This window comes from Streptomyces sp. NPDC050549, assembly GCF_040655035.1.
Lineage (GTDB): Bacteria > Actinomycetota > Actinomycetes > Streptomycetales > Streptomycetaceae > Streptomyces.
The window spans coordinates 1-115343 of record NZ_JBFAJD010000023.1; the positions used below are offsets into that span (position 1 = coordinate 1).

At 69.6% G+C, this 115343-nt stretch carries 93 protein-coding genes, 1 tRNA gene and 5 pseudogenes (1 of these 99 running past the window's edge); 44 read left to right on the plus strand and 55 right to left on the minus strand.

All coding sequences use genetic code 11. The annotated features are described in order from the left end of the window. Window positions 1-91: 91 nt before the first annotated feature. From AB0I51_RS29220 to AB0I51_RS29230, 3 genes are all read right to left on the minus strand, one after another. Window positions 92-721, minus strand: coding sequence for a hypothetical protein (locus tag AB0I51_RS29220; RefSeq protein WP_362980147.1), 630 nt, complete (start codon window positions 719-721; stop codon window positions 92-94). A gap of 6 nt (window positions 722-727) precedes the next feature. After that, a complete protein-coding gene (locus AB0I51_RS29225; protein WP_362980374.1) occupies window positions 728-1186 on the minus strand; it encodes a hypothetical protein in 459 nt (152 codons plus the stop codon). Window positions 1187-1264: 78 nt separating this feature from the next. After that, on the minus strand, window positions 1265-2092 hold the full coding sequence (locus AB0I51_RS29230; protein WP_362980149.1) for a glycoside hydrolase domain-containing protein: 828 nt from the start codon (window positions 2090-2092) through the stop codon (window positions 1265-1267). 409 nt (window positions 2093-2501) lie between these two features. On the opposite strand from AB0I51_RS29230, the gene AB0I51_RS29235 reads away from it, so the two are divergent. Next, entirely contained in the window at window positions 2502-2858 is a 357-nt protein-coding gene (locus AB0I51_RS29235) for a hypothetical protein (RefSeq protein WP_362980151.1), read from the plus strand. A gap of 36 nt (window positions 2859-2894) precedes the next feature. Here the strand turns inward: AB0I51_RS29235 and AB0I51_RS29240 are convergent, their stop codons facing one another. Further along, window positions 2895-4661, minus strand: a complete 1767-nt coding sequence (locus tag AB0I51_RS29240; protein ID WP_362980153.1) for an insulinase family protein — start codon at window positions 4659-4661, stop codon at window positions 2895-2897. Beyond that, a complete protein-coding gene (locus AB0I51_RS29245; protein ID WP_362980155.1) occupies window positions 4658-5614 on the minus strand; it encodes a hypothetical protein in 957 nt (318 codons plus the stop codon). The genes AB0I51_RS29240 and AB0I51_RS29245 overlap by 4 nt, the downstream gene beginning before the upstream one ends. A gap of 199 nt (window positions 5615-5813) precedes the next feature. Here AB0I51_RS29245 and AB0I51_RS29250 point away from each other — a divergent pair, with 199 nt between their 5' ends. Next, complete coding sequence (locus AB0I51_RS29250; RefSeq protein WP_362980157.1) at window positions 5814-6257, plus strand: hypothetical protein; 444 nt, start codon at window positions 5814-5816, stop codon at window positions 6255-6257. Here AB0I51_RS29250 and AB0I51_RS29255 read toward each other — a convergent pair. Then, on the minus strand, window positions 6247-6687 hold the full coding sequence (locus AB0I51_RS29255) for an ATP-binding protein (protein ID WP_362980159.1): 441 nt from the start codon (window positions 6685-6687) through the stop codon (window positions 6247-6249). The two genes, AB0I51_RS29250 and AB0I51_RS29255, sit on opposite strands and share 11 nt — an antisense overlap. A gap of 176 nt (window positions 6688-6863) precedes the next feature. Between AB0I51_RS29255 and AB0I51_RS29260 the strand changes: the two genes are divergently transcribed. The 8 genes and pseudogenes from AB0I51_RS29260 (at window position 6864) to AB0I51_RS29295 (ending at window position 12424) form a co-directional block, all read left to right on the plus strand. After that, window positions 6864-7700, plus strand: coding sequence for a helix-turn-helix transcriptional regulator (locus AB0I51_RS29260; protein ID WP_362980161.1), 837 nt, complete (start codon window positions 6864-6866; stop codon window positions 7698-7700). An 8-nt stretch (window positions 7701-7708) separates the two neighbouring features. Then, on the plus strand, window positions 7709-7897 hold the full coding sequence (locus AB0I51_RS29265) for a DUF397 domain-containing protein (RefSeq protein ID WP_362980163.1): 189 nt from the start codon (window positions 7709-7711) through the stop codon (window positions 7895-7897). A gap of 58 nt (window positions 7898-7955) precedes the next feature. Continuing rightward, window positions 7956-8186 (plus strand): DUF397 domain-containing protein, encoded by a 231-nt coding sequence (locus tag AB0I51_RS29270; RefSeq protein WP_362980376.1) that lies wholly within the window; start codon window positions 7956-7958, stop codon window positions 8184-8186. Window positions 8187-8227: 41 nt separating this feature from the next. After that, window positions 8228-8365 (plus strand): annotated as a pseudogene (locus AB0I51_RS29275) (transcription termination/antitermination protein NusG); the annotation flags it as partial. 446 nt (window positions 8366-8811) lie between these two features. Then, window positions 8812-8956 (plus strand): annotated as a pseudogene (locus AB0I51_RS29280) (IS256 family transposase); the annotation flags it as partial. 1067 nt (window positions 8957-10023) lie between these two features. Then, window positions 10024-10353 (plus strand): annotated as a pseudogene (locus tag AB0I51_RS29285) (DUF6193 family natural product biosynthesis protein); the annotation flags it as partial. A 397-nt stretch (window positions 10354-10750) separates the two neighbouring features. Next, complete coding sequence (locus AB0I51_RS29290) at window positions 10751-11329, plus strand: suppressor of fused domain protein (RefSeq protein ID WP_362980165.1); 579 nt, start codon at window positions 10751-10753, stop codon at window positions 11327-11329. A 480-nt stretch (window positions 11330-11809) separates the two neighbouring features. Next, complete coding sequence (locus AB0I51_RS29295) at window positions 11810-12424, plus strand: hypothetical protein (protein ID WP_362980167.1); 615 nt, start codon at window positions 11810-11812, stop codon at window positions 12422-12424. Window positions 12425-12598: 174 nt separating this feature from the next. Here the strand turns inward: AB0I51_RS29295 and AB0I51_RS29300 are convergent, their stop codons facing one another. The 5 genes from AB0I51_RS29300 to AB0I51_RS29320 all read right to left on the minus strand — a co-directional run bounded on the left by AB0I51_RS29300 (window position 12599) and on the right by AB0I51_RS29320 (window position 27212). Beyond that, window positions 12599-12856 carry a hypothetical protein gene (locus AB0I51_RS29300; protein WP_362980169.1) on the minus strand — a complete coding sequence of 86 codons (258 nt, stop codon included), beginning with the start codon at window positions 12854-12856 and terminating at the stop codon, window positions 12599-12601. A gap of 682 nt (window positions 12857-13538) precedes the next feature. Then, window positions 13539-14036, minus strand: coding sequence for an SUKH-4 family immunity protein (locus AB0I51_RS29305; RefSeq protein ID WP_362980171.1), 498 nt, complete (start codon window positions 14034-14036; stop codon window positions 13539-13541). Next, the gene (locus tag AB0I51_RS29310; protein WP_362980173.1) at window positions 14021-25042 is read right to left on the minus strand and encodes a LamG-like jellyroll fold domain-containing protein; all 11022 of its coding nucleotides are present in this window, start codon (window positions 25040-25042) and stop codon (window positions 14021-14023) included. The genes AB0I51_RS29305 and AB0I51_RS29310 overlap by 16 nt, the downstream gene beginning before the upstream one ends. A gap of 312 nt (window positions 25043-25354) precedes the next feature. Then, on the minus strand, window positions 25355-26098 hold the full coding sequence (locus AB0I51_RS29315) for an HNH endonuclease family protein (protein WP_362980175.1): 744 nt from the start codon (window positions 26096-26098) through the stop codon (window positions 25355-25357). Window positions 26099-26303: 205 nt separating this feature from the next. After that, window positions 26304-27212, minus strand: coding sequence for a hypothetical protein (locus tag AB0I51_RS29320; RefSeq protein ID WP_362980177.1), 909 nt, complete (start codon window positions 27210-27212; stop codon window positions 26304-26306). A 106-nt stretch (window positions 27213-27318) separates the two neighbouring features. Here AB0I51_RS29320 and AB0I51_RS29325 point away from each other — a divergent pair, with 106 nt between their 5' ends. Beyond that, entirely contained in the window at window positions 27319-27903 is a 585-nt protein-coding gene (locus AB0I51_RS29325) for a TetR/AcrR family transcriptional regulator (RefSeq protein WP_362980179.1), read from the plus strand. Between the two features lie 285 nt (window positions 27904-28188). Here AB0I51_RS29325 and mfd read toward each other — a convergent pair whose 3' ends face one another. From mfd to AB0I51_RS29340, 3 genes are all read right to left on the minus strand, one after another. Then, a complete protein-coding gene (gene mfd / locus AB0I51_RS29330; protein WP_362980181.1) occupies window positions 28189-31719 on the minus strand; it encodes a transcription-repair coupling factor in 3531 nt (1176 codons plus the stop codon). A gap of 264 nt (window positions 31720-31983) precedes the next feature. Then, on the minus strand, window positions 31984-34557 hold the full coding sequence (locus AB0I51_RS29335) for an FtsX-like permease family protein (RefSeq protein WP_362980183.1): 2574 nt from the start codon (window positions 34555-34557) through the stop codon (window positions 31984-31986). After that, the gene (locus tag AB0I51_RS29340; RefSeq protein ID WP_362980185.1) at window positions 34554-35342 is read right to left on the minus strand and encodes an ABC transporter ATP-binding protein; all 789 of its coding nucleotides are present in this window, start codon (window positions 35340-35342) and stop codon (window positions 34554-34556) included. The genes AB0I51_RS29335 and AB0I51_RS29340 overlap by 4 nt, the downstream gene beginning before the upstream one ends. Window positions 35343-35788: 446 nt before the next feature. On the opposite strand from AB0I51_RS29340, the gene AB0I51_RS29345 reads away from it, so the two are divergent. The 5 genes from AB0I51_RS29345 to AB0I51_RS29365 all read left to right on the plus strand — a co-directional run bounded on the left by AB0I51_RS29345 (window position 35789) and on the right by AB0I51_RS29365 (window position 42091). Further along, a complete protein-coding gene (locus AB0I51_RS29345; RefSeq protein WP_362980378.1) occupies window positions 35789-37279 on the plus strand; it encodes an MFS transporter in 1491 nt (496 codons plus the stop codon). 188 nt (window positions 37280-37467) lie between these two features. Beyond that, the gene (locus tag AB0I51_RS29350; protein WP_362980187.1) at window positions 37468-38022 is read left to right on the plus strand and encodes a DUF485 domain-containing protein; all 555 of its coding nucleotides are present in this window, start codon (window positions 37468-37470) and stop codon (window positions 38020-38022) included. Next, window positions 38019-39635, plus strand: a complete 1617-nt coding sequence (locus tag AB0I51_RS29355; RefSeq protein ID WP_362980189.1) for a cation acetate symporter — start codon at window positions 38019-38021, stop codon at window positions 39633-39635. Before AB0I51_RS29350 ends, AB0I51_RS29355 begins: the two co-directional genes overlap by 4 nt. A gap of 171 nt (window positions 39636-39806) precedes the next feature. Continuing rightward, a complete protein-coding gene (locus AB0I51_RS29360) occupies window positions 39807-41516 on the plus strand; it encodes a PHP domain-containing protein (RefSeq protein WP_362980191.1) in 1710 nt (569 codons plus the stop codon). Continuing rightward, the gene (locus tag AB0I51_RS29365; RefSeq protein ID WP_362980193.1) at window positions 41513-42091 is read left to right on the plus strand and encodes a hypothetical protein; all 579 of its coding nucleotides are present in this window, start codon (window positions 41513-41515) and stop codon (window positions 42089-42091) included. Before AB0I51_RS29360 ends, AB0I51_RS29365 begins: the two co-directional genes overlap by 4 nt. A gap of 119 nt (window positions 42092-42210) precedes the next feature. On the opposite strand, the gene AB0I51_RS29370 is transcribed toward AB0I51_RS29365, so the two are convergent. The 3 genes from AB0I51_RS29370 to AB0I51_RS29380 form a co-directional block, all read right to left on the minus strand. Continuing rightward, the gene (locus AB0I51_RS29370; protein ID WP_362980195.1) at window positions 42211-43098 is read right to left on the minus strand and encodes a cellulose-binding protein; all 888 of its coding nucleotides are present in this window, start codon (window positions 43096-43098) and stop codon (window positions 42211-42213) included. A 187-nt stretch (window positions 43099-43285) separates the two neighbouring features. Then, entirely contained in the window at window positions 43286-46141 is a 2856-nt protein-coding gene (locus AB0I51_RS29375; protein WP_362980197.1) for an SUKH-4 family immunity protein, read from the minus strand. An 8-nt stretch (window positions 46142-46149) separates the two neighbouring features. Further along, the gene (locus AB0I51_RS29380) at window positions 46150-47148 is read right to left on the minus strand and encodes an SMI1/KNR4 family protein (RefSeq protein WP_362980199.1); all 999 of its coding nucleotides are present in this window, start codon (window positions 47146-47148) and stop codon (window positions 46150-46152) included. Window positions 47149-47486: 338 nt separating this feature from the next. Here AB0I51_RS29380 and AB0I51_RS29385 point away from each other — a divergent pair, with 338 nt between their 5' ends. Both AB0I51_RS29385 and AB0I51_RS29390 read left to right on the plus strand, forming a co-directional pair. Beyond that, window positions 47487-48026 (plus strand): YwqJ-related putative deaminase, encoded by a 540-nt coding sequence (locus AB0I51_RS29385; RefSeq protein ID WP_362980201.1) that lies wholly within the window; start codon window positions 47487-47489, stop codon window positions 48024-48026. Window positions 48027-48161: 135 nt separating this feature from the next. Continuing rightward, on the plus strand, window positions 48162-48656 hold the full coding sequence (locus AB0I51_RS29390; RefSeq protein WP_362980203.1) for an SUKH-3 domain-containing protein: 495 nt from the start codon (window positions 48162-48164) through the stop codon (window positions 48654-48656). A gap of 239 nt (window positions 48657-48895) precedes the next feature. Here AB0I51_RS29390 and AB0I51_RS29395 read toward each other — a convergent pair whose 3' ends face one another. Then, window positions 48896-50212 (minus strand): histidine kinase, encoded by a 1317-nt coding sequence (locus AB0I51_RS29395; RefSeq protein WP_362980205.1) that lies wholly within the window; start codon window positions 50210-50212, stop codon window positions 48896-48898. 194 nt (window positions 50213-50406) lie between these two features. Between AB0I51_RS29395 and AB0I51_RS29400 the strand changes: the two genes are divergently transcribed. The 6 genes from AB0I51_RS29400 (at window position 50407) to AB0I51_RS29425 (ending at window position 55066) form a co-directional block, all read left to right on the plus strand. Then, window positions 50407-50478: transfer RNA gene (locus AB0I51_RS29400), tRNA-Gln, on the plus strand. A gap of 132 nt (window positions 50479-50610) precedes the next feature. Continuing rightward, window positions 50611-52056: a bifunctional UDP-N-acetylglucosamine diphosphorylase/glucosamine-1-phosphate N-acetyltransferase GlmU gene (gene glmU / locus AB0I51_RS29405; RefSeq protein ID WP_362980207.1), complete on the plus strand. Its 1446-nt coding sequence runs from the start codon at window positions 50611-50613 to the stop codon at window positions 52054-52056. Between the two features lie 77 nt (window positions 52057-52133). After that, complete coding sequence (locus AB0I51_RS29410; RefSeq protein WP_362980209.1) at window positions 52134-53114, plus strand: ribose-phosphate diphosphokinase; 981 nt, start codon at window positions 52134-52136, stop codon at window positions 53112-53114. A 184-nt stretch (window positions 53115-53298) separates the two neighbouring features. After that, window positions 53299-53883: a 50S ribosomal protein L25/general stress protein Ctc gene (locus AB0I51_RS29415; RefSeq protein ID WP_359607299.1), complete on the plus strand. Its 585-nt coding sequence runs from the start codon at window positions 53299-53301 to the stop codon at window positions 53881-53883. A 70-nt stretch (window positions 53884-53953) separates the two neighbouring features. Next, a complete protein-coding gene (pth, locus tag AB0I51_RS29420; protein WP_362980211.1) occupies window positions 53954-54556 on the plus strand; it encodes an aminoacyl-tRNA hydrolase in 603 nt (200 codons plus the stop codon). Window positions 54557-54619: 63 nt separating this feature from the next. Continuing rightward, complete coding sequence (locus tag AB0I51_RS29425) at window positions 54620-55066, plus strand: hypothetical protein (RefSeq protein WP_362980213.1); 447 nt, start codon at window positions 54620-54622, stop codon at window positions 55064-55066. 73 nt (window positions 55067-55139) lie between these two features. Here AB0I51_RS29425 and ppc read toward each other — a convergent pair whose 3' ends face one another. After that, window positions 55140-57872, minus strand: coding sequence for a phosphoenolpyruvate carboxylase (ppc, locus tag AB0I51_RS29430; RefSeq protein ID WP_362980215.1), 2733 nt, complete (start codon window positions 57870-57872; stop codon window positions 55140-55142). 303 nt (window positions 57873-58175) lie between these two features. Between ppc and AB0I51_RS29435 the strand changes: the two genes are divergently transcribed. Together AB0I51_RS29435 and AB0I51_RS29440 are read left to right on the plus strand one after the other, a co-directional pair. After that, window positions 58176-59192, plus strand: a complete 1017-nt coding sequence (locus AB0I51_RS29435) for an acyl-CoA desaturase (protein WP_362980217.1) — start codon at window positions 58176-58178, stop codon at window positions 59190-59192. After that, the gene (locus tag AB0I51_RS29440; RefSeq protein WP_362980219.1) at window positions 59189-59866 is read left to right on the plus strand and encodes a TetR/AcrR family transcriptional regulator; all 678 of its coding nucleotides are present in this window, start codon (window positions 59189-59191) and stop codon (window positions 59864-59866) included. Before AB0I51_RS29435 ends, AB0I51_RS29440 begins: the two co-directional genes overlap by 4 nt. Before the next feature lie 58 nt (window positions 59867-59924). Here the strand turns inward: AB0I51_RS29440 and AB0I51_RS29445 are convergent, their stop codons facing one another. The 3 genes from AB0I51_RS29445 to AB0I51_RS29455 form a co-directional block, all read right to left on the minus strand. Beyond that, window positions 59925-60098: a CsbD family protein gene (locus AB0I51_RS29445; RefSeq protein WP_362980221.1), complete on the minus strand. Its 174-nt coding sequence runs from the start codon at window positions 60096-60098 to the stop codon at window positions 59925-59927. A gap of 73 nt (window positions 60099-60171) precedes the next feature. After that, entirely contained in the window at window positions 60172-60534 is a 363-nt protein-coding gene (locus tag AB0I51_RS29450) for a VOC family protein (protein ID WP_362980223.1), read from the minus strand. Window positions 60535-60537: 3 nt separating this feature from the next. Further along, the gene (locus tag AB0I51_RS29455) at window positions 60538-61344 is read right to left on the minus strand and encodes a trans-aconitate 2-methyltransferase (protein ID WP_362980225.1); all 807 of its coding nucleotides are present in this window, start codon (window positions 61342-61344) and stop codon (window positions 60538-60540) included. Window positions 61345-61448: 104 nt separating this feature from the next. On the opposite strand from AB0I51_RS29455, the gene tamR reads away from it, so the two are divergent. Continuing rightward, window positions 61449-61946, plus strand: a complete 498-nt coding sequence (gene tamR, locus AB0I51_RS29460; protein WP_362980227.1) for a MarR family transcriptional regulator TamR — start codon at window positions 61449-61451, stop codon at window positions 61944-61946. Here tamR and AB0I51_RS29465 read toward each other — a convergent pair. Further along, window positions 61905-62672: a response regulator transcription factor gene (locus AB0I51_RS29465; RefSeq protein WP_019066623.1), complete on the minus strand. Its 768-nt coding sequence runs from the start codon at window positions 62670-62672 to the stop codon at window positions 61905-61907. The genes tamR and AB0I51_RS29465 overlap by 42 nt on opposite strands. A gap of 261 nt (window positions 62673-62933) precedes the next feature. Here AB0I51_RS29465 and AB0I51_RS29470 point away from each other — a divergent pair, with 261 nt between their 5' ends. Both AB0I51_RS29470 and AB0I51_RS29475 read left to right on the plus strand, forming a co-directional pair. Then, a complete protein-coding gene (locus AB0I51_RS29470; RefSeq protein ID WP_362980229.1) occupies window positions 62934-63389 on the plus strand; it encodes an N-acetyltransferase in 456 nt (151 codons plus the stop codon). A gap of 53 nt (window positions 63390-63442) precedes the next feature. Beyond that, window positions 63443-63911, plus strand: a pseudogene (locus AB0I51_RS29475) (GNAT family N-acetyltransferase). Between the two features lie 11 nt (window positions 63912-63922). On the opposite strand, the gene AB0I51_RS29480 reads toward AB0I51_RS29475, so the two are convergent. The 4 genes from AB0I51_RS29480 to galT all read right to left on the minus strand — a co-directional run bounded on the left by AB0I51_RS29480 (window position 63923) and on the right by galT (window position 68374). Then, a complete protein-coding gene (locus tag AB0I51_RS29480) occupies window positions 63923-65053 on the minus strand; it encodes an aminoglycoside phosphotransferase family protein (RefSeq protein ID WP_362980380.1) in 1131 nt (376 codons plus the stop codon). A gap of 135 nt (window positions 65054-65188) precedes the next feature. Continuing rightward, on the minus strand, window positions 65189-66331 hold the full coding sequence (gene galK, locus AB0I51_RS29485) for a galactokinase (RefSeq protein ID WP_362980231.1): 1143 nt from the start codon (window positions 66329-66331) through the stop codon (window positions 65189-65191). A gap of 22 nt (window positions 66332-66353) precedes the next feature. Then, window positions 66354-67316 (minus strand): UDP-glucose 4-epimerase GalE, encoded by a 963-nt coding sequence (gene galE / locus AB0I51_RS29490; protein ID WP_362980233.1) that lies wholly within the window; start codon window positions 67314-67316, stop codon window positions 66354-66356. Next, window positions 67316-68374, minus strand: a complete 1059-nt coding sequence (gene galT / locus AB0I51_RS29495; protein ID WP_362980235.1) for a galactose-1-phosphate uridylyltransferase — start codon at window positions 68372-68374, stop codon at window positions 67316-67318. The genes galE and galT overlap by 1 nt, the downstream gene beginning before the upstream one ends. 147 nt (window positions 68375-68521) lie before the next feature. Here galT and AB0I51_RS29500 point away from each other — a divergent pair, with 147 nt between their 5' ends. After that, complete coding sequence (locus tag AB0I51_RS29500) at window positions 68522-70210, plus strand: sodium:solute symporter family protein (RefSeq protein WP_362980237.1); 1689 nt, start codon at window positions 68522-68524, stop codon at window positions 70208-70210. Window positions 70211-70231: 21 nt separating this feature from the next. Next, a complete protein-coding gene (locus tag AB0I51_RS29505) occupies window positions 70232-70552 on the plus strand; it encodes a hypothetical protein (RefSeq protein WP_362980239.1) in 321 nt (106 codons plus the stop codon). An 84-nt stretch (window positions 70553-70636) separates the two neighbouring features. On the opposite strand, the gene AB0I51_RS29510 is transcribed toward AB0I51_RS29505, so the two are convergent. The 14 genes and pseudogenes from AB0I51_RS29510 to rsmI form a co-directional block, all read right to left on the minus strand. Then, window positions 70637-70942 carry a hypothetical protein gene (locus AB0I51_RS29510; protein ID WP_362980241.1) on the minus strand — a complete coding sequence of 102 codons (306 nt, stop codon included), beginning with the start codon at window positions 70940-70942 and terminating at the stop codon, window positions 70637-70639. Between the two features lie 47 nt (window positions 70943-70989). After that, the gene (locus tag AB0I51_RS29515) at window positions 70990-71682 is read right to left on the minus strand and encodes a response regulator transcription factor (protein ID WP_362980243.1); all 693 of its coding nucleotides are present in this window, start codon (window positions 71680-71682) and stop codon (window positions 70990-70992) included. Between the two features lie 231 nt (window positions 71683-71913). Further along, window positions 71914-73668, minus strand: a complete 1755-nt coding sequence (locus AB0I51_RS29520) for a PQQ-binding-like beta-propeller repeat protein (RefSeq protein ID WP_362980245.1) — start codon at window positions 73666-73668, stop codon at window positions 71914-71916. 51 nt (window positions 73669-73719) lie between these two features. Further along, window positions 73720-75456 carry a PQQ-binding-like beta-propeller repeat protein gene (locus AB0I51_RS29525; RefSeq protein ID WP_362980247.1) on the minus strand — a complete coding sequence of 579 codons (1737 nt, stop codon included), beginning with the start codon at window positions 75454-75456 and terminating at the stop codon, window positions 73720-73722. 189 nt (window positions 75457-75645) lie between these two features. Beyond that, window positions 75646-77448 (minus strand): ABC-F family ATP-binding cassette domain-containing protein, encoded by a 1803-nt coding sequence (locus AB0I51_RS29530; protein ID WP_362980249.1) that lies wholly within the window; start codon window positions 77446-77448, stop codon window positions 75646-75648. A 71-nt stretch (window positions 77449-77519) separates the two neighbouring features. Next, a complete protein-coding gene (locus tag AB0I51_RS29535) occupies window positions 77520-78542 on the minus strand; it encodes a peptidoglycan recognition family protein (protein ID WP_362980382.1) in 1023 nt (340 codons plus the stop codon). Between the two features lie 207 nt (window positions 78543-78749). Continuing rightward, window positions 78750-79205: an ATP-binding protein gene (locus AB0I51_RS29540; protein WP_362980251.1), complete on the minus strand. Its 456-nt coding sequence runs from the start codon at window positions 79203-79205 to the stop codon at window positions 78750-78752. Between the two features lie 23 nt (window positions 79206-79228). Next, window positions 79229-79717: pseudogene (locus AB0I51_RS29545) on the minus strand (MHYT domain-containing protein); the annotation flags it as partial. Between the two features lie 193 nt (window positions 79718-79910). Continuing rightward, a complete protein-coding gene (locus AB0I51_RS29550) occupies window positions 79911-80840 on the minus strand; it encodes a 4-(cytidine 5'-diphospho)-2-C-methyl-D-erythritol kinase (protein WP_362980253.1) in 930 nt (309 codons plus the stop codon). Further along, entirely contained in the window at window positions 80841-81716 is an 876-nt protein-coding gene (gene rsmA / locus AB0I51_RS29555) for a 16S rRNA (adenine(1518)-N(6)/adenine(1519)-N(6))-dimethyltransferase RsmA (protein ID WP_362980255.1), read from the minus strand. Between the two features lie 130 nt (window positions 81717-81846). After that, on the minus strand, window positions 81847-83145 hold the full coding sequence (locus AB0I51_RS29560) for a ubiquitin-like domain-containing protein (RefSeq protein ID WP_362980257.1): 1299 nt from the start codon (window positions 83143-83145) through the stop codon (window positions 81847-81849). Between the two features lie 131 nt (window positions 83146-83276). Then, window positions 83277-84155: a TatD family hydrolase gene (locus tag AB0I51_RS29565; RefSeq protein WP_362980259.1), complete on the minus strand. Its 879-nt coding sequence runs from the start codon at window positions 84153-84155 to the stop codon at window positions 83277-83279. Window positions 84156-84202: 47 nt separating this feature from the next. Next, window positions 84203-84637, minus strand: a complete 435-nt coding sequence (locus AB0I51_RS29570; protein WP_362980261.1) for a hypothetical protein — start codon at window positions 84635-84637, stop codon at window positions 84203-84205. A gap of 282 nt (window positions 84638-84919) precedes the next feature. Next, window positions 84920-85771, minus strand: coding sequence for a 16S rRNA (cytidine(1402)-2'-O)-methyltransferase (rsmI, locus tag AB0I51_RS29575; protein WP_362980263.1), 852 nt, complete (start codon window positions 85769-85771; stop codon window positions 84920-84922). 95 nt (window positions 85772-85866) lie between these two features. Between rsmI and AB0I51_RS29580 the strand changes: the two genes are divergently transcribed. Beyond that, window positions 85867-87609 carry a phospholipid carrier-dependent glycosyltransferase gene (locus tag AB0I51_RS29580; protein WP_362980265.1) on the plus strand — a complete coding sequence of 581 codons (1743 nt, stop codon included), beginning with the start codon at window positions 85867-85869 and terminating at the stop codon, window positions 87607-87609. Window positions 87610-87623: 14 nt separating this feature from the next. Here AB0I51_RS29580 and AB0I51_RS29585 read toward each other — a convergent pair whose 3' ends face one another. Then, window positions 87624-88019, minus strand: coding sequence for an ATP-binding protein (locus tag AB0I51_RS29585; RefSeq protein WP_362980267.1), 396 nt, complete (start codon window positions 88017-88019; stop codon window positions 87624-87626). After that, window positions 88016-88258 carry a hypothetical protein gene (locus AB0I51_RS29590; protein WP_362980269.1) on the minus strand — a complete coding sequence of 81 codons (243 nt, stop codon included), beginning with the start codon at window positions 88256-88258 and terminating at the stop codon, window positions 88016-88018. Before AB0I51_RS29590 ends, AB0I51_RS29585 begins: the two co-directional genes overlap by 4 nt. Window positions 88259-88376: 118 nt before the next feature. Between AB0I51_RS29590 and AB0I51_RS29595 the strand changes: the two genes are divergently transcribed. The 4 genes from AB0I51_RS29595 (at window position 88377) to AB0I51_RS29610 (ending at window position 93014) form a co-directional block, all read left to right on the plus strand. After that, complete coding sequence (locus AB0I51_RS29595) at window positions 88377-89228, plus strand: helix-turn-helix transcriptional regulator (RefSeq protein WP_362980271.1); 852 nt, start codon at window positions 88377-88379, stop codon at window positions 89226-89228. Further along, window positions 89209-89496: a DUF397 domain-containing protein gene (locus AB0I51_RS29600; RefSeq protein WP_362980273.1), complete on the plus strand. Its 288-nt coding sequence runs from the start codon at window positions 89209-89211 to the stop codon at window positions 89494-89496. The genes AB0I51_RS29595 and AB0I51_RS29600 overlap by 20 nt, the downstream gene beginning before the upstream one ends. Window positions 89497-89578: 82 nt before the next feature. Further along, window positions 89579-91210, plus strand: coding sequence for a penicillin-binding transpeptidase domain-containing protein (locus tag AB0I51_RS29605; RefSeq protein WP_362980275.1), 1632 nt, complete (start codon window positions 89579-89581; stop codon window positions 91208-91210). A gap of 181 nt (window positions 91211-91391) precedes the next feature. After that, the gene (locus tag AB0I51_RS29610; RefSeq protein ID WP_362980384.1) at window positions 91392-93014 is read left to right on the plus strand and encodes a penicillin-binding transpeptidase domain-containing protein; all 1623 of its coding nucleotides are present in this window, start codon (window positions 91392-91394) and stop codon (window positions 93012-93014) included. A 3-nt stretch (window positions 93015-93017) separates the two neighbouring features. On the opposite strand, the gene AB0I51_RS29615 is transcribed toward AB0I51_RS29610, so the two are convergent. Then, a complete protein-coding gene (locus AB0I51_RS29615; protein WP_019066592.1) occupies window positions 93018-93371 on the minus strand; it encodes an SsgA family sporulation/cell division regulator in 354 nt (117 codons plus the stop codon). 170 nt (window positions 93372-93541) lie between these two features. Here AB0I51_RS29615 and AB0I51_RS29620 point away from each other — a divergent pair, with 170 nt between their 5' ends. The 7 genes from AB0I51_RS29620 (at window position 93542) to AB0I51_RS29650 (ending at window position 99904) form a co-directional block, all read left to right on the plus strand. Further along, on the plus strand, window positions 93542-94609 hold the full coding sequence (locus tag AB0I51_RS29620; RefSeq protein ID WP_362980277.1) for an energy-coupling factor ABC transporter permease: 1068 nt from the start codon (window positions 93542-93544) through the stop codon (window positions 94607-94609). Window position 94610: 1 nt separating this feature from the next. Next, window positions 94611-95372: a cobalt ECF transporter T component CbiQ gene (cbiQ, locus tag AB0I51_RS29625; RefSeq protein WP_362980279.1), complete on the plus strand. Its 762-nt coding sequence runs from the start codon at window positions 94611-94613 to the stop codon at window positions 95370-95372. Then, on the plus strand, window positions 95360-96124 hold the full coding sequence (locus tag AB0I51_RS29630) for an ABC transporter ATP-binding protein (RefSeq protein WP_362980281.1): 765 nt from the start codon (window positions 95360-95362) through the stop codon (window positions 96122-96124). Before cbiQ ends, AB0I51_RS29630 begins: the two co-directional genes overlap by 13 nt. Further along, entirely contained in the window at window positions 96121-96588 is a 468-nt protein-coding gene (locus AB0I51_RS29635; protein ID WP_362980283.1) for a MarR family transcriptional regulator, read from the plus strand. Before AB0I51_RS29630 ends, AB0I51_RS29635 begins: the two co-directional genes overlap by 4 nt. Before the next feature lie 128 nt (window positions 96589-96716). Continuing rightward, complete coding sequence (locus AB0I51_RS29640) at window positions 96717-97163, plus strand: organic hydroperoxide resistance protein (RefSeq protein ID WP_362980285.1); 447 nt, start codon at window positions 96717-96719, stop codon at window positions 97161-97163. Between the two features lie 37 nt (window positions 97164-97200). Then, a complete protein-coding gene (locus AB0I51_RS29645; protein WP_362980287.1) occupies window positions 97201-98364 on the plus strand; it encodes a serine hydrolase domain-containing protein in 1164 nt (387 codons plus the stop codon). 67 nt (window positions 98365-98431) lie between these two features. After that, window positions 98432-99904 (plus strand): metallophosphoesterase family protein, encoded by a 1473-nt coding sequence (locus AB0I51_RS29650; RefSeq protein WP_362980289.1) that lies wholly within the window; start codon window positions 98432-98434, stop codon window positions 99902-99904. A 130-nt stretch (window positions 99905-100034) separates the two neighbouring features. On the opposite strand, the gene AB0I51_RS29655 is transcribed toward AB0I51_RS29650, so the two are convergent. From AB0I51_RS29655 to AB0I51_RS29695, 9 genes are all read right to left on the minus strand, one after another. Then, on the minus strand, window positions 100035-102788 hold the full coding sequence (locus AB0I51_RS29655; RefSeq protein ID WP_362980291.1) for a bifunctional YncE family protein/alkaline phosphatase family protein: 2754 nt from the start codon (window positions 102786-102788) through the stop codon (window positions 100035-100037). Between the two features lie 13 nt (window positions 102789-102801). Continuing rightward, a complete protein-coding gene (locus AB0I51_RS29660; RefSeq protein WP_362980293.1) occupies window positions 102802-104154 on the minus strand; it encodes an ABC transporter permease in 1353 nt (450 codons plus the stop codon). Beyond that, window positions 104151-105092, minus strand: coding sequence for an ABC transporter ATP-binding protein (locus AB0I51_RS29665; protein WP_362980295.1), 942 nt, complete (start codon window positions 105090-105092; stop codon window positions 104151-104153). Before AB0I51_RS29665 ends, AB0I51_RS29660 begins: the two co-directional genes overlap by 4 nt. A 122-nt stretch (window positions 105093-105214) precedes the next feature. Continuing rightward, the gene (locus AB0I51_RS29670; protein ID WP_362980297.1) at window positions 105215-106060 is read right to left on the minus strand and encodes a DMT family transporter; all 846 of its coding nucleotides are present in this window, start codon (window positions 106058-106060) and stop codon (window positions 105215-105217) included. After that, on the minus strand, window positions 106057-106578 hold the full coding sequence (locus AB0I51_RS29675) for a YbaK/EbsC family protein (RefSeq protein WP_362980299.1): 522 nt from the start codon (window positions 106576-106578) through the stop codon (window positions 106057-106059). The genes AB0I51_RS29670 and AB0I51_RS29675 overlap by 4 nt, the downstream gene beginning before the upstream one ends. Before the next feature lie 280 nt (window positions 106579-106858). Next, window positions 106859-107413, minus strand: a complete 555-nt coding sequence (locus AB0I51_RS29680) for a cysteine hydrolase family protein (RefSeq protein ID WP_362980301.1) — start codon at window positions 107411-107413, stop codon at window positions 106859-106861. A gap of 39 nt (window positions 107414-107452) precedes the next feature. Next, a complete protein-coding gene (locus AB0I51_RS29685) occupies window positions 107453-108004 on the minus strand; it encodes a hypothetical protein (RefSeq protein WP_362980303.1) in 552 nt (183 codons plus the stop codon). A gap of 98 nt (window positions 108005-108102) precedes the next feature. After that, on the minus strand, window positions 108103-110325 hold the full coding sequence (locus tag AB0I51_RS29690; protein WP_362980305.1) for an MMPL family transporter: 2223 nt from the start codon (window positions 110323-110325) through the stop codon (window positions 108103-108105). Window positions 110326-110455: 130 nt separating this feature from the next. Further along, entirely contained in the window at window positions 110456-111055 is a 600-nt protein-coding gene (locus AB0I51_RS29695; RefSeq protein ID WP_362980307.1) for a TetR/AcrR family transcriptional regulator, read from the minus strand. A 165-nt stretch (window positions 111056-111220) separates the two neighbouring features. On the opposite strand from AB0I51_RS29695, the gene AB0I51_RS29700 reads away from it, so the two are divergent. Beyond that, window positions 111221-114463, plus strand: coding sequence for a S41 family peptidase (locus tag AB0I51_RS29700; RefSeq protein WP_362980309.1), 3243 nt, complete (start codon window positions 111221-111223; stop codon window positions 114461-114463). A 128-nt stretch (window positions 114464-114591) separates the two neighbouring features. Here AB0I51_RS29700 and AB0I51_RS29705 read toward each other — a convergent pair whose 3' ends face one another. Together AB0I51_RS29705 and AB0I51_RS29710 are read right to left on the minus strand one after the other, a co-directional pair. Further along, window positions 114592-114789: a hypothetical protein gene (locus AB0I51_RS29705; protein ID WP_362980311.1), complete on the minus strand. Its 198-nt coding sequence runs from the start codon at window positions 114787-114789 to the stop codon at window positions 114592-114594. A gap of 85 nt (window positions 114790-114874) precedes the next feature. Further along, window positions 114875-115343, minus strand: the 3' portion of a protein-coding gene (locus tag AB0I51_RS29710) for an SDR family oxidoreductase (RefSeq protein WP_362980312.1). 419 nt of this gene lie beyond the right edge of the window; 469 of the gene's 888 nt are visible here — the last part of the coding sequence; the start codon falls outside the window, past its right edge; its stop codon occupies window positions 114875-114877.

The window sequence follows — 115343 nt, forward strand, 5'->3', positions numbered from 1 at the left end:
CACTCGGACAGGGTGTCGGACACGCGCCGCCCGGCACAGCATCGGCACGGCGCGTCACATCACAACAGGGCCAACGTTGCTTGATGCGGCACTAGTTCCGCGCGTCCACCGCTCGTTCCACGGCCGCGGCGACTTCCTCGCGGAGACTGTCGCCCGTGGGTACCCAGGACACGTTCGTGGCGGTCTTGTCCGCGCTGCCGCTGCCGCCCCCCACGAGTACGAAGCCGACTTTCGTGTAGCGCCCTGTCGTCTCCTGCGCCGCCTTCACCTCGACGCCGCCCACCGCGAGGACGACCTCGCAGGAGCTCTGGAGCATGGCGTTGAGGAAGGGGCGCGCGTTCGCGGTGCTCTGTTCGCCGGTCACCGAGGAGTAGCTCACGCGCGTGTGCGTCCTGAGTGAGGCGTCCTGCATGCCCCGCCAGACCGTGGCGGCGGTGCTGCCGTTGATGCCCTGGTGGTCGGTGAGCAGGCAGGCGTCGGTGTCGGTGTAGTGCCGGGCCCGGGTGGCGGGGATCGGCGGGCGGCTGTCGTGCCTGGAGAGGACGATTCCGGTCACGATCACCGCGAGGACGACGGCGAGCGCCGCCGCGATCATGGCGATGGTGCGACCGCCGAGCGCGCGCAGCCCGGCAATCATGGCCTGCCCCACGCGCGTGAGCCGTCCCTGTCTCTCCGCCGGGACCGGACGCGCCTGCGTGACCTGCCGGACCTGCTTGCTCATGTACCGCTACTCCTCGGCCCGTTCGACCACCGGGTCGCCTGTGAGATCGACGACCGAGTCACCCGCCGCGCGGTCGATCGCGAGGCCCTCCGCGCGGTCGGCCACCGAGGCATCTGTCCGGGTGGCCGCAAGGTCCGCCAGGTCCCCCGCCCGCCGGGGCCACGCCCGCCACGCGTGCGCCGAGGCGCCCGCCATGGCCAGCGTGATCAGGACCAGGTCCACGCCGAACAACGCGCCGTGCGTGTCGACCGGCGTCAGCGCGAGTTCGGTGATCCAGGCCGCGAGGACCGCGGTGAACCCGGCGAAGGCCAGCCAGTCGGCGCGGGTGCGACGCCGCAGGGCGAGGACGAGGGACGGGACGGGACACAGCAGGCCCAGGCTGACGACCGGCAGCGCGGCGAAGCCCGCGCGCACGGCCGGCGTCCGCAGCACCGGCGCGGCAGACGCCCTGAGCACCCTCAACATCCTCATCGCCCTCACCCCTCGCCCTTCGGCCACCAGGCCTTCAGCACCCGGCGCTCAACAGGTTCTCCGTGCTTCCGCTCAGCCGGTGATGGCCACCGGCGCGTCCCAGGCGTCGCGGTCCACGGTGATCGTGTAACCGCCGTGGGTCTCCTTGCTGTTGACCAGGTACTGGTGGGCGCGGCTGTGGTTGGTGAACTGGGTGGAGCCCCACGGCCAGTCCGAGGTCGTCGTGTTGACCTTGTCCCACAGCGCGTACCAGAGGTTGCCCGGCAGGTCCGTCTTGTCGGTCGCGGTCGCGATGGCCTTGGCGCTGGAGCTGGAGAAGCCGTAGAGGCCGGTGCGGTAGATCTTGGCGTGCAGTTCCTTGTCGAAGGCGCGCACGTAGGTCAGCACGGCGTTGTTGCAGGATGTGTTCGTGATGTCGTACGACTCCATGTCCAGGTAGATCGGGCTGCCGGCCTTCATACCGAGCGCCGAGGCCTTGGCCACCGCGTCGTCCGCCTCGCTCTTGCCGACGGAAGCGGCGGTGGAGGCGCTGATCTTGACCGAGCCGCCGGAGCCGCAGGACGGCTGGGAGCCGACGTAGAGCGGGATGAACTTCCAGCCGACCGTGCTGAGGGACTTGACCCAGGAGGCGGTGAGGTTGGGCTGGCTGCAGCCGCGGTTCTTGCCGCCGATGTAGACGGCTGCGCCGCCGTAGAAGCCGTCCGTGTGCCAGGCCTTCATCGCGGCCAGGGAGGGCGCGGCGCAGGTGTCGAAGGCGCGGCCCGTGTAGGTCTTCTGCGCGGGCCAGGTGGTGGCGGCCATCGAGGTCTGCGCGGCGATACCGCCCCCGGCGACGACGGCGGCACCCGCGACGCCCCAAGCGATGTATCTGCGCTTCTTCGACTGCCGGTGCTCGGACACGAAAAACCCCACCCCTGTTCATGACAAGCGGACGTGTACGACGTCCACCGGAAAATTGTCGGCCCCTCGGGGCCCCGGAAGCTGCGCGGATCCGGCGCGGCGACGCCGTAGGACTACGGTCGTACGGCCCTGGTACGGAACTGTCCGTGCGCGCGCGGGACTTGGGACCCCAGCGAATCGCACGATAATCGACGGTGTCCTTGCCCTGGAAAACGGATCCTCTCGATCGCCACAAAATTCCCTCACGACACGGCAAAAACTCCCGTCCCGGGGAACGCGGATCGGACAAACGCCGTACCAGTGCGCGGACGTGTCGGGCGTCCGCCGGGTCGCGGGACGGTTCAGATGACCGTTCGTCCCCCGGGCAGCCGCCCGTGCCATAACCTTGGCCAGACCTTGGGGGGTTGACATGGCAAAACGGCTGGAAGCCGGCTGGGGACAGCGAATCGCCTGGGTGTTCCTCGCCTGGGGGTCGTGCGGCCTCCTGATGTGGGTGCCCTTCCTGTACGCGGCGATCCGCCGCGGGCGGGGTTCGGACTGGGGCCTCTTCGCGTCCTTCGTGCTCTACGAGTGCGTCACCCTGCCGTGGGCGGCGTCCGGCGGCAGCTCCAGCGGCGACCCGTTCCTCGGTCTGGCGGTCGTGCTGACCATGCTGATGGCCGCAGGACTGCTGCTGTTCGGGATGTTCGACACCCCGCCCCCGAAGCAGCAGCTGTACATGGGCATGCCGGTGCCCCCGCAGCAGGGGAACCCGTACCTGCGGTAGATCCCGGACCTCCTGTAGGTCACGCTCTCCGGTGGGTCACGCCCGCCGGGTGCGCCGCAGGATCCGTACCGCGGGCCAGACGATCAGTCCGGTGACGGCCCACAGGAAGCCCGCGAGGCCGAGCCATTCGCCGGTGCTGCTGCCGGGGTCGTGGCCGAAGACCGTCGTCGCGAGCGCGACGAAGGCGAACAGCCCGCCCAGGAGGAAGAGGACGACGAGCGCGGCGGTCTGCCCGCCAGTGCGCCGGGTCGGCGCCGCGCCGCCACTCTCGGCAGTCGGCGCCGGTGCGGGTGCGTCCGCGCGCGGGGCGCTCTGCCGCGGCGGCAACTGCACGCGCGCGTGCGGCGGTACGGCCGCGTCGAGGACCGCCATCGTGTGCGCGTCGACTCCGTAGAGTCCCGGTTCTACGGTGACGGCGAGACCGTCGGTGCCGATGAGCCGCCGGCCGCCGTCGGGCCAGCTGAGCACGGCGGCGCAGGAACGGTACGGCACGGTCACCGCGAGGTCGCTCCCGTCGCGCCCGCGCACGGTCACGCTGACCCCGTCGTCCCCGACCACCAGCGCGGACCCGTCCTTGGCCACCGCCTCGAAGCGCCGCCCGGTGACGGCGTACGTCGACCGGACCGGCGCCTCCGCGTACCCCGCCCAGCTCGCGCTGTGTCCCGAGGGCACCTGCAACAGCGCGGTCCCGGCGGCCTCCAGGGCCACCGCGTGCAGATGACCGGGCGTCACCGACCACAACTCGTGCCGCAGTTCGTCGAGACCGCGCGGCGGCCGTCCGACGAGCAGGTCCTCCGCCGCACCCGGCAGCCGTCGTACGGCCGCGTCGGCCGCCGTGAGTCCCGCGTCGGCACGCGTGCGTACGGCGTCCAGGTCGGCCTGCGCGACCCGGCCGGCCTGGAGCGCGGCGAGGACGTCGACGAAGCCCCCGAGCACCGCGTCCTGTTTGGCGGGCAGGGAGTCCGCGAAGGCGGTGAGGAGGGCGTGGCCGTCGCGGCGGGAGGCGTAGTCGGTGGCGGCGGTGTAGGAGTTGCCGTCCTCCTGACGCAGAGCGCGGGAGAGTTCGCGTTCCAGGACACCGGCGTAGAGGCGGGCGGCGGTGGTGTCGGTGACGACGGCGTCGAGCAGGACTCCGCCCTGGCCGTCGGCGAAGTGGGCGGGTGTGGTGGGGAGCGCGGAGGTGACGGCGGGGAGGGGGTGGCGGGCGCCCGGGGGCAGCTTGAGCGTGAGTCCGGCGGGGAACCGCTCGCCGGCGATCCACAGCACGGCGTTGCCGCCGGTGAACCAGGTCTGCGTCCAGTGCCGTACGTCCTCCGGCCGCAGGTTCCTGACCCCCCACTCGGGGTAGCTGACGAGGCCGTACCCCTGCGCACCGTAGCGCCACAGCGGGAGTTGACCGGGCTCACGGCGGGACTCCTCCGTCCGCAGGATCTCCTTCTCCGTCTCCAGGCGCTCCATGGGGAGGTCGGCGAGGGAGGCGCAGACGCCGTGGAGGTAGTCGACGATCTCGTGTTCGGCGCCCTCCACGTGGAAGTGGGTGAAGGCGGCCTTGGTCGCGCCGTTGTAGTGGTAGTCGGCGAGGCCGTGGCGGTACAGGGCGAGATGTTCGACGAGGTGGGTGACGCCGGCCCGGGCGAGGGTCTCGTCGGCGGTGCCGACGCGGAAGACGAGACCGGCACGGAGCGGGCCGGGGGCGTAGGCGAAGAGGGTGGGTATGCCGTCGACTTCGGTGAGGTGGATAGTCGCGGCGTTGGCGTTGGCGGACTGACCGCCCTGGGAGGCCTGGTGGTCCTGGGGGTTCATCTTCGGCCTCTCAAGGCGGTGTCGCGGTGCTGGACGTACTGCTCGGCGGGCTTGCCGAGGTAATCCCACGGATAGTCGGAGGCGAGGTTGCCGAGGGCGCGGAAGTGCGCGGCGGCCTGCGCGGTGTCGCCGATCAGCGAGAACAGCGCGGCGAAACTCCCCTGGACGGTGACCCAGCCGTACGGCCGCGCGAACTGCGGGTGGAACACGGAGCGTTGGGCGGCCTCAACGAGTTCGGCGTGCACGTGGGGCTGCCGGAGGTACTCGGTGCGCTTGTCGTCGGCGCCGAGGTCGAGCCAGTGCTCGATGTGCGCCTCGGCGACGAGCCCGCCGTTCAACGCGCCTTCGGGAGAGGTCAGTAGACACTCGCGCGCGAACCCGTGGGCCTCCTCCCAGGTGCCGCCCCACTTGGGGCAGAGCTTCTGGAGGAGGCGGGCCTGGCCTGTGAAGTGGTGGGGGTGGTAGCGGGCGAGCCGGTTGTACCGGCGCCGGCTCTCGTTCTGTCCGAGCGACAGCCCGCGGGCGGTGTTGAGACGGGCGGCCCAGGCGGCGTCGTAGGAAGGGTCCAAAGCCGTTGCCCGGATGAGGAGTTGCTCCGCCTCCCTCAGGTGTTCGTGGAACGCCTTGAACTGCTCGCGGCTGACGTTCTTGGCCCGCGCGCCGGTCCGTATCTCCCACCCGGCCTCGATGAGCCTGGTCCCGAGCACGGTGAGTGCGAGAACGTCGTGCGGTACGGCGGCGAGTTGCTGCCGCAGCGCGTGCTCGAAACCGTCGTCCTCGGCCAACACCCCGACGACGAAGGCCCGGTCGGTACCGGGCGGCAGGCTGTCGTGGTACTGCCGGATCGCGGCCCAGTCGGCCGCGGCGGCGGCCTGACGCAACCAGGTGACCTCCGGGAAGGCGGAGGCGAGTTCGAAGTCGGGGCCGGGATCGGCTCCGGGGGCGGATGACATGCGGCGGATACTAAGCGAGGCCTGTGACATTGCGGATGGCGGGGAATCCGCAGGTCAGACATGGGGTGAGCGTGGGTTTGACTTGACCTTTGCCCTACCTTCCGTCCAACTCCCGTTCATCGGAAGCTCATAGCGTCCGCACCTTTCTGTACTCACATCTGTACTCACATCTGTACTTACGTCTCCCAGGAGTCCCGTCATGTCCCTGAACGCCCGCCGCAACCGCCAACTACTCGAAGCGGCAACCCCGTTGCTCCTCCAGGGCGAAGTCGTCGAGTTCACTTCCCTGGCCGCCATCGGCTCGGTGTCCGTCCGCAGGCAGGCCCTGACGGCGGCTGTGGTGGGGGTGTTGAGCGCGGGAACGGTGATGGCCACGGTCACTCCACGCCCGTTGTACATACTCCTGACCGACCAGAGAGTGCTGTTCTTCGACGGCAACAGGGGTGGAAAGCCAGGCAAGTTGGTGCTGAACCTGCCGCGCCCGTACGTCTCGGCGGGCGGTTCGAAGAAGGCGTTCCTGGGGTTGCAGTTCACCACGAGGCTGTCGGTGGCGGGGCAGGAGCAGGGGCTGAAGGTGACGTTTCCGGTGCAGCACCGGGGGGACGGGCCGCGGTTCGTGGGGGCGTTGCCGGTCACACGGTGAGGAGCTCACACCAGACGTATTTGCCGCGAGTGCCGTGCCGGGCCGAGGGCTGCCAGCCCCAGAGATCGGCACAGGCTCGGACGAGCGCGAGCCCTCGTCCACCCTCGGAGTCTGTAGTCAGCTCCAACGGTCGTGACGGAGGCGGGGGTTCGGGATCTGCATCCCAGGCCCCGATCCGCAGCACCCCCGCCTCCCACCGGACGCGCAGGTCGGCGGGGCCTTTCGTATGCCGTACGGCATTGGAGACCAGCTCGGCGGCGAGGAGTTCGGCGGTGTCGACGTGGCCGATGAGTCCGTGAACGGCGAGGATGAGGCGGAGGGTGCGGCGGCTTACGGTGACGGCTCGGGGGTCATTGGGGATGGAGAGGGAGTACTCCCAGGGGGCGGGGGCGATGGGTTCGATCTCGGGCTCGGTGTCGGTTTCGGGCATGGGTCAACTCCGTTCAGGTGAAGGGGAGTTCGCGCGGTGGCTCTGCCACGGCCGTCACGGCATGACGGGGTGGTGCACTTCCGCAGCGTGTGCGTTGCATCACCGACGGTAGACCTTAGATTTAAGAAACAGCAAGCCGATCGCGTAATCTGCCCCCGAACGAGGAGGAGCAGTCGATGGCGACCAAGCGCGAACCGACCGCACGTCAGATGCGGCTGGCAGTCGAACTGCGCAGACTCCGCGAGGCGGCGGACCTGAGTGCTCGCGAGGCAGCGGCGCTGCTGGGCGTGAACTCCGTCCAGATCAGCCAGATCGAGTCCGGCACGTCGGGCGTGAGCGAGAAGCGGCTGCGCCAACTGGCCGCGCACTACGCCTGCACGGACGAGGAGTTCATCGACGCGCTGGTCGAGATGGCCACCGATCGGACGCGGGGGTGGTGGGAGGAGTACCGGGGGCTACTGCCCACGTCGTTCCTGGACCTGTCGGAGCTGGAGCACCACGCCCGGTTTCAACACCACGTGACGATCCTGTACGTACCGGGCCTCCTGCAGACAGAGGACTACGCCCGTGCCGTCTTCTCGTCCCGACTCCCCGAACTCACCAGCGATGAACTTGAGTCGCGTGTCCAGCACCGTCTGGCCCGCCAGAGGAGCACCATTCCGTACGAAGCGGTGATCCACGAGGCGGCACTTCGGATCAGGGTCAGCAACCGGGCCACGTCGAGGGCTCAACTCACCCGACTTCTACAGGCTTCCGAAGCGGACCACATCACCTTGCGAGTCATCCCCTTCGACATGGACGACTTCGACAAAGCCTCCAGCACGATGACGTACCTGGGCGGCACCGTGCCCAAACTGGACACAGTGCTGCGCGACGCCCCGCACGGCTCATTGCTCATCGATTCCGAGGCTCAGCTCAGCACCTACCGAACGCGGTTCCGTATGGTGGAGGCCTCATCACTCGAACCCGCGCAGTCACGCGAGTTCATCCACAATCTGGCGAAGGAGCTGTAGGGCACTCCATGGACAACTGGCGGAAGTCGTCCTACTCGGGCGAGGGAGACGGCAACGAGTGCGTGGAGATCGCGAACTCTCCCACGTACACACACGTGTTGGTACGCGACTCCAAGGCGCCGGCCCGGGCCATACTCACCTTCCCCTGCGATGCCTTCTACGCTTTCATCGAGACTCTCAAGACGGACACTGTGTAGGGGCGCGTCACTCGAACCCGAACGATCACATGACTTCGTCCGCGCACTGACTCAGGAGCTGAGAGGCACCCCTACGGACAACTGGCGGAAGTCGTCCCACTCGGGCGCGGGTGACGGCAACGAGTGCGTGGAGATCGCGAACTCCCCCACCCATACACACGTGTCCGTACGCGACTCGAAGGTGCCAGCCAGCGCCATGCTCACGTTCGCCGCAGGAACCTTCGCCACGTTCATAGAGACGGCCAAGGCAGACATGACCCACTCGCACACCGCGATGCGCGCGAGCTGAGAGCTAGGAGCGGCGCCACCGTGCCGAACCCAGATATCGCCGTCGGTGCCGCTGCTACCGTCACTGACGGCCCGTTCGCAACACTTCGTGCGACGGTCACAGAGATCGACGCCCCGGCACAAAACATCAAGGGTGTAATCGAACTGTTCGGCCGCCACTCCCCGGTCGAACTCACCTTCACCGGCACACCGAACGAACTACGAGTGACAGCAGTGCAGGACCGCTCGCAGATCATCGCCACGCACAAGGACGCCACCCGCCGCTTCGGGGTCGTAGGACGCATCACCTCCGGCAAAGACACAGGACGCTACATCCGGGTCGACGGAATGGACGCCCTCGACGAGCCCGCTGCCGAGCACACGGAATCGGCGGGAGTGATGATTCGCGTCGCCGACGACCCCGGCATGCAGATCAACTGTGTCGGCGAATGGGTGGAGGACCGGGCAGGCGTGGAGGAGTCGTTCAGGCTCGATCACCGCCAAGTCGACTGGGACCATTGAAGTTGAACGAGTGCTGACGGGCGGCTGGCCAGGTCTGCTGCCGATCCGCCAGGATCTGCGCGTGACGGGAGCACAAAGAGGACCCGGTGGCCTTGTTGCGCGAACTCGACGATCCCGAGTGGCTGGAGTGGCCCAAGGCCGTCGCGAAGATCACCAACGACGCCGAGAAACTGCTCGCTCCAGGGCTTCCCCGCCGAGCACCAGATCCACCTGGGAACCACCAACCCCATTGAGTCCACGTTCTCCACGGTCAAGCTGCGCACCAAGGTGGGGCGATCACCGGAGCACACCTGGCGCCCCTGGTCCGTCCTGGTGCCAGGATTGAGAATGAGGTCCTGGTCGAGCGCCAGGAGCAGGCCGCTTGAGCGAGGGAATGAGGTCCAGAATCTGGCCTTCTCCCCTCACTGCGAGTGAGCTGTCCAGTCGACAGGTCTCGACCATTCCTCTCCATCCCGTGACCGAAACAAGGTAATCAGACATGGTTCCTCGGATAGGCGACGAAGTGATCGTCTCCTGTGAGCTGGCAACCGCTCGGGTGGTCGAGGTGGATCGCTACATCACTCTGGAATGGCCGTGGGGAACGATCGATAGTTCCTCGAATTTCCGATGGAACGGGCAAGTCGCCCTCCCGCACGGTGATTCCCAGCAGGAATGGAGTCCATATCATCTCGAACCGGTAGGTTCCGTCCTCCACGCCGGAGGCTTTTGTACCGTATCCATCCCGTCGACCCGACTCTACGTGGGGCACTACGAGGCGTACGACCCTCCACACAACCTCGGCTGGGCTCCGGCGCCCACCGCAACAATCTATGTCGTCCCGCCGGAGAGGATGAACGTGGACATGGAGGACGCGGGGTGGATGCTCTACCTGGGGGGAGCTGAGCCCGTTCACGTGGAACCGGTCACTTACTGAGCCGGAAAACACTCGGTTCCAGCACAACCCGGACCAACATCACGCAGTCCGGGAAACGACTCAAGCCTTTCAGTTCATCCACGAGTCTTGACTATTACTCGCACTGGAGTGGATCCGGCAGGCCGAGCAGGACTCGCCGAAGCCCACGAAAGGCTTCGCCGGCTTCCTCTACCAGGACCTCGGCGCAGCGACTGCCAGCCTGACCTAGCCCTGGAGTTCAGGAGTCATCGAAGGACTCGTAAACCGCGTGAAGACGCTCAAGCGGGCCATGCATGGCCGAGCCTCGTTCCGACTCCTCCGGATACGCATCCTCACCCGGCCATGGTCTTCATGGTCAGAGCACCGGTTTCAGGCAACAGCCGCGACACTGCGGGTTGTCGAGGCTCGTTGGTAGTCCCTACGACTCAGCTGGCAGTGGAGGCATGCGGTGCATCAGGTCCGTATGCCTGGGCGTCCATATCCAGACATCGTTCCGCTGCTGGAGGCTGCCGCCGCTGAACCACGACTCCGACGGCTGTACCCGTTCACCAGCCACTTCGCCCTGCTCTTCAGAAACTCCACCTGCTACCCCTGGACTGTGCAGGCCGGATCGATCGAGCCCCTGCACAACGGATGGTTCAAGGTTCGCCAACGCAGTCCTTTCGCCGTGATCGGCGAAGTCGAGACCGCCGAAGAGGCTGTGACCTTCGTGCTTGATCTCCTGCACACCGGCCCCGAGCCCATCATCACCGCCTCCGCGGACGAATCCATGTGACGGTGTGTGGCCACACCTATCGATATCAGCACCACGCGGCCTCTACGCGCGACCTTTCGCAGCAGAGCGGCCAGAGTCGCGAACTCCGCTCCACCAGCTACCAGTAGGTACCCGGCCCGGGTGCCAGGTTGTGTGACGCGGCGGACGATCGCGAGCCGGGTGACGCCACTTCGCCAGTCGCTGTCGGCCGTCGTCGAACTTGATCAGTGCGGCTCTTCGCCAGTGCCCCAGAAGGGACCCACCCTGCAAAAGCGTGACACTTCTCCATCGAGTGTCACACTTCTATGCCTCAGCCAACTGGAGCCAAGGGATGCCCCGTTGCGAGTCAGACACGATCAAGGCCTACAACTCCACGAGCGGTCGAGGTCGGTCGACCACGGTCTGGAATGATCACGTGGTGAGTGATGCGAGACTACTGGCCGCGGATGCCGTTGAGTCACACGTACGGGCATTCTTCACGGGGCACGCGGTGGAGGTCGTCAACTACGACCTCGGCCCGGAACGGCGAGAGGCAGTACCCGATCTACGAGTTCTCGTTGTGGAGCCCGGCCCCCGCAGCGACAACTGGGCCTATGTGACCGCCGGATGCTGGGCATCGTTGGAGGAGCGCGGTCACGGACTCGAGTTCGTCATGACGGCGCACGTCCGCGACGAACGGTTCATCGAACTCATGGCGATGATTGCCTTCTACCACTGCGGAGGGCATCGACTCGCCCTGGAACACAGCATGCCGATCGGCGAACCGTGGGTACCGGGTTCGACCTGCGACCACCTTCTGATCAGCCTGCCGTACCTCCACGGCCCCGACCTCGAACACTGCCCCCTGCCCGGCGGAGACGCCCGCATCCTGTGGACGCTGCCGGTGACCACAGCCGAGATCGAGTTCCGCCGACATCACGGGCACGAGGCGCTGGAACAGCTCTTTGACGAGGCACAGATCATCCCCACCGATCCCTTCCGAGCGTCGGTCGCCTGACCCGCGCGCTGGTCGCCATGCCCTCGACCGCCGAGGCCGCGAACGCGCGCTGCAGTCTCCGCCGTCGTGCTCCGCGCGCTTGAAGCCTTGTTCGACCTGGGGACCGTCCTCGCGGGAGCGGGTTCGCCAACACGCCGGCCCGTCAGGGCAGGCCGCCGGCAGCCGACGAACACTCCACTCGTCCCCCGGAAAACAGCAGCTCCAGCTATCAAAGAATCGAAACCGCAACCCACACCTTCAAGTGGATTGGCGACAGGACACGCGGTCGACACCCGTGCACACGTGCTGAGCTGGCCCCGCGCAAGATCGCCCAACCCCCAGCTCGAACCCCAGAAAGGGGACACCTGTGCGCCACAAGGGACGGGTCAGGACATGGGTCGCCGCCGCAGCCGCTGCCACCGCACTCTTCGTGTCACCGACCTCGACGGCCAGCGCCGACGCCCAGGCTCCGCAGGCCGGCCGCTACCTGAATCTGCACCAGTGCGTATACATGGCTTCCCAAGTCGTCGACTACTTCACCACCGTGGTACCGAACCGCGATGGCCGCTTCACGACCGCACGAACGCCTCCAACACCGCCGAGACGAGCCGCTCCTGCGGCGCCGGTGACGGAAACTTCAAACCGTCGTCCACGTGGGCAGGCGTCCAATCGCTCGACCTCAGCGCCGGCCGCTATCTGAACCTGCACCAGTGCGTCTACTACTCCGACGCCCAGCACGACCACATCACAACGGTCGCAAACGTCGGGGCCCCCGAGTTCGCCGCGCACTCGAACGTGTCCAACACCCCCGACACAACCCCCAACTGTGGCCCGGGACAAGGCCAGTACCACCTCATCCCCCTGCTGTCCGACGTCAAGGCCCTCGATCTCAGCGCCGGGCGTTACGTCAACCTCCAGCAGTGCGTCTACTACTACGGCCAAAGCCCCTTCAACGACCACTTCACCACGGTGGTCCCCACGACCCGCGACGGCCGTTCCGCCACCGGCACCAAGGTCTCCAACACGGCCGACACCACCCCGACCTGTGGCACAGGCGACGGCAACTTCACCCTCATCCCGCTCCTCTCGGGCACGAAGGCTCTCTCCCGGACCTGACGCACATCCCGACCCGGCCCGCACCGGGAGCCATCCCACCCCGGTGCGGCCGATCAGGCATGGCAGGTCATCTCGAACTGTCCTTCGTCCACCACAGTCGACTTCGAGCTGATCCACATATTCCGAGCAAGTGGATTACCACTGCGAAACACCCCCGCTCGGAAGGAGTCGATTTTATGACTCCCCGAGATTTCCAGCCCACCGCCTCAGGTGTTCGGCAATCGCCGGCTCACCTTTCGAGACGTTTTCCGCGATACGCAACAGCATCGCACACAGCTCCGGCTCATCCGATTGGGGAATCTCCCGTAGATGTTCTCCCATTACCTGTTGAACCTTCACGGCAAAGCTCGGATCCACCTCATCGGATTCAGCCGCGTCGAGCATCTCGACACAACTGACCATGGCCAAGATGATCGGATCAAGATTCACCACGATGCCACCCTTACCTCAACGGTCGAGACACCAGCTTCGTTTCACCGAAGCACCTACAGCTGTCACCGCCTCGGTCGAAAGATTTCACCCAAACCGCTTCGATGTGAATCCTCGCAATACGATCGACAAGGACGCCTGCAGAAATCCACACGCCCATACTAGAAAGGCGGCCAATCCGAACCAGATAGAGGCGTAACGCGCATCGGATTCTCGCCCCGCATCTCCAATGGCCAGCGCCGGTCAATGGCGGCTGTAGCATCCTTGCAGGCTTGGCACGCATTGTCCCATCGCGGAACCCACGGGTACAGCGAAGAAGACATGCCGTCTCGGCGGATGCCACAAAGGGTCATGCCGAAATACCCGTACGCGTGAGACACGTCAAGCGGAAATCCTTCTGCGACTGCACGTTCCCACCGCAGGTCCATGGGCAAATACATCGGTCGTGACATCTCTTGCGGACCAGAACCAACAGTGGCTACTGCATAACACCAAGAGCACACCCAGTCCTCGTTCTGTCGCCCGTTCGATTCGACCAGTACCCGCCGCATCCAATGTCCGCATACATCACAGGTCACAGAACAAGAACCCTAAGCCATTCGCCTGGTCGAACCCCACAGGCGACCTCCTCGACACCCTCGCCTCATACTGCACACGAATTAACGACTCAGGATACTAGTACTGATCAGTCATCGTCTTCGTCGTCACCGTAGATCCCGATCATCACATCGGACAGCACGTCGTTCCACAACGAACCTGAGTCCTCTATCGCCGGAGGATCAATTCCAATCAACGCGGAACGCAGCGCACCCTCCACCGCCTCGGGGTCGTCCACAATCGATCTATCGCTCGTCACAGAGACATACATCTCGAGAGACTCCGCAAACTGACGAGGGGAAGAGTTTGCTAGAAAAGTGGCGTGGGGCATGACGTAGTAAACCTCGCCATTTTCACAACCGATCGCGAAGAACCCTCGAGGATCATCGGCCCGCCCAATATAGAGGAGTGACAACCCAAGCGAAGTGGTGACCTTCTCTTGATCGCCAGACACTCCACCCGCGAAAAATCCCTCGGTTTCTGGAATACCTCGATTCACGAGATATTCTCGAGCCGACTGATCTCCGACGACCGAAACATACTCTTCAGCGTAGTGATACCTCAAGGTGGTTAGAAACCCTTCCACGGGTTGGTCCAATCGCCAGATTTCGCATCTCCGAACAATTGCTTCCAATACACGCCCAACCCCTTGGTGGAAGCCGCACCTTCCGCAGACGTCGTCCAAGGGAAACTGTACGTGTATTTGATCCCGAGACCATTAAGAAGTCCTCGGCAATCGTTTGACCCTGTGCATGGCTCTCGCTCCGAGTAAACCTCCGCAATTGACTCGCCTTCTTTAAGGGCGAATTGGTTCACCAGTTTGGCCTCCGCATGGTTACCGAGACCCTTCGAAGCGAACGCAACGGCAATACGACTACTCTGTCCATCTGCGCTACGGATAAGAGCTGCGGCTCCATTTCCCGTCCGCTTATTGATGCGAAGTCGCTCTTGCATGACGCGTTGACTCAGCTCATTGTCGCCAGGGTTTATCTGGCAGTTGTGCACCAGGACCGGCGTGGTCCCGGCTTCCACATAGTACGTGTGGAGACTGCCAATGGTCAGGTCGTAGGTCGTGGTATTCGCGTGGTACAGCCGAACCCTGGTGACCTCGGCCGTTCCGGTCGGAGTCTGGAGGACGTCGCCGGCCTTCAGGTCCTTGCCCTCGACGAAGGCCGCCCGGGTCTCGTCGTAGAAGGGGTGGTGGAAGGTCGTCGTCAGGTGCGCGCCCTGCGCGTCGGACGTGGGTTCGGCGGGCTTGGTGTTCTGTCCAGGCGTTGCTGAGGAGACCGCCGCGACCGTCTTGGTCGCCGGCTCCTGCGCCGTGCCGTGGCCGTGGCTCGCGCCCAGCGCCCCCAGTACCGCCGCCGACGCCGCCAGGCCGAACGCCGCCTTGCGGGCGACCTTCTTGGCCAGGGACTTCGCGCCGTCCTTCACACCCTGCTTCGCAGCGGCCTCAGCCGTCGCCTTGATCGTCAGGTCCACGAAGTCGTGGTCCGTGTGCGTCACGATCACCGCAGTGACCTTGTGCGCCTCCGTACCCGTCACACCTGGCACCGAGTTGGCGATCGTGTCGCCCACCTTCACCTGGTCGATGGCCTTCGTAGCACCGTCGGCCATCAGCACCCGGGTCGAGCCGATGAAGCTGTGCGTAGGAACGGGGCAACTACCCGACTGGGACTGTGACTTGGTCCCCGCCCCCTCAGCCTCCGCCGCCGAAGCCGCCTCATCCGTGGCATCCGCAGCCCCGGCCTCCCCGGCTTCACTCGCCCCCTTCCCGAAGAGCCCCCCGACGACCTCCATCGCCTTCGGAGCCGCCTTGGCAAGGAGCTTTCCGCCCAGGGAACCGAGCGCACCGCCCAGCGCACCCGTCACCGCACCCTCGACCGCCGACCCCGCGAACGCACCCGCGCTGCAGTCCCCGCCGCCGTTCTGGGCGCACTTGAAGCCCTGCTCGACCAGTGAACCCGCCGCACCAGCCAGCGCCGCGCAGCCAATCGTGCCTACGCCCCACGTCGCCGCCTCGCAGCCCGCGAACACCGCCGTGGAGACCACGATCGACGTGATGGCCGCCGCGTGGTTCTTGACGAACTTCGCGGTGGTCTTCACCGCCTTCACCGTGGCGTGGTACGCCGTCCGCGTCGCATGCGCGACCGCCTTGGCCGCCTTCTTGATTGCGTGCGCGACCTTGTGCGCCGCCTTCTTCACCGCGTGGACCACGCGGTGCGCCACCCTCGATGCCTTGTGGTACGCCGTATGCACCGCATGAACTGCCGCGTGATACACGCGTTTCACGTGTCTGACCGTGTAGTGGTAGACCCGCCGCGTCACCCGCACCGTCGCCCGGTACACGTCCCGCACCTTGTGCACGACCTTGCGGGCCGCGTGCTTCACGGCGTGAACCACCTTGCGGGCCACGTGCTTTGCCGCGTGGTAGACCTTGTGGACCGCGTGCTTGACCTTCTTGGCCACGTGCTTGGCGGCCTTCACCTCGCACGAACCCGTCCACCAGGAACAGTGACCCGACTCGTCCGTACCCACCATCGGGTTGTCATCGACGTACGCGAACGGGTTCGCCGCCACCGAGTCCGGGGACGGGTCCAGGGACACACTGTCCTTGTTCAGGAACTCGCCGGAGTTCGGGTTGTACCAGCGGGACGCCGTGCCCACGTCACCCGTGCCCGGTTCCGTCCAGCCCGACTGGAAGCCCAGGTGACCTATCAGCGACAGCGTCGCCGTCACCTTCCCGAGCGGGTCGTACGTCGCCGAGCCCGACAGGGACGTGGCACCCGACGTGAACGTGCCCACCACGTCGTCGTGCAGGTCCGTCAGGGCCAGGGCCCCGGTCGACGAGCCTGTTTGTTTGATGCCCACCAGGCCGCCGGCCGGGTCGTACGTGTACGCGTCGTCCCCGTCCGTCGCGATCGTGTTGTCCGCGCCCGAGTACGCGAACGTACGGGTCGACGAGGCGGCCGTGTCGGTGTCCGTGATGTTCCGGCCAAGGGCGTCCAGCGTGTAGGACTGCGGGCCGGCGACGATCTGGCCGCCGAACGCGTCCGTCTTGAACGCGGCCGTGCCGTTCGCCGTCGACGACTCCTGGGTCATCGTGCCGCGGGCCGAGTAGGAGTAGGAGTTCGTGCCGTCCGAGGTCAGCTGGTCTCGGGCGTCGTACGTGTAGACGTCCGCGCCCACCCGCACCCGGTTGCCCGAGGCGTCGTACGAATACGCCGTCGTCGTCGAGCCGTTGTTCCACGACGTCAGGCGGTCCGACCAGTCGTACTGGTACGTGTTGGTCGACGCGCCCGTCACTCCCGCCGTCGTCTTCGACGTCAGGTTGCCGTTGTTGTCGTAGCCGTAGGTGAAGCTCGACAGGGTCGAGGCTCCCTGCACCAGGACGTCGTTCGACAGCTCGTGTGCGCTGTTGTACGTGAACGTTCGGGTCTGGCCCGTGCTGCCGTACTTGATCGTCTTCAGGTCGTTCAACTGGTCGTATGTGTAAGACAGATGGGTGCCGCTCGCCGCGTCGTCCAGGGTGGAGAGGCGGCCCGCCGTGTCGTAGCCGTACGACTGGGTGCCCGCCGCGTCCGTTCTCGTCAGCGCCGAACCGTCGTCGTTGTACGTGAAACTCGACGAGCCCGCCGAACCCGACGCCGACAGCAGATCGCCCCGGTCGTCGTACGTGAAAGCGTCGTGCGTGGACGCCTGGTGGTCGGCGGCGCCGACCGTGCCGGCCTCGTCCGTGTCCGCCGAGGTGACGCGGCCGTCGGCGTCGTAGGAGAAGCTGTGCTTCGCCGAGGCCGCCTCCGCGCCGGTGCCCGTCATCGTCTTGAGCTGGTCGTTGGAGTCGTACGTCATCGACGTCGTGACGCCACCGGGGGCGACGGCCGAGGTGACGTTGCCGTCAGCGTCGTAGGCGAAGGTCGTTGTCGAGTCGGCGGCCGAGGTGTACTGGCTCGTCGTCGGCTCGGTCACCGTCGCCTGCTGGCCCCAGGGGGTGTAGCCGTAGCGCCAGGAGTTGCCGCGGCCGTCGGTGAAGCGGGTGCGGTTGCCGGCCGCGTCGTAGCCGAAGGACGTGGTGATCGACGTTGTCGCGTCTACCGGCTCCACCTGTTGGGTGATCGTGCCCGCCGCGTCGTACGTCCAGCGGGTGGTGTGCTGGTTGGCGTCGGTGGCCGCGGTCAGGTTGCCGTTGCCGTCGTACTGCTGCGAAGTGCCGTACAGGAGCGTGCCGTTGGTGTCGTAGCTGCGAGTGGCCGTCGGGTCGTCGTTGACGTTGTAGTCCGTGACCGTGTAACTGCCGTCCGCCAGCGTCGTCTTGGTGGGGTTGTCCTCGAAGTCGTAGGCGTACGACGTGGAGTTGCCCGCGCCGTCCGTCGTCTTCGTGACGTCACCCGCACGGTTGTAGGCGTAGGTCGAGGTCACGCCGCCCGGGGTCGTCGTCGACGAGACGTGGGCGCCGTAGGGGTTTCCGGTGGTGACGGCGTAGGAGTTCGTCGTGGTCAGCGTGCGGGTGGAGGGGTAGCGCTCCAGGGTGGTGGAGGTGACCTGGCGGCCGAGGTAGTCGAAGGTCGCCTGGGCCTGGGCGCCCGTGCCGTCCGTCGCGGTGCGCTGCTCGCCGTTGGTGTCGTAGGTGGCGTGGGTTTTCGTGCCGTCGGGCTCGGTTATCTGGGCCAGGTCGCCCAACTGGTCGTAGAGGTACGACGTCGTTTTGCCGCCCGGTGTGGTCTCGCCGGTCTGGTTGCCCTCGCTGTCGTAGGTCCAGACTGTCGTGCCCGCGTTGGGAGTTGACGCTCCGGCGGGGGTGTACGACGGGAGGGTCTCGCTGACCTTGTTGCCGACGGCGTCGTAGGCCGTGGTGGTGACCAGGCCGGTCGGGTCCTTCTCCGCGACTGCCTCGCCGAAGGTGTTGAAGCCGCTGGAGGTGACCGGGTTGACGGGCGCTGCGTTCGCGGCGATGCCGTCCGGCTCCGACTGGACCGTCGGTGCGGTGGTGAGCGCGAGGTTGCCGGCCTGGTCGTACTCGTAGGTGGTGGTGTGCTGTTCGGGGTCCGTCATGGACGTGGGCAGACCGCGCTTGTCGTACGTGTACTTGGTGGTCTGCTGGTCGGAGGAGCCGACCGTGCCGCCCGAACGACCCTTGCCGTACAGGGAGTTGATCTCGCTCGTCGAGAGCGCCCGCTGGTAGGTCTGGACGTTGCTGACCGCGCCGTTCACCGCGTTGCTGACGGTGCCTGAGGCGGTCTTCGCGCCGCCGATGGACAGCGGGCCCGCGCCGGTCCAGGGGGCGGGGTTGCTGGCGGTGCCCGCGAGGGTGCCGTTGACGTACAGGTTCATGGTGCCGGTCGACGCGTCGAAGGAGCCGACCAGTTGGGTCCAGGTGTTGAGCGCGGGGGCGGTGGAGGCGGAGGCGCTGTAGTACGCCGACGGGGCGGCGGAGGTGTCCTGGCTGGGCGAGATGAGACGGAAGACGCCCGTGGTGGAGGCGTACTGGAGGTAGAAGGAGGAGCGGTTGGTGCCGCCCTGCGCGACGAAGGTGCGGAACGTCGAGGTGTCCGACAGCTTCACCCACGCCGAGACGGTGTAGGAGGAACTGGTGTCCAGGACCGGTCCGTTGGTGGCGGCGATGTCTCCGCTGCCGGAGGTGTCGCCGCTGAACTGGGCCGCGTCGTCCGACCAGGTCACGCCCGAACCGGCGGTGACGGTGTTGCCGGTGCCGGAGGAGTCGGTGACGGACCGGCCGGAGGTCTGGTTCAGCTTCCACCAGCCCGACGGGTGCCCGGAGGCGTCGCCGTACAACGTCTCGCTGAGCAGGTTGCCCATGTCGTCGTACGTGTCGGTGGTGGTGCGGTCGTAACCGGTCGCGTCGTGGTCGTTCTCCGAAGCGACCTGGTCGTCTGGGGTGTACGACACGGACGTCACTCGGTCGACACCGGTCGGGTCGACGGTCGTGGACGTGGTGCGGCTGGAGGCGTCGACCGTGTACTGGGTGACGTTCTCGCCGTTGTCGGTCGTCTGGGTCAGCAGGTTGCCGGCCGCGTCGTAGGTGTCCGACTCCAGGACATAGCTGCTGGTGCCGTCGGAGCTGGTCTTCTTCACCGTCGCGGTGAGGCCGTCGTCGGTGTAGGTGTACGACGTCGTGTTGCCCATCGCGTCGGTGACCGAGGCCAGCCGGCCTGCCGGGTCGTAGGCCCGCGAGGACTCGACGAGTTTCGCGGCGGTCTGCGGGGAGACCGGGTCGCCTGTGTACATCAGGCTCTGCGTGAGCAGGTTGCCGTTGTCGTCGTAGGTGTAGTCGGTCTCGTTGCCGGCGCTCGTCACCTCCTGGGTCTTGTTGCCGGAGGTGTCGTACGTGTACGTCGTCGTGTTGCCGTACGACGTGCCGGCGGAGACGTTGGCGTCGGACTCGGTCAGCAGCCGGTCATAGGCGTCGTACGTCTGGGCCTCGGTGCGCGGGGCGTCGCCGCCCTGCGCGTCGGAGACGGTCTGGGAGAGGACGTCGCCGTCGTCGTCGTAGACCGTGCTGGAGACGGCGGCGTGGTCGGCGCCCTGCACGCGGTCGGTGATCTTCGGGTCGTGCTCGGTGATCACCTGGCCGTTCTTGTCGTACTCGTAGCTGGTGGTCAGGCCGGCCGGGTAGGTGTCGGAGACGACGTTCTGGCTGAGGACCTGGCCGACGTTGTCGTAGGTGTACGACGTGACCAGGCCGATGGCGTCGGTGGTGGAGGCGACGTCGCCGTTGGTGAAGTACGACACCGAGTTGACCGCGCCGCCGGGGCTGACCGTCTTCACCGGGAGGCCCTTGGGCACGACCCCGCCGTTCGCGGACGGGTAGGTGCTGGTGCCGTCGCTGTAGACGGTGGTCGTGGTGCGGCCGGACGGGAAGCCGGGGACGGCGGGGCCGGTGACGGCGGTCTGGTTGCCCGCCGAGTCGTAGGTGTACGACGTCAGATAGGTGTTGTCCGTCGCGGACGCGGAACGGCCGTCGCGCTCGGTCAGCAGCTGGTCGTTGCGCGGGTCGGCGGTGGTCAGCTGGGCGGTCGTGTCGTCCGGGTAGTACGTGTAGTACTCGGTGTTGCACTTGTTGGCGACCTGGTCCTGGCAGGACGTGGACGAGACGATGTTGCCGCGGACGTCGTGACCGGTGGTGGTGACCGCGCCGTTGGGGTCGGTGACCGTGTGCTCGAAGCCGGCCGTGTCGTAGCCGAAGCTGGTCTTGTTGCCGAGGCCGTCGGTCTCGGTGAGGGCGCGGTTGCCGTTGGTGACGTCGTAGGTGTACGTCAGTGTGGACGTGGTCGGCGAGGTCACCTTGACCGTCTCGACCGGGAGCAGACCGCTGGAGTTCTTGCCCGCCTCCACGTGTGCGGCGACGTCGGCCGCGCTGAGCGCCGAGTGGTAGAAGGCCGCGTCGGCGATCGAACCGGTGAAGTGGCTGACGTCTCCCGGGGAGTCGAGCCAGCTCTTGGCGAAACCGGCGCCCAGATAAAGGTGGTTGTAGGTCTGGTCGGCGGGGGTGCCGGAGTAGCTGGACTGCTGTACGCCGTCCAGGTACAGGGTCTGGGTTGCGCCGGAGGCCGTGAGGGCCACGTGGTGCCAGGCGTTGTCGGTGACGGTGCCGGTCGAGCCGAACGCCGTCGAGCCGGAACCGCTGCCCGAGTAGTAGTGGCCGTGCAGTTTGTTGTCGCTGCCGACGTACAGCAGGGGCGCCCAGGTGCCGGACGCGGCGGTCGCGCCGGAGATCGCCGCCGACTGGGAGCCGACGATGACACCCTGCGAGGCGGTCTTGAACCAGAGTTCGAGACTGCGGTCGCTGGTGCCGAACTGCACGGACGTCGGCAGTTCGACGTACGAGGAACTGCCGTTGAAGGTCGCGGCCTTCGCGTCGCTGAACGGGCCGGTGGCGCCGAGTGTCACCCCGCTGTAGGTGCCGTTGCCGCCGTGCACCTCGTTGAGGGCCGCGGTCGCCCCGGCCGCCTCGCCCAGCCGGTAGTAGCCGGCCGGTCCGCCGCCGAGGACCGCGCCCCGGTAGGTCTGGCTGGAGCCGGCGACAGTGGGCGCGGCGAGCTTCCAGACGCCGCCGTTCTCGTCGGTGAGCTGGGTGAGCGCCGTTGTCGCCGGGTCGTACGTCATCGTCGCGAAGGACTTGCCCGAGGGGCGCTTGACGGAGGTGAGCAGGGACGCCGAGTGAGTGCCGTACTGGTAGAGGGCGTTGACATCGGCGGCGACCAACGGCCGTCCGTACCAGGCCGCGTCGGCGATCGAGCCGTTGAAGTACGTCGCGTACCCGGTGGCGTCGCTGGTGCTGCCGTGGGCCTCGTCGGGCCAACTGCCGCCCAGGAAGCCGGTGCCGAGGTAGTTGAAGACCTGGTTCTTGCCGAAGGCCACCGCGCTCTTGATGGAGACGGTGCCGGTGCGCGAGCCGACCTTCGTGTTGTCCAGGAACAGCGTCTGCGAGTTGCCCGCGGCGCTCAGCACCACGTGGTGCCACTTGCCGTCGGCCACGGAGGCGGAGGACACGATCGGGTTGATGCCGCCGCTGTACCAGAACTCGGCGTTCAGCTTGCCGTCCGAACCGACGTACACCGACGGCGTGTAGAAGCCGGCGGCTTTCCCCGAGCTGATCGGCTGCGAGGCGTACGAGTAGAGCACGCCCGGTCCGGCCGAGGTCTTGAACCACAGGGACAGCGCGCCCGAGTCGGTGTCGTTGCCGGTGTTCTTCGGCAGGGCGACGTCGGAGGTGGTGCCGTTGAAGGAGGCCGCGGTGGCGGAGGAACCGGTGAGCGGGCCCGCCGCGCCCAGCGTCACGTTCTCGTACGTGGCGTTCTTGGTGCCCTCATTGGCGAGGATCGCGTCCTTGGCGGTGGTGCCCGAGCTCTCGCTCAGCGGCCACGCCGCACTCGGGTCGAGGTCGAGGGAGGCGTTCTGGTACTGCGAGCCGGTCGCGTAGCCGTACGTCGTGCACTTCGTCGTCGACAGCGGCGCGCACACGGTCGTCAACTGGTCGCCCGTGTAACCGTAGTTCCAGGTCAGCGCGGTCGTCGCGGTGCCGGCGGTGACCGGGTCGGTGGTGACGGTCGCGACATGCGCGGCGAGGGCGCCGCTCGGCGTGGACCAGGTGAGGTTCAGCGCGCGGGTGGACACGTTGGACTTCATCTGGGTGACGTGACCGCTGGTCCAAGTCAGCGTGATGGAGCGCCCGTTGGCGTCCGTGACGGAGGTGAGTCCGTAGTTGCCCGTGGTCAGCAGGGTGGTGAAGGCGTAGACCGTGTCGTCCTTGTCGGTCAGGCTGTAGCCGCCGCTGACCGTGGTGAACGTGGCCCAGCGGCCGGTGCCGGGCGCGAAGGTGCCGTCGCTGTTCTTGCCGTAGCCGACCTGTGAGCCGTCCGGATAGGTGACGTTGACGCTGGTGACCGCCCCGGCCGCGCTGTACTGCTCGGTGGCGCGCGCGTCGAAGATGGACGACCAGCCGGAACCGAAGGCTCCGGTCCAGCGCGGGTCACGGGAGTTGTAGTCGCGCTCGACGTCGAGGGACGGACCGACGGTGGAGATCGAGGCGTCCGTGTCGGAGGTGGTGTAGTTGCCGATGGACGCGTCGAAGCCGTGGTCGCTGCTGTTCTGCGACAGCCCCGAGGTGATCACGGGTTGGGGTACCTGGACGGACAACTCGTAGGGATCGGCGGGCGAGTAGAGCCCGGTCGTCGCGTCGTACGCCTGTACCTGCCAGGTGTAGTTCTTGCCCCAGGCCAGCTTCCCGGCCGGCACGGTCCAGTCGCCGGTGGAGACCAGGCCCGAGTCGGCGACCAGGGCGTTGTTCGCGTCGTAGACCTTGAACTGGTACTGGTTGCTGCTGCCGCTGGTGGAGTTGGCGCCGCCCGCCCAGGCGGTCAGCTCCGGGGTGGTGGTGCCGACGACCGCGTTGTCGGCGGGGAACTGCTCGTAGAGCTGCGGGGCGGTGTTGCCGGTGTAGGTGACGATGAGCTTCGGACCCAGCGACGGGTCGTTGAAGGAGCCGAACTGCTTCCAGTGCAGGGCGTCGGTGGTCGACGCGTAGAGCGCGAGACCGTAGTCGGCTGTCGTCCCGCTGAACCAGCCCTGGATCGCCGAGGTCGACAGCGTCACGTCCACCGTGTCGCCCACGGTCCGGTCGGCGCCCGTGTTCGCGCAGGCGGTCGACACGGTCGGGGTCAGGTTGCCGATGGAGGAGCCGTAGGTCGGTCCGGGGTAGCTGGTGACGCCCTCGGGCGTCCACGCCTGGGTGACGAGGGCGACGTCGAAACGCTCGGCGGTGCAGGTCGAGGCCCAGGTGTCGAACAGCTCCAGCTTCGCCGCGGTGACCGTCAGGCCGCTCGCGTCCCAGGCGGTGTCCCAGTGGTTGATGTAGCTCGCCGCGGAGTGCGTGCCCGAGTCGTACGAACCGACCTTGATCGTCTGCTCGTAGGAGTGGTCACCCGTCGAGTCCGAGCCCGACTCGGCGTAGGTGGTGGTCCAGCCGTCGGTGACGGTCGGGTCGACGGTGACGGGGAAGACGCGGTGCGTGTCCTTCAGCCAGGTGTCGTCGAGGCTGATCCTCAGCGCATAGCCGCTGCCGTCCCGCACGAGGGTGGTGGTGACGTCGTGGGTGGTGGTCGGGTCGCCGGAGCGCGGATCGACCTTCGAGTCGTAGGCGTACGACGGAGGGACGCGCTCCACGGTCTTGCCCGCGGCGTCACGCAGGACGATCGAGCCGTCCTTGTTCTGGACGGGGGTGAGGCCCTTGAGCTGGAGCGGGAAGGTCCAGGAGTTGGCGGCGTCCGCGGAGTGCAGGACGACCGCTTCCTTCACGCCGGTGGCGGTGGGGGCGACCTGGAGGTCGGTGTCGGTGAGGACACCCGGGTAGGTGACGCGCGAGCCGCCGTCGACGGTGCCCTTGACGGCCTGGGCGTTCTTCAGCCCGTAGGAGACGGTGTGCTGTGCGTCGGGGGCGAGGGAGACGAGCGCGGAGTCGTCGGCCTTGGGCGCGAAGTCGACGTCGAGGGAGTTGGCCTTCTCGTGCCAGCGCCCGTCGGGTCCGGCCCGCACGTCCACGTCGATGGGGGCCCATTTGCCCTTGCCGACCTGGTAGTTGACGGGTGTCGGGGAGAGCTGTCTGGTGATCGACCCGTCGGCGTTGTCGAAGACGGTGTCGGTCCGCGAGGACTTGCCCGCGTCCCGCTTGCTCGTCTTCGCGTTGAAACCGGCCTTGCCCGCGGCGCTCTTCCCGCGCTTCACGGACGCCTGGTGGGCGTGGTACGCGGCGAGTTCGCCCTTGCCCTTCCCCGGCTTACGGCCCGCGCCCTGGTGTGCCTCGGTGGCCGCGGCGGAGACCCGGTGCCGTTTGCCGGCCGCCGTCCCCGACTTCTCCGACGGCAGCCGGCCCCAGTGCGGGTCCTTCAGCCAGGCGGTGAGCGAGGACAGGCTCGGCAACGAGACGTCCACGGCGTGCAGTTCGACCCCGTCGGCCATCGCCTGCTGCGTCGTCCACATCAGGGCGAGCCCGGTCAGCAGGAGCAGGGCGACACCACGGCGGACGCGCCGCGTACGGCGGGGTGGGCGAACACGGCGAGCGAGCCGGATACGCACGACGAGGACTCCAACGGTCGGCGGGCACGAAGCAGCCGCCGCCAGTCGATGCTTGACCGGGTCCTGACAGGACAGCCACAGAAACGCACAGATCTTGCCCATCGCCGACAAAGATCGGACAGACCCGAGAAGAGATCATCGCCCGATCTTGACCATTACCCGGTGAACGCACCCCGAGTCACCCCTCATGTCCCTTTGCTCCTTGTGAACTCCTTTACCAGTACTACGACTTGACCAGAACAGATCGTCATCTCCCGTATATGTACTTCACGGGAAAGGGCTTGCCCCGACGGGCACTCAGCTCACCTCGGGTCACTTCGCGTGGAACCTGCTCGGCGCGCTCGTCGGGTTCCCGCCGGACGGGAGCTTCTGGCCCGGGCAGGTCGAGAGAACCTTCTTCATCGCGGCCTTCTCGGCGGCGGTGACCCACAGCCCGTACTTCTTCTTCACGGCGACCTGCGCGGCCACATAGGTGCAGCGGTACGCCTTGTTGGGCGGCACCCAGGTCGCCGTGTCACCGTCGCCCTTGCTGCGGTTGGCGCTCGCGTCGACGGTGAGGAGGTTGAGCGGATCGTTGGCAAGGGCTATGCGCTTGCTGGCGTCCCAGTACTTGGCGCCCTTCTGCCAGGCGTCCGAGAGGGCGACGAGGTGATCTATGTCGACGAGGCTGGCTCCGCGACGGTAGGTCACCTCCTTGCCGGAGTACGGGTCGGATTCGAGGACGCCGTACGACACCTTGCAGGTGCCGCCGGTGAACTTCACCTGCTTCAGATCCCGTTTGAGGATGTCGTCCCTGGTGTCACAGCTGTTGGAGTCGGTGTCGGCCCAGGCGGTGCCGAACCGCTCGCGGGAGTAACCGGTCTTCGGCGCCCGCCCCTTGACGGTCAGGGACTCGGCGGCGGTGAGAGCCGCGCCCCCGCCTCCGCCCCCGCCGGAGTTCGCGCCGGAGTCCCCGCCGGTCGTCGCTCCGGGCCCGGAGGCCCCTGTGGTGTCCTTGCATCCGGCGACGGACAACATGATCAGGACGGCTACGGCCGCCCCACCCCTCAGACGCATCACAGTGCGCCCCTCCCCTGGTTCACCCGGCCCCCGCCCCTGCGGGGGCGGATATTGACCTGGTGCCCACGTTAGCGGCGGAGATGTCGCGAACATATGGGGCCCGGGGGCGCATGACGCGCAACTCGGGTGTATCGATACGACCTGGTCGGCGCGGGCGCCCCCACCTCGCACTCCCTCGCCACACTCTCTCCCCACACCCCTCTCAGACCTTGCCGATGCCCAGCGTCGACTCCGAGGGCAGCAGCCCGGAACCGAGCACCGCGACCCAGAACTCCCCCAGCAGATCGGCGAGTCGGTCGGTGTCGGCCCGGCCGAGGAACCGCCAGGGCTCGGCGGCCAGCCGGTCGGTGCGGCGCTCCACCTCCTGGCGCAGCTCGCGGCCCGCCCTCGTCGCCGTACCGAGGTCGTCCAACAGGCCGCGGGCGACCAGGCGTCGGCGGGCCGCCGCCCATTCCTGGGGGCTCCAGCCCCGGCTTTCGAAACGCTCGACGGAGGCGGCTCCTGTCGCGGCGAAGGAGACCAGGGACTCGACCGGGTCCAGACCGGCGACCAGCAGCGCGGCGAGGTGGCCGTCCCCGCGGTGTTCACGCAGGATCGTCGCCGCCTGCCACAGCTGGAGGTGGGGTTCCTCGGGCCAGGCCGACGCCGCGTTGGCCGCGGCGAGGGGACGGCCGGCCGTGGTGACCGCCTCGGCGGCGCGGCGGGCCAGGGCGGCGGCCTCCGCGAGTTCGGGGCTGTCGACACGGTCGCCGAGTATCGCGCGGTAGGCCCGGTCCATTCCGCGCAGCCTCGCCTTCAGTACGGCGTCCGGGCTGGCGATGCGCCACGCGGGGTCGATGTGTTCGGCGACCATACGGGGGCTGAAGCTGTAGAAGGCGGAGGTCACCCGCTCGGCACCGACCGGCCCCAAGGGGGCGGCGCGCAGCGGGAAGTAGCTCGGCCAGCGCTCCTCCGTGTCGTAGCCGAGTGCGGCGGCCTCCTCGAAGACCTCCGGCGCGTAGTACAGCAGCGCGTGCAGGGGTTCGAGCAGGTGCCAGAGCTGGCGCACCCGGCCCGGCTCCACGGTGGCGGGGTAGTTCGCGGTCTCCACTCCACTCACGTTTTCCGACATGCCGTAACTCCTCGTCGTGTCCCGGCCGTTCCACAACTTGACAATGACAAGATTGCCTCAGCCGCTCGAACTTGTCAATGCCTAGATTCGGCGTACGCTGCTGGGTATGAGTACGACCAAGCCGACCAAGAGCCCGTACCACCACGGCGATCTGCGCCGCGCCGTCCTGACCGCCGCGCTCGACGTCATCGCGGCCGACGGCCCGTCCGGGCTGAGCCTGCGGGACCTCGCCCGCCGTGCCGGTGTCTCGCACGCGGCACCGGCGCATCACTTCAAGGACCGCACGGGCCTGTTGACGGCCATCGCGGCGGAGGGCTTCGGGCTGCTGGCCGCCACGATCGGGGAGGCGGCCGATCTCAAGGACGCGGGAGTGCGGTACGTGCGCTTCGCGCGCGAGCATCCGGCGCACTTCCAGGTGATGTTCGCGCCCGAGTTGCTGCGCGAGGGCGACCTCGAACTCGCCACGGCCCGCGCCCTCGCGAGCGACGCGCTGAGCGGCGCCGTCTCCGCCGTGCCGACCGAGGGCCGCGGTCCCGACGCCCGCCTCGCCGGAGTCGCCGCGTGGTCCCTGGCGCACGGCTTCGCGACACTGCTGCTCGGCCACAATCTGGACGGGGCGGTGGGTGAGCGGGAGCCGGAGGAGGTGTTCCGGGTGCTGGCGGGGATGCTGTTCCGCGGCACGGCCGACTGACGGCGTGCGCGGTTGCCGCCTGCGACGGCCGGTCCGACCGCACGCGACGGCCGGTCCCACCGCGCGCGGGAGACCCGGTCGGGCTCGCTGTCGCCGCTCAACTTGCCATAGGGGGAAGGCCGGTGGGCGCCTTCAGGCGGGCCCAGGACGGCGGGCCCGGACCGGCGGCTGTACGCGACCGGAGAAGCGTGACGCCTTCCGAAGAGGTGTCACACTTTTCCCGCAGGGTGCCCCCGGCCGCGCCGCACTCGCCAGGAGCGCGCCCTGCCCCGCTCCCCGTAGCCGCTACGACCCCAGGATCGTCGCCAGGAACTCCCCCACCCAGCCCAGCAGCTCCCGCCCGACCAACGGCTTGCCGCCCACTCTGGAAGTCTTCGGGCGGGGGACGAGGATCTGGTGGGCGGCCGGCTTGATGACGGTGCCGGGGTAGAGGCGCTTGAGGCGCAGTTCCTGGGACTCGCGCAACTCCACCGGCGCGAAGCGGATGTTGGTGCCCTGGAGGACGATCTCGCCGACGCCGCACGCGCGCGCGAGCATGCGCAGGCCGGCCACCAGCAGCAGGTTCTCCACCGGCTCGGGCAACTTGCCGTAGCGGTCCACGAGTTCCTCGCGTACGGCCTTGATGTCCTCCTCCGTGTTGGCGGAGGCGATGGACCGGTAGGCCGACAGGCGCAGGCGCTCGCCGGGGGCGTAGTCGTGCGGGACGTGGGCGTCGACCGGGAGCTCGATCTTGACCTCCAGGGGCGGCTCCTCCTCGACCCCGCCCTCCAGGGAGGCGCGGTAGTCGGCGACCGCCTCGCCGACCATGCGGACGTACAGGTCGAAGCCGACGCCCGCGATGTGGCCGGACTGTTCGCCGCCCAACAGGTTGCCCGCGCCCCGGATTTCGAGGTCCTTCATGGCGACGTACATGCCCGCGCCCATCTCCGTGTGCTGGGCGATCGTCGCGAGACGCTCGTGGGCCGTCTCCGTGAGGGGCTTCTCCGGGGGGTACAGGAAGTAGGCGTAGCCGCGCTCGCGGCCTCGGCCGACCCGGCCTCGGAGCTGGTGGAGCTGTGACAGGCCGAAGTTGTCGCCTCGTTCAACGATCAGCGTGTTCGCGTTGGAGATGTCGATGCCGGACTCGACGATCGTGGTCGACACCAGGACGTCGAACTTCTTCTCCCAGAAGTCGACGACCACCTGCTCCAGGGCCTGTTCCGACATCTGGCCGTGGGCGGTGGCGATGCGCGCCTCCGGGACGATCTCGCGCAATCGCGCCGCCGCGCGGTCGATCGATTCCACCCTGTTGTGGATGTAGAAGACCTGGCCCTCGCGCAGGAGTTCGCGGCGGATCGCGGCGCCGATCTGCTTCTCCTCGTAGGGGCCGACGAACGTCAGCACAGGGTGACGCTCCTCCGGGGGCGTCGTGATCGTCGACATCTCGCGGATGCCGGTGACCGCCATCTCCAGGGTTCTGGGGATCGGGGTGGCGGACATCGTCAGCACGTCGACGTTGGCGCGCAGCTTCTTCAGCTGTTCCTTGTGCTCGACGCCGAAGCGCTGCTCCTCGTCGACGATGACCAGGCCGAGGTCCTTGAACTTGGTCTCGGAGGAGAACAGGCGGTGGGTGCCGATGACGAGGTCCACGGAGCCCTCGCGCAGGCCCTCCAGGGTCGCCTTCGCCTCCGTGTCGGTCTGGAAGCGGCTCAGCGCCCGTACGTTGACCGGGAATTGCGAGTACCGCTCGGTGAACGTCCCGAAGTGCTGCTGCACGAGCAGCGTCGTCGGGACGAGGACGGCGACCTGCTTGCCGTCCTGGACGGCCTTGAAGGCGGCCCGGACAGCGATCTCGGTCTTGCCGTAACCGACGTCGCCGCAGACCAGACGGTCCATGGGGACCGACTTCTCCATGTCGTCCTTGACCTCGGCGATGGTGGTCAGCTGGTCGGGGGTCTCCGCGTACGGGAAGGCGTCCTCCAGCTCGCGCTGCCAGGGCGTGTCCGCGCCGAACGCGTGCCCCGGGGCCGCCATCCGGGCCGAGTACAGCTTGATGAGGTCGGCCGCGATCTCCTTGACTGCCTTCTTGGCGCGCGCCTTGGTCTTCGTCCAGTCGGCGCCGCCCAGCCGGTGCAGGGTGGGGGCCTCGCCGCCGACGTACTTGGTGATCTGCTCCAGCTGGTCGGTGGGGATGTACAGGCGGTCGCCGGGCTGGCCGCGCTTGGCGGGGGCGTACTCGACGACCAGGTACTCGCGGGTGGCGCCCTGTACGGTGCGCTGCACCATCTCGATGTAGCGGCCCACGCCGTGCTGCTCGTGGACGATGTAGTCGCCCGTCTCCAGGGTGAGCGGGTCGATGGTCTTGCGGCGGCGGGCCGGCATCCGGGCGCCGTCCTTGCCGGCGGCCTTCTGCCCGGAGAGGTCGGTCTCCGTGAGGACGGCGAGTTTCAGTGCCTTATCGACGAAGCCGTAGTCGATCGATCCGGTCGCCACGTGCACCACGGAGGGGGCGATTTCCCCGAGGTCGGTCTCCAGGCGGGCCGCGACGCCCTCGCTGCCGAGGACCTCGACGGTGCGGGCGGCGGGGCCGTGGGCCTCGGTGACGAAGACCGTGCGCCAGCCGTCGGCGAGCCAGCCCTTGGTGTCGGCGAGGGCCTTCGCGGTGTCGCCGCGGTAGGTCTCGGGGGCGTGCATGCCGAGCTTCAGGGTGTCCGCGTCCAGCTCTTCGTCGGCGGCGAAGGGCGAGACGGACCACCACATCATGTCCAGCGCGCGCGCCCGGTCCCGTACGTCCGCGATGGACCACAAGGAGGCCGCGTCGACGTCGATGGGCGCCTCGCCGCCGCCCGCGGTGGCCGCCCAGGAGGCTTGGAGGAACTCCTGCGAGGTGGCCACGAGATCGGCGGCACGCGTGCGTACCCGCTCCGGATCGCATACGACGGCCATCGCGCCCTTGGGCAGCACGTCGAGCAGCAGCTCCATGTCGTCGACGAGCACCGGGGCCAGCGACTCCATGCCTTCCACGGCGATGCCCTCGGCGATCTTGCCGAGCAGCTCGCCCAGTTCGGGGTGGGCCTCGGCGAGGGCACGCGCGCGCGTGCGGACGTCTTCCGTCAACAGCAGTTCACGGCAGGGGGGTGCCCACAGGCCGTGTTCGGCAACCTCCAGGGAGCGCTGGTCGGCCACCTTGAAGTAGCGGATCTCCTCGACGTCGTCGCCCCAGAACTCGATGCGCAGGGGGTGTTCCTCGGTGGGCGGGAACACGTCCAGGATGCCGCCGCGCACCGCGAACTCACCGCGCCGCTCGACGAGCTCCACGCGCGCGTAGGCGGCGGCGCCGAGCGCGTCCACGACCGCGTTCAGGTCGGCGGACTGGCCGGACCTCAGGGCGACCGGCTCCAGGTCTCCCAGACCCTTGACCTGCGGCTGCAGCACGGACCGCACGGGCGCTACGACGACGGAGACCGGGCCCGTCTCCGGGTCGTCGTCCCTCGGGTGGGCCAGGCGGCGCAGCACGGCGAGGCGACGGCCCACGGTGTCGCTGCGCGGGCTCAGCCGCTCGTGCGGGAGCGTCTCCCAGGAGGGGTACTCCACGACGCCGTCGGGCGGGAGCAGCGAGCGCAGGGCGGCGGCCAGGTCCTCCGCCTCACGGCCGGTCGCGGTCACCGCGAGGACGGTGCGGCCGGCCTCGCGCGCGAGCGCGGCGACGGCGAAGGGGCGGGTCGCCGGAGGACCGACCAGGTCGACGTGCATGCGGTTGCCGTCGGCCGCCGCCCTGGTCGCTTCCGCGAGGGCGGGGTCCTTGACTACGGCGTCGAGCAGACCGTGCAGACTCATGGAGGGGCGCTTCCGTCCGGGGGGTGGGCAACACGAAGGGCCCGACGCGCGGTGTGGGGCCGGGGGCTTCCAGCGTACGACGGTGGCGCCGCACCCGGGGTCGATGCCCGCGTACCAGGGTGCTCTGCCCCCTGGCCCCCGGGCCCATGCTCACCCACCACCCGACTCGGTCGGTCAAATGGGCAACCTTCAAAGACAAAAACAAACCCGGCGCCGAGAAGTCCCCCGTGACTTCTCGGCGCCGGGCTCCCCCGTGGGCGGTGGCTATTCCGTGGCGATCGCGTTCAGGACGTTCATCCGGCCCGCCCGGAACGCCGGGATCAGGGCCGCGAACAGTCCCACGAACGCCGATCCGACGAAGACCGCGACAATCGTGCCCCAGGGGATCTCCAGGACCTTCAGCCCCTCCAGGGCGAGGAGCTGGTGGGCGGTCGCGCCCCAGCCCATCCCGAGGCCCAGGCCGAGCAGCGCTCCGAAGAGGGCGATCACGACCGACTCCATGCGGATCATGCGGCGGAGCTGGCGGCGGGACATGCCGATCGCCCGCATGAGGCCGATCTCCCGGGTCCGCTCGACGACCGACAGGGCCAGGGTGTTCACGACTCCCAGGACCGCCACGATGATCGCGAGGGCGAGAAGGCCGTAGACCATGTTCAGGAGCTGGCCGATCTGGTCCTTCAGTTCCTGCTTGTAGTCGGTCTGGTCGCGCACCTGGTACTGCGGGTAGGGCTCCATGGCCTTCTTCAGGGCCGCGTACGCCTGCTTCTCCTGGCCGTCCTTGGCCTTGGCGAACATGATCTCGTTCGGCGGGACCTTGTCGGCCGGGAGGTACTTCTGCATCGTCGCGATGCTGGTGTAGCGGGCGCCGTGGTCGATGGCGACGTCGTCGTCCGTGATGGCCGCGACCTTGAGCTTCGCCGTCGAGCCGCCCTTGAAGGCGACGCTGATCGTGTCGCCGAGATGGACGCCGTGCTTCTTGGCGTACTTGGAGCCGACCGACATCGCGTTGGTGCCGTAGGCGGCGGACAGATCGCCGGCCGTGGTGGCCCGGCGCAGGTCCTGGGCGTAGGACGGGTCGGCGGCGGTGATGCCGTCGGTGTCCTTCTGGCCGTCGGGCGAGGTGAGGGTGGCGTCGATGTCCTTGTAGCGGGTGACGTGGACGAGGTCGGGTGCCTGTTCCATCGCCTTCTCCGCCTGCGGGACGATCCGCTGGTTGCCCTGGACGATGAAGTCGGCGCCCACGGACTTGTCGAGTTCGCTCGTCGCCGAGGCGACCATCGAGGAGCCGACCACCGACAGGCAGGCGACCAGCGCGAGGCCGATCATCAGGGCCGCACCCGTAGCACCCGTACGCCTGGGGTTGCGCAGCGCGTTGCGTTCGGCGAGGCGCCCCACCGGCCCGAATGCCCGCAGCAGGACCACGCTGATCACCCGGACGACCCCGTTGGCCAGCAGCGGACCGATGATCACGAAGCCGATCAGCGAGAGCACGACACCCGCGCCGAGCACCAGCGAACCGTCCGTCGCCTTCTTCGCGGTGGCCGCCGCGAACAGCGCCGCGACACCCGCCCCCGTGAGGACCAGGCCGATCAGGCCGCGTACCCAGCCTGCCTTGCCGTCGGCCGGCGTACCGGCGTCGCGCAGCGCGGCCATCGGGGAGACCTTGCCGGCCCGGCGGGCCGGGAGATAGGCGGCGAGGATGGTGACGATCACGCCGAGGAGCAGGCCGAGCACCGGGGTGGTCCACTTCACCGTCAGGTCCCGCGTCGACAGGTCCATGCCCGCCGCGCCCATCAGCTTCATCAGGCCCACGGCGATGCCGACACCGGCTCCGACACCGAGGACGGAGCCGACGATCCCGAGCAGGGTCGCCTCGACCAGCACCGAGCGGTTGACCTGCTTGCGGGAGGAACCGATCGCCCTCATCAGGCCGATCTCGCGGGTCCGCTGGGCGACCAGCATCGAGAAGGTGTTGATGATCAGGAAGATGCCCACCAGGAACGCGATCCCGGCGAAGCCGAGCATGGCGTACTTGATGACGTTCATGAACTGGCCGACGCCCTGACGGTTCTCGTCGGCGTTCTCCTTGGCCGTCTGGATCTTGTACGTCCCCGTCGACGCGAGGGTCCGCGCCACGTTCTGCTTGAGCTGCGCGTCGGTCACACCGCTCGCGGCGGTGACGCCGATCTGGGTGAACCGGCCGGTGGCGCCCAGGAGTTCGCGCTGCGCGGTGGCGGTGTCGAAGTAGACGACGGCCGCACCGGGGTTGGTCACCTTGAAGGTGGCGATGCCGACGATCCTCGCGGTGAAGTCACCGGTCTGCGAGATGGTGCGCAGCGAGTCGCCCAGCTTCAGGTGGTGCTTGTCGGCGGTGTCGGAGTCGACCATGGTCTCGGTCGGGCCGCGCGGGGCGTGTCCGGAGGTGATCTCCATCGAACGCAGGTCGTTCTTCGTCCAGTTGCCCGCGATGGTGGGCGCGCCGGTGGAGGAGCCCATGTTCTTGTTGGCGCTGTTGACGACGGTCACGTTCATCGAACTGACGGCGCCTTCAACGGACTTGACGCCCGAGGCCTTGGCCGTCCGCGCCAGCACGGAGGCCGGCAGCGACTCGGGCAGACCGTTCTGCGGGGTGCTGCCGTCGGCCTTGGCCGTCTTCGGCAGCACTGTCACGTCGGAGGCGGTGGCCGCGAAGAGCTTGTCGAAGGTCGTGTTCATCGTGTCGGTGAACACCAGCGTGCCGCACACGAACGCCACCGACAGCAGCACGGCTGTCGCCGATAGCGCCATCCGCCCCTTGTGCGCGAAGAAGTTGCGCATCGAGGTCTTCATGACAGTCATGACGTACGCCCCCGCGCGTCGAAGTCCTTCATGCGGTCGAGGACGGCGTCGGCGGTCGGCTTGAACATCTCGTCGACGATCCGGCCGTCCGCGAGATACAGCACACGGTCCGCGTACGAGGCGGCCACCGGGTCGTGCGTGACCATCACGATGGTCTGGCCGAGGTCGTCGACGGAGCGGCGCAGGAAGCCCAACACCTCCGCTCCCGCACGGGAGTCGAGGTTTCCGGTCGGCTCGTCACCGAAGATGATCTCGGGCCGGGCCGCCAACGCCCGTGCCACAGCGACGCGTTGCTGCTGTCCGCCGGAGAGCTGGTTGGGCCGGTGCTTGAGCCGGCTCGACAACCCGACGGTCTCCACGACCTGCGCCAGCCACCCCTTGTCGGGCTTGCGGCCGGCAATGTCCATGGGGAGGGTGATGTTCTCCAGCGCGTTCAGCGTCGGCAGCAGGTTGTACGCCTGGAAGATGAACCCGATCCGGTCCCGGCGCAGCTGCGTGAGCTTCTTGTCCTTGAGGCCGGTGATCTCGGTCTCGTCCAGGTAGATCTGTCCGGAGGTCACGGTGTCGAGCCCGGCGAGGCAGTGCATGAGGGTGGACTTGCCGGACCCCGAAGGGCCCATGATCGCGGTGAACTGGCCGCGGGCGACGTCCACGTCGACATGGTCGAGGGCGACGACGCGGGTCTCCCCGGCGCCGTAGGCCTTGACGACCTGCCGCGCTCGCGCGGCAACGGCCGTACGCCCTCCAGTACCCCCGTGCCTGGGAATGGTCACAGCCGATGTCACGGTATGTCTCCTAAGTCGGTCGGCGAACGAGCGTGCCGGTGTCCGGTCGAGGTGTTTCAACTGGTTACGACGATGAGTCTGGCGGCGGGAGGGGGTCCGGCGCGCTGGTGCTCAGCGCAGTCTTTCCCGGGGGAAAACCCCACCCTCGGCAGTTCGGTCTGCCGCCCCCCAGCGGCATAAAGCCAGGTTAAGGACGGCCCCCGGCCCTTCTCCTCCTCCGCCGGGACGAACCGTCCCCGGGCCGTAGTGGGGAGGCACCCCTAGGGGCTCTCCACCGCCGGGTGGAGTCGATCTCGGGGTCCGGTCCACCCACCGGCCCGCTCAGCGTCCACCCTGCCGCTACGTGAGGCTCAAGTGGGAAGCTGGTGCGCGGCAGATAGGTGCAAGGGGAAAGGAATCCTGTGGACCAGGGGGACACCGACACCGACAGCGCCAGCGACGCCGAGATACGGCCCGAGGCGGCCGAGCAGCCCACGCCGGCCCCTCCCGACCGGCGCCGGGGCGCCGTCGTAGCGGCCCTCATGCTCGCGATGGCGCTGGCCGCCCTCGACTCCACCATCGTCTCCACGGCCGTACCGCAGATCGTCGGCGATCTCGGCGGCTTCTCCGTCTTCTCGTGGCTGTTCTCCGGCTATCTGCTGGCCGTGACGGTCACCCTGCCCGTCTACGGCAAGCTCTCCGACACCTTCGGCCGCAAGCCGGTGCTGATCACGGGTGCGGCGGTCTTCCTCGCCGGTTCGCTGCTGTGCTCGGTGGCCTGGAGCATGGGCGCGCTGATCGCGTTCCGCGTCGTACAGGGCCTGGGCGGCGGAGCGTTGCAGGGCACGGTCCAGACCCTGGCCGCCGACCTGTACCCGCTCAGCGAACGTCCCAAGATCCAGTCGAAGTTGTCCACGGTGTGGGCGGTGTCGGCGATCGCGGGCCCCGGTGTGGGCGGGCTGCTCGCCGCGTACGCGGGCTGGCGCTGGATCTTCCTCGTCAACCTCCCCGTCGGGGCGGTGGCGTTGTGGCTGATCGTCCGTTACCTCCACGAACCGCAACGCACCCGCGCCTCCCGCCCGCGCGTCGACTGGGCGGGCGCGCTGGCCGTGTTCGCGTGCGGAGGAGTCCTGATCACGGCACTCGTGCAGGGCGGGGTGGCCTGGCCCTGGCTGTCGGCACCCTCAATCGCCTTGTTCGGTACGGGACTTGCCCTGGCCGGAGTCGTCGTGGCGATCGAACGCCGGGCGGCGGAGCCGATCATCCCCGGGTGGGTGTGGCGGCGCCGTACGATCGCGGCCGTCAACCTGGCTCTGGGCGCGCTGGGGTTGCTGATGGTGGCGCCGACCGTGTTCCTGCCGACGTACGCGCAGTCGGTACTGGGCCTGGCGCCCGTGGCGGCCGGATTCGTGCTCTCCGTATGGACGTTGAGCTGGCCGGTGTCGGCGGCGCTCAGCCAGCACGTGTACCGGCGGATCGGTTTCCGCAACACGGCGACGCTCGGGATCGGAGCGGCGACGCTGATCCTGTTCGCGTTCCCGTTCCTGCCGTATCCGGGCGCCGCCTGGCAGCCGATGGTCCTGATGCTGCTGCTCGGCGCGGCCCTGGGACTCTTCCAACTCCCGCTGATCGTAGGGGTGCAGTCGACGGTCGGCTGGGAGGAGCGGGGCGTGACGACCGCGTCCGTCCTCTTCTGCCGCCAGACCGGCCAGACGATCGGCGCGTCCGTCTTCGGCGCCGTGGCCAACGGGGTGTTGGCGTCGCGGCTGGGCGGCGCGAGCGATCTGGACTCGGTGACGCGGGGATTGGACGGTGGTGCGGTGCCGGAGGGGACCCGACGGGCCATCGCGGATGCGGTGCACGCGGTGTACGTCGGGGCGGGCATCGCCGCCGCGGTGGCCTTCCTGGTGCTGCTGTTTCTGGCGCCTCGGCGGTTTCCGGTGCTCAAGGAGCAGTGAGGCGTGGCGAGTTGCTCGACCCGGGCAACATCCGAGGTCAGCGGCCGTTGACGGGGTAAGCGCATACCAACCGCCCAGTCCGGCGAAAAGCACCCACACCCCCCAACCGGCGAGTAACATGCGTGACCCGCTCCGCCCAACTCCCTGCGGTCCGCCGCCACGGACCCGAGCCACGCAAGGAGCACGGGATGTCCAAGGACCCGTACCCTCCGCATGATTCATCCGCCCGGCACTACCCGTACGACCCGTACGACCCGCATGACTCGCACGCCCCGTACCCGCACGCCCCTTACCCGCCACATGCTTCGCACGCCCCGTACCCGTACGATCCGCACGCCCCGCGTGACTCGCACACCCCGGCCCCGCCCCGCCTCACCTACCCCTGGCAACCGCCCCCGCCACCACCCGAACGCCGTCGCCCGCCCCGGCGCCCCGCCCTCGGCAACCACCGTGATCTGCGCGTCCTGCGCGGCGCGTACCGGCGGCAGCGGCGCGTGGCGTCGCTCACCGCGCTCGGCTACTTCTGCCTGTTCCTGGCCCTGTCCGCGTTCGCGCCCCCGCTGATGTCGAGCACCGTCGTCGCCGGTGTGCCCACCGGGCTGCTGCTCGCGCTGGTCCAACTCCCCGTCACCTGGCTGGCGATAGCGCTCTACGAGCACACGGCCCGGCGGCGTGTGGACCCCCTCGCGGACCGCATCCGCAAGCAGGCCGAACTGGACGCCAGACGGGAGGCGGCACGATGACCGGGTTCCGCGACCCCGCGTCGCAGACCACGTCGCTCGTCGCCTTCACCACCGTCGCCACCCTCACGCTCCTGCTGTGTGTGATGACCGGGCCCGACCGCGACGACCTCGACGAGTTCTACACGGGGTACGGCTCCCTCTCGCCGCTGCGCAACGGCCTTGCCATAGCGGGTGATTACATCTCCGCGGCGAGCGTGCTGGGCACGGGCGGGGTGATCGCCCTGTACGGCTACGACGGGGTGGTGCTGGCGCTGAGTACGGCGCTGTCGCTGATGCTGCTGATGTTCCTGCTGGCCGAACCGCTGCGCAACGCGGGCCGGTTCACGATGGGCGACGCGTTCGCCCGGCGGATGCCGGGGCGGTCCGTGCGGATGGTCGCGTGCGCGGTGACCATCACGGCGCTGCTGCCGCTGATGCTGGTCCAACTCGCGGGCGCGGGGCAGCTGTTGGCGTTCATCCTCGGGTTCTCCGGCGAGTCCCTGCAGACCGGCTGCATCATCGGCCTGGGGGTGCTGATGATCAGCTACGCGGCGATCGGCGGCATGAAGGGCACCGCTCTCATCCAGATCCTGAAGATCGTGATGCTGATCGGGTCGGGGGCCGTGATCGCCGTACTCGTACTACAGCGTTTTCACTGGGACTTGGGGCTCTTCTTCGACACGGCCGCGCGGCGGAGCGGGGTCGGAACCGCCTTCCTTCACTCGGGCCTCGAGTTCGCCGGTGGTCCGAGTCCCCGACTCGACATGATCAGTTCGCAGCTGACCGTCGTGCTCGGGGGCGCCTGCCTCCCGCACATCACGATGCGCATGTACACCGCGTCGAGCGCCCGGCAGGTGCGGCGGTCGATGTCGTGGGCGGTGTCGAGCGTGGCGCTCTTCGTGGTGATCGTGACGGTCGTCGGGTTCGGTGCCACGGCGCTGCTCGGGCGGGCGGCGATCGCGCGGGCCGATCCGCAGGGCAACACGGCGTATCTGCTGGGCTCGCGGGCGGTGTTCGGGGCGGACGTGTCGACGGCGGAGACCCTGCTGTTCACCGCCGTCACCACGGCCGTGTTCCTGACCCTGCTCGCCTCGGTCGCCGGGATGATCCTCGCCTGCGCCAACTCCCTTGCCCACGACGTCTTCGCGGCCCGCGTCGAGGAGATGCCGGTGCGCCGCGAGATGACGCTGGCCCGCTACTCGGCGCTGGCGGTGGGCGTTCCGGCGATCGTGCTGGCGACGCTGGTCCAGCACCGGAGCCTGCAGCCCCTGGTCACGCTGTCCTTCTGCCTGGGCGCCTCGGCCATAGCGCCCGCCCTCGTCTACAGCCTCTTCTGGCGCCGCTACACCCGAACCGGCCTGCTCAGCACGCTCATTGGCGGCACGCTCGGGGTGCTGCTGCTGATGCCGGGCACCAATCTGGTCTCCGGTTCGCCGGCCGCAGCCTTCCCGGGCGCCGACTTCAACTGGTTCCCGTTCACGACCACCGGGCTCGTCACCATCCCGCTCGGCTTCGTCTGCGGCTGGCTCGGCACGGTCGCCTCGGGGCGGAAGAAGGAGGAGGAACAGCGCAGGCGGTACGAGGCGATGGAGGGGTGGATCCTGGCGGGCGCGGTGCGCAGGGGCGAAGGGTGAGCAGTACGCGGGAGCGGAGGACGAGCGCCGGAAAGCCCCGCATGACCGGTGTCATAGCCGTGCATGACTCGTTCTTTGCCGCACCACCACCTCGACTCCCGCTGTTCACCGCTCCTTTCCAGACTCTGCACGTCCGAGCGTGAAGGTCCCTGCATTCAGCGGGAGTTGAACATGAGCCACGGCCACAGTCACGGCGACCACGGTCACCACCACCATCACCATCACGGGGACGAGGCCGCCACCTCGCTGCCGCCCGTCCTCGACACCTCCGTTCCCGACGAGGAGTTGACGCCCGGTCAGCTGTCGCGGCGGGGCATGCTGCGCCGAACCGGACTGCTGGGCGCGGGACTCGCGGCAGGCAGCGTGCTCGCCGGCGCGGGGGAGGCAGCCGCGTCGGTGCAGCATTCCGCGGCCAAGTCTTCGAAGGGCAACGGCGGTTACCTGTGGCTGGCCGGCGACCACCACATCCACACGCAGTACAGCAGCGACGCCAAGTACCGGGTCATCGACCACGTACGCCAGGCGAACGCGCACGGTCTGGACTGGATGGTCATCACCGACCACGGCAGTGTCACGCACGCCAAGATCGGTGTGGAGAAGGTCAATCCGGATATCGTCGACGCCCGTGACAAGACCGACGACACCCTCGTCTTCCAGGGCCTGGAGTGGAACATCCCGGGCGCCGAGCACGGCACGGTGTTCGTGCACCCCGGCTCCAACGAGGTCGCCGTGCTCAAGGAGTTCGAGAACTCCTTCGACGGCAGCGTGAAGAACGCGAGCGGCAACTCGCCCGCGAACGAGGCCCTCGCCATCGCGGGCGTCAACTTCCTCGCCGACCAGGTCCGCCGCCGCAAGGTCAAGGACGCGCTCTTCCTCGCCAACCACCCGGCGCGCAAGGGCATCGACTCCCCTCACGAGATCCGCGGCTGGCGCGACGCGCAGCCCACCATCGCCGTCGGAATGGAGGGCGCCCCCGGCCACCAGGCCGGCGGCATCCCCAAGCCGAACGGCCCGGGCAGCGGACGCGGCATCTACGACAACAGCCCCAGCGCCGACTCCTTCCCCGGTTACCCGCTGGAGAGTTACCGCACCTGGGGCGGCTTCGACTGGATGACGGCCACGGTCGGCGGCCTGTGGGACAGCCTCCTCGCCGAGGGCAAGCCCTGGTGGATCACCGCCAACTCCGACTCCCACAACGTGTACGCGGACACCGCCGTACGCGGCCCGGGCGGCGACTTCAACGCCAACGGCCGCTACGAGGACCCCGTTTACGGCACCGGCGTCAGCCTCACCGACACCGACTTCTGGCCCGGCCAGTACTCCCGCACCCACGTCGGCGCGGCCTCCTTCTCGTACAAGGCGGTCATGGACGGCATCCGCGCGGGCCGCGTCTGGGTCGACCACGGCGGCCTGATCAGCGGCCTCGACGCCCGCCTCTCGGCCGGTGGCCGCGAGGTCACCCTCGGCGGCGCGCTGCACGCCCGCCGCGGCGCCCAGGTCGACCTGGTCATCCGCATCAGCCTGTCCAACGGCCCCAACTGGGCGCAGTTCCAGCCCTCGTTGGCCCGCGTCGACGTCATCCAGGGCGATGTGACGGGACCGGTCGCGGACAAGGACACCTTCTCCACCCCCACCACGAAGGTCGTCAAGTCCTTCGAGATGGACAGGTCCACCGGCACCGTCCGCCTCACGTACTCCCTCGGCCGCCTCGACAAGCCGGTCTACGTCCGCCTCCGCGGCACCGACGGCAACCGCTCCGCCGTCGGCCTCAACGGCGCTGCCGTAGACCCCGTGGGCCCCGCGATGGACGTCCTCGGCGACGCCGACCCGTGGAAGGACCTCTGGTTCTACTCCAACCCGATGTGGGTCCTCCCCGCATGAGCACGTCCTACGACCCGTCCGGCGTCCACCCCGTCCTCGGCGTGGACGCCGGCACGACGACCCTCCGCGAGGCCGACCACCTCGTCCGCGAGCTCATGAGCACCCTCGCGCTTCCCCCGGGGACGGTCGCCTGCACCCACCTGATCCGCACGGACGCGCGCCGGGGGACGGCCGTGTCCCTGGAGTTGCCGGACGGCGCGTCGGCCGCGGCCGCCTGGCGGCACCTCACAGAGTCCCAGGCTCCGCGGGGCGATCGGGAAGCCGCCGCCCGGGCAGCCGCCGAACACACCGCCCGTCGCTCGGGCCGGGCGGTCCTGTTCCCCGGCGCGGAACACCTCACGGGGACGATCCCCCTGTCCGACCTGCTGGCGCTGTCGGCCATCGACCGGGTGACCGTGGTCGGCGCCACCTCGGGCGGGCCTCCGGCCCCGACGACACCCGTACACACGCAGGACCACGTACGACCCGAATGGCGCGAGGGCGAACTGGTACTGGCACTGGTCCCGGCGGCGGGCAACACCCTGGCCCCCTTCGAAGTCCCCAACCCCACACCGTGCTGCGCAGATCATCCGTAACTCAGAACGCCGGACAACTGTCCCCACTCGGGGGCGCGGGGCTGTGTCGATCTGCGGCTCCGCCGTGTGGGCGCGACAAGCCCCCACCGGCCCGCGCACGACCACAACCGGGCCCGCCGTCACTCAGCCGGCGCCCGCCCGGTCAGCGCGGTCAAACTGCTCCGCACATGATCCATGTGCGCCTGCACGTCGTCCCACGTCTCCCCGTGCTCGCGCAGCACCCGCTCGGTGTCCCGAGCGATCCGCTCCGCCCGCACCCGCGCCTCCGCGACCACCTCGGCCGCCCGCTCCGTGGCCTCCTCCTGCCGGCGCCGGTCCGACAACTCGGCCTCGGCGAAAGCCTGTTCCGCCTCGGCCAGCGCAGCCTCCGCACGGGCCACCCGCTCGGCGCACTGCGCGTCCACCGCGGCCAGCCGCTGCTCCGCGAAGCGCTCCGCCTCGGCCCAGCGCTCGGCGTGCTCCTTGGCCTGCTCACCCAGCATCCCGGCGGTGCGCTGCCGTACCTCGCGCAACGCGGCGAGCGCCTCCGTGCGTCCCTCCTTCACCTCGCGCCGGGCGCCGATCCGGAGGTCGTCGGCCTCGGCGCGGGCCGCGAGGAGCCGCTGCCGGGCACGTTCCTCCGCCTCCGCGCGGAGCGCGTCCGCCTGTTCCCGCGCTTCTTGGAGTACGCCGGCGGCGTGCGCCTCGGCCAGCGCGACCTGCTCGCGCGCCGAACGCCGCGCGGACTCCCGTACGGCGGCGGCCTCCTCCTCCCCCAGCTGAAACAGCCGGCGCGCCCGCTCGCCGAGCGTCTCGTACGTCTGCGGGGCGAGCCGCGCCACCGTCTCCCGCAGCCGCTCGGCCTCCGCCTCCATGTCCCTGGCCAGTACGGTCAGCCGCGCGGCCCGCTCCCACGCGGCGTCCCGGTGCCGCGAGAGTGCCGCCGCGTACGCGTCCACCTGGGCGGGGCGGTAGCCACGCCCCCGTACTGCCACGAAGCCACGTGGCGACACCGATGCGCTGCTCACCCTGGAACCCCTCTCCACCCGACGGACACGAAATGATGATTTCGCGCATATCTTGATGTATCGGGCATAAGGGTTCATAACGCGACACTCCGTGTGCAGGTCACGGGCATCACTCAGGCAAAAAGAAGGGGGCGGCCCCGGTCCTCCGACCGGGGCCGCCCCCTTCGCCTCGCTCAGCGACCGGGCCCTACAACAGCCCGTCCCACATCTGCTCCAGCAGCACCGACCACCAGCTCTCCGGCGAACCGAGCGCCGCCGGGTCCAGCGAGGCCAGCTGCGCCTGGAAGTCGACGGTCCAGCGGCCCGCCTGCTCCTGGTTGAGCCCGTACCTCAGCCGCCACATCCGGCCGAGCAGCGCCAGACAGCGCGCGAACTCGGGCAGCCCCGTGTTCACGAACTGCGGCGGTACGGAAGCACCGCCCGGCCCCGCCTCCACGGGCACCGCGACGATGTTCGCCGTGCCGTACTGAACGCAGATCGCCTTGCCGAAGTCGCTGCCCATGACCAGGTAGGAGCCCGCGTCGGCGGACGGCCGCACCCCGCGCTCCTGCGCGAGTTCGGCCAACGTCGGTACCGGGCGGCCGGGTTGGGCCTGCGCCCAGAAGAACGGGCCCATGTCCATCGGCAGCCCCGCCGCGACCAGCGTGTGCGCCACGACCGGCGGCACGCCCTGCCGGGACACCGCCGCCTGCTCGAACCGGAACACTCCCGGCCCGAACGCGCCCGCCAGCTCCTGCGCGATCGCCTCCGGCGGGATCGGCGGGGTCGGCTGCACCTGCGGCAACGGCGCGCGCACCGGGGCGAGTCGGGCGGGCCCGTCGGCCACCTGGTGCAACTCGCCCTGGTGGGCGAGGAGTTCACGCATCCCCTGCTGCCGGCTCGTGTGATCCGTGCCGTACGGCGCGATGCTCGCGATCCGCGCCTGCGGCCACTGCTCGCGGATCATCCGCGCGCAGTACGCACCGGGCAGCTCACAGGACTCCAACTCCGTGTGCAGTTCCAGGACTTGGTCCGGCGGGATGTTCAGGCCGCGCAGCTCGTGGAAGATCTGCCACTCCGGGTGCGGCGTCCCCGGCGCGGACCGCCGGATCACCTGCTGCTCGGAACCGTCCGGCGCGCGGTACCGCAACACGGCCTGATAGCCCGGTCCCACGGTCGGCTGCCCCTGCTGCGGATAGCCGTAGGCGGGCTGCTGCTGACCGGGGAACGGCTGACCGGGCCCGGGAGGCGCGGGGTGACCGTGGCCGGCTGCCTGCTGCCCCGGGGGTGGCATCGCGCCGGGCGGCATCGGCTGCGGCGGGGCTCCCGGAGGCATACCGGGAGCGCCCAACGGACCGGGCGCGCCCGGGAACTGCGGCGCCGGAGGAGCACCGGGTCCACCCGCCGGAGGCCCGGCCAGCATGGTCTCCGCGCGATGCACGGCACCGGGGGCACCGCCCTGCGGGGCGGGAGCGCCGGGGCCACCGGGGACGTACGGCGGCGGAGGCGTGCCGGGCGCTCCGGGCGCACCGGGCGGCTTGGGCGCACCCGGAGCACCGGGAACGCCTGGGGCACCCGGCGGCTGCGGAGCACCCGGCCCCGCGGGCCCACCCTGCCCCGGGTCGGCGAACATCGTCGCGGCCTGGTGAACCCCACCCGGAGGCGGCCCCCCGGGGGTGTTCGGCGCACCGGAACCACCGGGACCACCCGGAGCACCCGCCCCCTCCGGACCGAGCCCCGGAACCATCTGCGTCGGCACATACCCGCCCGCGGGCGGCGCAGGCGGCGGCCCCGCAGGCGTACCGCCCGGTCGCGCACCCGGCGTCCCCGGGGCACCCGGCGGAGGCGGCGGGTTCGACCCACCGCTCCGCGCCCGGCGCGGCGGAGGCGCCGCCTTGCTCGTGGCGGCATCGGCGATGTCCCCGGCGTTGGGCGCGAGCACCCGCCCCGGCGCACCGGGACTCCCGGGAGCGTGCGGCACGTTGCCTGCACCGCCCGGCGCCTGGGGATACCCATAGGCCGACGGATCCACCCCGGACCCACCCTGCGGACCACCGGAAGGCGACGCGCCGGGACCGCCAGGAGCACCCGGAGCACCAGAACCACCCGCCCCCTGCGGGTACCCGTACGACGACGCCTGACCGGGCGCCCCCTGCGGACCGGGCCCACCCGGCGCCTGGGCTGCGGCTCCCTGGGGATACCCGTACGACGGAGGCGGCGTAACACCGGCGCCGCCAGAGCCGCCGGGCCCGCCCCCCTGCCCCCGCGAACCTCCAGCTCCCCCACGGGCGTTGGCATCCCCCAGCGCCGATGCGACTGCCGTGGGCGGGAGTTGACTGCCGCCGGACATCAAGGCGGTCTCGGCATCGGCCGGGGTCTCGTCCTCACGCTCGCTCAGCGGCGGTGCGAACACGGTCGCGGGCAGTGGTACCGAACGGTCCTCGCCGGCATCGGCGTTGGTGTCGGTCCCCGCCCACGGCGTCGCCCCGGCCGGCACACCGGGCGCACCCGGCGCCTCGGCGCCCCCGCCCGCATCCGGCCAGGACGAAGCCGCCGGCACCCCGGCCTGCGTCTCCGGCAGCGACCCCGAACGCGAGCCCGCAGAGGGCGAGGGCGAAGCCGAGCCCGAACCCCCAACACCCTCCCCCGCAACCGGAGTTCCAGCCGTTCCAGCCCCCCGCCGATCCTGGATCCCGATCTTGTCCGCCGCCTCCTGCAACCACTCCGGCGGACTCAGCAGGAACGACGTCTGGTTGAGGTCCACCCGGGCGGGAGCCGCCGGTACCGCGTCGGCGACCTCCTCGGGGCGGCCGTACTCCTCCTCGTAGCGGCGGATCACCTCGCCCACCGGCAGCGCGGGCCACAGCGTGGCCTCTCCGCTGTCGCGGGCGAGCACCAGCCGCTGCCCGCCCCCGTCCGAACGCGGGCCGTCCGCACGGTCCTCGGCCCAGGCCACGAAGCCGAGTTCGAACTCCCGCACCCGCACCTCGCGATGCTGGTACGAGGGCACGTCCCCGTTGATCCATTCCTCGGCGCGTTCCTGCGCCTGCGCGAAAGTCACCATCGTGTCGCTCACTCCCCCACCGCGGCGGCCGAAGACACCGGCACCGATCGCGCGAACCCGCCGTCCACCATCAGGTTCGCCACCGTCTCCAACTCCGGTGGATTTCCCGCGAGTCGGCCCAGGAACTGGTCGAAGTCGCCCCCGGCGGGCAGCAGCAGCCGCTCCACCCGGTCGGCCGGAGCCCAGGACGGGTCGACGTCGCGGGCGTCGTCGTAGGCGCAGAACCACACCGAACCGAGCGCCTGGCCCTTCACCTTCACGGCGAGCAGGCCGCCCTGGACGAAGCCGACGGCCAGGTAGTCCTTGGTGAGGTGGTCGCGCAGGCACTTGTTGACGTAGACGAGGTCGTTGACGGCCGCCTCGTCGCGGACCGTGAAGAACGGCTGGTCGATCAGGAGCCCCAACTCGGCGTCCAGCGCGGTGCCGATAGGCGCGCTGCCGCCGGCCGCCTTGAGGAACGACCGGTAGGCGCCCGGGAGTCGGTAGCCGAGGTCCTCCTCGACGCCCTGCACCTGCGCCTCGGTCACCGCGAGCGACGACTTCGGCAGGCCGAAGTGCGCGGGCCGGGTCTCCTGGAGCGGTCGGGTGCCGCGCTTGTTGTGGTCGACGGCCGCCGTGGCGATCCCGCCGTGGTGCCGCAGCAGCGCCTTGACCTCGACGGGGACGAGTTCGAGGCGCCGGGTGCCGACCACGTGGTGCCAGGTCCAGCCGTGCGGGGTGGCCACCGCGGGCACCGTGTCCCACAGCTGGTGCCCGGCCGCCGCCAGGGCCGCGTTCGCCGACACGTAGTCCGTCAGGCGCAGTTCGTCGACCCCGAAGCCCTCCGGGGGCTCGGCGATCTCCGCGGCCGCGCGCGCGTACGGCGAGAAGTCGGGGTAGCCGCGCTCGTCCATCCGCACCCCTCTCGGGTGACGGGCCGCCCGGACCGGGTCCGGGAAGTGCACGACCTGCCCGGCGTAGGCCGCGTTCGGTGGCGCGGCTTGTTGCCCGAGCCGACCTGTCGTCATGGCGGTTGCCCCCTGCGGCATTCAGTACGATTCACAGCAGGCGAATGTCCAACTCGCCCCACTGCGCCCCGTATCGACTGTCTCGTCTTCTTGACGTCTTCGTTCGACTGTCTCCACGCGTCGGCCGCGTGGATCGCGGTGCGGACAGCCTATGCGGTACGGCGGCACGGGTCACCGGCAGCGGTCGTCGGCGCCCCTCACCGGACCTTCACTTCCGTGACCTGCCGTCACCCCGCCGTGACAGCCCGCCGAAGCCCTGGCGTGTCGCACCGCCCCAGCTACCGCACCCGCCACGGCATTTGGCACTCTGAGACCCGCCGGGGGATGCTCGGGAGGGGATGACGATCATGAACGCGACGCAGACGGGACCGCACACCGGGGCGCACACCGGGCCTTCTGGCGACCCCAGGGTCGGCTGGAGCGCCACCGAGGGACGGCAGGTGCCCGCCCTCAACCACCGCCGCGACGGCATACTTCCGACCGTCGCCGCCGCCCTCTCCGTACGCGGCGCGACCACACTCACCGGCACCGCCGCGCGAGGCGACCAGCCGCCCGCCCTGCACCCACTGGTACAGGACTTCCTCGACACCCTCACCAGCGCCCAGCGCGACCGTTTCACCGGCCGCTGCGCCGAGGCGATCTTGATCTCCCGCCACATCGCCGCCGCCGACGCCGAGCGCAGCAGGCGCGCCGCGCGCAAGCCGATGACCAACGGCGAGGCCCGCAAGACCCTCAAGCAGGCCAAGCTCACCGCCCGCCGCATTCGCGAGGACGGCGACCCCCTGCACGGCAGTTTCGCCGCCCCCTGCCGGGCCTGCGCAGCCCTCAGCGCCCACTTCGGCGTCCGCATCGTGGACCCCGCGACGGAGACCGGCTGACCCCCATCCCCCGCACCACACGGACCAACACCACCGCACCCCCGCACCCCCGCACCCCCGCACCCCCGCACCTCACCACCAGCACCACCAGCACCACCAGCACCACCGTCCCTGACGCCGACGATCGAAGGGCAGATGCACCCCGACCGCCACTCCTCCACGCGCTTCTCCGTACCCGTCGACGCCGCCCTGCGCGCCGCCGGCTGGCAGCCCGGCCGCTGGGACATAAAGCAGGCCGAGATCTGGGCGGACACCCTGCGCGAACACACCTCGCCCGCCGGCCACCAGCACGCAGTGTTCCCGGCGGCGGTCGAGGCCTGGGCCGAGTTCGGCGGCCTGCGCATCGCACCCACCGGCCCCGGCCGCCAGATCGCCCCCGCCGCACTCCACCTGGACCCGCTGCACGGCCTCCACATGGCCCGCACGCTCGGCGACCTGGGCCGCGCCCTGGACACCGACGTCAGCCCACTCGGCGAGGAACCCGACACCCAGTCCCTCCTGGCCATCGACGCCGAGGGCCGGGTCTACGCCCTCGACCACACCGGCGACTGGTACCTGGGCCCGGACATCGACCAGGCCCTCGCGTCCCTGATCTCGGGCATAGAGCCGGTACGACTGGCAGCGGGCTGACCCGCGCCCAGCAGACGGCGACGGGCTTCCACCACTGGGACGGCCGGGGACCGAGCGGCGTCCGCAGCGGACCGTAGGCCGCGTACGGCGAGAAGGTGCCGGGTCGGGGGGGTGTCCGCCCGCAGCGGTTGGCGCGTCAACACCGCCACGATCTTGAGCGACCGAATCCGGGCCGTTCCGAGGACGGACACCCCCCGACGCGGCACCGACCCACCACCAAGGACCGGCGACCACACACCTCAAACCGCCGGAATTACCGCCGAAACCCGAAATCCACCCGCATCCGTGGGCCCCGAAACAAACACCCCGCCCAACGCCAGAACCCGCTCCCGCATGCCGACCAGCCCGTTGCCCCCGGACGGCAGCCGGGCCGCCGAGGCGGACGCGAGCTCGGGCGGCGGTTCGTTCTCGACCTGCATCGCGATCTCCGACACCCGGTGCGCGAGCCGTACGTGCGTCTTCGCTCCGGCCGCGTGCTTGTGGACGTTCGTCAACGCCTCCTGCACCACCCGGTAGGCGGTCTGCTCGATCTCCGCCGCGTACGACCGGGTCTCGCCCTCCACTGACAGATCGACGGCCATCCCCGCGGCGGCGGACTGCCCGAGCAGCTCGTCCACGTCCGAGAGACACGGCCCGTCGCCCCCGCCCTCGTCGTCCACGACCCGCGAGGCCGCAACGGCGGCGGCCACCCCCACCGCGACCAGCGGCACGGCGGCCCGCTCCCGCGCACCCGTCCCGTCCCCGCTCCGCAGCACCCCGAGCATCTCCCGCAACTCGGTCAGCGCCTGCCGCCCCATGTCCCCCACAAGGGCCGCGTTCTTGACGGCCTTCTCCGGATCCTTCCGCGCGACCGCCTGCAAGGCAGCCGCATGCACCACCATCAGGCTCACCCGGTGCGCCACGACGTCGTGCATCTCCCGCGCGATCCGGGTCCGCTCCTCGCCCCGCGCCCACTCGGCCCGCTCCTCGGCCCGCTCCGCAAGGAGCTGCAACTCCCGCTCCAGGCTGTCGGCCCGCTCCCGGAGACTCTCCATCAGACGGCGCCGGGCCCCGACGTAGAGCCCGAGCAGCACGGGCGGCGCGGTCATCCCGACCGCGGTGGTGATCGAGGCGAACGGGACGAACCAGTCCCCGAGTTCCCAGCTCCCGCGCTGGGTGTCCTGCCGTACTCGCACGAACATGACGATCAGCATGCCGAGGAAGGACATCCCGGCCAGCGACCCGATGATCCTGCGCGGCAGTTCGGAGGCGGCGAGGGTGTAGAGGCCGACGATGCCCATCAGGTAGCCCATCTGGGCCGGAGTGATAGCAATGGACACCAGTACGACGGCGATGGGCCACTTCCGCCGCACGACCAACGTCGACCCGGCCAGCACGCCGAAGACGACGCCCACGGCCGCCGGGACCCCCGCGTCGTGCGCGAACCGGATCCCCTCCGCCCCGCACTCCGCCGCGGAGCCGACGGCGAGCCCCGCATCGAGAACCGCGCTACGCCACCTGGTCCACCACCACGGCCCTCCCCGGGCCCTGGCGTGCTCTTCCCCCGTCGTGGTCATGCCTCCAGCCTACGGGCGGCGGGCCCCGCTTTTCCGTCGAGTTTCGACGAGTTGCCTACACCACTGCGCGTAATCGAACAATGACGAAACCGATCACCGCGGAGAAGTGCCGTCGCACGGAGGGCATCCGGTACGGCATAGTGTTGGTTGCCCACTCGGCGACCAGGATAAATGTCCGGTTCAAACGAGTTTGATCCCCCGTGGTGTAATTGGCAGCACCGTGGCTTTTGGTGCCATTTGTCCGGGTTCGAGTCCTGGCGGGGGAGCAACAGCCTCTTCCAGCAACCCACTTCAGGCCCTGACAGCACTGTCAGGGCCTACTCCCATGTCCCCCATGAAACGCCCCGGTATCCTGCGAATGTCCACCCCCCAGCATTCCGAAGCCGAAGGGCATACCCGTGAGCGCCATTCGCCCGGCAGCCGTCGTCGTCCTCGCAGCGGGTGAGGGCACCCGTATGAAGTCGGCCACACCGAAGGTCCTGCACCAGATCTGTGGCCGCACCCTCGTCGGTCATGTACTGGCCGCCGCCCGCGAGTTGGAGCCGGAGAACCTGGTGGTCGTCGTGGGGCACGCCCGCGAGAAGGTGACCGCCCACCTCGGCGAGACCGACCCCGGAGTGCGGACCGCGGTCCAGGCCGAGCAGAACGGCACCGGGCACGCCGTACGGATGGCGCTGGAGGAACTCGGAAGCGTCGACGGGACCGTCGTCGTCGTCTGCGGCGACACCCCCCTGCTCCGCGGCGCGACCCTGCGCGAACTCACCGCGAACCACATCGCCGACGGCAACGCCGTGACCGTGCTCACCGCCGAGGTCCCGGACGCCACCGGCTACGGCCGGATCGTGCGCGACGGCGCCTCCGGTGCCGTGACCGCGATCGTCGAGCACAAGGACGCCTCCGAGTCGCAGCGGGCGATCCGCGAGATCAACTCCGGAGTCTTCGCGTTCGACGGTCAGTTGCTCGCGGACGCGCTGGGGAAGGTGCGGACGGACAACAGCCAGGGCGAGGAGTACCTCACCGACGTCCTCGGCATCCTGCGCGAGGCCGGGCACCGGGTCGGCGCCTCCGTCGCGGGCGACCACCGCGAGATCGCCGGCATCAACAACCGCGTGCAGCTCTCCGAGGCGCGCCGCATCCTCAACGACCGGCTGCTGACCGAGGCCATGCTCGGCGGGGTCACCGTCGTCGACCCGGCGACGACCTGGATCGACGTCGAGGTCACCTTCGACCAGGACGCGATCGTCCACCCCGGCACCCAGCTGCACGGCACCACGCACATCGGCGAGGGCGCCGAGGTCGGCCCCAACAGCCGGCTGACGGACACCGTCGTCGAGGCCGGCGCCCGCGTCGACAACACCGTCTCCGTCAGCTCGCACATCGGCCCGGGGGCGAGCGTCGGGCCGTACGCCTATCTCCGTCCGGGCACCCGGCTGGGCACGAAGGGCAAGATCGGGACATACGTCGAGACGAAGAACGCGACGATCGGGGAGGGGACGAAGATCCCGCACCTCTCCTATGTCGGGGACGCGACGATCGGCGACTACAGCAACATCGGTGCCGCCAGCGTCTTCGTCAACTACGACGGACAGGCGAAACATCACACCACCGTCGGGTCGCACTGCCGTACAGGGTCGGACAATATGTTTGTGGCACCTGTCACGGTCGGGGACGGCGCATACACCGCCGCCGGCTCCGTGATCACGAAGGACGTACCGCCCGGTTCGCTGGCCGTGGCCCGTGGCCAGCAGCGGAATATCGAGGGCTGGGTGGCCCGCAAGCGTCCGGGAAGCGCGGCGGCGAAGGCCGCGGAAACCGCTTCCCGCCAGGACGCGAACGAAGACTGACCGGAAACGGGTGCGTTCAGGACGGCGTACCGTGATAAACGCACACCCAGTTGAATGACCTCTGAGGAGACAGTGCTGTGACCGGGATCAAGACGACCGGCGAGAAGAAGATGATGTTCTTCTCCGGCCGCGCCCACCCCGAGCTTGCCAAGGAGGTCGCCCACCAGCTGGGTGTCGGGGTCGTCCCGACCAAGGCCTTCGACTTCGCGAACGGCGAGATCTACGTCCGCTTCGAGGAGTCGGTGCGCGGCGCGGACTGCTTCGTGATCCAGAGCCACACGGCCCCGATCAACCAGTGGGTCATGGAGCAGTTGATCATGATCGACGCGCTGAAGCGCGCGTCGGCCCGCTCGATCACCGTGATCGTGCCCTTCTACGGCTACGCCCGGCAGGACAAGAAGCACCGCGGCCGTGAGCCGATCTCGGCCCGGCTGGTGGCGGACCTGATGAAGACGGCGGGTGCGCACCGCATCCTCACCGTCGACCTGCACACCGACCAGATCCAGGGCTTCTTCGACGGCCCCGTGGATCACCTGTTCGCCCTCCCGCTCCTCGCGGACTACGTGGGCAACAAGGTCGACCGCGACAAGCTGACCGTCGTCTCCCCGGACGCCGGCCGTGTGCGCGTCGCCGACCGCTGGTGCGACCGTCTCGGCGCGCCCCTGGCGATCGTGCACAAGCGGCGCGACAAGGACGTGGCGAACCAGGTGACGGTCCACGAGGTCGTCGGCGAGGTCAAGGGCCGCGTCTGTGTCCTGGTCGACGACATGATCGACACCGGCGGCACGATCTGCGCCGCCGCCGACGCCCTGTTCGCGCACGGCGCCGAGGACGTCATCGTGACGGCCACCCACGGCGTCCTCTCCGGCCCCGCCGCGGACCGCCTGAAGAACTCCCGCGTCAGCGAGTTCGTCCTCACCGACACCCTCCCAACCCCGGGCGAACTCGGCGCCGACCTCGACAAGATCACGGTCCTGTCGATCGCCCCGACCATCGCCAGCGCGGTCCGTGAGGTCTTCGAGGACGGCTCGGTGACGAGCCTCTTCGACGAGCACTGACCCCCACGCTCGTAGATCGATTTCTGCTACGGCCTCCCCGCCGAGTAAGCTGCCCAAGTTGCTCGGCGAGGGAGGCCGTACCGGTATCCAGGTACGGCGGTCCGTTATCGACGCGCTCTTCGTAGCAGGCCGATGTTCGGCCGGGTGACCGCCCCCACCCCCGACTTTTCTACGAGGAGTGACCATGGCCGACGTCAAGCTCACCGCCGAGACCCGCACCGAGTTCGGCAAGGGTGCCGCCCGCCGTATCCGCCGTGACAAGAAGGTTCCCGCCGTGGTCTACGGCCACGGTGTGGACCCGCTGCACGTCACGCTGCCGGGCCACGAGCTGCAGCTCGCCCTGCGTACCCCGAACGTCCTGCTGACCCTGGACATCGAGGGCAAGACCCAGCTCGCCATCCCGAAGGCCGTTCAGCGCGACGCCATCAAGGGCTTCCTGGAGCACGTCGACCTGCTCACCGTGAAGAGCGGCGAGAAGGTCACCGTCGAGGTCTACGTGCACACCGAGGGCGAGCTCGCCCCGGGCTCCTTCCTCCTCGAGCACGTGCTGAGCACGATCACCGTCGAGGCGGAGGCCACGCACATCCCCGAGTCGGTCACCGTGTCCATCGCGGGCCTGGAGGCCGGTGCCTCCATCGCCGCCAAGGACATCCCGCTGCCCAAGGGCACCACGCTGGCCATCGACGAGGACGCGGTCGTCCTCCAGGTGCTGGCCGCCCAGGCGGAAGAGGCGCCCGCCGACGGCGAGGCCGAGGCCACCGAGGCCTGATCCTCACCTTCACCACTGCTGTCAGCCGCTGTTCCCACCGGGAGCAGCGGCTGGCGCGTATCAAGGAGACATGGACGTGACGACCGACGCCAATGCCCCCTGGCTGATCGTGGGACTCGGCAACCCCGGCCCCGAGTACGCGAACAACCGGCACAACGTGGGCTTCATGGTGGCCGACCTGCTCGCAGAGCGGATCGGCGGCAAGTTCAAGCGGGCCGGGAAGGCGCAGGCGCAGGTCCTGGAGGGCCGCATCGGCGCGCCGGGTCCGGCGAGCCGCCGGGTCGTGCTGGTGAAGCCGATGTCGTACATGAACCTGTCGGGCGGCCCGGTCAACGCGCTCCGCGACTTCTACAAGGTGCCGCTCGCGAACATCGTCGCGGTCCACGACGAACTGGACATCGACTACGGCGCACTCCGGCTCAAGCTCGGCGGCGGGGACAACGGCCACAACGGGCTGAAGTCGATGACGAAGGCGATGGGCCCCGACTACCACCGGGTGCGGTTCGGGATCGGGCGCCCACCGGGCCGGATGCAGGTGGCGGACTTCGTACTGAAGGACTTCTCCTCGACGGAGCGCAAGGAGCTGGACTTCCTGGTCGACCGCGCCACCGACTCGGTGGAGTGTCTGGTGAGCGAGGGCCTGGAGCGGGCGCAGAGCGCGTACAACTCCTGACTTGACCGATTTGCCGGTCCTCCGAGTTGACCGCGTGTGCAGGTATGGCCAATGATCCCCGCCATGAACTTCGGACGGCTCGCGGCGATGGGCACGGTCGCCCTGCTGATCCTGATCGCCGGAGTGTGGGGCTCCTGGCCCACCGCGCACAACGTGATGCTGACCAAGGGCCGCGAAAGCGGCACCGTCGAGGTCACGGCGTGCGGCGACGACATCTGCACCGGGCCGTACACACCGGTCTCCGAAGGGTCGAAGGCCCGCGCCAAGGTCGTCATCGAGCACACGGTCGCGGTGAAGAAGGGCCAGACGTACGCGGTGGTCGTGAAGCCCGGCACCGACGAGGTGATGCGCTCCGGCCCCGCCGGCATCCTCTACGCCTGGGTACCCCTCGCCGGTGCCCTCCTGCTGGCCTCGGTGGTGGTCGCCGGCGGCCTGCGCCTGACCCGGGCCGCGTGGGTACTGGCCGGGTCGGGGATCGCGTTGCTGACGGCGGCGTTCGTCGCCCTCTGAACGCCGTAGAACGCGAGGGTGCCCCCGAGCCTCCACGACGGCTCGGGGGCACCCTCTTTGTATTGCGTCCCGCTCAGCCCGTGTTGCGCAGGCCCGCCGCCACACCGTTGACGGTGAGGAGCAGGGCGCGGCTCAGCAGCGGGTCGGGTTCCGCGCCTGCGGCTGCCTCGTCGCGCTGGCGCTTGAGGAGGGTGACCTGGAGGTAGGAGATCGGGTCGAGGTAGGCGTCCCGGATGGTGAAGGTCTGCTTCAACACCGGGGTGGCGTCCAGCAGTTCGGCCTCACCGGTGACGCGGAGCACCTCGGCGACGGTCAGCTCGTGCTCGGCCCTGATCGTGTCGAAGACGTGCTTCAACTCGTCCGGGACGAGGGTGTCGACGTAGTGCTGGGCGATCCGCAGGTCCGTCTTGGCGAGAGTCATCTCGACGTTGGAGATGAAGTTGCGGAAGAAGTGCCACTGCTCGTGCATCTCGTCGAGGACGGTGTCGAGACCGGCTTCGCGCAGCGCCTTCAGCCCCGATCCCACACCGAACCAGCCGGGCACGATCTGCCGGGACTGGGTCCAGCCGAACACCCACGGGATCGCGCGCAGTCCGTCGAGCGAGACGCCCGAGCCGGGGCGGCGGGAGGGCCGCGAGCCCAGGTGCAGATCGGCGAGCTGGTCCACCGGCGTGGAGGCGAGGAAGTACGTCGGAAGGTCCGGGTCCTCGACCAGCCTGCGGTAGGCGGCGTGGGCAGAGTCGCTGACCACGTCCATGGCCGCGTCCCAGCGGGCCAGCGCCTCGTCGGACTGGCGGGGTGACGTGTGCAGGGCGGAGGCCTGGAGGGTGGCGGCGACCGTCAGTTCCAGGTTCTCGCGGGCCAGCGACGGCACCAGGTACTTGTCGGAGATGACCTCGCCCTGCTCGGTCACCTTGATCTCGCCCTCCAGGGTGCCCCAGGGCTGGGCGAGGATCGCGTCGTGCGAGGGGCCGCCACCGCGGCCGACGGTTCCGCCGCGACCGTGGAAGAGCCGCAGGCGTACGCCGTAGCGGTGGGCGACGTCACGCAGGCGCCGCTGCGCCCGGTGGATCTCCCACTGACTGGTCGTGATCCCACCGAACTTCGACGAGTCCGAGTAGCCCAGCATGACCTCCTGGACATCGCCCCGCAGCGCGACCAGGCGCCGGTAGGACGGGTCGGAGAGCATGTCCTCCAGGATCGTGTCGGCGGCCTTGAGCTCGTCGGTGGTCTCCAGGAGCGGCACGATGCCGATCTTCGCCCACCCGGCGTGCAGGTCGATCAGCCCGGCCTCGCGGGCGAGGACGGCGGCGGCGAACACGTCGTCGGCGCCCTGGCACATCGAGATGATGTACGACTCGATGACCTCGGGCCCGAAGACGGCGAGGGCCCGCTTGACGGTCTCGAACACCCCGAGGGTCTTCTCGCCGGCCGCGTCGACGGGTGCGGGCGTCGGAGCCAGCGGCCGCCTGGACCGCAGCTCCTTCGCGAGCAGCTTGGCGCGGTACTCGCGGGGCATGTCGGAGTAGCGCCAGGACTCCTCGCCGAGCCGGTCGAAGAGCTGGCCCAGCGCGTGGTGGTGGGCGTCCGCGTGCTCCCGTACGTCCATGGTGGCGAGCTGGAGGCCGAACGCGCCGAGCGTGCGGATCGTACGGTCCATGCGGCCGTCGGCGAAGAGGCCGCCGCGGTGGGCGCGCAGGGAGGTCTGGATCAGGGTGAGGTCGTGCAGCAGCTCGGCGGTGCCGAGGTAGTCGCGGCCGGGCTGGTGCGGGGTGCCCTTCGCGAGGCGGCTCTTGGTGTTCTCCAGCTTCTGCCGGATGCAGGTGGCCTTGAGCCGGTAGGGCTCCTCGGCGTTGAGCCGCTTGTAGCGGGGGCTGATCTCGGGCAGCAGCTCCAGGTCGGCCTGGAGGGATTCCAGCAGCTCGTCCGTCGCGCCCGTGTAGCGGATGGAGTTGGAGAGGAAGCCGCGCAGCTCGTCGATCGTCTCCAGGGCGTCGTTGATGCCGTGCTCGTGCTGGAGGATCAGGATGTCCCAGGTGACCTGGGGCGTGACGTTCGGGTTGCCGTCCCGGTCGCCGCCGATCCAGGTGCCGAAGGTGAGCGGGCGGGTGTCGTCGGGCAGCTTGACGCCGACGCGCTCCAGCTCGGCGGTGAGGTCCTCGAGGACGTCACCGACCGCGCCCGCGTGCAGCTCGTCCAGGTAGTAGATGGCGTTGCGGGCCTCGTCGGCGGGCTCCGGCCGTACGACCCGCAGCTCGTCCGTCTGCCACACCAGGTCGATGTTCTCGGCCAGCCGGGTGTCGTAGCGGCGGCGGTCGGAGGCGATGACCGGGGTCTCCAGGAGCGTGGCGATGCGCCGGAGCTTGTTGAGGACCGACCGGCGCGCGGCCTCGGTGGGGTGCGCGGTGAAGACCGGGCGGACGTTGAGGTTCCTGACCGTCTCGCGCAGGTGGTCGGGGTCGGCGTCCTTGAGGCGGTCGGCCGTGCGGGCGAGGAGACCGCCCTCGGCGGCCCGGCGGGCGCGCAGCTCACGGCCGCGGTGCACCTGCTCGGTGACGTTGGCCAGGTGGAAGTAGGTGGAGAAGGCGCGGACCAGCTTGGCGGCGGTCTCCAGCTCGGTGCCGCGCAGCAGCTCGGCGGCGGCCTCGCCGTCCTCCCGGGTGAGGCGGCGGACCTTCTCGACCAGTTCGAGCAGTTCGGGGCCCTCCTGGCGGACGAGGGTCTCGCCGAGCAGGTCGCCGAGGCGCCGGATGTCGGCGCGCAGCTCGTTGTTGGTCGTGGTGGCCTGGTCGTCGGCACTGCTCACAGGTGCGGCTCCTTGCAGTGTTTGAAGCTCGTCTGGAGGGAACCCGGACGCCGGTCCCGCGGCGGCTGTCGCATAGGGGACGGACATCCGGGAAGAAAACAGAGCGGACCGCGCTGTCCGACCGACACCAAGGATAGGTGTCCACTCTGACGCGCGGTCTCACGGGCTTCGTCCACCCGTCGACGCACTGCCATACTTACGTTGCCGTAGGTTACGGAACCGTAGGGAAGTCATGCTGAACTCATACTCGGCTCCCGCCGTCCGACGCTCCGCCTCCACCTCCGAACCCCACAGGGGACGCCCATGACCACGAGCTCCGATGTGATCGACGACGCCCCGCGGGCGAACGACGACGGCACTCCGCTCCCCGCCGCCACGCTGGGCGGCGAGAAGAAGGGATCGCTGGAACAGGTCACTCTTCTCCTCTTCATCACCGTCCCGTTCCTGGCCCTGCTCGCGGCGGTGCCGCTGGCCTGGAGCTGGGGCGGGGTGAGCTGGCTGGACCTCGGTCTGCTGGTGTTCTTCTACTACCTGGGCTGCCACGGAGTGACGATCGGCTACCACCGCTACTTCACCCACGGCTCCTTCAAGGCGAAGCGCCCGCTGCGGATCGCGATCGCGATCGCCGGGTCGATGGCGGTCGAGGGCCCGCTGGTGCGCTGGGTGGCCGACCACCGCAAGCACCACAAGTTCTCCGACGCGGAGGGCGACCCGCATTCGCCGTGGCGCTACGGCGAGACCGTGCCGGCGCTGATCAAGGGCCTGTGGTGGGCGCACATCGCGTGGATGTTCGACGAGGAGCGCACCCCGCAGGACAAGTACGCGCCCGACCTGATCAAGGACCGCACGATCCGGGCGATCTCCCGCCAGTTCATCTTCTGGACGATGCTGTCGCTCGCGCTGCCCCCGCTGATCGGCGGCCTCGCGACGATGTCCTGGTGGGGCGCGTTCACGGCGTTCTTCTGGGGTTCGCTCGTCCGGGTGGCGCTGCTGCACCACGTCACGTGGTCGATCAACTCGATCTGCCACGCGGTCGGCAAGCGCCCCTTCAAGTCCCGGGACCGCTCGGGCAACGTGTGGTGGCTGGCGATCCTGTCCTGCGGCGAGTCCTGGCACAACCTGCACCACGCCGACCCGACCTCGGCGCGCCACGGTGTGATGCGTGGCCAGCTCGACTCCTCGGCGCGGATCATCCGCTGGTGCGAGCAGCTCGGCTGGGCCCATGACGTGCGCTGGCCGTCACGCTCGCGTATCGATTCGCGCCGTATCTCCGGTCCGGAAAGCTCTCGGCCCCGGAAGGAGTCGGCGGAGGCGGCATGATTGACGCCGTGTCGACCGATCCCAGCAGCACCCCAGGCAACGAGAAGCCCCGGCGCGCGCGCCGCACCCGGATGACGGGAGCCGAACGCCGGGCCCAGCTGCTGGAAGTCGGTCGCACGCTCTTCGCGGCGAAGGGTTTCGAGGCCACGTCGGTGGAGGAGATCGCGGCGAAGGCCGGAGTCTCCAAGCCGGTGGTGTACGAGCACTTCGGCGGCAAGGAGGGCCTGTACGCGGTGGTGGTGGACCGCGAGATGCGCCGCCTGCTGGACATGGTGACCAGCTCCCTGACCGCCGGCCATCCCCGCGAGCTCTGCGAACAGGCGGCCTTCGCCCTCCTCGACTACATCGAGGAGTACACGGACGGCTTCCGCATCCTGGTCCGCGACTCCCCCATCCCCCAGTCGACGGGTTCCTTCGCGTCCCTGATCTCGGACATCGCGACGCAGGTCGAGGACATCCTGGGCCGCGAGTTCAAGAGCCGCGGCTTCGACGCCAAACTCGCCCCCCTCTACGCCCAGGCCCTCGTCGGCATGGTCGCCCTGACCGGCCAGTGGTGGCTGGACGTCCGCCGCCCGAAGAAGGCGGAGGTGGCGGCCCATCTGGTGAACCTGGCCTGGCACGGGCTGGACGGGCTGGAGGCGAAGCCTCGGCTGATAGGCCACAGAAAGAGCTGAGCACGGTGAGGGGCCCCTGCCGTCCGGCAGGGGCCCCTCACCGTTTCTGGCGTCGGCGTCAGCGCTTGAAGGCGTCCTTCGCCTTCTCCTTGGCCTGCCGCGCGTCCCCCTTGGACTTCTCGGCCTGCCCCTTCGCCTTCATGGTCTCGTTGCCGACGGCGCGGCCCACGGTCTCCTTGGTCTTGCCCTTGACCTGTTCCTTCTTGGCCTTGGCCTTCTCGTCCTTTGCCACGGTTCATCACTCCCGGTCGGATCGGAACTCGGTCACAACGCGGGTAGCCGCGATCGCGGCGGACAAACGCCGTTCAGCCTTCCGGTTCCAGGAACTCCAGCCGGTTCCCCACCGGATCCTCCGAGTAGAAGCGCCGGTGTCCCGGCAGATCCCCGTCCCAGACGACCTTCGCCCCGCGGGCCGCCAACCGGCCCGCGTACGCCTCGAGGTCGACGACCCGGAGCCCGGGGTGGGCCTTGGCCGACGGGCGGAAGTCGGCCTCGATCCCCAGGTGGAGCTGGACCGCCCCCGCCCCGAACCAGCACCCGCCCCGCGCCGCCAACACGGGCGGCTTCGGAATCTCGGTCATGCCGAGGACACCGACGTAGTAGGCGCGCAGCGCGTCCTCCGAACCCTCCGGGGCCGCCAGCTGCACATGATCCACAGCCGCGAGCACCGCTCACACCCCCTTGCGGGCCACCGCGAAGAGCCGCCGGAACGGGAGCACCGTGCCGTACTCCGCCGTCGGGTACGCCTCGCGGAGCAGGTCGCGGTACTCGGTGACGAACGCGTCCCGCGCCTCCGGGTCGTCGGCGAGGGCGGTGAGGGCCGGGCGCAGGCCGGTGCCCTTGACCCAGTCGAGGACAGGGTCGGGGCCGGGCAGGATGTGCTGGTACGTCGTCTGCCAGACGTCCGCCGCGCAGCCGAGGCGGGCCAGGCGGTCGAGGTAGACGCCGGGTGCGTGCACCGAGTCCTCGTGCCGGAGGACCTCACCGAGACGGCTCTTCCAGCGGGCGGTTGCGGCGAGTTCGCGCATCAGGGCGTGCAGGGGCGCGTCGATGTTGTCCGGCACCTGGAAGGCGAAGGTGCCGCCGGGTGTGAGCGCGGAGACCCAGTCGCCGAAGCGGTCCAGGTGGCCCGGTACCCACTGCAGCGCCGCGTTCGACACGATCAGGTCGTACGGCTCGGTGGGCGTCCAGGTCGTGGCGTCCGCGTGGGCGAAGTCCAGCCGGCCGCCACCGGGGGTGGGGCCGGCGTAGGGCTCGGTCTTCGCGAGCATCTCGGGCGAGTTGTCGTAGCCGGTGATGTGCGCGGTGGGCCAGCGCTCGGCGAGGACGGTGGTCACGTTGCCGGGGCCGCAGCCGAGGTCGGCGATGCGGGGCGGGGTGCCGGGGACGTCGGTGACGCGGGCGAGGAGGTCGGTGAACGGGCGGGCGCGGTGATCGGCGTGCCGCAGGTACTGGGCGGGGTCCCAAGTCGTCGTCATGTCTTCCACTCTCCCCGCCCAGTTATCTCGATGTCAAGAGACTTTGAATCGAGTTAGTTGATATCAAGAGACTTCATGTCGACACAACCATTACACTGATCGTCATGGAGGACGAGGTCGATCGGCTTGTCGCAGCGTGGCGCCGGGAGCGCCCGGACCTCGACGTGGAGCCACTTGAGGTGCTCAGCCGGGTGAGCAGGCTGGCCCGGCACCTGGACCGGGCCCGCCGGCTGGCCTTCGCCGAGCACAGCCTGGAACCCTGGGAGTTCGACGTGCTGACGGCGCTGAGGCGCGCGGGCAGCCCCTACCAGCTCTCCCCCGGCCAGCTGCTGACGCAGACCCTGGTCACGTCCGGCACGATGACGAACCGTATCGACCGCCTGGCGAAGAAGGGCCTGGTCGAACGGCTTCCCGACCCCAGCGACCGCCGGGGCGTACTGGTCCGGCTCACCGAGGAGGGCCAGGACCGCGCGGATCAGGCCCTGGCCGGACTGCTGGCGCAGGAGCGCGCGATCCTCGCGGAACTCTCCCGCGCCCAGCGGAGCGAACTGGCCGGACTGCTACGCCAGTTGACCGCCCCGTTCGACAACATCCCCGGCTAGGTCGACGGGTCCGACCCCGGCACGCCTCGCCAGAGCCACCGCAGCGAGGGTCGAATGGACCCCCAACTTGCCGAGCACGTTTTGCATATGCGTCCGGACTGTGTGCGGGGAAAGGAACAACCGCTCGGCAACGGCCTTGCGCCCCAGCCCGGCCACCATGCAGCGCAGCACCTCGCGCTCCCGCGGAGTCAGCGACTCCACCAGGCGCTCGCTCTCGGTGCGGTGCTTGCGCGCGGCCGTCAACTCGCGCAGGACCCCGGTGAGCAGGGCCGGCGGCAGATGCGTCTCGTCGCGCAGGACACCTCGGATGACGGTTAAAAGCCTGGACAGCGAGCAGTCCTTGGCGACCCAGCCGGAGGCTCCGGCCTGCAGGGCCAGCGCGGCCCGGCGCGGATCGTCCTTCTCCGCCAGTACGACCATCCGAACGCTCGGCTGGGCGGAACGGACCCCGGCGACCAGGGAGATCCCGTCCACCAGCCCGTCCTCGTTGCCCGCCTGCACGGGCACGGCGGGCCGGATGCCCTGCACATTGCCGCCCAGGTCGGCGTCCACCAGCAGGACGTCGAATCTGCGGCCCTCTGCGTTCGCGCGCTCCATGCTGCGCAGCGCGGCGGGACCACTGCCGGCCGCGGACACGTCGACATCGGGCTCGGCCGCCAGTGCCGCGGCGAGCGACTCGGCGAAGATGCGATGGTCGTCGACGACCAGGACTCGGATGCGAACCACGAAACCCCCTTCCCCAGGCTCCTGGTGGAGCAGGGGATACCTCATCGTCGGGAGACGAAGAGTTGGTTGCGGGTACGACGCCCGGGAGCGGCCGAAGCCGCACGGCCGCCGCCGTGCAGAGACTGCTACCCCCACATCGGGCGTCGTACCCGACTTGTCTCGCCCCCTGATCAGCACCGGCCCCCACCGGCGCTGTTCACAGGGTACGGCCGGGGCGCAGCAGCGGAAGCTAATTTGCAGAACTGACTGTCCGGCCCGTTTATGGTGAGCCGCATGTTTCGTATTGAGACGGAAGTCGACAGGGAGCGACGCGATCTGCTCCGCGCCCGGCTGCTCGAAACCAACACGGCCGCGTCCCCGGTACTGCGGGCCCTGCGCGGAACCCCTCGCGAACGTGAAGTTCCGCTTCACGTCTGGGCTTTGGACACCACGGGCGCCCTCGCGGCCGGAGCGGTCTGCCACACCTGGGCGGACTGGCTCCACGTGACGTATCTGTGGGTGGACGGCCGACACCGGGGGGCGGGACTGGGCTCCCGGGTGCTCGCGGAGGCGGAGCGCATCGCCCACGAGGAGCGTGCCTGTGCGGCGGCCCGACTGGAGACGTGGGACTTCCAGGCACCGGACTTCTACAAGAAGCAGGGCTATGAGGTGGTGTGCGTGATCCCGGACTATCCGCCGGGGGTTACGGAGTACACGCTCACGAAGCGGCTGGGGTGAGCCGAGGAGTTCAGGGGTTGACGTGGGTGGTCGGCTTCGGGCGACCGCGAGTCATGACTCGCGCCCTGTCGACGCCGCCCGTCATCGCCTCGGGCCTGCTCGGTGGCTCCCCTCAACCCGTACTCCCCGTCGCCGGGGGCCTGTTGCTGCGTCCCTGGGAGAACCGGGACGCACCGGCATTCCTGTCCGCCTATCGCGACCGTGAGATCCGCCGGTGGCACACGCCGGATGGCGGTGCGCGGTCTGGACTTCGACGACGGCACAGCCGGAGCGGCCTACTGGGTCCTTCCGACCGCCCGCGGCGCGGGTGTCGCTTCACGCGGCCTTGCCGCGCTCAGTAGCTGGGCCCTGGACGAAATCGGCTTCCACCGGCTGGAGTTGGACCACTCCACCCGCAACCACGCCTCGTGCAGGGTCGCCACCAAGTCCGGCTACCTGTTGGAAGGCACCAAGCGCAGCGCGGCCCTTCATGACGACGGCCACCACGACATGCATCTGCACGCCCGCGTCCAAGGAGACTGAGCGGAGTGTCTTCAGCGAGCCAGCCCGGCTTCGACGGGATTTGTGTGGTCGCGGACATCGTTTCCTGGGCCAGCCGGTCCGTCCGGGCCTGATTCCTGCCAGCGGTATAGGACGTCGCGCACCTTGGCTTCGCTGGGAAGATCCCGCAGGCCAAGAGGCTTCGCGCCGACTTGGAGTGCGTGCCGTACGGCCGACTCTGCGGCATGCAGGAGTTCGTCCGGCGTGCGTTCCCGCTGCGGAGCTTGCCGTAGCGATCGCGCGGCTCTTATGACATCGGGGAAGACCGACTGGGCCCGCTCGAAGGCGAGGTAGTGCGGCAGGTCTCTGTCCATGCCTTTGGTCGCGGCCGGCACGGTCGACTCCATGGCTTCGGCCCATGCCGTGATCACAGTTTCCTGCTGGAGCTCCGGGTAGCGCATGCGGATCAGGTGGGTGGCAAGGTCGTACAGGGGGTCGCCGTATGTCGCGAGCTCCCAGTCGACGGCGATCATGCGGGGATCGCCGTCGGCCGTCAGGACGACGTTGTCGCGGTGCAGGTCTCCGTGCAGCAGGCCGTAGGGACGGCGGGTCATGGCCGGTACGTTCGCGGCCATTCGGGACAGCACGTCTTCCGGCACGCCCAACGCGGTGAACAGGCCCCCGTGCGCTGACCAGTTGGGCCGGCGGATCTGACGGTCGGCCAAGCGTGTCAGGGTGCGAAGGGAGCCCTGGCTTTCCTGGTCGTCGCCGGGCCAGCAGTCGGGCAGTTCCGGCAACGCCTCCCGGCGTACCTGGGTTGTCCGGGCAAGGAGTTGGGCCAGGTCCGCAATGTGCAAGTGGTCCACAGGGTGACCGTTCGGGCAGACACGGGACAGCGGGACGCCCTCGACGTAGCTGAGCACGGTCGCCGTCGCGGTACTGGCCAGGCACCGCGGTACGTGGGGCAGCACGCCTCTGAGCGAGCGCAGGAGCTGCGCCTCGGGCCAGGTCCTGATCACTACCAGGACTGCGTCCGGCCGCGGAACGCGCACGAGTACACGGGTGCCCGGGTGCCCGGCTTGCTTCCGCCGAGCCGGGCCATGTCTTCCGTGAGAGGCAGCACGTAGTTGTGGTTGTGGTGTCCGCCGCGGGCAGTGCCGGACTCCTGGGCCAGTCGCACGAATTCGTCGCCGGCGTCGACCGCGTCGGACACATCACTCCTGGGATACGTCTGAAGCAGGGGGTGCTTCCGCAGACCGCTCAACTTGGGAGGCAACCAAAGCGAAGCGTAGTGCGGATTCCAGGCCCAGGTCCCCGGATCACCCCACCCGCCGAGCCCCCGCCGAAGGCACCGCCGGAAACACCCGAGGCGCGGTATAGCCGGCGCCCGCGAACGCCTCCTCCACCGCCTTCGTGACCGTGTCCGTGTCCGTGGCCTCGACCAGGACGATCGCCGAGCCGCCGAAGCCGCCGCCCGTCATGCGGGCGCCGAGGGCGCCGGCGCCGACCGCCGTGTCGACCACGAGGTCCAACTCGGGGCAGGAGATGCGGAGATCGTCGCGGAGGGAGGCGTGGCCCTCGGTGAGGACCGGGCCGATCGCCCGGACCTCGCCCGCGTCGAGCAGTGCGATCACCTGGTCGACCCGGTGGTCGTCGGAGACCACGTGCCGGACGTAGCGGCGGATGCGTTCGTCGGACAGGCGGGCCAGGGACGACTCCAGGTCGTCGTACGCCACGTCCCGCAGGAAGGGGACGCCGAGCTGGCGGGCGCCCTCCTCGCAGCCCTCGCGGCGTTCCGCGTACTCTCCGTCGCCCAGGGCGTGCTTCACACGGCTGTCGACGACCAGGAGGGACAGGCCCTCCGACGCCAGGTCGAAGGGGATCTGCCGGATCGACAGGTCGCGGCAGTCGAGGTGGAGCGCGTGGCCCTCCTCGGCGCAGGCCGAGGCCGTCTGGTCCATGATGCCGCAGGGGACGCCGACGAAGTCGTTCTCCGCGCGCTGCGAGAAACGCGCCAACTCCGGGCCCGTCAGGCCGAGTTCGAACAGGTCGTTCAGGGCCAGGGCCGTGACGACCTCCAACGCCGCCGACGAGGACAGGCCCGCGCCCGTCGGGACCGTGGACGACAAGTGGATGTCCGCGCCGGTGACTTGATGGCCCGCCTCGCGCAACACCCAGACCACGCCCGCCGGGTACGCGGCCCAGCTCGTGTTCGTGCGCGGGGCCAGTTCGTCCACGTGCAGTTCCACCACCGGGCCCTCGATGTCCGCCGAGTGGAGGCGCAGGATGCCGTCCGTACGGCGCGACACCGCCGCCACCGCCGTGTGCGGCAGGGCGAGCGGCATCACGAAGCCCTCGTTGAAGTCGGTGTACTCGCCGATCAGGTTGACCCGGCCCGGCGCGGCCCAGACGCCCTCGGGAGCGGTGCCGTACAGCTCCTCGAAGCCCTCAAGTACACCCACGTGTGATCCCCTAGCCCTTCGATCAGTTCGATACGTTCTGCGCGAACGCCCACGCGTCCGCGACAATGCCCGCGAGGTCCGCGCGGGTCGGGTTCCAGCCGAGGCGCTCCTTGGCGCGGGTCGCCGAGGCGACCAGGGACGCCGGGTCACCGCCGCGGCGCGGGGCGACGACCTCGGGGATCGGGTGCCCGGTGACCTGGCGGACCGTCTCGATGACCTGGCGGACGGAGAAGCCCTCGCCGTTGCCCAGGTTGCAGATCAGGTGCTCGCCGGGAGTGGCCGCCTTGAGCGCCAGCAGGTGCGCGTCGGCCAGGTCCGCCACGTGGATGTAGTCGCGGACGCAGGTGCCGTCCGGCGTCGGGTAGTCGTCGCCGTAGACGGAGATCGCGTCCCGCTTGCCCTGCGCGACCTGCAGCACCAACGGGATCAGGTGCGACTCCGGGTCGTGCCGCTCGCCGCAACTGCCGTACGCGCCCGCCACGTTGAAGTAGCGGAGGGAGACCGCGCCCAGGCCGTGCGCCGCCGCCTCGCTCGTGATCATGAAGTCGACCGACAGCTTGGAGGCGCCGTAGGGGTTGGTCGGGGAGGTGCGGGCGGTCTCGACGATCGGGACCTCCTCCGGCTCGCCGTACGTGGCCGCCGTGGAGGAGAAGACCAGCTTGCGGACTCCGGCCTCGCGCATCGCCGCGAGCAGGGCCATCGAGCCGCCGACGTTGTTCTCCCAGTACTTCTCGGGCTTGACGACGGACTCGCCGACCTGGGAGAACGCGGCGAAGTGGAGGACGGCGTCGTAGGAGGAGTCCAGCCACTTGGCGGCGTCGCGGATGTCGCCCTCGATGAAAGAAGCACCCGCCGGTACTCCCTCGCGGAAGCCCGTCGAGAGGTTGTCCAGGACGGTGACCTCGTGGCCCGCCTCCAGCAGGTGCTGGGCGACCACGCTGCCGACGTAACCCGCCCCGCCCGTCACCAGGTACTTACCGCTCATCAACTCGCTACCTCTCGCAGTCGCTCGGCCGCGCGCTCGGGCGGCACGTCGTTGATGAACACGCTCATGCCGGACTCAGAACCCGCGAGAAACTTCAGCTTGCCGGAAGTGCGGCGAATGGTGAAAAGCTCAAGGTGGAGCGCGAAGTCGTCCCTGCTCACACCCTCGAACTCCTCCAGCGTGCCGAACGGCGCCTGGTGCCAGGCGGAGATGTACGGCGTCGGAGACTCGCCCTCACCGAAGATCCGGTCGAAGCGCCTCAAGAGTTCCAGATAGACCTTGGGGAACTCTGTGCGGGCCGCCTCGTCCAGACCGAGCAGATCGGGCACGCGGCGCTTGGGATACAGGTGGACCTCGTAGGGCCAGTGCGCGGCGTACGGCACGAAGGCCACCCAGTGTTCACCCTCAAGGACGACCCGCTCACCGGCGAGTTCACGCTCCAGGACGGCGTCGAAGAGGTTCTCCCCGCCGGTCGCCTCCTTGTGGGCCGCGAGTGAACGCAGCATCAGGGCGGTGCGCGGGGTGGTGAACGGATAGGCGTAGATCTGACCGTGGGGATGGCCGAGCGTGACGCCGATCTCCTCGCCGCGGTTCTCGAAGCAGAAGACCTGCTCGACCGAGGGCAGGTGCGACAGCTCCGACGTCCGGTCCGTCCACGCCTCCAGGACGAGGGCCGCCTGCTCCTCGGTCAGCGAGGCGAAGGACGCGTCGTGGTCCGAGGTGAAGCAGACCACCTCGCAGCGGCCGGAGTCGCCCGCCAGCGAGGGGAAACGGTTCTCGAACACGACGACGTCGTACGAGGAGTCCGGGATCTCGCTCAGCCGGTCGCCCGTCGTCGGACAGAGCGGGCACTGGTCGGCCGGCGGGTGGTAGATGCGGCCCTGGCGGTGCGAGGCGATCGCCACCGAGTCGCCGAGCAGCACGTCCCGCCGTACCTCCGAAGTGGTGACCGTGCGCTCCAGGGGGCGGCGGTCCACCGCGTCGCGCACGGTGTCGTCCCTCAGGTCGTAGTAGATGAGCTCACGACCGTCGGCCAACCGGGTCGAGGTCTTCTTCACGCCGGGCTCTCCATCCGTACGTACATCCACGCCGCATCCGGGCTTCACACAGAACTAAACACATCAAACCACCGATCCCCCCAGCCGTCACCATCAAAATCAAACAAAGAACACCAACCGAAGAACATCAAACAAGGTGAGCGCTTGATGCAGACTCTGCAGCCCCCCACCTCCCTCGCCGCCGAGCTCCGTCTCCCCACCAACGGGCTCGACTACACGATCCTGGCGATCTACTTCGTCGTCGTCCTCGGCATCGGTCTGGCCGCCCGCAGATCGGTGAAGACGAGCCTCGACTTCTTCCTCTCCGGGCGTTCCCTGCCCGCCTGGATCACCGGTCTCGCCTTCATCTCCGCCAACCTGGCCGCCACCGAGATCCTGGGCATGGCCGCCAACAGCGCGCAGTACGGCGCCTACACCGTGCACTGGTACTGGATCGGCGCCATCCCCGCCATGGTCTTCCTCGGCCTGGTGATGATGCCCTTCTACTACGGGTCGAAGGTGCGCTCGGTCCCCGAGTTCCTGCTGCTGCGCTTCGACAAGTGGGCACACCTGCTGAGTTCGTTCCTGTTCGCCTTCGCCGCCATTCTGATCGCCGGTGTGAACCTGTACGCCCTCGCGATCGTCGTCGAGGCGCTGCTGGGCTGGCCGCAGTGGGTGGCGATCGTGGTCGCCGGGGCCTTCGTGCTGGCGTACATCACCCTCGGCGGGCTGTCGTCCGCGATCTACAACGAAGTGCTCCAGTTCTTCGTGATCCTCGCGGCCCTCATCCCCATCTCCTACCTCGGCCTGAAGAAGGTCGGCGGCTGGGACGGGCTGACCCACAAGCTCGACGCGACCCACGGCCACAACTTCACCACCGCGTGGGGCGGCACCGGCATCGGCAGCGCCAACCCGCTCGGCGCGAACTGGCTGACCATCGTGCTCGGCCTCGGCTTCGTGCTGTCCTTCGGCTACTGGACGACCAACTTCGCCGAGGTGCAGCGTGCCCTCTCCGCGAAGAACCTGTCCGCCGCCCAGCGCACCCCGCTGATCGCCGCGTACCCCAAGGTCTTCATCGTCTTCCTGGTGATGATCCCGGGCCTGGTCGCCGAGGCGCTGGTCCCGAAGATCGGCACGCCCGGCTACTACCTGCAGTACAACCACGCGATCCCCTACTTGATGAGGACACTGCTGCCCAACGGCGTCCTCGGCATCGCGGTGACCGGTCTGCTGGCGGCCTTCATGGCCGGTATGGCGGCCAACGTGTCGTCCTTCAACACCGTGTTCACCAACGACATCTGGGCCAAGTACGTCGTCAGGCACCGCGCGGACGAGTACTACGTCGGCTTCGGCCGCCTGATCACGGTGCTCGGCGTGGCGGCGTCGGTGGGCACGGCGTTCCTGGCGTCGTCCTTCTCGAACATCATGAGCTACCTCCAGACGCTGTTCTCCTTCTTCAACGTGCCGATGTTCGTCGTCTTCATCGTCGGCATGTTCTGGAAGAAGGCCACCCCGAAGTCCGGCTTCTGGGGGCTGCTCGCGGGCACGGTCACCGCGATGCTGAACTACTTCTGGATCTACAAGCAGGGGATCATCTCCATCCCCTCCGACCAGGGCGCCAACTTCGTCTCCGCGATCGCCGGGTTCGTCGCCGGCGCGGTGGTCATGTTCGCCGTGTCCCTCTTCACCCGGCCCAAGCCGGCCGAACAGCTCGAGGGCCTGGTCTACGGCACCACGTCCCCCGGGATGACCGAGCCGCCCGCCGCGGGTGACGACGCGTGGTACCGCCGGCCGGCCCTGCTCGGCTGGGGCGCGGTGGTCCTGGCCGCCCTCTGCTACATCCCGTTCGCGTTCTAGCCGCGGGAGGATTGAGAGACCATGTCTGAAGACTCCGGATACTCCGAGAAGGACGTCCAGCGCGAGGTCACCGAGCTGGAGGGCAGGTCGACGACCGCGTCCCGACTGTTCGACCTGCGGCTGATCATCGGCGGTCTGTTCGTCGTCTACGGCGTGATCGTCACGATCGCCGGGATCAACCCGTCGGACTCGTCGCTGCACAAGTCCGAGGGCGTCAACATCAACCTGTGGACCGGGATCGCGATGCTGCTGCTCGGGATCTTCTTCCTGGGGTGGCTGAAGTTGCGGCCGACACCTCCGGTGGAACTGGCGGAGGTCGCGGAGGAGGACGAAGGGGCTTAGGTCGTCTGCCGGGTGCGGGTGGGCTGTGGCTGGTCGCGCCCACGCGGCGGAGCCGCACATGTCACAGCCCCGCGCCCCTGGGGGTCACCTTTGGCCCGTTTCCACGCCCAGCGCCTCCAGGAACGGTAGATACGCCGCCTCGACCCTCCGGGCATCGCGGCGGACGTACGTGCGGACGTCGTTGCGCGGGGTGCCGTCGTAGATGTCGGTGAGGAAAGCAGTGGGCCTGACATCCAGGAAGGCGCCTCCCCAGGGGTAGCGTCTGCGTGCTCCGAGCGGGCCGATGACGGCCCAGGCCCAGTGCAGCGCCACCAGCGCGATGGCAGGGTCCTCTGTCGCCTCGCCCTTGCGGACCGCCCGCACGACAACCGCGTGTTCGTGCCTGCTCATGGCCTCCCACGCGACGCGGGATTCCTCCCGCACCCACCGCTGATCCACTACGCGTCCCGGCCCGCCGCATTGTTCACCGGGCCCGCCCGGTCCAGCAGCCCCGTCCGCGCCGCCAGCGCCGCCGCCTCCAGCCGCGAACCCACCCCCAGCTTCATCAGCACCCGCTGCACATGGGTGCGGGCCGTCGACGGGGCTATGCCCATGCCGGCCGCGATCAGCCGGGTGTCCTCCCCGTCCGCCACCCTGACCAGGACCTCCACCTCCCTCGGCGTGAGCATCTGCAACAGCCGCTGGCCCTCGTCGTCGGGTTGGGCCGCCGGGTTGAGGAGCTCGCTGAAGGCTCCCTGCAGCAACTGCGGTGCTACGGCCGCCTCGCCCGCCCTGGCCTTCATGATGGCGCGCTCCACGCCCTCTATGCGCTCGTCGTGGCGGACGTAGCCCGAGGCGCCGGCCGCGAAGGCCGCCGCGATGCCGCGGGGGCTCGGGACCGGGCCGAGGACCAGGACCGCCACCTGCGGGCGTTCCCGCTTGATCTTCACCACCGGGTCGAAGATGCCCGGCTCGGCCGGTGTCGCCGTACCCAGCAGGCACACCTCGGGTGCGCGGGCGATCACCAGTTCCGCCGCGCCCGCCGCGGGCGCGGCGGCAGCCAGCACCCGGTGTCCCCGCAGCTTCAGCGCCGAGGCCAGTGCCTCGGCGAGCAGTCGGTGGTCGTCGACCACCATCAGCCGCACTCCCATCGAGCAACCCCCCAGTCCCCCCAATGGATGCCCACTATGGATGCCCACTGGTCCCCAAGAACAGAGGGCCCCCAGCACCCCCGTCCTTCATGCCCCCGGAAGCTACACGCTTGTTCGACGTTGCGCTGCCCCTACTGGAGAGAAGTGCCCCGGATCGACGGAATTTTTCGCATTCCGGGGCATTCACGGGTGATGGGGGTGGTGAAGGAGAGGGTGAACGGGGGTGGTGGTTCAGCCTGTTGCGCCGAAGGCGATCGCCAGGTCCTTGTCGCCGGTGGAGGACGACGAGGGCTTGTCCGCGTAGACCGCCGACATGTACAGATGGCCCTGCGAGTAGAGGATCTCCGCGTAGTCCGGCAGGAAGCTGGTCTCCGCGTCCCGCACGGTCTCGGTGCTCGGGTTCTCCAGCAGCGTCGTCTCCTTGAAGGAGTTGCCGTCGATGCTGACGATCTGGCCGCCCTTGTCGTAGGGCGGGGACTTGTAGGCGAGCAGGTTGCTGCCGTCCATGCGCAGCGGGGTGATGGTGTAGCCGTCGCCCGCGTCGGCGCGCTGACCGGTCTGCTTGCCGGAGGCGAGGTCGAAGGCGACGATCTCGTTGGTCTTGCTGTAGGAGTCGCCGGAGCCGTCGTGCTCCTCGGTCGGCACGTACAACCGGTCGTTCCCTACGGCGAGTTCGGTGCAGTACTCGACGCGGGTGATGCCGTCGCAGCGGGCCGCGTACTGCTTGCCCGGCGCCGAGATGTGGGCGCGCAGCGCGCCGGTCCTGTTGTCGATGGAGAAGAAGTCGGAGATACCGCTGCCGTCGCCCGCGCTGTCGCCGACGTCGGCCGCGACGACCAGCGGGTCGGTCGAGACGATGCTGGCGTACTCGATGCCCTGGGCCATCTTGTAGTCCGAGAGCACCTTCCCGGAGACCGGGTCGATGGTCTGGATGTGCAGGGTGGGCGAGTCGTACGTTCCGCACCTGCGCACCGCGACCAGTTTGGCGCCGCCGCCGTAGCCGGCGTCGTAGCAGTCGGCGACCTTGGGGCTCCACAGGACCTTGCCGGTGGCGAGGTCGAAGGCGGCGCCGCCGTCGGTGCTGCCGACGGCGACCGTGTTGGCGCTGACGGTGACGTTCTCGAAACTGATCGGCTGGTCACCGGAGTCGGCGGTCTTCGTCCACAGTTTGGTGCCCGCGTTCAGGTCGAGCGCGGCGATCTGGCTGCAGCCGTTCGAGGGCTTGGCCTTGGTCGGCATGGCGGGCTCGTAGATGATCGCCGTCCTGCCGTCGGTGGTGGTGTTCTTCGTGGCCTGGCAGACCGGGCCGGGAAGTTTGATCGTCCAAAGCTTGGCGCCGGAGTCGCGGTCGTAGCCGTCGACCTCGGCGGCCCCGCTCTTGGCGTACACCTTGCCGGTGAGCCAGGAGCCGGAGGTCACCATGGTGTCGCTGACCTTGGGCATCGGGACCTGGAAGAGGACCTTGGAGGCGGTGGCGGCGGGCGCCTTCTCCTTGCCGCCCGAAGTCGTACCGCCCTTGCTGTCGGAGGGAGTCGAGTCCGCGGTGGTCTTCTTGTCGTCGGCCTTGTCGTCCTTTCCGGACGAGGACGAGTACCAGATCCCGCCGCCGACGATCAGCGCGATCGCCACGACCGCGGCGGTGATGATCACCGCGGACGCCCCGAACTTCCGTCCGCCGCCGCCCGGCTGCGGGTGCAGGGGCATGGTCGGCTGACCGGGCCCGCCCGGCCCCGGGTAGCCGTAACCGGGCTGCTGGCCATAGGGGTTGGGCTGCTGCCCGTACGGCTGCTGCGGGGGCTGGGCGTACGGGTTGGGCTGCTGTCCGGGGTAGCCGTAGCCCGGCTGCTGCGGCGGGGGCGGGGGCGGTGCCTGCGGGTAGCCGTAGCCCGGTGGGGGCGGGGGCTGCTGCGGGGGCTGGTCCTGGGGCGGGCCGAAGCCGCCCTGCTGCGGGGGCTGGTTCGGCGGGGGCGGGGGCGGCTGGGTCATGACGAGTACCTCGGGGACGGTCGACGGAGGCGAACAGGACGGCGGAAGGCGTCACTTGCCGTAGGCGAGCATCAACTTCTCCTTCGTGTCGTCATTGCCGTTAAGCCGGGTCGACGAGATGTAGAAGCGCCCGTCGACGTAGTCGACGTCCCGGGAGAAGAAGCTCGACTCGATCCGCGCGGTGCCCGCCGGCATCTGCAACAGCTTCGTCGTGGTGTGCGAGGAGCCGGTCGTCGGGACGGACACGACCTGGCCGCCCGCGTCGTAGGCGGCCTCGACATAGGCGATGAGCTTTCCGCCCTCGGCCCTGACCGGCAGCATCGACTCGTCCGCGGGGGACTTGACGCGCCACTTCTCCTTGCCGGTGGCGAGGTCGATCGCGACGATCTGGTTGGGACCGGTCGTCGCGGCGGTCGGAAGGTAGAGGGTGTTCGCGTCGACCGCGACGTCCGCGCAGCCCTGCAGATCGTCGTCGAAGGTGCCGCAGCCGGGTGCGAAGGACGCCTTGGAGTCGACCTGCGAGCGCACCGAACCGTCGCTCTTCAGCGTCGAGATGTTCCAGTGCTTGTCGTCCGAGTCGGTCATGTAGAGGACGACCGGGTCCACGGAGTACACATGGGACACCGTCCAGCCCTTGGGGATCGCCTTCGTCCACTTGGTCCTGCCGGTCGCCGGGTCGAGTTCCTGCACCTCGTCGTGCTCGGTGGCGGAGCCCGCCCCGCAGGACGAGACCACGAGCAGCTTGCTGCCACCCGCGAACGCGGACGGGAAACAGGCCGCGCCGTACTTCTTCTTCTCGTACAGCTGCTTGCCGGTGGCGAGGTCGTAGGCCACGCCCGACTGCGAGCGGCCCACCATCAAGGTCTTGCCGGTGACGGTCAGCCCGATGCTGAGCGCGCTGTCGAACAGGTCGCCGTCCGCGACGGTCGCGGTCCAGCCCTTCGCCCCGGTGTTCAGGTCGAGCTGCTGGAGGTGGTTGCACTTGGCGCTGTCGCTGACACCGCTCATGTACGCCACCACGATCTTGCCGTCGGCCGACTTCTCCGGGGTGACCGCGCAGATCTTCTGCGGGAAGGTGATCGTGGGCCAGGTCGGGTTGCCGTCACCGACGTTGTAGGCGACGACCTCCTTGTACGCGGCCTTCACCGCCGTCCTGCCGGTGATCCACATGCCGGGGGCGTCGGCGCCGGAACCGGGCGCGTCCGGCGCCTCCTTGTACCAGAGCACCTTCGCCTCGCCGGACTTGCGGCCCTCGTTCAGGTTCTCCGGGTCCTTGCCGCCGTCGCCGCTGCCGTCACCGGGGTTGGCGGGGTCGTCGGCGCCGCTCGTTCCGGTGGCCGTGGGGCTGCCGCTCTTCTCCGCCACCGGCTTCTTGTCGTCACCGCCGCCGGTGACCGCCCACACCGTGCCGCCGACGACCAGCAGACCGGCGACCGCCGCCGCGATCAGCAGGGCGGGCCTGCCCTTGAAGGGACCGCGGCCGGAGGGGGGCTGGGGCGGGGCGAACTGCGGTGGCGGGGGCGGGGGGTAGCCGTGGCCGCCGTACGGACCGGGCTGTTGGGGCTGCTGACCGTAGGGACCGGGCTGCTGCGGCTGACCGTACGGACCCGGTTGCTGCGGATGGCCGTAGGGGCCGGAGCCGTAGGGACCCGGCTGTTGCTGCTGCGGGTAGCCGTAGCCGGGCGTCGGCGGAACGGGAGCGCCGAAGCCGCCGGACGGTGGCTGTGGCGGTTGGTTCGGCGGCGCTCCGTAACCGCCGGACGGCGGCTGTTCGGGCGGCTGAGTCATCAGCGGCTCCCCCTCGTTCACTGATTTTTAGCCACGCCCCGGGGTTCGCGAAGGACCGGAGGCGCATTCAAGCAGGTCTCAGACGGCCCTTTCTATCACCCGGCTGTCCACGGACAACGGGCCGGTTCACCCCTGTGCCCAAGGGAGAACCGGCCCGTGACAGCCCCGTTATGCGCCTTCACGCACCCTTCACGCATCCTCGGCGAGTTCCAGCCACCGCATCTCCAGCTCGTCCCGCTCGGCGCCCAAGTCCCGCAGCTGGGCGTCCAGTTCGGCCACCTTCGCGAAGTCCGTGGCGTTGTCGGCGATCTGGGCGTGCAGCTTGGCCTCCTTCTCGGAGACCTTGTCCAACTGCCGCTCGATCTTCTGGAGTTCCTTCTTCGCGGCCCGCTGGTCGGCGGCGCTCACGGCGGGCGCGGCCTTCTCCACGACGGGGACGGCAGCGGCGGCGACCTCCTCCATACGGTGGCGCCGCTCCAGGTACTCGTCGATGCCGCGCGGCAGCATCCGCAGGGTCGCGTCGCCGAGGAGGGCGTACACCTTGTCGGTGGTGCGCTCGACGAAGAACCGGTCGTGGGAGATCACGATCATCGAACCGGGCCAGCCGTCGAGGACGTCCTCCAGCTGGGTCAGGGTCTCGATGTCGAGGTCGTTGGTGGGCTCGTCGAGGAAGAGGACGTTGGGCTCGTCCATGAGGAGCCGGAGGAGCTGCAGCCTGCGCCGCTCACCGCCGGACAGGTCCCCGACCGGCGTCCACTGCTTCTCCTTGTTGAAGCCGAACGTCTCGCACAGCTGCCCGGCGGTCATCTCCCGCCCCTTGCCGAGGTCGACCCGCTCCCGCACCTGCTGCACGGCCTCCAACACCCGCAGCGTGGGCTTGAGTTCGGCCACCTCCTGGGAGAGGTAGGCGAGCTTCACCGTCTTCCCCACGACGACCTTGCCGGCCACGGGCTGGGTCTCGCCGTCGCTGCGGGCGGCGTCCGCCAGGGCCCGCAGCAGGGAGGTCTTTCCGGCGCCGTTGACCCCGACCAGGCCGATACGGTCGCCGGGGCCGAGGTGCCAGGTGATGTGCTTCAGCAGCACCTTCGGGCCGGCCTGGACGGTCACGTCCTCCAGGTCGAAGACGGTCCGGCCGAGGCGGGTGGAGGCGAACTTCATCAGCTCGCTGGTGTCGCGCGGCGGCGGTACGTCCGCGATCAGTTCGTTGGCGGCCTCGACGCGGAAGCGCGGCTTCGACGTACGGGCCGGGGCGCCCCGGCGCAGCCAGGCCAGCTCCTTGCGGACCAGGTTCTGCCGCTTGGTCTCCTCGGTGGCGGCGATGCGCTCGCGTTCGGCGCGGGCGAAGACGTAGTCGGTGTAGCCGCCCTCGTACTCGTAGACGTCGCCCTTCTGCACGTCCCACATCTGAGTGCAGACCTGGTCCAGGAACCAGCGGTCGTGGGTCACGCAGACGAGCGCGGAGCGGCGCTCGCGCAGGTGCTGGGCGAGCCAGGCGATGCCCTCGACGTCGAGGTGGTTCGTGGGCTCGTCGAGGACGACCAGGTCCTGGTCCTCGATGAGCAGTTTGGCGAGCGCGATACGGCGGCGCTCGCCGCCGGAGAGCGGGCCGATCACGGTGTCGAGGCCCTGCGGGAAGCCCGGCAGGTCCAGGCCGCCGAAGAGCCCCGTCAGTACGTCGCGGATCTTGGCGTTGCCCGCCCACTCGTGGTCGGCCATGTCCCGGATGACCTCGTGGCGGACGGTCGCCTCCGGGTCGAGGGAGTCGTGCTGGGTGAGGACGCCGAGGCGGAGTCCGCCGGAGTGGGTGACGCGGCCGGTGTCGGACTCCTCCAGCTTGGCGAGCATCCGGATGAGGGTGGTCTTGCCGTCTCCGTTGCGGCCCACGACCCCGATCCGGTCCCCTTCGGAGACACCGAGCGAGACACCGTCGAGCAGGGCACGGGTGCCGTACACCTTGCTGACGTTCTCGACATTGACCAGGTTGACGGCCATTTCTCTCCTGACAGGGGGGACGGTCAGCCTCCCAGAGTAATGCGCGGCGGGAGGCTGACGATCCGCCCAGGTCAGCGGGCTGCTGCCGCCCTGACCTCGCCCAGCAGGTCGTACATCGTCTGGCCCGGGCAGTCCGTCTGGAGCCAGTCCCTGTGGCCGCTGATCGTCTCGTTGTCCTTCTTCACGCCGTTCACCGGGTTGGTGTAGGTGATCTCCGCCTGGGGGTCGAGGCCCTTGAAGCGGGTGATGACCTTGATGAGGCGGATCAGGGAGGACTTGGCCGCGTCCGTCGGGGCCTGGGACACCAGGTTGCCGATCAGGGCGATGCCGAGGTTGCCGGAGTTGAAGCCGGCCGTGTGGAAGGCGGTGACGAGATTGCCGTCCTTGCCGAAGGCCGGGATCGGGTCCTCGCCGGAGTAGCGGCCCTCGTAGATCACGCCCGCCTCGTCGATGAGGAAGTGGTAGCCGATGTCGCCCCAGTCGAGGGTGACTGCGTGGTACTCGTAGATGCCTCGGACGGTCGCGGCCGGGTCCGGGTCGGCGTTCGGGGTGTCCGTGTGGTGGACCGTGATCGACTGCAACGGGTAGTACACCTCGGGCGAGTTGACCTTGCCGTCCTTGTACCGCTTGGACTCGTCGGCGCCCCAGGCCGGACGCGAGAGGTAGCGGACGCCGCGGACCCGGGTCGGCTCGGACGGTACGTGGAAGGTTCGGCCGGGGCCCCGGGTGCAGTCGATGGCCACGGAGCGGACGTCCGTCGCGCCTGCCGGTGTCCTCACCTCGTAGGTGGTGGCCTCGTCGGCCGCGACCAGGGCGGTACCACCGCCGTCGACGGTCGCGCAGCCGGTGCCGGTGGGCTGCCAGGGGCCGTCCGCGAGGCGGATGCCGGCGCCGTCGGTGTCGCCGGTCCAGCGCAGGCCGACGTAGGACGCGGCGAAGGCCGTGGTGGCCGGGGCGGTGCCGGTGGCGGTCGCGGTGCGGGTGGCCGGGAAGGTCTCCGGCTCGGTGCCCGACGGGGTCGTGCCGGGGGCGGAGTCCGAGCCGGAGTCGGTGGCCGCGAACACCACCGGGGTCAGGGCGGCCCCGGCGGCCACGGCTCCGGCGGCCCCTATCGCGCCGCGACGCGAGAGGGACCGCTTCCTGCGGTGGGACGGGGCGGCGGACGAGGGTGTGGGGGCGTCGGACACGGAACAGACCCTTCCAGCAGTGCACTTGAAGTATCAAACGAACCTATCCGTCCCGACAGCCCCACCTGTACAGCGATTGCGGTACATCTGTGTGGAGATGGTGCGGAGAGTCCGTCAGGCACCCGCCCCGCGCAGTCGCTGCTGCGGGACCAGGGCCGAGGCCGGTGCCAACCCCCGCCTGCCGGAAGCCTGTTGCACTTCGCCCACCGGCATGTCGTCGCGCATCAGACCCTCGGGGATGAGCACGGCGGCCGTCACGCCGCCACTGCGCGAGTGCCGTATCTCCACGCGCAGGCCCTGGCGTTCGCGCAGCCGGTTGACCACGAAGAGGCCGATCTGCTTGGCGTCGAGGAGGTCGACCTTCTCGGACTGGATCTTGCGGTTCGCGTCGGCCATCGCGTCGTCCTTCATGCCGAAGCCGCTGTCCTCGATCTCGATGAGGACGCCCTCGCGCAGCCGGGCGGCGCGCAGCTGTACCTGGGTGCTGGGCGGGGAGAACGCCGTCGCGTTCTCGACGAGTTCGGCGAGCAGATGGATCACGTCGGCGACGGAACCGCCGTTCAGCGACACCTTCGGTACGGCCCAGATCTGCAGAGGGTGAGGGCGGCGGTCGCGGCGACGACGGCGATCACGACGGAGGCGATGACGAGCCGGGGGTCGTAGTCGATCTCGCCGTGCAGGTCGAGCGCGGCCATGCCGGTGTAGTGCATGGCGGCGACGCCGAGGCCGGTGCCGAGTCCGCCGAAGGCCACCGAGGTGACGCGGGAGCGGCCGTAGCCGGCGGTGAAGACGCCGGCGGCGACCACGCCGATCGACATCAGCAGGCTGAGGACGGTGAGCGGGACGTCGTAGCGGATGGGGGTGCCTTCGACGCTGAAGCCGAGCATGGCCACGAAGTGCATGGTCCAGATGCCGGAGCCGATGGCGACGGAGGCGAGGGTCAGCCAGTTCCGTTTGGAGGCGCCGTCCGCCTCAAGTGCCCTTACGGTGCAGCGCAGTCCGAGCGCGGCGCCGACGCAGGCCATCGCGTAGGACAGGACCGGGGTGACCCAGCCGGCGCTGAAATGGTCCATGTGGCCCATGGGGAGGTTCCTCTCGGGCGTGGCGCGGCGAGACCGCGCGCGCAGGGAGTACCGCCGGTAACGAGGACCGGGGTTGGCTGATCATGCCAGCCGCACCCTGTGGGACATACGCCACGAAAGGGACCATGGGGTTGATTGGCGAACATTGAACCAATGTGGTTTCGATAACACCGCACATGCGCATTTTCGCAGTTCAGGCGGGGTTTTCGTGGACCTCGCGTGAAGGTCGGTCGATCACGGTCGCGCCCGCCGCCGGACCCGCCGCCGTACGTACCGTCCGGCATGTTCCCGAGGCCGCCAGCGCCTGAGCCACCTTCGCCGCCGACCCGGGGTCGCGGGCGAGGAACGCCGTCGTCGGGCCCGAGCCGGAGACCAGCGCGGCGAGGGCGCCCGCGGCGCGGCCCGCGGCGAGGGTGTCGGCGAGTTCCGGGAAGAGCGAAAGGGCGGCCGGCTGAAGGTCGTTGGAGACGGCGGCGGCCAGCGCGTCCGGGTCGCCCTTCGCGAGCGCGTCGAGGAGCGGCTGCGAGGCGACGGGTTCGGGGATGTCGACCCCCTCCGCCAAGCGGTCGAACTCCCGGAAGACCGCCGGGGTGGACAGCCCCCGCGCGGCCATCGCGAACACCCAGTGGAAGGTGCCCCCGGCCTCCAGGACCGTGAGCTTCTCCCCTCGCCCGACTCCCAGCGCCGCCCCGCCCACCAGGCTGAACGGCACGTCGCTGCCCAACTCGGCGCAGATGTCCAGCAGTTCGGCCCGCGAGGCACCGGTGCCCCACAGCGCGTCGCACGCCACCAGCGCGCCCGCGCCGTCCGCGCTGCCGCCCGCCATGCCGCCGGCGACGGGGATGTCCTTGGCGATGTGGATGTGCACGGCGTCGCCGCGGCCGTACCGCTCGGCGAGTGCCGTTGCCGCCCGTGCCGCCAAGTTCGTGCGATCCAGGGGGACTTGGGCCGCGTCCGGGCCCGAGCAGGTGACCCGGAGCTCGTCGGCCGGGGTCACGGTGACCTCGTCGTGCAGGCCGACGGCGAGGAAGACGTTGGCCAGGTCGTGGAAGCCGTCGGGGCGCGCGGCGCCGACTGCCAGTTGGACGTTGACCTTGGCGGGGACGCGGACCGTCACGCTCACTTACTCGGACTCCTTGGGTTCGGCCCTGTGTTCCGCGATGCGCGCGAACTCCTCGACCGTCAACGACTCGCCCCGCGCCTGCGGGGACACCCCGGCCGCGACGAGCGCCGCCTCGGCCGCCGCCGCCGAGCCCGCCCAGCCGGCGAGCGCGGCCCGCAGCGTCTTGCGGCGCTGCGCGAAGGCCGCGTCGACCACGGCGAAGACCTCGCGGCGGTCGGCGGTCGTCTTCGGCGGCTCCGCCCTGCGGGTCAGCGCCACCAGTCCGCTGTCCACGTTCGGTGCGGGCCAGAAGACGGTACGGCCGATGGAGCCGGCCCGCTTGACCTCGGCGTACCAGTTCGCCTTCACGGACGGGACGCCGTACACCTTCGAACCGGGCGGCGCGGCAAGCCGGTCGGCGACCTCCGCCTGGACCATCACGAGCGTGCGCTCGATGGTCGGGAAGTGCTCCAGCATGTGCAGCAGGACCGGTACGGCCACGTTGTAGGGCAGGTTGGCGACCAGTGCGGTGGGGGGTGGGCCGGGGAGTTCGGTCACCTGCATCGCGTCCGAGTGGACGAGTGCGAAGCGCTCGGCCCGCTCGGGCATGCGGGCCGTCACCGTCGCCGGCAGTGCGCTCGCCAGGGTGTCGTCGATCTCCACCGCTGTGACGCGGTCGGCGACTTCCAGCAGGGCGAGGGTGAGTGAGCCGAGGCCGGGGCCCACCTCCACGACCACGTCGTCGGGGCGGACGTCCGCAGTGCGGACGATGCGGCGGACCGTGTTCGCGTCGATCACGAAGTTCTGGCCGCGCTGCTTTGTGGGGCGTACGCCCAGGGCTGCGGCCAGTTCGCGGATGTCGGCGGGGCCCAGGAGGGCGTCGGGGTTGCTGCTCACGTACCTAGGTTACGGGGCCGTTCTTCGTCTCCCGGTCCGCTGTGGCTGTCGCGCCCACGCGGCGGAGCCGCACATCGGCACAGCCCCGCGCCCCTGGGGGAATGGTGGCTGCGCCCCCATCCCCCTCCCCTCAGCCGTGCAGCCTTGTCCCGCAATGCGGCCATGGGCTCGCGCCCCTGCGCACATACAGCTTCTTCGCCCTGAACGTCTGTTCCTCCGCTGACGCGTCCTGCGGGCGGCCCGAGCCGCCCAAGCTGTGCCAGGTGTGGGTGTCGAACTGGTAGAGGCCGCCGTAGGTGCCGGAGGGGTCGACCGCGCCGGGGCGGCCGCCGGACTCGCAGGTGGCGAGGCCGTGCCAGTTGAGCTGGTCGGCGCCCTGTACCGAGGTGGGCATCGGTTTGGTGCCGACCTTGACCAGCTGGGAGCGGGGCTCTCGGACCAGTTCCTCGTCGATGCGGCGGGGCTTCTCCTTGACGCCGTTGACCGTCCGGAGGGCGTAGGTGGCGCGGCGCAGGCCCGGACGGCCGGCCCGTTCGACGACCTCCGTGCCCTTGAAGAGGGTGGGGTCGTCGGTGCGTTCCACCTCGAAGGGGATCGCCTCCTCGCGGACCTCGCGGGTGCCGGTGATCCGCAGGATCGTGATCGTCTGGCCGTCGCGGGGGAAGCTCCCCGGCGGGACCGAGGTGGTGTCCTCGCCGTGCAGACTGATGCCTGCCTCCTGGACCGCCTCGCCGACCGTCGCCGCGTTGGTGCGGATCGTGCGGGCGCGGCCGTCGGCCATGATCGTGACGGTGCGTTCGGTGCGCACGTCGAGCGCGAGTCCGGCGCGGCCGATGGCCTGGGAGCGGGAGGTCGAGATGTACGCGCCCTCCGCGCGGACGCCGAGTTGTTCGAGAGCGCCGTCGACTGTTCGGGCCGTGGTCCACACCTCGCGCCGGTGCCCGTCGAGAGTGAGGCGCACGGGGCGGCCGTAGCGGACCGCGACCTCGTCGCCGCTGGTGAGGGCCGCGTCCCGGCCGGGGGCCACCACGTCGTGCTCGCCGACCTCGACGCCCTGCTGGGCGAGGAGTTCGGTGACGTCGTCGGCGAAGGTGTGCAGGGTGCGCGGGCTGCCGTCGACGCTCAGCTCGATCGCCTTGTCCTTGGCGACGAACGCGGTGGTGCCGCCGGCGAGGAAGGCGACGACCAGCGCCTGCGGGACCAGGCGGCGCACGGTGGCGGCCGTGGAGCCGGTGCGGTCTGCTCTTCGTCTGCGGTCCGCGCGCCCCGGCGCGGTGTTCTGCGCCGCGCTCACCGCCTGGCGGGGGAAGACCGGTTCAGGCGCCTCGTAGGCCGGCCGGTACGTGTCCTCGTACACCTGGGTCGCGTCGGTGTACACATCGGCGCGCACACCGCGGTCGTACGTCTCGTAGGTCTCGTAGTTGCTCACGCCGACACGCTCCAGAAGGCCAGAAGGGTCCGGATCGGGCCAACAGAACCTAGCGGAGCGGCCGTCACTCTCCAAAGCGACGCGGCTACCCAGGGTTGTGTTCGAAAGGGGCGCCGGGCATCGGCGGAGCCTCAGTAGCCGAAGGCTCGGGCCGTGTTCGCCGCGAGGGCCGTCGACAGGGCGTCCTCGTCGATGCCCCGGACGGCGGCCATGGCGCGGACCGTGACCGGAATGAGATAGGGCGCGTTCGGCCGTCCGCGGTACGGGGCGGGCGTGAGGAACGGGGCGTCGGTCTCGACGAGGACCAGTTCGAGGGGGGCGACAACGAGCGCGTCCCGCAGGTTCCGGGCGTTCTTGAAGGTGACGGTGCCGGCGAACGACATGAAGTACCCGGCGCTCGCGCAGAGTTCGGCCATCTCGGCGTCACCGGAGTAGCAGTGGAAGACGGTCCGCTCGGGGGCGCCCTCCTCCTTGAGGACGCGCAGGACGTCGGCGTGGGCGTCGCGGTCGTGGATGACCAGGGCCTTGCCGTGCCGCTTGGCGATCTCGATGTGGGCGCGGAACGACCTCTCCTGCGCGGCCTTGCCCTCGGGTCCGGTGCGGAAGAAGTCGAGGCCGGTCTCACCGACGCCCTTGACGTGGGGCAGTCCCGCCAGCCGGTCGATCTCCGCGAGGGCCTCGTCGAGGGCCGTGTCGCCGCCAGGGGTCCTGGCACCCTGCCGGGACCAGCCGTCGGGGTCGCCGTGCACGATGCGCGGGGCCTCGTTCGGGTGGAGGGCGACCGTCGCGTGGATCGCGTCGTACCGGGCGGCCGTCTCGGCGGCCCAGCGCGAGCCCTTCACGTCGCAGCCGACCTGCACGAGCGTCGTGACACCGGCCGAGGCCGCCTTGGCGAGCGCCTCCTCCACCGTGCCGGACTGCATGTCGAGGTGGGTGTGGGAGTCGGCGACGGGCACCCGGAGGGGCTCCGGGAGCGGAGGCGCCGCGTTCTTGTCGCTGGAGGCAGGCATGCCCCGATCCTACGAAAGGGGCATGCCCACCCGGTCGCCGGAGGCGGTCAGCTCGCCTTGCGGTGCTGGAAGGGGTGCAGCAGGTCGGACAGGTGCCAGTGGTGTTCCCCGGTCTCCGGCAGCGGGGTCACGGTCTCGTCCGTGGCATCCGTACCGTCCTCCGTCGCCGCTGCCGCCCGGGGCCGGGGCGCCTGGTACTGCCGCTGCGCCGCGTCCCGTACCGACGACACCTGGCCCGCCCGCATGATGCGCACGACATGCCCGTCGCAGTTGTGGCACGCGGGGCGGCTCAGGGGCGACGGCACGACCTGGCCGTCCGCCACGTACATCACGAACTGGTGGCCGTCGGTGTCGACGTGGTGCTCTATCTCGTATGCCTGCTCCCAGCCGTGCCCGCACCGCATGCAGGCGAAGGAGTACGACTCGTTCACCACGGCGGTGGCAGCGCCCCGGAGGCCGGTCTGCCCTGCGATCTCACTCATGCCAGCTCCTGCTTGACTTCCGCTGGACAAGCGCCCCCTGCGAGGGGATTCCCCCCGGAATCCCGTTGGAGGCGAGGGACGGGTGCGCCCCTCAGTCCAGTGGACGCCTCCGGCAGGGCGAACGCACCAGTCCTGTCGACTGTTGGAGGCGATTTGGACTTTCCTTGTCGAATCGCCCCTGCGACCCGGTCGGGACTTTGCATTCGGCGACCGCGCTTTGCCCCGCCATGGGGCGCCCGCTCATGGGAGGAGCGCCCTGCTCAGAGGGGCTTCCGCCCCAGCTCAGAGGGGTTTTTGCGCAGTCTTCGCCGCCACCACGGCATCGAACACCTCGCGCTTGGGAACGCCTGCTTCGACCGCGACCGCGGCGATCGCTTCCTTTCGCCGCTCCCCCGCCTCCTCACGCACCCGGACCCGCCGCACCAGCTCGTCCGCGCCGAGCTCCTCGGCCTGCTCCGGCGCCCCCTCCACCACGACGGTGATCTCGCCGCGCACGCCCTCCGCCGCCCACTCGGCCAGCTCGCCGACCGGGCCGCGCTTGATCTCCTCGTACGTCTTGGTCAGCTCCCGGCAGACGGCGGCCCGCCGCTCGGCGCCGAACGCCTCGGCCATCGCGGCGAGGGTGTCGTCGAGCCGGTGCGGCGCCTCGAAGTAGACGAGGGTGCGCCGCTCACCGGCCACCTCCCGCAGCCGCGACAGCCGCTCGCCAGCCTTCCGCGGCAGGAACCCCTCGAAGCAGAACCGGTCCACCGGCAGCCCCGACAGCGCGAGCGCGGTAAGCACCGCGGACGGCCCCGGTACGGCGGTGACCTTGATGTCCTTCTCCACCGCGGCGGCGACCAGCCGGTACCCCGGGTCGGACACGGACGGCATCCCCGCGTCGGTCACCAGCAGCACCCGCGCACCGCCCACCAGGGCCTCGACCAGCTCCGGGGTCCGCGCCGACTCGTTGCCCTCGAAGTACGACACGACCCGCCCCTTGGGCTGCACCCCGAGCGCCTGGGTCAGCCGGCGCAGCCGCCGGGTGTCCTCGGCGGCGACCACGTCGGCCCCGGCCAGCTCCTCCGCGAGCCGGGGAGGGGCGTCCTGAACGTCGCCGATGGGGGTGCCCGCCAAAACAAGGGTTCCAGTCACGTTCCCATCCTCGCAGGGCCGACAGATCCGGACGCATCCGGACCGAGACCGCCCATGCACGGGACTCACACAGCGCTGTTCCCTACGATGGCGCGGTGACCAGTACCGCGTCCTCCACGGACACCCGGCAAGGGCAGGCCCCACAAGAGCAGCGGCCGTCGTGGCAGCAGCGGCTGCGCCGTTTCGGCTACACGGCGGGGCCCAGAAGCGACGTACGGGACCGGCTGACGCCGCCGTACGCGGAGCCCAGCCCCCGGCTGTGGGCGACGCTCGGCTTCTCGCCGACGCTCGTCGACCGACTCACCCGCTGGTCGGGCTGGGGCGGCCCGCTGCTGGTCACGCTGATGGCCGGCGTGATGCGCTTCTACCACCTGGGCAGCCCGAAGGCGGTGATATTCGACGAGACGTACTACGCCAAGGACGCGTGGGCGCTGGTCCACCGCGGCTTCGAGGTCAATTGGGACAAGAACGCCAACGACCTCATTCTGAAAACCGGTGGGCACGTCGGCATCCCGACGGACGCGGCCTACGTCGTGCACCCGCCGGTCGGCAAGTACGTCATCGGCATCGGCGAGCTGATCTTCGGCTTCAACCCCTTCGGCTGGCGCTTCATGACGGCGCTGCTGGGCACGCTGGCCGTCCTGATGGTCTGCCGCATCGGCCGCCGCCTCTTCCGCTCCACCTTCCTGGGCTGTGTCGCCGGCGTCCTGATGTCGCTGGACGGCCTGGCCTTCGTGATGGCCCGCACCTCGCTGCTCGACGGCGTGCTGATGTTCTTCGTGGTGGCCGCGTTCGGCTGTCTGCTGATCGACCGCGACAAGGCCAGGGAGAAACTCGCGGCGGCGCTGCCGGTCGACGCCGACGGCCGGGTCCGGCCCGACGCACACACCGCCGACACCCTGTTCCTCGGCTGGCGCCCCTGGCGCTGGATGGCGGGCCTGCTGCTCGGCCTCGCGATCGGCACCAAGTGGAACGGCCTCTACATCACGGCCGCCTTCTTCGTCCTGATGCTGCTGTGGGACGTCGGCTCCCGCAAGGTCGCGGGCGCCCGCAACGCCTACGTGGCCGTCCTGAAGTACGACCTCGGGCTGGGCTTCGTGGCCACCATCCCGGTCGCCGTCGCCGTCTACCTCACCTCCTGGCTCGGCTGGATCCTCTCCCCCGCCAACGGCACGGGCGGCTACTTCCGCAACTGGGCCGCGACCGACGGCAAGGGCGGCACCTGGAGCCATGTCCTGCCGGACTGGCTGCGCAGCCTGTGGCACTACGAGCACGAGGTCTACGAGTTCAACGTCGGCCTGCACTCGCCGCACACGTACATGTCCAACCCCTGGAGCTGGCTGGTCGACGGCCGCCCGGTCTCCTACTTCTACGAGTCCCCCTCGCCCGGTGCGGACGGCTGCCCGGTGAACGCCGGCGACAAGTGCGCCCGCGAGGTCCTCGCCATCGGCACCCCGCTGCTGTGGTGGGCCGCCTGCTTCGCGATCCTCTACGTCCTGTGGCGCTGGGCGTTCCGCCGCGACTGGCGCGCGGGCGCGATCGCCTGCGGGGTCGCGGCCGGCTACCTCCCCTGGTTCCTGTACCAGGACCGCACGATCTTCTTCTTCTACTCCATCGTCTTCCTCCCCTTCCTCTGCCTCGCGGTCGCGATGCTCATCGGCGCGATCATCGGCCCACCGGGCTCCAGCGACACCCGCCGGGTCACGGGCGCGGTCGGCGCGGGCGTCCTGGTCCTGCTGATCACCTGGAACTTCATCTACTTCTGGCCGCTGTACACGGGGACGTCGATTCCTATTGATCAGTGGCGGTCTCGGATGTGGCTGGACACCTGGGTCTAGCCAACCCGGGACCCTCAGCCCCGCACCTCGCACCACACCACCTTCCCGGACACCACCTGCTCCACCCCCCACCGCACCGCCACCGCGTCCAGCAACAACAACCCGCGCCCCGACTCGGCCCCGAGCCCGGTGTCCGTGGTGGCGTCCAGGAGGATGGGCAGGGCGCGTGGGTCGGGGTCGGTCACCTCGACCCGGATCCGGTCGTCGTCCGGGCCGACCCGCCTGACCCGTACCCGTACCGGCGTGCCCTCGCCCACGTGCCGGATGACGTTGCTCACCAACTCGCTGACGCACAGCTCCACTTCGGGGTGCGGGCCGCCGCCGCCCAGGTAACCGCGCACCGCGTGCCGTAGTTCGGGGACCGCCTTCGGTACGGCGAGCAAGGCTGCCTCGAAGTGCGTCGCGTTCACCGTCCCGCCGCCTCACGGAGTACGGCGGCCAGCCGACGGGCCGTGTCGAGGTTGCAGTTGCCCAGCGCGACCAGCCCCGCGGAGCCGCCGGTGGCTCCCGCGAAGCTGGGCAGGTCCGCGCGGAGCGACGGGAGCGTGATGCCGTGGGCGGCGAGTGCGTCGCGGAGTTCCTCCGCGCAGAGGACCATGTCGTAGGGGTCGGCGGGAGTGGCATGGCCGGGAGTGCGGTGTGGGGGCATCTCGACGTGCGCCTTCCTGTGCTCTCTGTGACGAATCACTCACACAGTGACGTGACAGGCCCTACCGTGAAAGGAGTTCGAGTTACGCCTGTCAACGAGCAAATGGCGGTGGTGAGTGGTGCCCCCTCGCAAGGACACCGACGCGTCGGCGAACGTCCCCTCCTTCTACGGTGCGGAGTTGCGCTTCAAGAGGGAACTCGCGGGGCTGACGCTGGAGCAGTTGGCGGAGGGGAGTTATCGGGGGGTGCCGTTCCTGAGCCAGATCGAGCACGGGGAGCGGCGGATGCCGCTGGATCTGGCCCGGCATGTGGACAAGGCCCTCGGGACGGACGGGTTTTTCGAGCGCCGCTGTGAAGACGCGCGGAAAGCGAAGCAGTCGGGGCACGCGGAGTACTTCGCGGATGTGGCGGAGATGGAGCAGCATGCGGACACCATTGAGGAATGGGCGCCGACGCTGGTGCCAGGGCTGCTCCAGACATCGGCGTATGCGCATGCCGTCGTGCGCACCTCGCTCCCATGGCTGCGCCCTGAGACCGTCAAGAAGCAGGTGAGCGCCCGCCTGGATCGGGCCAAGCTCTGGAAGCGCGAAGACCCCCCGGCGTTCTGGGTCGTCCTGCACGAGGAGTTGATCAGCAAGCCGCTGCTGCCGCCCGAGGAGATGGCCGAGCAGTTGCACCACATGGCGAGCGTGGTCCGATCAGCGCAAGGTGTTTTGCAGATCCTTCCGGAAACGACAGCGGCCCACCCGATGATGATGGGCATGATCAAAGTCATGACGTTCCCGGACGCGCCACCCGTGGTCTACACGGAGGGTCTCCACAGTGGCCAACTGATCGACTATCCAGCTCTCGTGAAGGACTACCGCAGGTCGTACGATCTACTCAGGGCCACGGCATTGTCCCCAGAAGCGTCTCTGGCCATGATCGATCAAGCGGCGAAGGACTATCGAAATGGCAAGCACCGAACGTGACTTGAGCACCGCACGCTGGCGCAAGAGCAGCTACAGCAACGGCAGCGGCGGCGACTGTGTCGAGGTAGCCGAAGCCTTCCCCGGCGCCGCCCGCTGGCGTAAGAGCACCTACAGCAACAGCAGCGGCGGCGAATGCCTAGAGGTCGCCGACGGAGTCACCGGCATCGTCCCCGTCCGTGACTCCAAAGTCCCGAACGGCCCCGTGCTGCTGCTCCCCGCGTCCACCTGGTCCTCCTTCGTCACCGGCGTCGTCACCGGTCTCCGTTAGGACAACAAAAGGCAACACCCCTCACAGCTTTCCCTCACGCCCCATACAGTCGAGGGACTGATAACGGGGAGGGGAACGACCCATGCGCAAGGGGGTAAAAGCCACCGTCATCGGCAGTGTGTTCGCCGTGATGGTGTCGGGGGCGGGGTACGGGGCGTACAACCTCGTGTCCGCGTTGGGTGGAAGTTCGGGTGTGGGGGGTTCCGGTGGGCCCGCGCCCGTGAAGACCGGGCCGCCGAGCTCGTCGGAGGTCAAGGAGACGACGGCGAAGTTCTTCGCGGCCTGGGAGAAGGGGCAGGCGGTGACGGCGGCGTCGTACACGAACGACGACGCGGCGGCCGACCCCGTGCTGGAGTCCTACAGCGGGGCCGGGCACATCACCGGGGTGCGGATCACCCCCGGTACGACGACCGGGGCGACCGTGCCGTTCACGGTGAAGGCAACGGTGTCGTACGACGGGAAGTCGAAGCCGCTCAGCTACCGAAGCCAACTGACCGTCGTGCGCGGCAAAACCACCGGGCGGGCCCTCGTCGACTGGCAACCGGCCGTCGTTCACCCGGAGTTGAAGACCGGCGACACCTTCGTCACCGGGGAGTCCGCGAGCCCGGCGATCGAGGCCGTGGACCGGAACGGGACCGTGCTGACCAAGGAGAAGTATCCGTCGCTCGGGCCGATCCTGGACGAGCTGCGTTCCAAGTACGGTGACCAGGCGGGCGGTTCGCCCGGGATCGAGTTGGCGATCAAGCACCAGGCCGAGGGCTCGGCCGACACCACGCTGCTGACCCTGGAGAAGGGCAAGGCCGGCAAGGTGCGCACGACGCTCAGCGCGGGCGCGCAGGCCGCCGCCGAGAAGGCCGTGACGAAGTACTCGGAGTCGTCGGTCGTGGCGCTCCAGCCGAGCACCGGGCAGGTGCTGGCGATCGCCAACCACCGCGACGACGGCTTCAACGCCGCGTTCCTGGGGCAGTTGGCGCCGGGGTCGACCATGAAGATCATCAGTGCCGCCACGCTCATAGACAACGGGCTGACCACGATGAGCGGACCGGCGCCCTGTCCGACCACCGCCGTCTGGCAGGAGCAGACCTTCAAGAACCTGACCGGCCTCAAGCCGAACGAGAACGCCACGCTCGCCGACAGTTTCGCCCGGTCCTGCAACACGGCGTTCGTGAAGTTCGCCGACTCGGTCAAGGTGGACTCGCTGACGCAGGAGGCCGAGGACCGCTTCGGACTCGGCCGGGACAACTGGAAGACCGGCATCCCGTCCTTCGACGGCTCGGTGCCCGCGTCCGGCGGCCCGGACACCGCGGCCAACCTGATCGGCCAGGGCCAGGTGCAGATGAGCCCGCTGAACATGGCGTCGGTGACTGCGACCGCGAAGACGGGCACGTTCCGCCAGCCGGTCCTGGTCGCGCAGAGCCTCGACGACCGCCAACTGGCCACCGCGCGGGGCCTGTCGGCGAGTACGTCGGCCCAGCTGCGGGCGATGATGTACCGCACCGCGACCAGCGGCACCGCCGCCGGCATCATGGCCGGGCTCGGTCCGAACATCGGCGCCAAGACGGGTTCCGCCGAGGTGGACGGGCAGTCGAAGTCCAACAGCTGGTTCACCGGCTACCGGGGCGACGTCGCCGCGGCGGCCATGACACAGGACGGCGGCCACGGCATCGACGCCGCCGGCCCGATCGTCCGGGCGGTACTGGCGGCAAGTGGCTGAACTCACTCCCCGGGGAAAGTGAACTACCCGCACAGGACGGGACTCTAGGGTGGGCGTGGTCGTTGGGGTGTGTGAGGGCCGAGGGCGACGGGGGCCCAAGGGGATTCGCGGAGGATCGGGAACTGTGGGCACGAGGGGCAAGAAGAAGGTCGCCGCCGAGCGACGGAAGGCGAGACCCGCCATGGTCGGCGGGTTCATCGCCGTGGCCGTCGTCGGCGCGGGCGTCGGCGCCTACGCGCTGTACGACGGCGGGGCGTCGGCCGAGGCGCGCACGTCGACCACCGCCGACCACAAGGCCGTCAAGAAGGGCCCGTTGACGGCGGCCGAGGTGCAGACCACCGCGAAGCGGTACCTGGCCGACTGGCAGCAGGGCAAGGTCGCCCAGGCCGCCGCCGCGACCGACAAGTCGACGGCCGCCGCCGCGCTGCTCACCGGCTACACCAAGAACGCCCACATGACGGGCGTCACCGTCACCGAGGGCACCCCCACCGGCGCCAAGGTCCCCTTCTCCGTGAAGTGCACGGTGTCGTACAAGGGCCTCACCAAGCCGATGACGTACGCCACTTCGCTCACCGTCGTGCGCAGCGCGAAGGACGGCAAGCCGTACGTGCAGTGGCACGCGTCCGTCGTCCACCCGGATCTCGCGGACGGCGACACCCTGGTGACGGGCGAGTCCGGCACCCCGCCAATCAAGGCCTACGACCGGGACGGCGGTGAGCTGACGACGGCCAAGTACCCGTCGCTGGGGCCGGTGTTGGACGGGCTGCGGGAGAAGTTCGGCAAGAAGGCGGGCGGCAAGGCGGGCATCGAGCTGCGGGTGGTCCGCGGCAAGACGTCCAAGGAGTCCGACAAGACGCTCGTCGAGCTGAGCAAGGGCACACCGGGCAAGGTGAAGACGACGCTCAGCCCGACCCTCCAGGCGGCGGCCGAGACGCAGGTGAGCAAGCAGAAGAACGCCTCGGTCGTGATGATGCGCCCGTCGACCGGCGAGATCCTGGCCGTCGCGAACGCCTCGCACGGCTTCAACGTGGCCTTCCAGGGCTCGCTGGCCCCCGGCTCCACGATGAAGATCGTGACGTCGACGATGCTCTTCGAGAAGAACCTCATCACCCCGGACGCGTCCCACCCCTGCCCCAAGACGTACAAGCTGGCGGGCTGGACCTTCCACAACGACGACGACTCGGAGATCAAGAAGGGCACGTTCAAGATGGCCTTCGGGGCGTCCTGCAACAACGCCTTCATCAACTTCGCGCCCAAGCTGTCCAACAGCGATCTGACGACGGAGGCACAGCAGGTCTACGGCCTCGGCATGAACAACTGGGCCATCGGCGTCCCCACCTTCGACGGCTCGGTCCCGGTGCAGAGCGGCGCGCAGATGGGCGCCTCGCTGATCGGCCAGGGCGGCGTCCGCATGAACCCGCTGAACATGGCGTCGGTCGCCTCGACGGTCGACACGGGCACCTTCCACCAGCCGTACCTGGTCTCCCCGACCGTCGACAACCGCACGATCGCCAAGGCCTCGCGCACGATGTCGTCGACGACGCAGGCCGAGCTGAAGGAAGTCATGAAGTACACCGCCGACTACGGCACGGCGGCCAAGGCGATGGCCGGGCTCGGCCCCGACTACGGCGCGAAGACCGGCTCGGCGGAGGTCGACGGCCAGAAGAAGCCCAACGGCTGGTTCACGGCGTACAAGGGCGACCTCGTGGCCGCCGGTGTGGTCCAGGCGGGCGGCCACGGCGGCGACACGGCGGGGCCGATCGTGGCGGCGCTGCTGAAGCTGGGCGCCAGCCTCGGCGGCTGAGGTTCAGGTGCCGACGGGTGCGGCGGCCGTATAGGTCCGCCGCAGGAACCTCATGATCGTCTTCGTCTCGAACTGGACGACGGAGACGCCCTGTTCGGAGTGGAACTCGACCACTGCCTGCACCCGCCCGCACGGCCACACGCGCACCTCGCCGCTGCCGGCGGGGGCACGCAGCCCCTCTTCCAGCAGCTCCCGGTCGAAGGTCCATGCATGCGGTCCGGGCAGGTCGATACGGACGGTTCGCGGATCGGATTCGGGGTCGTACCGCAGGACGACGGGTACGGCGGCGGGGTCCAGCCGGTCCACGTCCTCGTCGGTGACGATATGGGCTCGCGCGTACTGTTCGACTACGGACATCGGGCGGCCCCTTACGCTGAGTGACCTGTGTGAAAGCTGTGCATCCGCTTCCACTACCCCAATGTCGCATATTTTCCCGGGAGCGCCCCTCGGGGCGACAGATCTCACAATCCGGCGTGAGACCCTCTCGCTCTTGCAAAGAACTCGCAACAGCCATCTAAAATCATCCCGTGCATGTCCCTGACGGATTCATAGACGCCCCTGTGTCCGCCGCGACCGGAGTGGTCGCCGCCGGCGCCATCGCCGTGAGCCTGCGCGGCGCGCGCCGCGAACTTGGGGGCACCTCCCGCGCGAGCGAAGCCGAGCGTGGGGGAGAGCGGACGGCGCCGCTGGCGGGCCTGGTCGCCGCCTTCATCTTCGCCGTGCAGATGCTGAACTTCCCCGTCGCGGCCGGCACCAGCGGCCACCTGCTCGGCGGCGCCCTGGCCGCGATCCTGGTCGGTCCCTGCACCGGCGTCCTCTGCGTCTCGGTCGTCCTGCTCATGCAGGGCATCCTCTTCGCGGACGGCGGGCTGACCGCGCTCGGCGTGAACATCACCGACATGGCGATCACCACGACGGTCGTGGCCTACGGCGTCTTCCGCGCCCTGGTGAAGATCCTCCCGCGCGGCCGCCGCTCGATCACGGCCGCGTCCTTCACCGCGGCCCTGCTCTCCGTCCCCGCCGCCGCCCTCGTCTTCACCCTCCTCTACGCCCTCGGCGGCACCACCGACGTCTCCCTCGGCAAGGTCGCCACCGCGATGATCGGCGTGCACGTCCTCATCGGCATCGGCGAGGCCGCGATCACCGCGCTGACGGTCGGCGCCGTGATCGCCGTACGCCCGGATCTCGTCCACGGCGCACGCGGCCTGGAGCAGCGGCTGAAGCTGCGCGTGAACGGTGAACTCGTGGACGCCGCTCCCCAGTTGGCTCCTGTGGCCCCCGCGCGCACCACGCACCGCAAGGTGTGGATCGCCGGCCTGGCCGCTTCCCTCCTCCTCGCCGGCTTCGTCAGTTTCTACGCCTCCTCGAACCCCGACGGCCTGGAGAAGGTCGCCGCCGACCACGGCATCGACCGGGCAGCGACGGAGCACGCCTCGGCCGACTCGCCGCTCGCCGACTACGGTGTGCGCGATGTCGAGGACGCCCGGCTCTCCGGCGGCCTCGCGGGCGTGATCGGGGTGGGCGTCACGGTCGTGGCGGGTACGGGCGTCTTCTGGGCGGTCCGCAGGCGCCGTAGCACCTCGCAGGCGGCCTGAGATGGGCGCGGGCCACGCCCACCGGCTCTACCGGCACGGCCACTCGCGGGTCCACGCGCTGCCGCCGCACACCAAGCTCGCCGCGGTTTTCGCGTTCGTGGTGGTCGTGGTGTCGACCCCGCGCGAGGCGATGTGGGCGTTCGGCCTCTACGCCGTACTGCTGGGGCTGGTCGCGTACGCGGCCCGCGTGCCCGCCGGCTTCCTGCTCCGCCGCCTGCTGATCGAGATCCCCTTCGTCGCGTTCGCGGTCCTCATGCCCTTCGTGGCGGAGGGCGAGCAAGTGACCGTCCTGGGGCTGGAGTTGAGCGTGAACGGCCTCTGGGGCGCCTGGAACGTCCTCGCCAGGGGCACCCTGGGCGTCGCCGCCTCCGTCCTCCTCGCCGCCACCACCGAACTCCGCGAACTCCTCCTGGGACTCCAGCGGTTGAAACTCCCGCCGCTCCTCGTCCAGATCGCGTCCTTCATGATCCGCTACGGCGATGTCATCACGGACGAGATGCGCCGGATGCGGATCGCCCGCGAGTCACGGGGTTTCGAGGCCCGGGGTGTACGCCAGTGGGGTGTGCTCGCGAAGTCGGCGGGCGCGCTGTTCATCCGCTCCTACGAACGCGGGGAGCGGGTCCATCTGGCCATGGTGAGCCGGGGATACACGGGCTCCATGCCGGTGATCGACGAGGTGACCGCCGACCGGGCGCAGTGGTCGTACGCCCTCGCACTGCCCTGTGCCGCCCTTGTCGTATGTCTGTTGGGATGGACGCTGTGACCGATTACCTTTCCTTGGAGGTCTCCGGGCTGGCCTTCGCCTACCCCGACGGCCATCAGGCCCTGTTCGGCGTGGACTTCGGTGTCGCGCGCGGTGAACGGGTCGCGCTGCTCGGCCCGAACGGCGCCGGCAAGACCACCCTCGTGCTGCATCTCAACGGCATCCTCACCGGCGGCGCCGGGACGGTGACGGTGGCCGGACTCCCGGTCGGCAAGCGGCACATGGCGGAGATCCGGCGCCGGGTCGGGATCGTCTTCCAGGACCCCGACGACCAGCTCTTCATGCCGACGGTCCGCGAGGACGTGGCGTTCGGCCCGGCGGCGGCCGGGACGAAGGGCGCCGAGCTGGAGCAACGGGTGCGCACAGCACTGGAGTCGGTGGGGATGGCGGACTTCGCGGACCGTCCCCCGCACCATCTGTCGTTCGGGCAGCGCCGCAGGGTGGCCGTGGCAACCGTCCTGGCGATGGAACCGGAGATCCTCGTCCTCGACGAGCCCTCCTCCAACCTCGACCCCGCCTCCCGGCGCGAACTGGCCGACATCCTGCGGTCGCTGGACGTGACGGTCCTCATGGTCACGCACGACCTGCCGTACGCCCTGGAGCTGTGCCCGCGCTCGCTGATCCTCAGCGACGGGGTGATCGCGGCGGACGGAAAGACCGGCGAACTCCTCGCCGACGACACGCTGATGCGGGCCCATCGTCTGGAGTTGCCCTTCGGGTTCGACCCGCGGTCCGTGACAATGGGCGCGTGACGAACGAGGACCATACGGTTGCCGGGTCGCTGCTCCTCGACGAGCAGCTGTGCTTCGCGCTGTACGCGGCCCAGCGCGCGCTGACGGCCGCGTACCGCCCGCTCCTTGAGGAGCTGGAGCTGACCTACCCGCAGTACCTCGTCCTGCTCGTCCTGTGGGAGCGCGGCGAGAGCACGGTCAAGGACCTCTCGAACGCCCTGCGTCTCGACTACGGCACTCTCTCGCCGCTCCTGAAACGACTGGAGGCGGCCGGACTCGTCCACCGCGAGCGCGCCGCCCACGACGAGCGCTCGGTGCTGGTCGCCTGCACGGAACGCGGCAGTGCGCTGAGAGAACGCGCGGCCCGGGTGCCGGGCGCGCTGCTCGCGGCGACGGAGCTGGAGATGCCGGAGGTGGTCCGCCTGCGCGGGGAGCTGTGGCGGCTGGCGGAGCGCGCGGAGGCGGCGGCGGAACGGGCCCGCTGACCTCGGGTTACCGGCGGTTGCCACCCCCTGGTAGCCACCAGCGCCGTACCGGCCAGTACCTTGTGCACGATGTAGTTGCACACTCTTGTATTTCCGTCCTGTGTTTCCGTTCTGGGGGAGGTCCCGCCATGGCCGACGACACCGCCGTCGACACCCGCCCGACGAAGATCATGTACGTCGCCGAGGCCACCGCCCACGGCGGCCGGGACGGCCATGTCAGCAGCCAGGACGGTCAGCTCGCCCTCCAGGTCGCGATGCCCCCGGCACTGGGCGGCGACGGCAACGGCACCAACCCCGAGCAGCTCTTCGCGGCCGGCTACAGCTCCTGCTTCCACAACGCGCTGGTGCTTGTCGGCCGCAGGGCGGGCTTCGACCTGGCCGGATCCACGGTCGCCGCGAAGGTCGGCATCGGCCCCAACAAACAGCGCGGCTACGGCCTCGCGGTCGCCCTCAGCGTCTCCCTCCCGGTGCTCGACCCGGACATCGCGGCGAAGCTGGTGGACGCGGCCCACGAGGTCTGCCCCTACTCCAACGCGACCCGCGGGAACATCGACGTCACGATCCTGCTTGGTTGAGGTAGGACAGCGGATCGGCAGGACCAGGAGTGCGCACGTGGACGTGAACGGCGTGGTGGCCGAGGGCTTCGAGCCGGTCAGGGAGGCGTTCGCGGCCAACTTCGAGGTGCGCGGGGACCGGGGCGCGGCCGTGACGGTGTACCGGGACGGACACCGGGTCGTCGACCTGTGGGCCGGCACCAAGGACGTCGACGGCACCGAGCCCTGGCAGCGGGACACCGCCCAGATCGTCCGCTCGGCGACGAAGGGCGTCGCGGCCGCAGCGCTGCTCCTGCTCGCGCAGCGCGGGGAACTGGACCTGGACGCTCCGGTGGGCGAGTACTGGCCGGAGTACAAGACGGCCGGCAAGGAACGCACCCTCGTGTGGCATCTGCTCGCACACCGTGCGGGCGTACCGGTGCTGGACCACCCGCTGACCCCGGCGCAGGCCGCCGACCCGGTGCGGGGCGCCGCGGCGGTGGCCGCGCAGGCGCCGGCGTGGGAGCCGGGCACGGACCACGGCTATCACGCGCAGACCTACGGCTGGCTGACCGGTGAGCTGGTGCGGCGGGTGACCGGCCGGTCGATCGGCGAGTGGATCGCGGAGGAGATCGCGGGCCCGGTCGGCGCGGACCTGTGGGTCGGCCTGCCTTCCGGTGAGACCGGCCGGGTGGGCCGGGTCGCACAGGCCGAGGCGGCCCCGGCGGACGCGAACGCCCCGCGCCTGCGCCCCAAGCGCTCGGTCTCCGAGGCGTACGCCAACCCCGACTCCCTCACCCGGCGCGCGTTCGGGGCGATCACCCCGATGCCGGACGAGAACGACCCGGCGTACCGGGCCGCCGTACTCCCCGCGTCGAACGGCATCGCGACGGCGGACGGCCTGGCCCGCGTCTACGCGTCCCTGCTCGGCGAAGTGGACGGCGGGACACGGCTGTTCACCCCCGAGACGTCCGAGCTGGCCCGCACCGAACGCTCCTCGGGTCCCGACCGCGTCCTGGTCGTCAACACCCGTTTCGGCCTCGGTTACATGCTGCACGGCAGCGCGTCCCCGCTCCTCTCCGACAGCTCCTTCGGCCACCCGGGCCGAGGCGGCGCCCTGGGCTTCGCGGACCCGGATTCAGGCATCGCGTTCGGGTATGTGACGAATTCGTTCCGCAAGAGCGTGACAGCCGATCCACGAGCGCAGGCGCTGGTCAGGGCGTTGCGCACCGCCCTGTCGTAGCGCACTGGTACGGCTACGGCTGTCGGCGTCACAGCCGGCGTTCACGACCCTGGGGCAACAATGGGGTATGCGCTGCTGCTTCTCGGCTCCCCTCGCGGCCCTCGCCGCGCTCCCCACTCCCTACGACGTCCTGCGCTCCGGCACGCTCCTCGCCCCGGCGCTCCTGCGTGCCGCCCAGGCCCGTCCCGGGCGCGGCGGATACCGCCAACTGGCCGCCGTCCACCTGGAGTTGGTCACCCTCACCGAGGACAGCGCCATCATCACCTGGCACACCCGGATACCCGGCACCGACGACGGCTTCGGCCACCCGCTCCCCGCGGTCACCGAGGGCGAGGTCGTCTACGGCACCCACCCGGCCCGGCTCAACCGCGTCGCGGCCGAGGACCGGCCCACCGCGCACCACCAGGTGGAGCTGACCGGCCTGGAACCCGGGCAGACCTACTACTACCGGGCCCGCTCCCGGGGCGTGACCGCCGTACCGACGCCGTTGCAGCACGTGCGCGGGAACGCCGTCGGCACCTCGCGGCACGGCCTCGGCTCCCTGACCGGCACCTACTCCTTCACCACGCCCCAGCCCCCGCCGGGCAGGCATCTGCTGTCCATCGCCCTCTGCAACGACCTGCACCTCGGCGAGACCACCGCGGGCCGCATGGCGGGCTTCCCGCTGCTGCGCGGGGTGTCGCAGGCGGCGGGCCTCGCCGCCTATCCGGAGATCATGACCCGGGCCCTGGTCGAGGAGGCCAAGCGGCGCGGGGCGGACGTCCTCCTCGCCGCCGGGGACATCTCGGCGGGCGGGTCGCCGCAGGACCTGGCCGAGGCCAGACGCATCCTGGACGGCTTCGGCACGCTCGGCCGGGACTACCTCGTCGTACGCGGCAACCACGACCGGGCGGGGAGCTCCGCCGACACGTTCCACGAGGGGTTCCGGGAGGGCTTCGGTGACGGGCCCGGGTACTTCGCGCATGATCTGGGCGGGCTGCGGATCATCGGGCTCGACACATACGCCAAGACCGGCAACGGCGGTGACGCGGGCGGGCTCGGCGAGGAGCAGCTGTCCTGGTTCCGGGCGCGGCTCAGGGCCGAACCGGACCGGCCGACCGTCGTTTTCGGTCACCATCCGCTGACGGTACGGGACTCTGTGTTTCCGGTGACTCGGGGGCAGCAGCTGGATCGGCGGCAGGCTCGGGCGATCGTCGACGCGTATGCCTCGGCGCCGGGGGTCTTTCTTCATCACGCGGGGCACACCCACCGCAACAAGAGGACGACCCTGGTGCGGGCGCCGCATGTCGTGCAGCAGGAGGTCACCGCCGCGAAGGACTATCCCGGCGGGTTTCTGCTGCTGCGCGTGTACTCCGGGGGGTATGCCCTCAACCACTACAAGGCCGGTGGGATCGAGGCGCGGGAGTGGGGGGAGCGGTCTCGGCGGGTGGCTGGGGGGTTGTGGCCGCACCATGCGCTGGGGCGGGCGGCCACGGACCGTAACAGCGTTCGGGCCCATGACCTGTCCGGTGTGGGCTCGTTGGGGGTGTCCGTTGCCTGAGTCGATCGGGTAGTCGGTCGGCTGCTGCGCCGTTGGGGCTGGGCGCGCCCACGCGGCGGAGCCGCATATTGATACAGCCCCGCGCCCCTGAAGAAGGCCCTGCGGGCCTTCTTCAGGGGCGCCGCGGGTGTCAGCCGTCGTTCTCCGGGGACGGGAGGTAGGCGCCGGGGACGTCGTTCGGGGCATAGAGCTTCTTGTCGCCGGGGTAGGGCTTGGTCCAGTTGTGGGTCTGGTACCAGGTGTAGCGGTTCATCTGGGTCGGGTTGGCGTAGTCGGGGACCGCGTGGGGGCCTGTCAGGCGTTGGTGGGACGCCCAGGTCTTCCACTGGGCCGCGAGTGCCTTCTCGGCCGCCGGCACGGAGACCGTCGTCGGTGCCGCTGCCGCCTTGGTGTCCTGGGGCGCCGGGGTGTCCGAGCCGCAGGACGGCTGGGGGCTCACGCCGAGGGTGAGGGAGGTCCGGTTGGGGACCGCCGTGAACGGGGTGTCGTCGGCCTTGCTCGTGAACGCGCCGTACATCGGGGTGGCCGCGCTGTCGAGCTGGTTCATCGGGTGGATGCCGAGGATCTGCTCGATCGTGCGGACCATGGTGATCTGCGAGTAGTAGTGGTCGTCGACCGTGTCGTGGTTGGCGTACGGGCTGATGACCTGGACCGGGGCGCGGTGGCCGTCGACGTGGTCGAGGCCGGCCTGGGAGTCGTCCTCGACGACGAAGATCGCCGAGTCCTTCCAGTAGCTGCTGTGGGTGATCCTGTCGACCATCCGGCCGACCGCGAGGTCGTTGTCGGCGACCTCGGCGGCGGCGTTCGCCGGGCCGCCGGTGTGGTCGTTGGAGAACCAGAACATGTTCAGGTTCGCCGGGCCGTTCTTGTCGAAGTCCTGCTGCCAGATCTGCTCTTTGTAGATGTCCGGCACGTCGAGGTCGAACAGCGGGAAGCCCTGCACCGACACGTCGTTGAGAGAGGGGATCGCCGAGCCCGTCTTGATGGGGTAGGCGGTCCGCGCTCCGGTCGCGGCCATGTTCTTGCTGTCGCAGTACAGGTTCTGCCAGGTCGCGCCCGCCGGTTTGGTCTCCAGTGACTGGAACTCGCCGAAGTCCTTGACGGACTTGCCGGCCGCCTGCGCGCCGGTCCAGATGAACCCGGACTTCTGGTGGCCCAGGACGTCGTTCTCGGTGTCGTAGCTGCGCGTGTACTCGCCGGCCGAGGACTCGGTGTACTCCGGGTTGTCCGACTGCATCAGCCAGTTGTGGCCCTCGGCGGAGTTGGTGCCGATGTCGTAGAAGTTGTCGTAGAGCCCGAACTGCTCGGCCAGCGCGTGCTGGTTGGGCGTCACGTTCTCGCCGAACTGGGTGAGCGAGGCGTTGCCGTTGCCCTGCGGGAGGTCGCCGAAGACCTGGTCGTAGGTGCGGTTCTCCTTGACGAGCAGGAAGACGTGCTTGATCGTCGAGGGGTCGCCGAGGCGGGCGGGGACCGGCACGGCCTTCGCGCGGCTCTTGCCCTTGGCCGTGGTGACCGAGCCGGGCGTCCAGCCGTTCTGCTTGAAGACCTTGGCCGTCTGGGACCTGACGGTGAGGTCGCCGGGCAGCGTGAACTGCGTCAGGCTCGACGTCGTGTCGTGCGTGTTGTGGCCGGCGGCGTCGGGGCGGAGCGCGTCCACGCCACGGGTGTTGGCGACGACGACCTGCTTGCCGATGGCCGTGATTCCCGAGGGGAAGTAGTCGGTGGGGAGCAGGCCGACGTAGCGGGCGGGCTGCTGCGGGGAGCTGTAGCGGTAGACGGCGACCGCGTTGGCGCGGCCGAGCGTCACCAGCAGCCGGCCGTCGTCGGTGAGCGTCACCGCGTTCGGCTCGTAGCCGACGGACGCCTCGGGCCACGGCTGGGTGGCGATCGTCTGGACGACCTTGTCCTTGCGGGTGTCGATGACCGAGACGCTGTTGTCGGCGGTGTTGGTGACGAACACCGCGCCCTTCTTGGCGTACACGGCGGTCGGGTGCAGTCCTACGGCGATGGTGCCGACGGCAGCGGACGGGTCGGCGGTGTCGATGACGCTGACCGTGCCGGTGGTGCTGGCGCCCGTCTTGGGGTTGGCCGGCACGTCGGTGCCGTAGGAGTTGATGGTGGTGTCGCCGGCCTTCGCCGGGCGCCCGCCCTCGTTGCTGACGTACAACTTGCCGTCGACCATGGCGATTCCGCGCGGGGCGGTACCGACCGACCAGGTCTGCTCGATGGTTCCGGTGGCCGCGTCGATGGCTACGACCTTGTTCTGGCCGTTGACCGCCGAGTAGACGGTGGAGCCGTCGGCGGAGAACACGGCCGCGCCCACGAGTGCCTGCTTGGTGCCGTCGGCCGCGATCGGGACGGCCGTGGGAGCGGAGAGGGTTCCGTCGTCGTTGACGGTGAACTTGGTGTAGCCGCCTGCCTGGCCCAGCCACAGCTGCTTGCCGTCGGGCGAGTAGGTCGGGCCTTCCTGGCCGACGGCGCCGCTGCTGATGCGCAGGTCGTCCGCCGTGCTGGTGCCGATCTTCTGCTTGATCTGACCGGTAGTCAGGTCCATGACCACCAGAGAGGCGTCGCCGTCCGCGATCGAGGCCGCGAGGTGGGTGCCGTCGGGGCTGACCGTCGACGACATGATCTTGCCGTCGTTGATGACGGTGCGGTTGCCGTACGGCTTGATGTACTGGTCGCTGGAGATGACCTGGCCGTTGGCCGTGGTCTGGCCGACCTGCTGGGTGCCGAACTGGTATGTCGAGGCGACCGCCGTGCCCGTGACACCGAGGGCGACGGCGATACCCGTCGTCACCAGCAGTGCCCGGCGGCCGACGTGTCTGCCGAAGAGGTTGACCTGTTTCTTCTCGCTGATCCGACGCTGGCGGATTACCTGCACGGAACTGTTCCCTTCACTGGGTGTCGAGCAGCTCGACGTTGCCGTCGAACTGCCACAGCGGATTCGGGGCGTCACCGGTCGAAGTCCGCACCAGGAAGTAGCCGTTGACTTCCTTGGGACCGTCGCCGTCCGCCACGAACCGCCCGTCCGAGGTGATGTCGAGCTGATAGATCGCCGATCCCGTGACCGCGACCCCGGGGAGGTGCCAGCTCACGACGCAGCGCCAGTCGTTGCCCGCCCCCTCCTGGGCGGCCTGGCCGTCGCTCTTGGTGCACGCCGCCGAGGTCCGCAACCGGGCCTCGGTGACGGCGGGCCGGTGGAGTTGGCGCGTCTGGAGGCGGTAGAGGTGGGCGAAGACGGTGGCGAGGGACTTCTGCACCTTCGCCTGCTCGACCCCGGAGCCCGTCGACGGCGTCGCCACGGCGACCACCCCCACGGTGACGGCGGTCAGCGCGGCCAGCGGCAGCAGACCGAAGGTGAACGCGCGGCGCCCGGAGCCGTCGTAGGCCGGGTTGGTGAAGTCCCGCCGTACGAACAGGAGATGGGCGAGGACGGTGGCGAGCACCGCCCACGCCAGGCTGACCGCGACGGCGATCAGGAGCGGGGCGAGCTGGGCCGGGCCGGTGAACAGTCCGTTCCAGGCGATGAAGGCGTAGCCGGGCAGCGCGAGGCGCACGGCGACGGGCAGCGGCAGCATCTGCGCGACCTGCATCGCGAGCGCGACCAGCACGGGCAGCAGCAGCCCCGTGGAGGACCGGCCGAGCGCGACCGACCCGAGGAGTCCGATCGCGGCGAGAGCCAGGGTCGGGGCGAGGGCGCAGAGCCAGGCGAGCAGGACCTTGCCGGCCGCGTCCCCCGGTGCCAGCAGACGGCCGTCGAGGCCGACCAGCGGCTGGTTGCCGACCGCGAGGAGCCCGCCGACCGTACTGGAGACGGCAAGCCCCGTCACCAGCGCCAGGATGACGGTGACGCTGGCCAGCGCCTTCGCCACGAAGATCCGCGCCGGCGAACGGACCGCGACCAGCAGATGCCGCCAGGTGCCGAGCCGGTCCTCGGCCGCGAACACGTCACCGGCGACGAGCGAGGTCAGCAGCGGGAGCGCCCAACTGCCCGCGAACCCCAGCATGACCAGCGGCCCGGCCCACCCCGTGGCGTGCATCCAGCGGCCGAAGAGAGTGTCCGAGGGGAGGGTGCTCTGCCCGCTCACCCCGGCGACGAAGAGCGCGGGCGCGACCCAACAGGCGAGGACCAGCAGCCGGATCCGCCATTGCGAGACCAGCTTGACGAGTTCGAAGCGGTAGCCGCGGGCGACGGAGACGCGGGGGGCCGCGGCGGTGTGTTCCGCGACGGCGGTTGCGGTGCTCATCGGTCGGCCTCCTGCTGCTCGGTGAGCGCGAGGAACGCGGCCTCCAACGGCGATACCACAGGGGCGAGTTCGCGGACCGCGACGCCCGACCGCACAAGCTGGGCCACCAGTTCGTCGAGGGCGGGTGTCAGTGCGCGTACGACGAGCACCTCGGCGTCCTGCCGGACGACGCTGTCGTCGACGATCCGGATGCCGGCGGTGTCGGCGGCGAGCCGGCGCGCGGCCCCGGGGTCGGACGTCCGCAGCCGGTAGTCGAGTTCACGGCTCTCGGCGGCCAGCTTGCTCAACGGCCCGGAGAACACGACCCGTCCGGTGGCGAGGATGGTGACCTCCGAGCACAACGCCTCCAGGTCGTCCATACGGTGGCTGGAGAGCACCACACCGGTTCCGTCGGCGGCGAGTCTGCCGAGCACCCCGTGCACATGTCTCTTGCCCGCCGGATCAAGGCCGTTGGACGGTTCGTCGAGCACGAGCAGCCGGGGTCTGGTGAGCAGTGCGGCGGCGAGCCCGAGCCGCTGACGCATCCCGAGCGAGAACCCGCGGGCCCGGTCGTCGGCGACATCGGTGAGCCCGACCTGGTCGAGCACGTCGTCGATTCCCGCCGTCCGCGCGTCATGGCCGCGCAGCGCGGCCAGCGCGGCGAGGTTCTGCCGGGCGGTGAGCGAAGGGTAGAGACCGGGGCCGTCCACGAAACCGGCGACACCGTCGGGGGCGGCGAACGCCCGCCCGACCTGCTGACCGAGGATCTCCAGTCGCCCGCTGTCGGCGACGGCCAGCCCCAGCAGCAGACCGAGCAGGGTGGTCTTGCCCGCCCCGTTCGGCCCGACCAGACCGTGGATCTGTCCCTGCGTCACGTCGAGGTCGACGCCGTCGAGCGCGACGACATCGCCGAAGCACTTGGTGATCCCGCCGGCCCGGACCGCGTGGAGTGTCTCCATGAGCCCCTTCTCTCCCGAATCCTCAGGGACCCTAGGGGCACCACACACCACACACACAGACAGCCGTCTGAACGCCCATGGAACGGATCGTCAAGTCGTCGGCAAGCCCGGTGAAGAAACGGTCAACCCGCCCGCAGCATCAGCCCGATCCCGGCCACCAGCACCACGGCGGCGGCGATCCTGGGCGCCCCGAACCGCTCCTTGAAGAAGACCGCGCCGATGGCCGCCCCGACGATGATCGACGACTCTCGCAGGGCGGCGATGGGTGCGAGGTCCGCGCGGGTCTGGGCCCACAGGACGAGTCCGTACGCCACCACGGACAAGGCGGCTCCGAGAAACCCGACGGCGGCGAACGGCCGTAGCTCCGAGAGGAGTTGACCGCGTCGGAGGTAGAGGGCGTAGGCCGGGATCATCCACCCCTCCGCCGCCATCAACCAGGCGATGTACCCCAGCGACGACCCCGAGGCGCGTACCCCGAGCCCGTCCACGACGGTGTACGTGGCGATCGACAGCCCCGTCGCCAACGCGGCCCCGATCGCCGCCCAGTTGGGTCGCCGCCCGCGCATCCCCCACAGCGCGACACCGGTCAGCCCTGTGCACGACAGCGCGATACCCGCCGCCGCCCACCCGTCGGGCACCTCGTGCGCGAAGACGGCGGCGAAGACCGTGACGACGAGGGGCGCGGTGCCGCGCGCGATCGGATAGGCCTGCCCGAAGTCCCCGAGCCGGAACGACTTCATCAGCAGCAGTGTGTAGGCGAGATGGATGAGCGCGGAGGCCCCGATGTACGGCCACGCGCCCGCGTCCGGAAAGGCCGTGAACGGCACGAGGGCGAGCCCGATGACCGTCCCACCGCCCGTGATGAGCGTGAACCCGACCAGCTTGTCGGTGATTTGGTGCGCGAGGGCGTTCCAGCAGGCGTGGGTGACGGCGGCGAGCAGGACGGCGGCGGCGACCAGTGGGGTCACGAGATCTGCTCGCGCACGTCCACCAAGGTGGCGCCGGCGTACGCGACAAGTTCCTTCGGTTCCATGGGAAACACGGCATGCGGATTGCCTGCCGCGGCCCACACGACGTCGTGCGCGAGCAGCGAGCGATCGGCGAGGACGCGGGTCTTCGTACGGTGTCCGAAGGGCGGCACGCCTCCGATGGCATAGCCGGTCGTCTCCCGTACGACATCCGCCTTGGCCCGGGTGACTTTCTCGACGCCGAGCTCCTCCCGAACCCGCTCCACGTCGACCCTCGATGCCCCGTCCATCAGCACCAGCACCGGTACCCCGTCCGCTGCGAAGATCAGGGACTTGCAGATCTCACTCAACTCGCACCCGATCGCGGCGGCGGCCTCTGCGGCGGTGCGGGTCGCGTCCGGGAAGCGCCGGATGCTGCTGAGGAGTTCCCCGACTCCCAACTCCCGCAGGGCTTCGGCGAAACGAGGGTTGGCGCCCGAGTCTGGGTCCTGGGTGTTTTCGCTGGCGTTCGTGGTCATGTACGGCACGCTAGCGGGGGGTGTACTGGGCCTGCGACTGAGTTCTGCGTCCGCAACCAGCGGAGCGGAAGCGCGTCCGCGTCTCGCCGGCACGCCGCGTCGGCTCAGCGGCCAACCGCGATTGGGTGGACCCCCAGGGGGCTGGTGGCGGGTCTGAAAAAGTGTGTCACTTTGGGTGGAAAGTGACACACTTGTCCAGACCCGCAGCTCCGTGCACTCGGCAGCCACCGCACGGGAACCTCTCCCGCCAGCCGGTCCTCCACCGACCGCTGGGCCGAGGTCAGGTTGTGAGGTCGACGTCCTTCGTCGTGTCGACTCCTGCCGTGCGGCCGGGGCCGGTGTGGTACTTCCAGTAGAGGTTCGTGTGGGCTATGACCTGCTCCGGCGGCGGCGCACCCCACTGGCTGAGGTCGGTCGTGGTGTGGGCGTCGCCGACGAGTGTCACGTCGTAGCCGCGCGTGAACGCGCTGTGGAGTGTGGAGCGGATGCACTGGTCGGTGGACGCGCCTGCCACGACGAGGCGTCCGACCTGGGCGGCGGCCAGTACCTCTTCCAGGGTGGTGTCGTCGAAGGAGTCCGGGTAGAGCTTGTGGATCAGGGGTTCCTGGTCGCCGGGGGTCAGTTCTGGGACGAGCTGCCAGCCCTCGCTGCCCTTCGGTACGTTCTCGTCGGAGTGCTGGACCCAGATGACCGGGACGTCTTCCTCGCGTGCCCGGTCGGCGAGTGCGGCGATGTTGGCGACGACCGCGTCGCGCTCGTACGCGTCGCCCACGACGGCGACCTGGACGTCGATCAGCAGGAGTGCGGTGTGGGGCCGTTCTGCGAGTGTGGTCATGCTCAACACGCTAGTCCGGCCCACTGACATCGGCCCGGTTCAGATCGGCCTGAAGCTCGGTTCCACGGATTCCGGTTCATCCGGTTCATCGAGTTCATCCGGATCGAACTCGTCGTCCGGGTCCACGTCCCGCAGTCGCTCGACGAAGTCGAGGACGAACGCGGTGAACGGCCCCTCGAAGACCTCCAGTTCCAGGGCGTGGCTGTCGGTGACGACCTTCCACCGGTCGGGGTCGGGGTCGCAGGGCCAGAAGAAGTGCTCGTTGCCGGAGTGGTCGTAGCCCCAGGAGATCAGGCCGCCGGGTTCCGGGTGGACGGGGAAGGTGTGCAGGTCCGGGGCGCGGCGCCGGGCCGCGGCGCGCCTCTCGTGGATCTGGCGCATCCGGTCCAGGAGCGGGCTGTTGCCGCGTGGGTGGAAGACCACCAACTCGTCGCAGATGACGCCCGTGCCGTAGGTGTCGAGGAACGTCTTGAAGTCGGTGGGCAGTGGTGAGGCGACGTACGCCTCGGTCTCGGTCCAGTCGTCGGCGGACGGATTCCTTGTCTCTGGCGACGGGCCGAGCAGCCGCACCAGTTCGTCCAGTGCTGTCACGGCCGTAACCCTGTCACCGACGCGATCTGCCGCGCCACCCGAACTCGGTGGCGCGGCAGATCAGTTGTCCGGCGCCTCAGTGCCTCGCGGCAGCCGCCTCAGGCCCGGACCAACTCCCGGTCCTCGTCGGGATCCGAGTCCTTGGAGTCGAGGGCGCGCAGGCCCTCGCCCTCGACATCGACGTTGGGCAGTACCCGGTCCAGCCACTTCGGCAGCCACCAGGCCCGCTTGCCGAGCAGTGCCAGTACCGCCGGGACGATCGCCATGCGGACGACGAACGCGTCGAAGAGGACCGCGACCGCCAGGCCGAAGCCGATCATCTTGACCATGGACTCGCTGGAGGTGATGAAGCCTGAGAAGACCGCCATCATGATGACCGCCGCGGCCGTGACGACCCGGGCGCCGTGCTTGAACCCGGTGACGACGGCCTGGCTGGGCCTCTCTCCGTGGACGTACGCCTCGCGCATCCGGGTCACGAGGAACACCTCGTAGTCCATCGCCAGGCCGAAGACCACGCCCACCAGGAAGATCGGCATCATCGACATGACCGGGCCGGTCTCCTCCACGCCGATCAGGCTCGCCAGCCAGCCCCACTGGAAGACGGCGACGACCGCGCCGAGCGAGGCGAGCACGCTGAGCAGGAAGCCGAGGGCCGCCTTCAGCGGGACCAGGATCGAGCGGAAGACCACGATCAGGAGGAGGAAGGCGAGGCCGACGACCAGGGCCAGGTACGGGATCAGGGCGTCGTTGAGCTTCTGCGAGAAGTCGATGTTCATCGCCGTGGTGCCGGTGACCAGCACCTGCGCGTCCGTGTCGGCCTTGATGCCGGCGCCCTCGCCCCGGATGGAGTGCACAAGGTCCTCGGTGGTGACCGACGACGGCTTGGAGTCGGGCACGACGGTGATCGTCGCGGTGTCGCCGGCCTTGTTGAACATGGCCGGACTCACCGAGACCACGTCGTCGAGCTTCTTGATCTTGTCGGTCACCTCGGTGGCGGCGGCCTTGGGGGCGTCGCTGTTCTTGGCGTCCACGACGATCATCAGCGGGCCGTTGAACCCGGGACCGAAGCCCTCCGCGAGGAGGTCGTAGGCCCGTCGCTGGGTGGTGGACGTAGGCTGCGAGCTGTCGTCGGGCAGGCCCAGCTGGAGCTGGCCGGCGGGCAGCGCGATCGCGCCGAGGCCGAGCACGCCGAGGATCAGGACGGCGGCCGGACGCCGTACGACGAAGCTCGCCCAGCGGGTGCCCATGTTGGGCCTGGCCGCCTTGGCCGCCTCCTTGGCGCTGCCGCCGCCCAGCCACTTGGCCTTCTCGCCGGTGGGCCTGATCCTGCGGCCCGCGTAGCCGAGCAGGGCCGGGATCATGGTCAGTGCGATGAGCACCGCGACCACGACCGTGCCCGCGGCCGCCACGCCCATCTTGGTGAGCATCGGCACGTTGACGACCGCGAGTCCGGCCAGGGCGATGACGACCGTCAGACCGGCGAAGACCACCGCCGAGCCTGCCGTGCCCACGGCCCGGCCGGCCGCCTCCTCGCGTTCGCGGCCCTCGGCCAGCTCGGCCCGGTAGCGGGACACGATGAACAGCGCGTAGTCGATGCCGACGGCGAGGCCGATCATCAACGCCAGCGTCGACGTCGTCGAGCCCAGGTCCAGCGTCTTCGCGAGGGCGGTGATCGTCGAGACGCCGATGCCGACCCCGATGATCGCCGTCAGCAGCGGCAGACCGGCCGAGACCAGCGAGCCCAGGGTGATCAGGAGGACGACGGCGGCCAGCGCGATACCGATGATCTCGCCGACGCCCATCTCCGCGGCGGCCTGGAGCGCGTCACCGCCGACGTCCACGGTCAGCCCGGCGGCCCGGGCCCGGGCCGCGGTTTCCTCCAGGGCGTCCTTGCTGGAGTCCTTGAGTTCCATGCCGGCGACGTCGTACTTCACCGAGGTGTAGGCGACCGTCCCGTCCTTGCTGACGGCGTTCGTGGTGAACGGGTCGCTGACGGAGACGACCTCGGAACCGTCGGCCAGCTCCTTCACCGTCTTCTCGACGGTCGCCTTGTTGGCGGCGTCGGTCATCTTCTCGCCGCTCGGCGCCTTGAAGACGACGCGCGCGGTGGCGCCGTCCGAACTGGAGCCGGGGAAGCGCTGGTCCAGCAGGTCGAAGGCCTTCTGGGCCTCGGTGCCGGGGATGGAGAAGGAGGTGGAGCCCGCGGCGGGCGCGCTGGCCGCGCCGACTCCCGCGAGCGTCAGCAGAGCGATCCATATGAGGGCGACGAAATGCCGTCGCCTGAAGGCGAGCCGGCCGGCTTTGTAGAGGAACGTGGCCACGAGGGCGTACTCCAGGTCAGGTCGTGGGGTTCTTCGGGGCAGGTGTGACCGGCCGGTTGGGGACACGGCTGATCGGCCCGACGACGTGAGCGGTTACGTCAGGTGGGCTTGCTGGGTGTTGTGGGGTGTGTCAGGTGGTGGGTGCGCCCAGTGCGGGGAGCACTACGGCGTCGATGTACGAGGTCAGATAGGCCTTGGTCGGCGGCAGATCCTCGATCACCGTGCGGGTGGCGAAGGCGCCGATCATCATGTGCACCACGAAATCCAGCGCGGGGCAGTCCGCGCGGACCTCGCCCCGGTCGACTGCGCGCTGCATGACGACGCGGAACTCTTCCATCTCCGGTTCGACGAGCAGTTCCCGGAAGGCCTGCAGCAGGTCCGGGTTGTTGTGCGTCGCCATGGCCAGACCCCGCATGAGCGCGGAGTTCTGCTCGATCCGGCAGTCGTCCTCGCGGGCCACCATGGCGTGCATGTCGCCCCGGAGTGTTCCGGTGTCGACATCGGTGGGCCGGCCCGGCTTGCTGTGCCGCACCGCTTTGGCCACCAGCTCGGCCTTGCCGCCCCACTGGCGGTAGAGGGTCGCCTTGCTGGAACGGGTGCGGGCGGCCACGGCGTCCATGGTGAGGGCGTCGTAGCCGACTTCACGGAGCAGGTCGAGCACGGCCTCGTACAACTCGGCCTCGCGCTCGGGTGTGATGCGACTGCGACGCGCCGTTGCGACTTCAGTCATGCGACTCACCTTCCAGCTCCGAACGACACGGTTTCGTACATGACGAATGTAGCGCACCCTTCTGCGAAACGAAACCGTTTCGTACGTGTACTGGGTCACCAGCCGGGTCACCTCGGTGATTTTTCACAAGTTGCTCCGGTCCGTCCCGCGGAAAAGCATAGGGACGTGAGCTATCTGCGCCTGCCGCACCTCAACGGAGACCTGCTGAGCTTCGTGGCCGAGGACGACCTCTGGCTGGCCCCTCTCGACGGCGGGGGCCGCGCCTGGCGCCTCACCGTCGACCGCACCAAGGTCGGCCACCCCCGCTTCTCCCCCGACGGCCGCCACCTCGCGTACACGACCTGGCGGAGCCTGGTCCCGGAGATCCATCTCGTCCCGGTCGACGGCGGACCGGGCCGCAGACTCACCTACTGGGGCAGCGCCGACACCCAGGTCTGCGGCTGGACGCCCCCCGACAGGGAAGGAAACTCCGACATCCTCGCGGTGGCCTCGCACGGCGAGCCGTTCTCCTATTTCACCTGGGCCCACAAGGTCCCCACCGACGGCGACCCCGGCGGCCGGCTCCCCTGGGGCCCGGTCTCCGACATCCAGCTCGCCGACATCGACGGCGAACACCGGACCCTCCTCCTGACCGGCACCCCACCCCACGAACCGGCCGCCTGGAAGCGCTACCGGGGCGGCGCCATGGGCCGCCTCTGGCTGCACGGCCGCCGTCTCCTCGCCGACCTCGAAGGCCATCTGCACTCCCCGATGTTCGTCGACGGCCGCATCGCCTTCCTCTCCGACCACGAGGGCATCGGCAACCTCTACTCCTGTTCCTACGACGGCTCCGACCTGCGCCGCCACACCGACCACGACGCCTTCTACGCCCGGCACGCGGCCGGCGACGGCACCCGGGTCGTGTACCAGTGCGCCGGTGACCTGTGGATCGTCGACGACCTGTCGGCGGCCTCCGTCCCGCGCAAGCTCGACGTCCGCCTGAGCGGCCCGCGCGCCGGCCGCCGTACGTACCAGGTCCCCGCCGCCCAGCACGTCGACGGCATCTCGGTCGACGAGACGGGCCGGGCGAGCGCCGTCGTCGTCCGCGGCAGCCTGTACTGGCTGACCCACCGCGACGGCCCGGCCCGCACCATCACCGACACCCCGGGCGTACGGGTCCGGCTCCCCGAGATGCTCGGCTCGGGCGGACAGGTCGCCTACGTCACCGACGCGGACGGCGAGGACGCGATCGAGATCGCCTACCTCCCCCGCGCCACCGGCGACCGCGCGCCCCGCCGGCTCGCCTCCGGCGAGGTGGGCCGGGTACTGGAGCTGGTCTCGGACCCGGCGGGCGAACGCCTCGCGATCGCGGCGCATGACGGACGGCTCCTGCTCCTCGACGCGACGGAGGACTCCAACGGCGAGGTCACAGAGCTCATTTGCTCCATCAACGGGCCGGTACGGGACCTCGCCTTCTCCCCCGACGGCAGCTGGCTGACCTGGTCCCACCCGGGCATCGGCCGCTCGCTCCGCCAGATCAAGATGGCCCGGATGAAGGACCGTCTGATCGTCGACGTCACCAACGGCCGCTTCGAGGACGAGAATCCGGTCTTCACCAGGGACGGCCGCTACCTCGCCTTCCTCTCCTGGCGCGGCTTCGACCCGGTCTACGACGTCCACACCGGCGACCTGTCCTTCCCGCTCGGCTGCCGCCCCTACCTCGTGCCCCTCTCCTCCGCCACGCCCTCCCCCTTCGCACTGACCCCGGAGGGCCGCCCGGCCGCCGGTGGCCTCGACGCCGCGGAGGACGACGAGGGCGCGGACGGCGCGGTGACGGTGGAGGTGGAAGGGCTGGAGAGCAGGGTCACCCCCTTCCCGGTCTCGGCCTCCAAGTACTCGGCGCTGTACCCGGTTTCGGGCGGCGGCCTGGTCTGGCTGCGCTGGCCGATCTCGGGCGCGCTGGGCGAGACCTTCGCGAATCCGGACGACACCAGCGGCCGCCCGACCCTGGAGTACTTCAACATCAGCAAGGCGAAGAAGTCCGAACTCGTCGACCACCTGGACTGGTTCGCGGTGAGCGGCGACGGCTCCCGGCTCGTCGTGGTCGACGAGGACGAGCTGCGAGCGGTCCCCTCGACGGAGTCCGGCGACGGCGACTCGACCGTGTGGATCGATCTGCGCCGCATCCTGCACGAGGCCGACCCGCCCGCCGAATGGCGCCAGTCCTACGAGGAGGCGGGCCGCCTGATCCGCGCCCACTACTGGGACCCGCAGATGTGCGGCATCGACTGGGACGCGGTCCTCGACCAGTACCGCCCCCTGGTCGAACGCGTCGCGACCCCCGACGACTTCGCGGACCTCCTCCGCGAAGTCCTGGGCGAGCTGGGCACCTCGCACGCCTACGTCACCCCGTCCCGCCGCAACGAGGGCCCGCCCCACTACCAGCGCCGCCAGGGCCTGCTGGGCGCCAACCTGGTCCGCAGGGAGGGGGGTTGGACGGTGGCCCGCATCCTCCCCGGCGAGTCCTCCGACTCAAAGGCCCGCTCCCCGCTGGCCGGCACCGGCATCCGCGAGGGCGCGGTCCTGACACACGTGGACGGCCGCCCGGTGGACCAACTCACGGGCCCCTACCCCCTGTTGGCGGGCGCGGGCGGTACGACGGTGGAGCTGACCTTCACTCCGGCGGAGGACGAGGGCAGAGCGCGCCGCGTCGCCGTGGTCCCCCTCATCGACGAACGCCCCCTCCGCTACCAGGACTGGGTGGCCAAACGCCGGGCGGTGGTACGGGAGTTGAGTGGCGGCCACTGCGGCTACCTCCACATCCCCGACATGGGCGGCTCCGGCTGGGCGCAGTTCAACCGCGACCTGCGCCTGGAGGTCTCCCGCCCCGCCCTCATCGTCGACGTACGCGGCAACGCGGGCGGCCACATCAGCGAACTGGTCGTGGAGAAACTCACCCGCACGATCCTCGGCTGGGACCTGACCCGCAACGCCCAGCCGGTGTCGTACGCCTCGAATGCCCCGAGGGGCCCGGTGGTTGCGCTGGCCGACGAGGCGACTTCGTCGGACGGCGACATGATCACAGCGGCCTTCAAACTGCTCAAGCTCGGTCCGGTGGTCGGCCAACGCACCTGGGGCGGAGTGGTCGGCATGACCGGCCGCCACCAACTCGGCGACGGCACGGTGATCACGGTCCCGATGAACGCGGCCTGGTTCGACGCCTACGGCTGGTCGGTGGAGAACAGGGGCGTGACTCCGGACCTGGAGATCCTCCGCACGCCGTTGGACTGGGCAGAGGGCCGCCACGCCCAGTTGGACGACGCGATCAAGCTGGCGCTGGACCTACTGGCCATCCACCCGGCGGCAACACCGCCGGACCACTCAGCCGTCCCGGACCGCTCCCGCCCCAAACTCCCGCCCCGTTCCTGAGGAACGGAGGGGCGAATTCCTTAAGGGGCGCGGGGAACTGCGCGCCCAGCCCCCACCGACCCGCACCCAACAAACAACGAAACGTGGGGCGCCCCAAACACAGGGCGCCCCACGCAATCAGGCCTCGACTAAACGTCGTAGTCCTGATCCATCCGGTCCTCTTCACGCTGCATGCGCTCGGAGGTCTCGTCCCGCTGCTGACCCCGCTCAGGCATCTCGTCCCGCTGCGCGCCGCGCTCCCCGCGCTCGCGCCCCTGGCCCGCCTTCTCCTTGGCCTTGTTCGCGAGCTCTTCGGCCTTGTCCTGGAACTGGTCCTTCATACCCATGTGGGTTCACTCCCGTAGTGGGGGGAAACGGCCCTTGACCGGGCCTCGACCAGATTCACACGACTGATCACCCCCCGCATCTCGATCAGTCACCCTCCGTGACACGAGCCGCCTCATCGGCCGCCCCACCTGCACCGACAAGCCCGGACCGCATCCCTTCCAGCCGCGCCCCGAACCGCCGCATCTCCCGCTGCCCCACCGCCCCGATGATCCCCGGGAGATACCCGCGCACGCCCTGCGTACTCCGCAGCCACCCCTGCCCGTACACATGGCTCGACCGCCGCTCGATCCCTGCGACGATCCGGTCCACGGCCGGCCCCAGCGGATACGTCTTGTTGGCCGGCCACGGCAACCGCTGCCGCAACTCCCGCATGACGTCGTCCTGATCGGCCCCGCGCACCATGTCCGTGTCGGTCCACGACAGATAGCCGACGCCGACCCGTACGCCCTTGTGGCCGACCTCCGCGCGCAGACTGTGCGCGTACGCCTCGACGCCCGCCTTGGAGGCGCAGTACGCGGTCATCATCGGCGCGGGCGTGATCGCGGCCAGCGAG

Coding starts and splice junctions, on each gene's coding strand:
- AB0I51_RS29245 (WP_362980155.1), bottom strand. CDS start 5,614: ATGTCATCCGCCCCCGGAGCCGATCCCGGCCCCGACTTCGAACTCGCC.
- AB0I51_RS29600 (WP_362980273.1), top strand. CDS start 89,209: ATGGCAAGCACCGAACGTGACTTGAGCACCGCACGCTGGCGCAAGAGC.
- cbiQ (WP_362980279.1), top strand. CDS start 94,611: ATGGGCGCGGGCCACGCCCACCGGCTCTACCGGCACGGCCACTCGCGG.
- AB0I51_RS29350 (WP_362980187.1), top strand. CDS start 37,468: ATGTCCAAGGACCCGTACCCTCCGCATGATTCATCCGCCCGGCACTAC.
- AB0I51_RS29615 (WP_019066592.1), bottom strand. CDS start 93,371: ATGTCCGTAGTCGAACAGTACGCGCGAGCCCATATCGTCACCGACGAG.
- AB0I51_RS29470 (WP_362980229.1), top strand. CDS start 62,934: ATGGTGAGCCGCATGTTTCGTATTGAGACGGAAGTCGACAGGGAGCGA.
- AB0I51_RS29520 (WP_362980245.1), bottom strand. CDS start 73,668: ATGACCCAGCCGCCCCCGCCCCCGCCGAACCAGCCCCCGCAGCAGGGC.
- AB0I51_RS29385 (WP_362980201.1), top strand. CDS start 47,487: ATGACGATCATGAACGCGACGCAGACGGGACCGCACACCGGGGCGCAC.
- AB0I51_RS29320 (WP_362980177.1), bottom strand. CDS start 27,212: ATGTCGGAAAACGTGAGTGGAGTGGAGACCGCGAACTACCCCGCCACC.
- AB0I51_RS29325 (WP_362980179.1), top strand. CDS start 27,319: ATGAGTACGACCAAGCCGACCAAGAGCCCGTACCACCACGGCGATCTG.
- AB0I51_RS29235 (WP_362980151.1), top strand. CDS start 2,502: ATGGCAAAACGGCTGGAAGCCGGCTGGGGACAGCGAATCGCCTGGGTG.
- AB0I51_RS29525 (WP_362980247.1), bottom strand. CDS start 75,456: ATGACTCAGCCGCCCGAACAGCCGCCGTCCGGCGGTTACGGAGCGCCG.
- AB0I51_RS29630 (WP_362980281.1), top strand. CDS start 95,360: ATGGACGCTGTGACCGATTACCTTTCCTTGGAGGTCTCCGGGCTGGCC.
- AB0I51_RS29530 (WP_362980249.1), bottom strand. CDS start 77,448: ATGGCCGTCAACCTGGTCAATGTCGAGAACGTCAGCAAGGTGTACGGC.
- AB0I51_RS29240 (WP_362980153.1), bottom strand. CDS start 4,661: ATGAACCCCCAGGACCACCAGGCCTCCCAGGGCGGTCAGTCCGCCAAC.
- AB0I51_RS29515 (WP_362980243.1), bottom strand. CDS start 71,682: ATGGGAGTGCGGCTGATGGTGGTCGACGACCACCGACTGCTCGCCGAG.
- AB0I51_RS29415 (WP_359607299.1), top strand. CDS start 53,299: ATGGCCGACGTCAAGCTCACCGCCGAGACCCGCACCGAGTTCGGCAAG.
- AB0I51_RS29255 (WP_362980159.1), bottom strand. CDS start 6,687: ATGCCCGAAACCGACACCGAGCCCGAGATCGAACCCATCGCCCCCGCC.
- AB0I51_RS29455 (WP_362980225.1), bottom strand. CDS start 61,344: ATGACGACGACTTGGGACCCCGCCCAGTACCTGCGGCACGCCGATCAC.
- AB0I51_RS29675 (WP_362980299.1), bottom strand. CDS start 106,578: ATGACCACGAACGCCAGCGAAAACACCCAGGACCCAGACTCGGGCGCC.
- AB0I51_RS29505 (WP_362980239.1), top strand. CDS start 70,232: ATGTCTGAAGACTCCGGATACTCCGAGAAGGACGTCCAGCGCGAGGTC.
- galE (WP_362980233.1), bottom strand. CDS start 67,316: ATGAGCGGTAAGTACCTGGTGACGGGCGGGGCGGGTTACGTCGGCAGC.
- AB0I51_RS29335 (WP_362980183.1), bottom strand. CDS start 34,557: ATGACTGTCATGAAGACCTCGATGCGCAACTTCTTCGCGCACAAGGGG.
- AB0I51_RS29660 (WP_362980293.1), bottom strand. CDS start 104,154: ATGAGCACCGCAACCGCCGTCGCGGAACACACCGCCGCGGCCCCCCGC.
- AB0I51_RS29360 (WP_362980191.1), top strand. CDS start 39,807: ATGAGCCACGGCCACAGTCACGGCGACCACGGTCACCACCACCATCAC.
- AB0I51_RS29375 (WP_362980197.1), bottom strand. CDS start 46,141: ATGGTGACTTTCGCGCAGGCGCAGGAACGCGCCGAGGAATGGATCAAC.
- AB0I51_RS29380 (WP_362980199.1), bottom strand. CDS start 47,148: ATGACGACAGGTCGGCTCGGGCAACAAGCCGCGCCACCGAACGCGGCC.
- AB0I51_RS29605 (WP_362980275.1), top strand. CDS start 89,579: ATGCGCAAGGGGGTAAAAGCCACCGTCATCGGCAGTGTGTTCGCCGTG.
- AB0I51_RS29425 (WP_362980213.1), top strand. CDS start 54,620: ATGAACTTCGGACGGCTCGCGGCGATGGGCACGGTCGCCCTGCTGATC.
- pth (WP_362980211.1), top strand. CDS start 53,954: ATGGACGTGACGACCGACGCCAATGCCCCCTGGCTGATCGTGGGACTC.
- AB0I51_RS29250 (WP_362980157.1), top strand. CDS start 5,814: ATGTCCCTGAACGCCCGCCGCAACCGCCAACTACTCGAAGCGGCAACC.
- AB0I51_RS29705 (WP_362980311.1), bottom strand. CDS start 114,789: ATGGGTATGAAGGACCAGTTCCAGGACAAGGCCGAAGAGCTCGCGAAC.
- mfd (WP_362980181.1), bottom strand. CDS start 31,719: ATGAGTCTGCACGGTCTGCTCGACGCCGTAGTCAAGGACCCCGCCCTC.
- AB0I51_RS29225 (WP_362980374.1), bottom strand. CDS start 1,186: ATGTTGAGGGTGCTCAGGGCGTCTGCCGCGCCGGTGCTGCGGACGCCG.
- AB0I51_RS29640 (WP_362980285.1), top strand. CDS start 96,717: ATGGCCGACGACACCGCCGTCGACACCCGCCCGACGAAGATCATGTAC.
- AB0I51_RS29390 (WP_362980203.1), top strand. CDS start 48,162: ATGCACCCCGACCGCCACTCCTCCACGCGCTTCTCCGTACCCGTCGAC.
- AB0I51_RS29650 (WP_362980289.1), top strand. CDS start 98,432: ATGCGCTGCTGCTTCTCGGCTCCCCTCGCGGCCCTCGCCGCGCTCCCC.
- AB0I51_RS29440 (WP_362980219.1), top strand. CDS start 59,189: ATGATTGACGCCGTGTCGACCGATCCCAGCAGCACCCCAGGCAACGAG.
- AB0I51_RS29695 (WP_362980307.1), bottom strand. CDS start 111,055: ATGACTGAAGTCGCAACGGCGCGTCGCAGTCGCATCACACCCGAGCGC.
- AB0I51_RS29680 (WP_362980301.1), bottom strand. CDS start 107,413: ATGACCACACTCGCAGAACGGCCCCACACCGCACTCCTGCTGATCGAC.
- AB0I51_RS29395 (WP_362980205.1), bottom strand. CDS start 50,212: ATGACCACGACGGGGGAAGAGCACGCCAGGGCCCGGGGAGGGCCGTGG.
- AB0I51_RS29435 (WP_362980217.1), top strand. CDS start 58,176: ATGACCACGAGCTCCGATGTGATCGACGACGCCCCGCGGGCGAACGAC.
- AB0I51_RS29365 (WP_362980193.1), top strand. CDS start 41,513: ATGAGCACGTCCTACGACCCGTCCGGCGTCCACCCCGTCCTCGGCGTG.
- AB0I51_RS29500 (WP_362980237.1), top strand. CDS start 68,522: ATGCAGACTCTGCAGCCCCCCACCTCCCTCGCCGCCGAGCTCCGTCTC.
- AB0I51_RS29610 (WP_362980384.1), top strand. CDS start 91,392: ATGGTCGGCGGGTTCATCGCCGTGGCCGTCGTCGGCGCGGGCGTCGGC.
- tamR (WP_362980227.1), top strand. CDS start 61,449: ATGGAGGACGAGGTCGATCGGCTTGTCGCAGCGTGGCGCCGGGAGCGC.
- AB0I51_RS29265 (WP_362980163.1), top strand. CDS start 7,709: ATGGACAACTGGCGGAAGTCGTCCTACTCGGGCGAGGGAGACGGCAAC.
- AB0I51_RS29510 (WP_362980241.1), bottom strand. CDS start 70,942: ATGAGCAGGCACGAACACGCGGTTGTCGTGCGGGCGGTCCGCAAGGGC.
- AB0I51_RS29315 (WP_362980175.1), bottom strand. CDS start 26,098: ATGCGTCTGAGGGGTGGGGCGGCCGTAGCCGTCCTGATCATGTTGTCC.
- AB0I51_RS29665 (WP_362980295.1), bottom strand. CDS start 105,092: ATGGAGACACTCCACGCGGTCCGGGCCGGCGGGATCACCAAGTGCTTC.
- AB0I51_RS29260 (WP_362980161.1), top strand. CDS start 6,864: ATGGCGACCAAGCGCGAACCGACCGCACGTCAGATGCGGCTGGCAGTC.
- AB0I51_RS29220 (WP_362980147.1), bottom strand. CDS start 721: ATGAGCAAGCAGGTCCGGCAGGTCACGCAGGCGCGTCCGGTCCCGGCG.
- AB0I51_RS29565 (WP_362980259.1), bottom strand. CDS start 84,155: ATGCCTGCCTCCAGCGACAAGAACGCGGCGCCTCCGCTCCCGGAGCCC.
- AB0I51_RS29570 (WP_362980261.1), bottom strand. CDS start 84,637: ATGAGTGAGATCGCAGGGCAGACCGGCCTCCGGGGCGCTGCCACCGCC.
- AB0I51_RS29355 (WP_362980189.1), top strand. CDS start 38,019: ATGACCGGGTTCCGCGACCCCGCGTCGCAGACCACGTCGCTCGTCGCC.
- AB0I51_RS29590 (WP_362980269.1), bottom strand. CDS start 88,258: ATGCCCCCACACCGCACTCCCGGCCATGCCACTCCCGCCGACCCCTAC.